102 protein-coding genes and 2 tRNA genes (1 of these 104 only partly in view) are annotated in these 114,981 nt (G+C 64.2%); 47 read left to right on the top strand and 57 right to left on the bottom strand.

Going from position 1 to position 114,981, the window contains the following annotated elements:
* From M2339_RS05815 to M2339_RS05800, 4 genes are all read left to right on the top strand, one after another.
* Positions 1-1,401 carry the 3' portion of a TonB-dependent receptor gene (locus tag M2339_RS05815; RefSeq protein WP_264578913.1) on the top strand. Its footprint begins 960 nt before the window's first position, so the window shows 1,401 of its 2,361 coding nt (coding positions 961-2,361); its start codon lies off the left edge, out of view; it ends in the stop codon at positions 1,399-1,401.
* Positions 1,402-1,585: 184 nt separating this feature from the next.
* Positions 1,586-3,871, top strand: coding sequence for an arylsulfatase (locus M2339_RS05810; protein ID WP_264587241.1), 2,286 nt, complete (start codon positions 1,586-1,588; stop codon positions 3,869-3,871).
* A gap of 16 nt (positions 3,872-3,887) precedes the next feature.
* Positions 3,888-6,188, top strand: a complete 2,301-nt coding sequence (locus tag M2339_RS05805) for an arylsulfatase (RefSeq protein ID WP_264587242.1) — start codon at positions 3,888-3,890, stop codon at positions 6,186-6,188.
* Positions 6,189-6,258: 70 nt separating this feature from the next.
* The gene (locus M2339_RS05800; RefSeq protein WP_264606259.1) at positions 6,259-7,839 is read left to right on the top strand and encodes a sulfatase; all 1,581 of its coding nucleotides are present in this window, start codon (positions 6,259-6,261) and stop codon (positions 7,837-7,839) included.
* A 219-nt stretch (positions 7,840-8,058) separates the two neighbouring features.
* Here the strand turns inward: M2339_RS05800 and M2339_RS05795 are convergent, their stop codons facing one another.
* From M2339_RS05795 to M2339_RS05785, 3 genes are read right to left on the bottom strand one after another with little or no spacing between them, the layout of a single operon-like run.
* Entirely contained in the window at positions 8,059-8,934 is an 876-nt protein-coding gene (locus M2339_RS05795) for a hypothetical protein (RefSeq protein WP_264570333.1), read from the bottom strand.
* A 27-nt stretch (positions 8,935-8,961) separates the two neighbouring features.
* Positions 8,962-9,816: a WecB/TagA/CpsF family glycosyltransferase gene (locus tag M2339_RS05790; RefSeq protein WP_264587244.1), complete on the bottom strand. Its 855-nt coding sequence runs from the start codon at positions 9,814-9,816 to the stop codon at positions 8,962-8,964.
* Entirely contained in the window at positions 9,813-10,907 is a 1,095-nt protein-coding gene (locus tag M2339_RS05785; protein WP_264587245.1) for a Gfo/Idh/MocA family protein, read from the bottom strand. The genes M2339_RS05790 and M2339_RS05785 overlap by 4 nt, the downstream gene beginning before the upstream one ends.
* A gap of 317 nt (positions 10,908-11,224) precedes the next feature.
* Between M2339_RS05785 and M2339_RS05780 the strand changes: the two genes are divergently transcribed.
* Positions 11,225-11,301 (top strand) — tRNA-Arg (locus tag M2339_RS05780).
* A 14-nt stretch (positions 11,302-11,315) separates the two neighbouring features.
* Here the strand turns inward: M2339_RS05780 and M2339_RS05775 are convergent.
* From M2339_RS05775 to M2339_RS05760, 4 genes are all read right to left on the bottom strand, one after another.
* Positions 11,316-11,801 (bottom strand): DUF1178 family protein, encoded by a 486-nt coding sequence (locus M2339_RS05775; protein ID WP_264587246.1) that lies wholly within the window; start codon positions 11,799-11,801, stop codon positions 11,316-11,318.
* Positions 11,798-12,622 carry a carbon-nitrogen hydrolase family protein gene (locus tag M2339_RS05770; protein WP_264587247.1) on the bottom strand — a complete coding sequence of 275 codons (825 nt, stop codon included), beginning with the start codon at positions 12,620-12,622 and terminating at the stop codon, positions 11,798-11,800. Before M2339_RS05770 ends, M2339_RS05775 begins: the two co-directional genes overlap by 4 nt.
* A 14-nt stretch (positions 12,623-12,636) precedes the next feature.
* Positions 12,637-12,894, bottom strand: coding sequence for a glutaredoxin 3 (gene grxC, locus M2339_RS05765; protein ID WP_264575745.1), 258 nt, complete (start codon positions 12,892-12,894; stop codon positions 12,637-12,639).
* A gap of 61 nt (positions 12,895-12,955) precedes the next feature.
* Positions 12,956-13,714 (bottom strand): ComF family protein, encoded by a 759-nt coding sequence (locus M2339_RS05760; protein ID WP_264587248.1) that lies wholly within the window; start codon positions 13,712-13,714, stop codon positions 12,956-12,958.
* Between the two features lie 43 nt (positions 13,715-13,757).
* On the opposite strand from M2339_RS05760, the gene M2339_RS05755 reads away from it, so the two are divergent.
* On the top strand, positions 13,758-14,618 hold the full coding sequence (locus tag M2339_RS05755) for a class I SAM-dependent methyltransferase (RefSeq protein ID WP_264587249.1): 861 nt from the start codon (positions 13,758-13,760) through the stop codon (positions 14,616-14,618).
* A 3-nt stretch (positions 14,619-14,621) separates the two neighbouring features.
* Here M2339_RS05755 and M2339_RS05750 read toward each other — a convergent pair whose 3' ends face one another.
* Positions 14,622-15,032, bottom strand: coding sequence for a (deoxy)nucleoside triphosphate pyrophosphohydrolase (locus M2339_RS05750; protein WP_264587250.1), 411 nt, complete (start codon positions 15,030-15,032; stop codon positions 14,622-14,624).
* A 91-nt stretch (positions 15,033-15,123) separates the two neighbouring features.
* Here M2339_RS05750 and M2339_RS05745 point away from each other — a divergent pair, with 91 nt between their 5' ends.
* Complete coding sequence (locus tag M2339_RS05745; RefSeq protein WP_264587251.1) at positions 15,124-15,294, top strand: Flp family type IVb pilin; 171 nt, start codon at positions 15,124-15,126, stop codon at positions 15,292-15,294.
* A 128-nt stretch (positions 15,295-15,422) separates the two neighbouring features.
* Positions 15,423-15,599: a Flp family type IVb pilin gene (locus tag M2339_RS05740; RefSeq protein WP_181559709.1), complete on the top strand. Its 177-nt coding sequence runs from the start codon at positions 15,423-15,425 to the stop codon at positions 15,597-15,599.
* Positions 15,600-15,697: 98 nt separating this feature from the next.
* Here M2339_RS05740 and M2339_RS05735 read toward each other — a convergent pair whose 3' ends face one another.
* The 5 genes from M2339_RS05735 to M2339_RS05715 all read right to left on the bottom strand — a co-directional run bounded on the left by M2339_RS05735 (position 15,698) and on the right by M2339_RS05715 (position 21,193).
* Complete coding sequence (locus M2339_RS05735; RefSeq protein ID WP_264587252.1) at positions 15,698-17,179, bottom strand: M48 family metalloprotease; 1,482 nt, start codon at positions 17,177-17,179, stop codon at positions 15,698-15,700.
* Between the two features lie 91 nt (positions 17,180-17,270).
* Positions 17,271-18,215: an acetyl-CoA carboxylase carboxyltransferase subunit alpha gene (locus M2339_RS05730; RefSeq protein WP_264587253.1), complete on the bottom strand. Its 945-nt coding sequence runs from the start codon at positions 18,213-18,215 to the stop codon at positions 17,271-17,273.
* Positions 18,216-18,224: 9 nt separating this feature from the next.
* Positions 18,225-19,154, bottom strand: a complete 930-nt coding sequence (locus M2339_RS05725; protein ID WP_264587254.1) for a tyrosine recombinase — start codon at positions 19,152-19,154, stop codon at positions 18,225-18,227.
* Positions 19,154-20,959, bottom strand: a complete 1,806-nt coding sequence (locus M2339_RS05720) for a hypothetical protein (protein WP_264588352.1) — start codon at positions 20,957-20,959, stop codon at positions 19,154-19,156. The genes M2339_RS05725 and M2339_RS05720 overlap by 1 nt, the downstream gene beginning before the upstream one ends.
* A 42-nt stretch (positions 20,960-21,001) precedes the next feature.
* A complete protein-coding gene (locus M2339_RS05715; RefSeq protein WP_181559713.1) occupies positions 21,002-21,193 on the bottom strand; it encodes a hypothetical protein in 192 nt (63 codons plus the stop codon).
* Between the two features lie 96 nt (positions 21,194-21,289).
* On the opposite strand from M2339_RS05715, the gene M2339_RS05710 reads away from it, so the two are divergent.
* Entirely contained in the window at positions 21,290-21,844 is a 555-nt protein-coding gene (locus M2339_RS05710; RefSeq protein WP_264587255.1) for a shikimate kinase, read from the top strand.
* Positions 21,841-22,938, top strand: coding sequence for a 3-dehydroquinate synthase (gene aroB, locus M2339_RS05705; protein ID WP_264587256.1), 1,098 nt, complete (start codon positions 21,841-21,843; stop codon positions 22,936-22,938). Before M2339_RS05710 ends, aroB begins: the two co-directional genes overlap by 4 nt.
* A 15-nt stretch (positions 22,939-22,953) precedes the next feature.
* Here aroB and M2339_RS05700 read toward each other — a convergent pair whose 3' ends face one another.
* Genes M2339_RS05700 through M2339_RS05680 form a run of 5 tightly spaced genes read right to left on the bottom strand, consistent with a single transcriptional unit; the run spans position 22,954 to position 26,189 of the window.
* Positions 22,954-23,289, bottom strand: coding sequence for a DUF423 domain-containing protein (locus tag M2339_RS05700; RefSeq protein ID WP_264587257.1), 336 nt, complete (start codon positions 23,287-23,289; stop codon positions 22,954-22,956).
* Positions 23,286-23,735 carry an iron-sulfur cluster assembly scaffold protein gene (locus M2339_RS05695; protein ID WP_264587258.1) on the bottom strand — a complete coding sequence of 150 codons (450 nt, stop codon included), beginning with the start codon at positions 23,733-23,735 and terminating at the stop codon, positions 23,286-23,288. Before M2339_RS05695 ends, M2339_RS05700 begins: the two co-directional genes overlap by 4 nt.
* A 12-nt stretch (positions 23,736-23,747) precedes the next feature.
* Complete coding sequence (locus M2339_RS05690) at positions 23,748-24,323, bottom strand: CvpA family protein (protein ID WP_181559718.1); 576 nt, start codon at positions 24,321-24,323, stop codon at positions 23,748-23,750.
* Between the two features lie 9 nt (positions 24,324-24,332).
* A complete protein-coding gene (gene radA, locus M2339_RS05685) occupies positions 24,333-25,700 on the bottom strand; it encodes a DNA repair protein RadA (RefSeq protein ID WP_264578933.1) in 1,368 nt (455 codons plus the stop codon).
* A 42-nt stretch (positions 25,701-25,742) separates the two neighbouring features.
* On the bottom strand, positions 25,743-26,189 hold the full coding sequence (locus M2339_RS05680; protein WP_264570351.1) for a host attachment family protein: 447 nt from the start codon (positions 26,187-26,189) through the stop codon (positions 25,743-25,745).
* Positions 26,190-26,299: 110 nt separating this feature from the next.
* Between M2339_RS05680 and M2339_RS05675 the strand changes: the two genes are divergently transcribed.
* Both M2339_RS05675 and M2339_RS05670 read left to right on the top strand, forming a co-directional pair.
* Positions 26,300-27,004 carry an endonuclease/exonuclease/phosphatase family protein gene (locus M2339_RS05675; RefSeq protein WP_181559721.1) on the top strand — a complete coding sequence of 235 codons (705 nt, stop codon included), beginning with the start codon at positions 26,300-26,302 and terminating at the stop codon, positions 27,002-27,004.
* 59 nt (positions 27,005-27,063) lie between these two features.
* A complete protein-coding gene (locus M2339_RS05670) occupies positions 27,064-29,433 on the top strand; it encodes a patatin-like protein (RefSeq protein WP_264588353.1) in 2,370 nt (789 codons plus the stop codon).
* On the opposite strand, the gene M2339_RS05665 is transcribed toward M2339_RS05670, so the two are convergent.
* The 5 genes from M2339_RS05665 to M2339_RS05645 all read right to left on the bottom strand — a co-directional run bounded on the left by M2339_RS05665 (position 29,430) and on the right by M2339_RS05645 (position 35,345).
* Positions 29,430-30,698 (bottom strand): class I SAM-dependent methyltransferase, encoded by a 1,269-nt coding sequence (locus M2339_RS05665; protein ID WP_413714724.1) that lies wholly within the window; start codon positions 30,696-30,698, stop codon positions 29,430-29,432. The two genes, M2339_RS05670 and M2339_RS05665, sit on opposite strands and share 4 nt — an antisense overlap.
* Positions 30,699-30,744: 46 nt before the next feature.
* On the bottom strand, positions 30,745-32,121 hold the full coding sequence (locus M2339_RS05660) for a cryptochrome/photolyase family protein (RefSeq protein ID WP_264587259.1): 1,377 nt from the start codon (positions 32,119-32,121) through the stop codon (positions 30,745-30,747).
* 4 nt (positions 32,122-32,125) lie between these two features.
* Positions 32,126-33,079: a metal-dependent hydrolase gene (locus M2339_RS05655; RefSeq protein WP_264587260.1), complete on the bottom strand. Its 954-nt coding sequence runs from the start codon at positions 33,077-33,079 to the stop codon at positions 32,126-32,128.
* Positions 33,080-33,217: 138 nt separating this feature from the next.
* Positions 33,218-34,618 carry an adenosylhomocysteinase gene (ahcY, locus tag M2339_RS05650; RefSeq protein ID WP_264587261.1) on the bottom strand — a complete coding sequence of 467 codons (1,401 nt, stop codon included), beginning with the start codon at positions 34,616-34,618 and terminating at the stop codon, positions 33,218-33,220.
* 154 nt (positions 34,619-34,772) lie between these two features.
* Positions 34,773-35,345 carry a YqgE/AlgH family protein gene (locus M2339_RS05645; RefSeq protein WP_181559726.1) on the bottom strand — a complete coding sequence of 191 codons (573 nt, stop codon included), beginning with the start codon at positions 35,343-35,345 and terminating at the stop codon, positions 34,773-34,775.
* Between the two features lie 209 nt (positions 35,346-35,554).
* Here M2339_RS05645 and M2339_RS05640 point away from each other — a divergent pair, with 209 nt between their 5' ends.
* Positions 35,555-36,037, top strand: a complete 483-nt coding sequence (locus M2339_RS05640; RefSeq protein WP_181559727.1) for a peroxiredoxin — start codon at positions 35,555-35,557, stop codon at positions 36,035-36,037.
* A 90-nt stretch (positions 36,038-36,127) separates the two neighbouring features.
* Positions 36,128-37,576: an AMP nucleosidase gene (locus tag M2339_RS05635; RefSeq protein WP_181559728.1), complete on the top strand. Its 1,449-nt coding sequence runs from the start codon at positions 36,128-36,130 to the stop codon at positions 37,574-37,576.
* A 15-nt stretch (positions 37,577-37,591) separates the two neighbouring features.
* Here the strand turns inward: M2339_RS05635 and M2339_RS05630 are convergent, their stop codons facing one another.
* The 3 genes from M2339_RS05630 to M2339_RS05620 form a co-directional block, all read right to left on the bottom strand.
* A complete protein-coding gene (locus M2339_RS05630) occupies positions 37,592-38,425 on the bottom strand; it encodes a GGDEF domain-containing protein (protein WP_264587263.1) in 834 nt (277 codons plus the stop codon).
* A 184-nt stretch (positions 38,426-38,609) separates the two neighbouring features.
* A complete protein-coding gene (locus tag M2339_RS05625; protein ID WP_264587264.1) occupies positions 38,610-40,499 on the bottom strand; it encodes a M2 family metallopeptidase in 1,890 nt (629 codons plus the stop codon).
* 71 nt (positions 40,500-40,570) lie between these two features.
* On the bottom strand, positions 40,571-41,335 hold the full coding sequence (locus M2339_RS05620; RefSeq protein WP_264587265.1) for an alpha/beta fold hydrolase: 765 nt from the start codon (positions 41,333-41,335) through the stop codon (positions 40,571-40,573).
* 131 nt (positions 41,336-41,466) lie between these two features.
* Here M2339_RS05620 and M2339_RS05615 point away from each other — a divergent pair, with 131 nt between their 5' ends.
* The 3 genes from M2339_RS05615 to M2339_RS05605 are packed head-to-tail and all read left to right on the top strand — an operon-like array spanning position 41,467 to position 44,613.
* Entirely contained in the window at positions 41,467-41,937 is a 471-nt protein-coding gene (locus tag M2339_RS05615; protein WP_264587266.1) for a MarR family winged helix-turn-helix transcriptional regulator, read from the top strand.
* Positions 41,930-43,057, top strand: coding sequence for an HlyD family secretion protein (locus tag M2339_RS05610; RefSeq protein ID WP_264587267.1), 1,128 nt, complete (start codon positions 41,930-41,932; stop codon positions 43,055-43,057). The genes M2339_RS05615 and M2339_RS05610 overlap by 8 nt, the downstream gene beginning before the upstream one ends.
* A 14-nt stretch (positions 43,058-43,071) precedes the next feature.
* Positions 43,072-44,613 carry a DHA2 family efflux MFS transporter permease subunit gene (locus M2339_RS05605; protein ID WP_264587268.1) on the top strand — a complete coding sequence of 514 codons (1,542 nt, stop codon included), beginning with the start codon at positions 43,072-43,074 and terminating at the stop codon, positions 44,611-44,613.
* 52 nt (positions 44,614-44,665) lie between these two features.
* Here the strand turns inward: M2339_RS05605 and M2339_RS05600 are convergent, their stop codons facing one another.
* Both M2339_RS05600 and M2339_RS05595 read right to left on the bottom strand, forming a co-directional pair.
* Positions 44,666-45,691: an aspartate-semialdehyde dehydrogenase gene (locus M2339_RS05600; RefSeq protein WP_264570363.1), complete on the bottom strand. Its 1,026-nt coding sequence runs from the start codon at positions 45,689-45,691 to the stop codon at positions 44,666-44,668.
* A 112-nt stretch (positions 45,692-45,803) separates the two neighbouring features.
* The gene (locus tag M2339_RS05595) at positions 45,804-46,385 is read right to left on the bottom strand and encodes a hypothetical protein (protein ID WP_264606258.1); all 582 of its coding nucleotides are present in this window, start codon (positions 46,383-46,385) and stop codon (positions 45,804-45,806) included.
* 125 nt (positions 46,386-46,510) lie between these two features.
* Here M2339_RS05595 and dapF point away from each other — a divergent pair, with 125 nt between their 5' ends.
* The 5 genes from dapF (at position 46,511) to M2339_RS05570 (ending at position 50,989) form a co-directional block, all read left to right on the top strand.
* On the top strand, positions 46,511-47,341 hold the full coding sequence (gene dapF / locus M2339_RS05590) for a diaminopimelate epimerase (RefSeq protein ID WP_264587269.1): 831 nt from the start codon (positions 46,511-46,513) through the stop codon (positions 47,339-47,341).
* The gene (mtaB, locus tag M2339_RS05585; protein WP_264587270.1) at positions 47,338-48,678 is read left to right on the top strand and encodes a tRNA (N(6)-L-threonylcarbamoyladenosine(37)-C(2))-methylthiotransferase MtaB; all 1,341 of its coding nucleotides are present in this window, start codon (positions 47,338-47,340) and stop codon (positions 48,676-48,678) included. The genes dapF and mtaB overlap by 4 nt, the downstream gene beginning before the upstream one ends.
* On the top strand, positions 48,671-49,603 hold the full coding sequence (gene ftsY, locus M2339_RS05580; protein ID WP_264587271.1) for a signal recognition particle-docking protein FtsY: 933 nt from the start codon (positions 48,671-48,673) through the stop codon (positions 49,601-49,603). Before mtaB ends, ftsY begins: the two co-directional genes overlap by 8 nt.
* Complete coding sequence (locus M2339_RS05575) at positions 49,593-50,237, top strand: inner membrane-spanning protein YciB (RefSeq protein WP_413714723.1); 645 nt, start codon at positions 49,593-49,595, stop codon at positions 50,235-50,237. Before ftsY ends, M2339_RS05575 begins: the two co-directional genes overlap by 11 nt.
* 203 nt (positions 50,238-50,440) lie before the next feature.
* Entirely contained in the window at positions 50,441-50,989 is a 549-nt protein-coding gene (locus M2339_RS05570; RefSeq protein WP_264587272.1) for a class I SAM-dependent methyltransferase, read from the top strand.
* On the opposite strand, the gene M2339_RS05565 is transcribed toward M2339_RS05570, so the two are convergent.
* Complete coding sequence (locus tag M2339_RS05565) at positions 50,958-52,139, bottom strand: phospholipase D-like domain-containing protein (protein ID WP_264587273.1); 1,182 nt, start codon at positions 52,137-52,139, stop codon at positions 50,958-50,960. The genes M2339_RS05570 and M2339_RS05565 overlap by 32 nt on opposite strands.
* A 202-nt stretch (positions 52,140-52,341) precedes the next feature.
* Between M2339_RS05565 and rpoZ the strand changes: the two genes are divergently transcribed.
* Positions 52,342-52,686 carry a DNA-directed RNA polymerase subunit omega gene (gene rpoZ, locus M2339_RS05560; protein ID WP_181559744.1) on the top strand — a complete coding sequence of 115 codons (345 nt, stop codon included), beginning with the start codon at positions 52,342-52,344 and terminating at the stop codon, positions 52,684-52,686.
* An 82-nt stretch (positions 52,687-52,768) separates the two neighbouring features.
* Here the strand turns inward: rpoZ and M2339_RS05555 are convergent, their stop codons facing one another.
* From M2339_RS05555 to M2339_RS05520, 8 genes are all read right to left on the bottom strand, one after another.
* A complete protein-coding gene (locus M2339_RS05555) occupies positions 52,769-53,404 on the bottom strand; it encodes a DUF3800 domain-containing protein (RefSeq protein WP_264587274.1) in 636 nt (211 codons plus the stop codon).
* Between the two features lie 110 nt (positions 53,405-53,514).
* Complete coding sequence (gene ftsH, locus M2339_RS05550; RefSeq protein WP_181559746.1) at positions 53,515-55,464, bottom strand: ATP-dependent zinc metalloprotease FtsH; 1,950 nt, start codon at positions 55,462-55,464, stop codon at positions 53,515-53,517.
* A 70-nt stretch (positions 55,465-55,534) separates the two neighbouring features.
* A complete protein-coding gene (gene tilS, locus M2339_RS05545; RefSeq protein ID WP_264587275.1) occupies positions 55,535-56,482 on the bottom strand; it encodes a tRNA lysidine(34) synthetase TilS in 948 nt (315 codons plus the stop codon).
* Positions 56,475-57,440 (bottom strand): hypothetical protein, encoded by a 966-nt coding sequence (locus M2339_RS05540; protein ID WP_413714722.1) that lies wholly within the window; start codon positions 57,438-57,440, stop codon positions 56,475-56,477. The genes tilS and M2339_RS05540 overlap by 8 nt, the downstream gene beginning before the upstream one ends.
* A gap of 93 nt (positions 57,441-57,533) precedes the next feature.
* Positions 57,534-58,391: a helix-turn-helix domain-containing protein gene (locus tag M2339_RS05535; RefSeq protein ID WP_264587276.1), complete on the bottom strand. Its 858-nt coding sequence runs from the start codon at positions 58,389-58,391 to the stop codon at positions 57,534-57,536.
* A gap of 107 nt (positions 58,392-58,498) precedes the next feature.
* Positions 58,499-60,799, bottom strand: coding sequence for a phosphoenolpyruvate--protein phosphotransferase (gene ptsP, locus M2339_RS05530; RefSeq protein ID WP_264587277.1), 2,301 nt, complete (start codon positions 60,797-60,799; stop codon positions 58,499-58,501).
* 344 nt (positions 60,800-61,143) lie between these two features.
* Positions 61,144-62,154 carry an NAD(P)H-dependent flavin oxidoreductase gene (locus M2339_RS05525; RefSeq protein WP_264587278.1) on the bottom strand — a complete coding sequence of 337 codons (1,011 nt, stop codon included), beginning with the start codon at positions 62,152-62,154 and terminating at the stop codon, positions 61,144-61,146.
* A 119-nt stretch (positions 62,155-62,273) separates the two neighbouring features.
* Positions 62,274-63,533 (bottom strand): aspartate kinase, encoded by a 1,260-nt coding sequence (locus tag M2339_RS05520; RefSeq protein ID WP_181559751.1) that lies wholly within the window; start codon positions 63,531-63,533, stop codon positions 62,274-62,276.
* Positions 63,534-63,639: 106 nt separating this feature from the next.
* On the opposite strand from M2339_RS05520, the gene ubiG reads away from it, so the two are divergent.
* The gene (ubiG, locus tag M2339_RS05515) at positions 63,640-64,410 is read left to right on the top strand and encodes a bifunctional 2-polyprenyl-6-hydroxyphenol methylase/3-demethylubiquinol 3-O-methyltransferase UbiG (protein WP_264587279.1); all 771 of its coding nucleotides are present in this window, start codon (positions 63,640-63,642) and stop codon (positions 64,408-64,410) included.
* On the top strand, positions 64,410-65,594 hold the full coding sequence (locus M2339_RS05510; protein WP_264587280.1) for a mechanosensitive ion channel family protein: 1,185 nt from the start codon (positions 64,410-64,412) through the stop codon (positions 65,592-65,594). The genes ubiG and M2339_RS05510 overlap by 1 nt, the downstream gene beginning before the upstream one ends.
* Here the strand turns inward: M2339_RS05510 and M2339_RS05505 are convergent.
* From M2339_RS05505 to M2339_RS05495, 3 genes are all read right to left on the bottom strand, one after another.
* Positions 65,576-65,950, bottom strand: a complete 375-nt coding sequence (locus M2339_RS05505; protein ID WP_264587281.1) for a hypothetical protein — start codon at positions 65,948-65,950, stop codon at positions 65,576-65,578. The genes M2339_RS05510 and M2339_RS05505 overlap by 19 nt on opposite strands.
* 76 nt (positions 65,951-66,026) lie before the next feature.
* Positions 66,027-67,043, bottom strand: coding sequence for an N-acetyl-D-Glu racemase DgcA (gene dgcA / locus M2339_RS05500; protein WP_413714721.1), 1,017 nt, complete (start codon positions 67,041-67,043; stop codon positions 66,027-66,029).
* Between the two features lie 29 nt (positions 67,044-67,072).
* The gene (locus tag M2339_RS05495; RefSeq protein ID WP_264587282.1) at positions 67,073-68,308 is read right to left on the bottom strand and encodes a polyhydroxyalkanoate depolymerase; all 1,236 of its coding nucleotides are present in this window, start codon (positions 68,306-68,308) and stop codon (positions 67,073-67,075) included.
* Between the two features lie 178 nt (positions 68,309-68,486).
* On the opposite strand from M2339_RS05495, the gene M2339_RS05490 reads away from it, so the two are divergent.
* On the top strand, positions 68,487-70,277 hold the full coding sequence (locus M2339_RS05490) for an ABC transporter transmembrane domain-containing protein (protein ID WP_264587283.1): 1,791 nt from the start codon (positions 68,487-68,489) through the stop codon (positions 70,275-70,277).
* Between the two features lie 477 nt (positions 70,278-70,754).
* Here the strand turns inward: M2339_RS05490 and M2339_RS05485 are convergent, their stop codons facing one another.
* The 5 genes from M2339_RS05485 to M2339_RS05465 all read right to left on the bottom strand — a co-directional run bounded on the left by M2339_RS05485 (position 70,755) and on the right by M2339_RS05465 (position 74,067).
* Positions 70,755-71,075: a PilZ domain-containing protein gene (locus tag M2339_RS05485; protein ID WP_264575705.1), complete on the bottom strand. Its 321-nt coding sequence runs from the start codon at positions 71,073-71,075 to the stop codon at positions 70,755-70,757.
* Between the two features lie 477 nt (positions 71,076-71,552).
* Entirely contained in the window at positions 71,553-71,978 is a 426-nt protein-coding gene (locus M2339_RS05480; RefSeq protein WP_181559759.1) for an ExbD/TolR family protein, read from the bottom strand.
* A 25-nt stretch (positions 71,979-72,003) separates the two neighbouring features.
* Positions 72,004-72,489 carry an ExbD/TolR family protein gene (locus tag M2339_RS05475; protein WP_181559760.1) on the bottom strand — a complete coding sequence of 162 codons (486 nt, stop codon included), beginning with the start codon at positions 72,487-72,489 and terminating at the stop codon, positions 72,004-72,006.
* A 102-nt stretch (positions 72,490-72,591) separates the two neighbouring features.
* Positions 72,592-73,341, bottom strand: a complete 750-nt coding sequence (locus M2339_RS05470) for a MotA/TolQ/ExbB proton channel family protein (RefSeq protein ID WP_181559761.1) — start codon at positions 73,339-73,341, stop codon at positions 72,592-72,594.
* A gap of 72 nt (positions 73,342-73,413) precedes the next feature.
* The gene (locus tag M2339_RS05465; RefSeq protein WP_181559762.1) at positions 73,414-74,067 is read right to left on the bottom strand and encodes an energy transducer TonB; all 654 of its coding nucleotides are present in this window, start codon (positions 74,065-74,067) and stop codon (positions 73,414-73,416) included.
* Positions 74,068-74,296: 229 nt separating this feature from the next.
* Between M2339_RS05465 and M2339_RS05460 the strand changes: the two genes are divergently transcribed.
* From M2339_RS05460 to glpX, 3 genes are all read left to right on the top strand, one after another.
* Positions 74,297-75,178 carry a hypothetical protein gene (locus tag M2339_RS05460; protein ID WP_264587284.1) on the top strand — a complete coding sequence of 294 codons (882 nt, stop codon included), beginning with the start codon at positions 74,297-74,299 and terminating at the stop codon, positions 75,176-75,178.
* A gap of 92 nt (positions 75,179-75,270) precedes the next feature.
* The gene (locus tag M2339_RS05455; RefSeq protein WP_181559764.1) at positions 75,271-76,587 is read left to right on the top strand and encodes a homoserine dehydrogenase; all 1,317 of its coding nucleotides are present in this window, start codon (positions 75,271-75,273) and stop codon (positions 76,585-76,587) included.
* Positions 76,588-76,721: 134 nt separating this feature from the next.
* A complete protein-coding gene (glpX, locus tag M2339_RS05450; protein ID WP_181559765.1) occupies positions 76,722-77,711 on the top strand; it encodes a class II fructose-bisphosphatase in 990 nt (329 codons plus the stop codon).
* A 79-nt stretch (positions 77,712-77,790) separates the two neighbouring features.
* On the opposite strand, the gene M2339_RS05445 is transcribed toward glpX, so the two are convergent.
* A complete protein-coding gene (locus M2339_RS05445; protein ID WP_264572906.1) occupies positions 77,791-78,561 on the bottom strand; it encodes an ABC transporter permease in 771 nt (256 codons plus the stop codon).
* The gene (locus tag M2339_RS05440; protein ID WP_264587285.1) at positions 78,558-79,505 is read right to left on the bottom strand and encodes an ABC transporter ATP-binding protein; all 948 of its coding nucleotides are present in this window, start codon (positions 79,503-79,505) and stop codon (positions 78,558-78,560) included. Before M2339_RS05440 ends, M2339_RS05445 begins: the two co-directional genes overlap by 4 nt.
* Before the next feature lie 298 nt (positions 79,506-79,803).
* Here M2339_RS05440 and recJ point away from each other — a divergent pair, with 298 nt between their 5' ends.
* From recJ to M2339_RS05405, 7 genes are all read left to right on the top strand, one after another.
* Positions 79,804-81,552, top strand: coding sequence for a single-stranded-DNA-specific exonuclease RecJ (gene recJ / locus M2339_RS05435; RefSeq protein ID WP_264606257.1), 1,749 nt, complete (start codon positions 79,804-79,806; stop codon positions 81,550-81,552).
* A gap of 77 nt (positions 81,553-81,629) precedes the next feature.
* Positions 81,630-81,704: transfer RNA gene (locus M2339_RS05430), tRNA-Glu, on the top strand.
* 623 nt (positions 81,705-82,327) lie between these two features.
* Complete coding sequence (locus M2339_RS05425; protein ID WP_264606256.1) at positions 82,328-82,480, top strand: hypothetical protein; 153 nt, start codon at positions 82,328-82,330, stop codon at positions 82,478-82,480.
* Between the two features lie 227 nt (positions 82,481-82,707).
* Positions 82,708-85,071, top strand: a complete 2,364-nt coding sequence (locus M2339_RS05420) for a DEAD/DEAH box helicase (protein ID WP_264606255.1) — start codon at positions 82,708-82,710, stop codon at positions 85,069-85,071.
* Positions 85,068-85,946: a hypothetical protein gene (locus M2339_RS05415; RefSeq protein ID WP_264606254.1), complete on the top strand. Its 879-nt coding sequence runs from the start codon at positions 85,068-85,070 to the stop codon at positions 85,944-85,946. The genes M2339_RS05420 and M2339_RS05415 overlap by 4 nt, the downstream gene beginning before the upstream one ends.
* Positions 85,943-89,215 (top strand): hypothetical protein, encoded by a 3,273-nt coding sequence (locus M2339_RS05410; RefSeq protein ID WP_264606253.1) that lies wholly within the window; start codon positions 85,943-85,945, stop codon positions 89,213-89,215. Before M2339_RS05415 ends, M2339_RS05410 begins: the two co-directional genes overlap by 4 nt.
* Positions 89,212-89,910, top strand: coding sequence for a hypothetical protein (locus M2339_RS05405; RefSeq protein WP_264606252.1), 699 nt, complete (start codon positions 89,212-89,214; stop codon positions 89,908-89,910). The genes M2339_RS05410 and M2339_RS05405 overlap by 4 nt, the downstream gene beginning before the upstream one ends.
* Here the strand turns inward: M2339_RS05405 and M2339_RS05400 are convergent.
* The 10 genes from M2339_RS05400 to M2339_RS05355 all read right to left on the bottom strand — a co-directional run bounded on the left by M2339_RS05400 (position 89,897) and on the right by M2339_RS05355 (position 105,506).
* Complete coding sequence (locus M2339_RS05400) at positions 89,897-96,229, bottom strand: AAA domain-containing protein (RefSeq protein WP_264606480.1); 6,333 nt, start codon at positions 96,227-96,229, stop codon at positions 89,897-89,899. The genes M2339_RS05405 and M2339_RS05400 overlap by 14 nt on opposite strands.
* The gene (locus M2339_RS05395; RefSeq protein ID WP_264606251.1) at positions 96,226-98,523 is read right to left on the bottom strand and encodes a hypothetical protein; all 2,298 of its coding nucleotides are present in this window, start codon (positions 98,521-98,523) and stop codon (positions 96,226-96,228) included. Before M2339_RS05395 ends, M2339_RS05400 begins: the two co-directional genes overlap by 4 nt.
* Positions 98,524-98,557: 34 nt before the next feature.
* On the bottom strand, positions 98,558-99,268 hold the full coding sequence (gene queC / locus M2339_RS05390) for a 7-cyano-7-deazaguanine synthase QueC (RefSeq protein WP_264606250.1): 711 nt from the start codon (positions 99,266-99,268) through the stop codon (positions 98,558-98,560).
* Positions 99,265-99,639 carry a 6-pyruvoyl trahydropterin synthase family protein gene (locus M2339_RS05385; RefSeq protein WP_264606249.1) on the bottom strand — a complete coding sequence of 125 codons (375 nt, stop codon included), beginning with the start codon at positions 99,637-99,639 and terminating at the stop codon, positions 99,265-99,267. The genes queC and M2339_RS05385 overlap by 4 nt, the downstream gene beginning before the upstream one ends.
* Positions 99,639-100,271: a 7-carboxy-7-deazaguanine synthase gene (gene queE, locus M2339_RS05380; RefSeq protein ID WP_264606248.1), complete on the bottom strand. Its 633-nt coding sequence runs from the start codon at positions 100,269-100,271 to the stop codon at positions 99,639-99,641. Before queE ends, M2339_RS05385 begins: the two co-directional genes overlap by 1 nt.
* A complete protein-coding gene (gene dbpB / locus M2339_RS05375) occupies positions 100,268-101,356 on the bottom strand; it encodes a DGQHR domain-containing protein DpdB (protein ID WP_264606247.1) in 1,089 nt (362 codons plus the stop codon). Before dbpB (M2339_RS05375) ends, queE begins: the two co-directional genes overlap by 4 nt.
* Positions 101,319-102,647 (bottom strand): tRNA-guanine transglycosylase DpdA, encoded by a 1,329-nt coding sequence (gene dpdA, locus M2339_RS05370; protein ID WP_264606246.1) that lies wholly within the window; start codon positions 102,645-102,647, stop codon positions 101,319-101,321. The genes dbpB (M2339_RS05375) and dpdA overlap by 38 nt, the downstream gene beginning before the upstream one ends.
* Positions 102,644-103,765, bottom strand: coding sequence for a DGQHR domain-containing protein DpdB (gene dbpB / locus M2339_RS05365; RefSeq protein WP_264606245.1), 1,122 nt, complete (start codon positions 103,763-103,765; stop codon positions 102,644-102,646). Before dbpB (M2339_RS05365) ends, dpdA begins: the two co-directional genes overlap by 4 nt.
* A complete protein-coding gene (locus tag M2339_RS05360; protein ID WP_264606244.1) occupies positions 103,762-104,685 on the bottom strand; it encodes a hypothetical protein in 924 nt (307 codons plus the stop codon). Before M2339_RS05360 ends, dbpB (M2339_RS05365) begins: the two co-directional genes overlap by 4 nt.
* A gap of 296 nt (positions 104,686-104,981) precedes the next feature.
* Positions 104,982-105,506 carry an SOS response-associated peptidase family protein gene (locus M2339_RS05355; protein ID WP_264606243.1) on the bottom strand — a complete coding sequence of 175 codons (525 nt, stop codon included), beginning with the start codon at positions 105,504-105,506 and terminating at the stop codon, positions 104,982-104,984.
* A 59-nt stretch (positions 105,507-105,565) separates the two neighbouring features.
* Here M2339_RS05355 and M2339_RS05350 point away from each other — a divergent pair, with 59 nt between their 5' ends.
* The 11 genes from M2339_RS05350 (at position 105,566) to M2339_RS05300 (ending at position 114,725) form a co-directional block, all read left to right on the top strand.
* Positions 105,566-106,228, top strand: a complete 663-nt coding sequence (locus tag M2339_RS05350; protein ID WP_264606242.1) for an SOS response-associated peptidase family protein — start codon at positions 105,566-105,568, stop codon at positions 106,226-106,228.
* Between the two features lie 123 nt (positions 106,229-106,351).
* Positions 106,352-107,086 carry an ImuA family protein gene (locus M2339_RS05345; RefSeq protein WP_264606241.1) on the top strand — a complete coding sequence of 245 codons (735 nt, stop codon included), beginning with the start codon at positions 106,352-106,354 and terminating at the stop codon, positions 107,084-107,086.
* Complete coding sequence (locus M2339_RS05340) at positions 107,004-108,815, top strand: DUF6504 family protein (protein WP_319801108.1); 1,812 nt, start codon at positions 107,004-107,006, stop codon at positions 108,813-108,815. Before M2339_RS05345 ends, M2339_RS05340 begins: the two co-directional genes overlap by 83 nt.
* Positions 108,815-112,075 (top strand): error-prone DNA polymerase, encoded by a 3,261-nt coding sequence (locus tag M2339_RS05335; RefSeq protein ID WP_264606240.1) that lies wholly within the window; start codon positions 108,815-108,817, stop codon positions 112,073-112,075. Before M2339_RS05340 ends, M2339_RS05335 begins: the two co-directional genes overlap by 1 nt.
* Positions 112,062-112,340, top strand: a complete 279-nt coding sequence (locus M2339_RS05330; RefSeq protein WP_264606239.1) for a hypothetical protein — start codon at positions 112,062-112,064, stop codon at positions 112,338-112,340. Before M2339_RS05335 ends, M2339_RS05330 begins: the two co-directional genes overlap by 14 nt.
* A gap of 57 nt (positions 112,341-112,397) precedes the next feature.
* Positions 112,398-112,661 carry a DksA/TraR family C4-type zinc finger protein gene (locus tag M2339_RS05325; RefSeq protein ID WP_264606238.1) on the top strand — a complete coding sequence of 88 codons (264 nt, stop codon included), beginning with the start codon at positions 112,398-112,400 and terminating at the stop codon, positions 112,659-112,661.
* Between the two features lie 37 nt (positions 112,662-112,698).
* Positions 112,699-113,082, top strand: a complete 384-nt coding sequence (locus M2339_RS05320) for a thermonuclease family protein (RefSeq protein WP_264606237.1) — start codon at positions 112,699-112,701, stop codon at positions 113,080-113,082.
* On the top strand, positions 113,079-113,660 hold the full coding sequence (locus M2339_RS05315; RefSeq protein WP_264606236.1) for an alpha-ketoglutarate-dependent dioxygenase AlkB: 582 nt from the start codon (positions 113,079-113,081) through the stop codon (positions 113,658-113,660). Before M2339_RS05320 ends, M2339_RS05315 begins: the two co-directional genes overlap by 4 nt.
* A gap of 72 nt (positions 113,661-113,732) precedes the next feature.
* Positions 113,733-113,915, top strand: coding sequence for a DUF3008 family protein (locus tag M2339_RS05310; protein WP_264606235.1), 183 nt, complete (start codon positions 113,733-113,735; stop codon positions 113,913-113,915).
* A gap of 4 nt (positions 113,916-113,919) precedes the next feature.
* Positions 113,920-114,375, top strand: coding sequence for a thioredoxin TrxC (gene trxC, locus M2339_RS05305; protein WP_264606234.1), 456 nt, complete (start codon positions 113,920-113,922; stop codon positions 114,373-114,375).
* 74 nt (positions 114,376-114,449) lie between these two features.
* Positions 114,450-114,725 (top strand): hypothetical protein, encoded by a 276-nt coding sequence (locus M2339_RS05300; RefSeq protein ID WP_413714892.1) that lies wholly within the window; start codon positions 114,450-114,452, stop codon positions 114,723-114,725.
* Positions 114,726-114,981: the final 256 nt, after the last annotated feature.

Here is a 114,981-nt window from a genome sequence, read left to right as displayed (position 1 = left end):
TACGCCAATTACACGACTCCCGCATTCACCGATGCAGGCGGTAGCCACAATACGGTCGTGTGGCAGCCCAATACGCGTCTTCGCACCTGGGAAGTCTCTGGCTCGATCGACTGGAAGCTCGGCCCTGATCTGGCTCTGAAGTCGATCACCTCGTATCAAAGCATTTCCGGCCGTTATGGCACGGATTTTGACACGACGCCCTATGGCATCAACACCAACAACATCACCAACACCCACCACCAGTTCACCCAGGAACTGCGCCTCAATGGCACGAGCATTTCGGGGCTGCTGGATTGGACGCTGGGCGGCTATTATTACAAGGCCACCAGCTATATTGAAGGCGGCAGCATCATTGCGCCGGGGGCTGCGACCTCTTCCGTTTTCTATTCGGATGACACCATTCCGGCACGCAGCGTTTCCGGATTTGCCCATGTCACGGCGCATCTCACGGATCGTCTCAACCTGACCGGCGGCATTCGCTACACCGACGACAAGAAGGACTATAACTTCCGCCGCTTCAACCCGTTCAACACGAGCCAGGTGAGCTATACCGCACAGCGTCTCATCGACGGTGCGGTGGGCAGTTACAGCGGCAAGCGCTGGGATTATCGCGCCAATATCGACTACCGCCTGACCGACGATCTGATGGTGTTCGCGCAATATTCCACGGGCTTCCGCGGTGGTGGCGTCAATCCGCGGCCGTTCGTCATTCAGCAGGTGGTGCCGTTCAATCCCGAATCGCTGGAAGCCTATGAAATCGGCTTCAAGAGCGATCTGCTGAATCGCGCTGTTCGGTTGAATGCGTCTGCCTTCATCAACAATTACAAGGACATCATCTTCTCGAACACGGCGCCAACCGTTGTGAACGGGGTTGTCCTGACACCGCAAAACGCGACCCCCACCAATGCCGGCGACGCCCGGTTCAAGGGGTTCGAGGCGGAACTGACCGTCAATCCGCTCCGTGGCCTGTCGTTCGACGGCAGTGTCAGCTACCTCGATTTCCAGCTCACGAAGCTGGGCGCGGCGGGCGCCACGATTGCCGGAATCACGCTCAATTCGATCGCGCCTTTCGTGACCGAGTGGAAGGTCAGCGCTGGTGCGCAATATGAGATCCTCGTCGGGAACGCGGGCACGCTGACCCCGCGCCTCGATCTCGCCTATCAGTCGTCCTTCTACACCAATTCGGACAATAACCCGGCGTCCCTGGTGCCGGCCTATACGATGCTGAATGGTCGACTGACCTGGCAGTCCGCCGACGAGGATTGGAAGGTCTCGCTCGCCGTGACCAATCTCACCGACAAGTTCTACTACCAGAACAAGACACGCCTGCCGATCGGCCTCGTCATCGGGACGCCCGGCGCGCCGCGTGAATGGTCGCTCACCGTCAGGCGGGCGTTCTGATCCGTTCCTGCCGCCCGGACACGCGCCGGGCGGCAGGGCATGTGAGGTTTTCTCTGATGCAACTGATCGCAGGCGGAACATTCACAATGGGGTCTGACGATCACGATCCGGAAGAAGCGCCGGCCCGGAAAGTGAGAGTTCGCTGCGCGCGGGATGCGTGAGCCAGAATAAGAGGACTGCCCCAATGTCACCCCGCTCTGCCAAGCTCCGCCTCTCTCTCCTTGTCGCCTCATTGCCGGTCCTGACCATGCAACCGGTGCCGGCCGTCGCGGCCGATGAGCCGGTGCAGACTTGGCAGGCCTATCCCAAGGAGCCGGTCGCTCCCAAGGACGCACCCAATGTGCTGCTAATCATGACCGACGATGTCGGCTTCGGCGCAGCCTCGACCTTTGGCGGACCTGTCCCCACGCCGGCCTTCGATGCCCTGGCGCAGAGCGGACTGCGCTACAATGCCTTCCACACGACCGCGATGTGCTCCCCGACCCGCGCCGCACTCCTGACCGGGCGCAATCATCATGCGGTGGGGAGCGGATCGATTGCCGACGTATCGCTCGATGCGCCCGGCTACACGTCCGTCATTCCCAAGAGCGCGGCGACGATCGCCCAAGTGCTCAAGTTGAACGGGTATGACACCAGCTTCGTCGGCAAAAATCACAATACGCCGGTGTGGGAGAACACGCCGGTCGGGCCGTTCGACAACTGGCCCAACGGCATGGGCTTCGATTATTTCTACGGGTTCAACGCCCCCTATGCCGATCAGTTTAATCCCGCCCTGATCGAGAACCGCAACACGGTGCGGGCGCCAGAGGACCCCGATTATATTCTCGACCGGGATCTTGCCGACAAGCTGATCCACTGGATTGACGTGCAGCACAACCTGCGGCCGGAGCATCCCTTCTTCGCCTATTTCGCCTCTGGCTCGACGCATGCGCCGCACCAGGCACCGCCCGAGTGGATCGCGCGCTTCCGGGGCCAGTTCGATCAGGGATGGGATGTGCTGCGCCAGCAGACGTTCGGGCGGCAGAAACGGCAGGGCATCATTCCGGCCAACGCCCAGCTCTCTCCGCGCCCGGAGCAGATTCCGGCGTGGCATCAGGTCAGCCCCGAGGTTCAGCGCGCCTACGCGAAGCAGATGGAAGTAGCGGCCGCGCAGCTCGCTTTCTTCGATTTCCAGATCGGGCGCGTGCTCGATACGCTGCGACGGAACGGCCAACTCGACAACACCATGGTCGTCTACATCCAGGGCGACAACGGCGCGAGCGAGGAAGACCTGCGCGGCAGTGCGGACCTGCTCCGGGTCATCGCCGGCAATCCGACGACTGACCAAGACCTGATTGCCGCGATGGGCGACTATGGTGGCCCAAAATCCTTCGGCACTTATCCGGCCGGCTGGGCCTGGGCGACCAACGCGCCGTTCCAGTGGGGCAAGCGCGTCGCATCGCACCTGGGCGGCCTGCGGGATGGGATGGTGGTGAGTTGGCCGGCGGGGATCAAGAAGGGCGGTGCGATCCGCCAGCAATTCACCCACGTCATCGACGTCGCGCCGACCATTTTCGAGGCCGCGGGCGTCTCCGCGCCCGACGTCGTGAACGGCGTCCAGCAGCAGCCGATCGATGGGACCAGCTTTCTCTACACGTTCAAGGATGCGGCGGCGCCAGAGCGGCATCGCGAGCAATATTTCGAGATGCTGGGCAACCGGGCCTATTACAAGGATGGCTGGATGGCATCGACCCTGCCGGGCCGGGCCCCGTGGGATGGGGCAGCCAACACGCAGCCGGCCGATTTCAAATGGGCGCTCTACAACCTTCGGAGCGACTGGTCCCAGACGGAGGATGTCTCCTCCCAACATCCGGCGAAACTGGAAGAGCTCAAAGCGGATTTCGACGCCGCCGCGCGTCGATACGCGGTCTACCCCCTGAATGCCGACCTTCATACGCGGATGGCTCCGCAGTTCCGGCCGTCTTTGCTCGGGCAGAGGACCAGCTTTACTTACTATCCCGGCGATACGCGCTACACCAACTACGCCTTCCCGACGATCGCGGCCGGCTGGACCGTGACTGCCGACGTATCGACTGCGGGCCCAAGCTCCAGTGGGCCGATCTACGTGCAGGGGGACCATTTTGGCGGCATGGCGCTGGTGCTGAACGCAGGGCGCCCCACCTTCATCGTGAATCCCGGGAGTGCCGGGACGCCGGTGGAGATTTCTCCCCAAGATGCGCTGCCAGCGGGGCGTTACAAGATTGCGGTAGATTTCGAACCCGTCCCTGCAGGCGGTACTACCGTACGCCTCAGGGTCGACGGCGCCGAGGTCGCGTCCACGGCGGTAAGCCAGGCTCTCCGCGGCCGTGGCGATGCCTATATCGGGCGCGCCGGTACGGCGCCGCTCTCCTACACCCCGTCCGTGGCGCCAGGCGCAAGCCGCTGCACCTGCGACATCGCATCCGTCACGATCAGCAAGAACGCCCGGTAACCAGGAAAGACTGATCATGCCCATGAAATCCCGTATCGCCCGCATCGCAGGATCGACGGCGCTCTCGCTCCTGGTTCTGGCCCACGCCGGCACAGCGATGGCGAAAGAGCCGGCAGATCGCACGCAAGCGCCGGAATGGCGCTATTATCCGAAGGCACCGAGCGCCCCCATGGGCGCGCCGAATGTGCTGCTGATCATGACCGACGATGTAGGCTTCGGGTCCGCGAGCACCTTCGGCGGCCTGATCCCGACGCCCACATTCGACGCCCTTGCCAAGCGGGGCCTGCGGTACAATGAGTTCCACACGACCGCGATGTGCTCGCCCACCCGCGCGGCTCTCCTCACCGGCCGCAATGCCCATGCCGTCGCCTCGGGCTCGATCACCAACGTCGCCATCGATGAGCCGGGCTATACCTCTGTCATGCCCAAAAGCGCGGCGACCATCGCACGGGTGCTGCGTGACAATGGCTATGACACGGCGTTCTTCGGCAAGAACCACAATACGCCGGTCTGGGAAACCGGGCCGATGGGGCCCTTCGATCGCTGGCCCAATGGGATGGGCTTCGACTATTTCTACGGGTTCAATGCCGCCGCCAGCGACCAGTTCCGCCCCGAGCTGATCGAGAATCGCAACGCCATCGAGCCTCCCAAGGATGGCGATTACATTTTCGATAAGGACATGACCAACCATCTGGTGGACTGGTTGCGGGTGAAGTGGAGCCAGAAGCCCGACAATCCCTTCTTTGTCTATCTCTCCCCCGGGACCATGCACTCCCCGCATCAGGCGCCGGCAGAATGGATCGCGCGTTTCAAGGGGCGTTTCGACATGGGCTGGGATGTCATGCGCCAGCAGATCTTCGACCGGCAGAAGCAGTCAGGCACGATTCCGGCCAATGCGGTTCTGACGCCCCGGCCCGATGCGGTGCCGGCCTGGGATAGCCTCAGTCCGGAGGCCAAGCGGACCTATGCCCATCAGATGGAGGTGGCGGCCGCGCAGCTTGCCTATTTCGATGATCAGCTGGGCCGGGTGGTCCGAGAGATTGAGGCCAATGGCCAGCTCGACAACACCATGATCATCTATCTGCAGGGGGACAATGGCGCCAGCATGGATAGCCGGCGCGGCGCGGTGCAGGAGTTGCAGAGCCTCATCGGGATCGAGCCGACCGAAGCGGAACTGATCGAAACATCGGACCAGAACGGAACCCCGCATAGCTACTCGAACTACAATGCCGGCTGGGCATGGGCGCAGAACGCACCCTTTCCCTGGGGCAAGCAGATCGCCTCGCATCTCGGCGGGCTACGCGATGGGCTGGTCATCAGCTGGCCTCAGCGCATCAAGGCGACCGGGCAGGTCCGTAGCCAGTTCCACCATGTGATCGATATCGCGCCGACGATCTATGAGGCAGCCGGCGTCGTGCCGCCGGCGGAGGTCGATGGCGTGACGCAGCAGCCGATCGACGGCGTCAGCATGGTCTATAGCTTTGGCAACGCGACCGCGCCCTCCACGCGCCGCGCGCAATATTTCGAGATGCTGGGCAACCGCTCCTATTACAAGGATGGCTGGCTGGCCTCGACCACGCCGCCTCGCGCGCCTTTCGACCGCTCGACCACCCCGCTGGACCCGTCGACGTTCAAATGGGAGCTCTACAACCTCACGCAGGACTATTCGCAGTCGCGCGATCTGGCCGCTCAGCATCCCCAGAAGCTGGCCGAATTGCAGAAGGATTTCGAAGAGGCGGCACGGCGCTATCAGGTCAATCCGATCCAGGCCGACCTAATCGGGCGTGTGGGGGCAGGGAAGCGGCCCTCGCTGGTCGATGGCCGCAACCAGTTCACTTATTATCCGGGGCCAACCCGTTATCCGCAGGGGACGTTCCCGGCCCTCGGCATGGACTGGACCATGCGCGCCGCGATCACCACCGCGAGCACGAATGCGAAAGGGCCAATCGTGATCATCGGCGATGAGGCCGGGGGCGGGGGGCTGATCATGCAGGATGGTCGCCCCACCTATCTCTACAACCCGAGCGGGCGGGAAGCCGAACGCGTGCGGCTGGAGGGCGAGCCAGTCTCCGTTGGGCGGCATGATGTCAGCATCTCGGTCACGGCCGCGCCCAAGGTCGGCCCCCGCGCCGCGACGATCGCCATGATCGTAGATGGCAAGGTGGTGCAGTCGCAGGACGTCGCAGTTTATTATCCGCTGCGGGGCAGCGGTGTGATCGGCCGGTACAATGTCCGCACCCTGCTGGAGAACCTGGCCGAGCCGGTCATGTCCGAACTCGCGATCGACCGAGTCACCTTCGAGAAATCAGCCAACTGAACTGAGAGGGAGGGGCGCCGCAGCCAACTGCTGCGTCCTTCGTCCGGGCCGAACTTAAGGTAACAAGCGCATGAAAAAATTCGTCAAAGTCTCGGCAGCCGCTTTCAGGGCCACTACAAGCGCGCTGGGCCTCTCGCTGATGCTGTGGGCACAACCCGGCGTCGCGCGAACCGAAGATGCGCCCAAGTCCCGACCGAACATCGTCCTCGTCATCCTGGACGATGTGGGCGTTGACGCGGTGTCCGACATGTATCCTGGCATGATCGATCGCCTCGTGGAGCAGTACGGACCCTCGGAGCTCAATCATCCGAATTACCGCGCGATCAAGGGGCGTCCGGCCTCCACCCCCGTGCTGGATCGTCTGGCGGGGGAGGGGCGCACTTTCACCAACGCCTGGGCGCAGCCTTTCTGCTCACCGACCCGCGCATCCATGCTCACGGGCCTCTATGCCCACAACACGGGCCTGCGCGATTATGAGGATTGGCTGTCGCAAAAGCAGCATTCCTTCGTGGAGGATCTGCAGGCCGCCGGCTACACATCCGCGGTGTTCGGCAAATGGCACATGGCTGGCCTTAACCAATATCCCGGCATGAAGCCCAAGGAAGCCGGTTTCGCGCTGTTCGAAGGCAATCTGAACGGGGCGATCACCGATTACTGGCATCATGATTATCAAGTGCAGGATTCTGCCAGCCCTGACTCGGAATGGCGAACCGAGCCGGCGCCGGTCCGCTCGCTGCCGGGCATCGCTCCGACCAGTTTCGAGCCGGTCGTGCGGGCCGCCGATACGCTCAACTGGATCAGGCGCAACCAGGCTGAAGCGCCCGACAAGCCGTGGTTCGCCTGGCTCGCGTTCAACATGGTCCATATCACGGCAGGACCGCAACCGTCCTTCGTGCCGAACGCAGATACGCTCGATGCGAAGTCTCGCGCCGAGATTCAGGCGTGCGGCGGAAAGTTCGGCACCACCGACCTCGGCAACTGCTCCCCGCCGGCCCTGAACCGGTCCTGGGTCAATTCGACCGATACGGTCCTCGGGATATTTCTCAAGGAGCTCAAGAAGCTCAGCCCGGACACCTATGTGATCATTCTGGGCGACAATGGCACGCCCATGTATGGCCGCCCGGCGGTCGATTTCATCGACAATATGTACCTGACGGCGAAGGGCAGGGCCAAGGGCACCGGTTATGAAAGTGGGATGCGGGTTCCGCTGGTCATGCTGGGGCCGGACATCAAGCCGGGCTATAGCGATGCGCTCACGCACGTTGTCGATATCTACTCGACCGTCCTCGATCTGGCGCATGTGGCCACGCCTCAGCAGGTTCCCAATCGCGCCGGAAACATGATCCCGCTGGATTCAGTATCTCTCGCGCCTGTCCTCTTCGATGGAAAAGACAGTGTCCGGGATGAAGAGAAAGACTTCATCATATCCGAGACCGTGATCCCTCTCAAAAACAGGGAAAGGCAGGTCGCCATCCGCAACAAGCGCTATAAGCTACTGTATATCAAGTCAGAAACGGGCAATCCCTCCTGCGCGTATTACGACCTCGCGAAAGACCCGCTGGAAGAGTTTCCGATATCCAAGGCCGAGGTCGGCAGCCTGTTCGACGGAAGCATGAAGGGGCTGAACATATCCTGTGAGGGCGGATCTTGATAACTTTGGCAGGCGTGCAGGATGACAGAATTTCGTCCTGCACGTATACCGGACTTGTCCGAAACCGCGTTGAGCGAGCGGACGCCCGACACGCGGGCATGACGGAAGGGTCGGTTCAAATCATCGCGGCGCGTGTGGGGGCAGAGCGTACCAGCTCGTGAAGCGAACCCTACCGCCCTGACACAAGTTCGATAATATATATTATGTTAAATGAGGCCCTCAGGCAGGGACGCGTGCGCTATCGAATTCCTTGATAAGCCCAACAGTCTGCTCGATGTTGGCGCGACTGGATGCCCCGAACAAAATCGATTCCACATGCGGCTCGGCACAAATCCACTCTATGGCCTCTCGCGGACGAATGGCGCCTGATCCCAACACGGACATCGCAATCATTCGGGCCGGATGCTTCTCCAGCACCTCACGATAGCCATCAATTCCGCCGGACATGCGGAATCCGATCTTGTTATAGTTCGCGCAGACAATCGGATTCTCAATGCCCACGCTTTTCAGCATCGGCAAAAGCTTCGGCACATTCATGGTGATGAAGCCGGCCTCTGCATTGTAGCGGCTTTTGATGTGATCCGAAAAAACACGGAACGCGTCGGCGAAACCCAAGCCCTGGACGAGATCCGTGACGACGTTCTGGAGGAAAACGACCGGCGTGTGCAGACCACGGAACATCTTCATTTCGGCATCGACAAGCAATGTCATCATGCTCTCGATGTCCTTATTTAGCACGGCCTTGGAACCGCGCATGATCGTGTCGACCAGGCCTTCCTTGGGCAGAAATTTGCGGACGGCATCGAAATAGCCAAGCTCGGTGACCGCATTGGCATATTTGTGAGCATAAGGCATGCCTGGGTAGAAAGTGAACCCGCTCCATTTCTCCGGATTGGCCCGGACGTCATCGGCGATCTTCTCGATCTTGTCATGGGTGGTGCACATGAAGCCCCCCGCCCCGGCATGCAGCGCAATCTGCAAAACATCTACGATGGCGTCGATACTCTGAAACCGCATGGCCTGCTGACGCGCTTTCTCCTCCGACATATGATTGATGCCGAAGAACTGATTATCGCCGAAAAGGATACGTTCCATAGTTTTGTAAAACCTCGATAATCTTTGTCAGGCCCGCTCAGGGGCAGAGTCTGTTTGGGCACCGAAGCGCGGGGTCGCCGTCATTGGCGAGGGGAATCCAGGAGGGCGATACAGGCCCAGCCAATCGGCCAGAACCAGCCAGAAGAACTCCATCGTTCGTGCATAACGCCGCCAGTAGCGCCTGGGTTCGGTGACCATGCGATAGACCCATTCCAGTCCATTGCGGTTCATCCAAGCTGGCGCCCGCTTTACTGCGTCCGCTTCATAATCGATGACCGCGCCGACCCCCATATAGACCTTCACGCCGGGCATGAGGTGACGGTGCCGATGCATCCATACCTCTTGCTTGGGAGCGCCGAGCCCCACAATCAGACAGGTCGCGCCGGAAGCGTTGATCATATCGATCACCGCAGCGCTCTCCGCCTCGTCATTGACGAAATTGAACGAGGGGCCGTGAGCGCCGACAACAATATCTCGTCCCACGATTCCATTGACCCGTGTAAGTGCTTGCTGTGCAACCCCCGGCCGCGCGCCGAGAAAGAAGATGCGAACATCAGGATTATTGGCGTGGTGCTTGTAGTAAGCCGGAACGATATCGGAGCCTGAGGTCTTACATTTGATTTTCCGGCCAATAAGACCAAGCGCCCAGTAGACATATTTGCTGTCAGACGAGACCATCACAGCATCAGAATATGCCGCGGCAAATGCCGGATTGCGCTGAAGGTGATAGAGATGATCGGGATTGAGGGTGAAAAGCATGCCCTCATCCAGTCGATCGATGATCTCGGGGATCGTCAGGGAATCCACCCAGGCGTTGAGAAGGCGTGATTGTTGCCACGTCCCAAAGCCAGGGCGCGAGGCCAGCCGAATCTTATCGCTCATCGGCCGAGTAACCTGCCGAACACCCCGCTGGAGCGTTGCGGACGTGCCGACATCGATACGCCACTGCTGATCCCGCCGAGCGCGGCGGTGCGGATCATCTCGATCGTGGCATCCGTTTCAGCGGCGGCAGCGAGATCGTTCTGGACGTCGACGCCGCCAGCCTTGATCGCCTTGCCGAACGCTTCAAGCTGCGCGCTATACTCCTCGCCGCGCAGGTAGAAGCTGACCGGCGCCTGCAAATCGGTGATATATTTGACGGTCCATCCTTCCTGATAGCCGTCCGGAATGGGCGCGCCACCCGTGAGGAACACCTGGAGTTCCTGTCGGTCGGCATAGATCTTCCCACCCTCGCCCCAGATCGAGATGCGCGTCGTCATCTTGCGCACCGAGGGATCGGACCAATTGACGGAGAGCTGGGCGGTAGGGCCGTCGCCAAAGGTCAGGCCTGCATAGACTTCATCATCGACTTCCGCCGAAAAGCCACTCTTCAGCATGGCCCCCGTGCAGCCGGTTGGACGCCCAAAGTACCAGTTGACCAAATTGAGCGGATGCGCAGCATAATCATAGAGGCAGCCGCCGCCCTGCCCGGCCTTGCCACGCCAAGTCGGCTTTGACGGCTTGAGCACTACCGGGCCATAGGCCTCCGCTTGGACATGGCTCACGCGGCCCAAGGCCCCGGCTTCAAGCAGTGATTTGATCTGATTGAAAGTGCCGATGAAGCGATTGTGATAGCCGACCTGCGCGACGAGCCCGCGAGATTGAGCAAGCTGGGCGAGAGCTTCGCTCTCTGCCGCAGAAAGCGTCAAAGGCTTCTCGCAAAAGACATGCAGCCCCTTCTCCAAGGCGGCCCGGACCATGGGGGCATGCGTGGTCGTGGGAGTGGCAATGATCACCGCGTCCAAGCCGGGTTGCGAAATCACGTCGTCATAACTGGCCACATAGGACAGCTTGCCGTACTTCTCGATAACCTGCCCAACCAGAGCGGTGGAATCGCAGATTGCGGCGACCTCGAAATCCTCCAACGCATTGACGATGCCAAGATGCGATATGCCCATCTTGCCCAAACCAACGACCGCAACACGAATTGCCAAGACCTACCTCCGAACTGTGCGCCGGGCCTATGGCATCCGGGCATAACGCTAGTCAATTCAACAGCCCGGCAGGAGAAAACTGCAGCCGAAGGCTATAAACGCCCCGTTTTGCGCCGCTTTGGCGACACAAATGGAGCGCTGCTTGTCCTCTCAGATTAGTCGATGCGTGCTTACATCCAGTTAAAGCCGCTGCATTTCGCTCGTGAACGCGCGATAAAGATAACGGTGCCCACCACGACAAGAAGTTTTATGCTGGGCGTGCGCGTCTGCCTGCCGTGATTGACCCATATGCTTCCGCGCAATAAAGCCATGCCTGCGCGCCCGTAGCTCAGCAGGATAGAGCATCAGATTCCTAATCTGGGGGCCACAGGTTCGAATCCTGTCGGGCGCACCACCCCTCAGCGGCGATCAGTTGACCTGATCGGGCGGCGCGATCGGGATCAGCAAGGGGGCGACGGGTAGCCCCTCTTCCAGCATCTCGCGGGTTTCCCTGGCGTTGGCCGTCCCATGGATCAACCGGCTCTCCGTTTCGCCATAATGCATCGCGCGGGCCTTGTCCGCAAAACGTTCGCCAACCCATTCAGATTGCCCGATCATTTCTGATTGAGCTTGAGCCAGCTCTGTCATCAACGCACCGATCCGCTCGGCATCCGCCTTGGACATGACTGGAATGGCAACCGCGCCCTCCGGCATGGCGAGATCGGTGCCAGGCGATGCTTTCTGGTTGCCTTTGGCCGCGACGGCGGGGGCCATCACGGCTTTCTCGATCCTGTCATCCCCGCAGGTGGGGCACAGGAGAAGCCCCCCTCCCCGCTGGGTTTCATAGTCTGCGGATGACCGGAACCACACTTCGAAGACATGATCGTGGCCGCATTTGAGATCGAAGGAAATCACGACAAAACAACGTCCTGAATAGACTTTCTATGAGCCAGTACCGGGATTTTCGAGCGGACCTCGGCAATGCGATCAAGGTCAAGATCCGCGAAATACAGTCCCGGCGCCTCCCCCGCATCGAGCAGTACTGTGCCCCAAGGGTCGATGACCAGACTGTGCCCGTAGGTCCGCCGACCATCCTCATGCAGCCCGCATTGGGCGCTCGCAATGACGAAGGCGGCGGATTCTATGGCGCGGGCACGCAGCAGCACATGCCAGTGCGCCTCGCCCGTCGGCACGGTGAAGGCGGCGGGCACGGAGATGATGTCCGCCCCGGCATTGCTCAGCGCACGGAAAAGGTCAGGAAAGCGCAGGTCGTAACAGATCGTGAGGCCGATCCCGCCCCACGGCGTTTGCACCAGAACCGCCTCGTGGCCGCTCTGGTACACGCTGGACTCGCGCCAGCGCTCGCCGCTCGGCAGATCAACGTCGAACAGGTGGATCTTGTCATAGCGCGCGCGGATATCGCCGGCGGCGTCGATGACAAAGCCGCGGTTGAAACGTTTGCCGGTTTCCGGATCGCGCAGAGCCAGCGATCCGAGATGCACCCACAAGCCCGAAGCCTGCGCGGCCTCACGGACGGCGCGGAGCGTCTCATCCTCATCCTCGGTCGCCAGCGCGGCTTCTGATCGGGCGCGATCCTGATCAAGCAGGCCACTCATTTCAGGTGTGAAAAGCATCGCAGCGCCATCAGCCGCAGCGTCCTGCACCGCCGTGACCAGCGTCTCCCGATTGCGGACCGGATCGATGCCGGCATTCATCTGCAAAATGGCAACGCGCACGGCGATAGCCTGGGTCAGGCGTTCAGCAATGAGTCGAGCTTACCGCTCCGTTCGAGCGCCATCAGATCGTCGCTGCCGCCAATATGCTGGCCGTCGATAAAGATTTGCGGGAAGGTGGCGCGGCCATTGGCGCGCTCGATCATCTCGGCACGCTTCTCGCCGCCCATGGTCAGATCATATTCCTCGAAGTCGACGCCTTTCTCTCGCAGCAGCGCCGTGGCTCGTGCGCAATATCCGCAAAAGGCCCGCGTGTAGATCTCGACATGCGCCATGCGTGGCTGTTTCCCTTGTGATAAGTCTCAAGACCGGATGTCGTGCGCATGGAAACGAATGTCAATGTTCGTCCATGCCCACCCGCGTCCAGCACAGCACCTCGATCCGGCGCGCGCCCGCGGACCGCAACACGCGCGCGCAAGCGCTCGCAGTGGCCCCGGTCGTCCAGATATCGTCGATCAGGATCACATGGCGGCCAGCCAAACGCGCAGCCGCTCCGGGGGCGAGCGCGAAGGCGCCTTTTACGATCTTTTGCCGCTCCCGCCGGCTCAGCATATGGAGCGGCGGCGTCGCCTTCACGCGGCGCAAAAGCTCCGGCTCCAGCACGCCGCCACTCCGGCGGGCAATATGGCGGCCCATCAGCGCGGACTGATTGAACCCACGGGACCAGAGTCGCCAGCGATGCAGCGGGACTGGCAGGAAGAGGGGCGGATCGGCTGATCCTGCGGTTTCGTCTTGCGCGACCAGTCGCGTCATATGCTCTGCCATGACCCGCGCGAGGCTGAGCCGCCGCCCGTATTTCAGGCGATGGGCCACGGTTCGTGCAATCTCGCCATAGGTCATGACGGCGCGCACGCGATCATAGGGCGGTGGCTCGGATAGGCAGGCCCCGCACGTGATGTCCCCGCCGAGCGGCCCCGGCAGGTCGACCCCGCATGTCGCGCAGATCGGCTCGCCGATAAAATCGATGGACAGCCAACAGTCCGCGCAGAACGTCCCCACCGCGCCGACCACGACGCCGCAGCCGGGGCATCGCGGCGGCAGCGCATAATCGAGCAGGGGCGCAAGTGCGGCCTGCAAAATCGTCCGAACGGCCATAAGCGGCTTGTTCCACGCAGCGGGAGTCGGCACAAGCCCGGCCATGACTGTCCCGGTGATCTTCAACGAGGCTTTGCGGGCCCAGCGCCGCGACCGCGCCGCCGGCAATTTTTCGGCGCACGACTTTCTTTACGCCACGATGGCCGATGCCATGCTGGAGCGACTGGACGACGTGACGCGTGCCTTCGAGTCCGCACTCACCATCGGCTGCCCGGACCGCCGCCTGGTCGATGCCCTCGCTGCGCGGGGTTGCTCGGTAACAGCAGCCGATCCCGGCGCGCGGTTCGCGCAAGCCTGCGGAGGCGACATTCTTCGGGAGGATGCTCTCCCCTACCCGCCGGAAAGCTTCGACCTCATCCTGTGCTGCGGCACGCTCGATACGATCAACGACCTGCCGGGCGCGCTGATTGCGCTGCGCCGCGCGTTGCGGCCCGATGGTTTGCTCCTCCTGACGATGATCGGCGCGGGATCGCTGGCGCGGCTCAAGGCAGCGCTGCTGGCGGCCGACGGGGAGAGGCCCGCCCAGCGCATTCATCCGCAGATCGACGTCCGCGCGCTCGGTGATCTGCTCGCCCGTGCCGGCTTCACCATGCCGGTGGCGGATAGCGACAATCTGGACGTGCGCTACGGCTCGATCTTCAGCCTTATGGCAGATCTGCGCGGCATGGGCGCAGCGCAGTGCCTCGCCTCGCCGCCGCCGCCGCTGACGCGCGCAGGGCTGTCGCTGGCAGCGGCGCACTTCGCGCAGGCCGCTGACCCGGATGGGCGGACGCGGGAACGCTTCGTGATCCTGCATGGCAGCGGATGGGCGCCCGATCCGGATCAGCCCCGTCCCGCGCGGCGTGGCAGCGCGACGGTGTCGCTGGCGGAGGCTTTGGGCCCCTCCCCCGCCACCGAGACCTAGTCGCTAGAGCAGCGCGTCCAGCATCGCCACGAGCGGTGCGTCGGCGGGGGGCATGTCGAGCGCGAACAACTGGTGGGTGTGGAGCCAGCGGCTGTCCGGCGCTTCTGTCGGCTGAACGATGCCCTGCCATTTGCGGCAGACGTACAGCAGAAGCAGCAGCGGTCGCTCCCCGATCATGCCAGTCGCAAAGCTCGCCGGCGCGAGGCAGGCGGTTTCGGTCTCGATCGTGAGTTCTTCGCGCAACTCGCGGATCAGCGCTGCTTCGGGGGTTTCATCGGCCTCGACCTTGCCGCCGGGAAACTCCCACAAGCCGCCCATCGCCTTGTCATGAGGGCGCTGCTGCACGAACACCCGGCCTTGCGCATCTACCAGCGCCGCGGCGACGACGACCAGTGGCGGTTTGCTTTGGTTCATTCCGGTCATGCTCGGGCGATCATCCTACAAATTGTTAACGGCTTGCGCTTTACACCGCGTTGGACCGACATCTGCTTTCAGGAAAACCCTCGTGCGGGCCTTCATCCACAGCCTTCTCATATCCCAAAAAGGCGCCACTGCCGTTGAATATGGGTTGATCCTCTCCCTGATCGTGCTGGCGCTCGTCACAGGCGTATCGCACCTTGGTTCATCGACGACCCGTACCTGGAATGAAGTATCGAACGAAGTGACCAGCCATTAACCACCATTTTTTTACAACTGGGCCCCAGATTAGGGATTTGGAAATCAATCCGCCGTATCGATAGCCTGCTTGCTGACCCCATTCAGTGGCCGGGTGTGATTGATACCAAGGAATTGAGGAGACATCCTATGAAGACCCTTCGCAAGTTGTTCAAGAACGACAAGGGCGCGACCGCCATCGAATATGGCCTGATCGCAGCCCTGATCGCCGTCGCCGCCATCGCCGGCATGAGCGCCATTGGCGGAAGCCTCGGCAACACGTTTAACAACGTGTCGGACGAGCTCGAGACGCCAGCCGCATCCTGACGAATTATCAGTTTACTGAGGCTGTTTCGACGACTCCCTCATAAGAACGGGTGGCGACCATTTGGTTGCCACCCGTTTTTGTTTATTCAATCCAGCGCTCAGTAGGTCACGATCTTGACCCGACTGCCTGTGGACAAGGCAGTGTTGGACGATAACCCATTGAGCACCAGGAACCGCTCGACCTTGTAATCGTCGAACGCCATGCGGCTGGAGAGTGCCTGGACGGTATCGCCCTGACGCACCGTCACCAGTTGCAAGCGACGCGGCTTGATCGCCGCCGCCTCCTTGTCCGTCATGCGCGTCACGGAGTTGATCAGCGTGGAGAGCGATCCCAGTCCCCGCCCCGCCGGCGTGACCGTAATGAAGTGATAGGCTGTCGACGGGCCGAACTGATAGGCAACCACCGTCACGTCGAGCCGTGTCCCCTGGCTGTTGGCCATGCTGGCCGAGCCCGACGCGACCGGCAGGTCGTTGATGGTGGTGCGCTGGACGCGAATGTCCGGCGCCTGCCCTTGCCCAGCCAGCTGATTGAAGACCGACTGGACATAGCCGTCGAGATTGCCATTAAACTGCGCCATCGAGAATTGCGCCTGGCCGGATTGGCCGACAACCGCCACGGCGCTGGCGCCGTTCTGGATCGAGAAACCCTGGGGCGCCGTGAACTTGAGCTTCATCACCGGATGCAGGAACTGATTGCCCTGCACGATCCCGTCCTTGGGATCGTCACCATAAATCATGCCGCCCAGCTGATTGAAGAATATGTCGCGGTTGCGCAGCGTGTTGGTGGAGCGGGTCGCCTGCGCATTGGTGAGCGCGCGGCGCACGCGGGAGGCGGGATCGGGGTGTGTGCTGGCCCATTCGGGCACCGCCGTACCCTGACCGCGCACCTGCCCGTCCAGCGTGTTCTGTGCCGCCAGCGAGGCGAGCATGGATGACAGCGCCTTGGGGTCGTAGCCCGCGCTCGCGAGATAGCGGATGCCAAGATCGTCCGCCTCATATTCCTGCGACCGGGAAAATTTGAGTGTCAGCAATTGCGTGCCCGTGCCGATGCCGCGTTGCAGGAGCTGGCCCAGCCCTGAATCGCCCGCGACAGCGCCAACCAGCACCTGCCCCAGCACGCCGAGGATCGAGTTGCGCGTGGCTGCGCTCTGGCGGCGCTGGCCGTGCTGGGCTGCGACGTGGCCGACTTCGTGGCCAAGGACGCCCGCCAGCTCGGCTTCGTCATTCATGAGCGCCAGCAACTGGCGGGTCACATAGACATAGCCGCCGGGGATCGCGAACGCGTTATTCACCGATGAATTGAGCAGGCTGATCGTAAAATCATTCTGCTGGTTCGACAGGCTCGACTGAACCGCGATGCGCTTGCCGACGCTGGTCACATAGGTGGCCTGCGGACCATTATAGACCCCGCCAAATTCCGCCAGAAGCTCCGGGTGTGCCTTGGCGCCCTGCTGGCGCTCGGACTGGCTCATCGAGGTCGCCGTGCGGATACCGCCCTGCTGTGCCTCGCTCGATTGCGTGGTTGCGCAGCCTGCCACGAGGGCGCCGCTCAACCACAGCATCAGATATTTGCGGCCCATAGCCTCCCCTTCTCATTCAGGTCTATTTTGCGACGAACCGAAAATAGACAGACGTTGAGGGAATGCAAATCGCCTTGGGCTGTTCCCGTTGTCAGGCGCCCATGGCCAGAAACTTCTGTGCTCGCTGCGTGCGCAGCGCATTCGAATCTTCGCTGGCGAGGGCACCAAGCTCTTCCAGAATTGCGCCCTTGAGGCTTGCGATAGCCGAGTCGGGCGCCCGATGAGCACCGCCCACCGGCTCCGGAACGATCCGGTCGATCACCCCCAGGCTGGCGAGCTGCTGCGCGGTGACCTGCATCGCCTGCGCCGCGTCTGCCGCCTTGTCCGCGGTCCGCCAGAGGATGGAGGCACAACCCTCAGGCGAGATCACAGAATAGATCGCATGTTCAAACATCAGCACGCGATTGGCAGACGCCAGCGCCACGGCGCCGCCCGATCCGCCCTCGCCGACCACGGCCGCCACCAGCGGCACGCCGAGCGTGAGGCAGGCCTCGGTCGCACGCGCGATTGCCTCGGCCTGACCGCGTTCTTCGGCCTGCACACCCGGAAAGGCGCCTGAGGTGTCGACCAGCGTTACCACGGGCAGGCCAAAACGATCGGCCAGTTGCATCAGCCGGATCGCCTTGCGATAGCCATCCGGCATCCCCATGCCGAAATTATGCTTCACCCGGCTGGCGGTATCATTGCCCTTCTCATGGCCGATCAGCATCACCTTGCGGCCCTCGATGGTCGCAAAGCCGCCCTGAATGGCCTGATCGTCGGCAAAGGCGCGGTCGCCAGCCAGCGGCATGAAGTCGCTGCACATGCCCTCGACGAAATCGCGGAAGTGCGGCCGCTGGGCATGGCGCGCGACCTGCGTCTTCTGCCAGGGCGTCAACCGCGCGTAGAGATCCCCGAGCATCGCCGTCGAGCGCTGCTGCAGCTTTTCGACCTCCGCATCGATATCGATGGAATCATTGTCGGCCGTCTCGCGCAATTCGTCGATCCGGGCCTGGAGTGCCGCTACCGGCTTCTCAAAGTCGAGATAACTGATCATGCTCGCGCGCTATACGCCGCGTCGCTTGAGGTCAACGAGCGGATGGCGTGCGTTAACGAGCGCGACCAGTCGCGCGGCGTCGACATGGGTGTAAATCTGCGTCGTGGTGATGTCGGCATGGCCCAGCATGGCCTGCAATGCGCGCAGGTCTGCACCCCCTTCCAGCAAATGGGTCGCGAAGGCATGACGCAGGACATGCGGGCTGACCCGCGCCGGATCGATACCAGCCTCGGCGGCCAAAGCGCGCACCAGCTGGAAGAGGCGCACGCGGCTCAAATAGGATTTGCCTGATGGGAAGAGCCAGGCACTGTCCTCCGGCACATGCGCCCGCCAAGCGGCCACGGCCGCGCGCGCCCGGTCGGAGATCGGCACGAGCCGCTCGCGCCCGCCCTTACCCCGCAGGATGAGAAAGGGGCGATCGGTCGCCATGGCCTTGGCGGGCAACGAAACCAGTTCGGTCGCACGCAGCCCGGAACCGTAGAGCAACTCGATCAGCGCCGCGAGCCGTAGGTCGAGCGGATTGACCGGCACGCGCGCAATCCGTTCGGCGATGACCGCAAAAATCGCATCGACATCCTGATGAGACAGTATTTTGGGGAGCGGACGCTGCAGGCTGGGCCTTGCCAGACTCGCGGCGGGATTGTCAGCCCGGACCGCCTCTGCCTCTAGAAAAGCGAAGAAACCTCGTAGCGCCGAAAGTTTGCGCGCGACCGTCGATGTCGCGAGATCCCGCCATGATGCAGCCAGCGAGGTGAGCCGGGTAGCGTCCGCATCTGCCAACCCCTGGCAGCGCGCCGCAGCGTCTTCGAGATCGGTTCGATAGGCGAGCAATGTGTTGCGTGAGGCGCCGCGCTCGGCCGCCATCATGGTGAGATAGCGGCTGATCAGCGTGGCATCGCGCGAACCGACGGCCGACTCGCGCTCGTCCGCACCGGCCATCAGAGCCGGGCCATCGCCTCGGCGCCGATCATCCGCGCATAAGCCTCAAGACCGACAGCGTTTAGGCTCGATATGATGTAATAGAGCTGCTCGGGCGTCATGTTGCGCCAATTGAGGCTCTGCATCCCGACGCCCGCCAGCAACGCTACCGTGCCCTGTTCCCGGCGTGCCGCCGCCGCAACGATTGCCCGGACCCATGGACGCCGCGAGGACAGGTTGACCCCGGCATCCTGCAAAAGCTGCGCCCGCTCGCCCGCAGGCAGGCGATTGAGCCCACCCAGCACGGCGACGAGACTATGACCACGCAACTTGTCTTCTGCCTCATCGGCGTCGACAAAGGCGGCGATACGGTTTGCGGACAGGTCCACCGCCGCATCGGGCAGGCCAGTCGCCAACAGGGCCCAGCTGCGCTGCTGTGCGTCACCGTCCAGTCCCTCGAGCACGCTGCGCCAGCGCGCGGCGCTCCGATCATAGCCGCCCGCAAGCATGGCAGCGATCAGCCAGGGCGTATCCTCGCCTGCTTCAGCGTAGACCGGCAGCGCCGCAGCCGCGCGCGCGACAGCGGGCAAGGCGCCATAGTAAACGCCGCCCGGCCCGGCACTCCAGCCACCTGACGGCTGGGCCTGCCAGAAATCGCGCATCGCGGAAATTCGCGTGCCGGTATCGCCTGAGCCATAGGCCGTCCGCAGCCAGTCGACGCGATCATTCGCGGCAGCCTCGGCGGACTCGTCCTCGGCCAAGGCAGCGAAGAAGCCCAATGTTGCCGCGCCCGAGAAGACGCCCAGCTGCGAGGCGACTCCGACACCCGCCAGACGATCCATCGGCGACAGATTGGCCGCGCGAGCCTGCCAGGCGAGCACCTGCGGCCCGGCCGTCTGGAACAAAGCTGGTGGAATGGCGACATTGGTTGCCGTGGCCAGGCCATAGCGCCATGTCGTGAGCTGACTCACGCCATCCCACTCGATCTTCACCGAGCGGCGGCTGTTCGGCCCGGCGCCGACAACCTTTTCGGCAAGCCTGTAGTCGATGCCGCGGGCGATGCCGCGCCGCTGTGCTTGGCTGAGCAATGCGCTCGCCGTGCCTTGATCTGCCGAGAAAGAGGCGCAGATGGCCTGCGCCATGAACCAGCCCGGCTCGTCGCTCATATCCCGCGCGCGTGGCAGCAGCGGGCAGAAGCCGGCGGGATCAGCGGTAGCAAGTTGCACCTGCATCGCCACGGAATAGAGCCGGCGGCTATACTGATCGGCATCGACCTGCTGGATCAGCAGGCGCGCATTATCCGCCTCGCCCATGCGCAGCAGCAGCCATGCGCGCTCGGCGGCCCAGTCCGCGCCGTTGATATCCGACGGCGTGGTGAGCTGGGAGAGCAGCGCGCGACGCATCAAAATGCTTGCCCAGCGAGACATGACCGGCGCGCGCATCGTGCGCATTACGCCGGCAAGGGCCTGCCCATTGCGTTGCCCGAAGGCGCTTTCGCCCAAGCCGCCCTGCGCCACCTTGAGCGGGCCGATCCGGTCGAGAGACCGGCGTGCGGACGGCGGCAGATCGTATTTCTCGGCGATTTCGTCGGCTGCCGTCTCGTTCACCGCCTCGTCGGCCGCCATGGCATTGGCGGCGCGGTCGACGACGGCGCCGGGCGGCAGCAGCGGCGTGGGCGCCGGTGCGGCCGGCCGCGTGGGCTGCGGTGTCGCCGGCTGCGGCCCGCTGGGCGACGGCGTCGGCGCGGCATCGCCAAATCCGGGCGGCAGCAGCGATTCAGGGCCGCTCTGCGCCAGTACGGGAATGCTGAGCGCCAGCGCGCTCATCCCCGCCAGCAAGCCAATCTGTCTGCCTCGCACTGCCCTGCCCTAACCGGCAAGTTGCTCGGCGGAAACCGGCAGCTCGATCTCGGTGACGGGTCGTTCGGCGCCGTTCCACCAGGAGAGCACGAGGAGCAGCACGATGACGACCAACAGAATGACGCCGATCAGCGACAGCGGATTACGCGGACGGCGTGAGCGATAGGACTGTTGATAAGGGTCGCGGCGGCTGAGTTTCATGATGGGGGATCGGGCCTTACCGTTGCAGTGACATATGCCTGATGGCGTTCGAACGCCGTTGCCTCAGACGTTGGCGGCTGTATAGCCGCGCAGATCATGGGGCGAAACGATAAATATCGCGAAGAGGCCATCGCAGGGGCATCCGCAGGACCATCCATCGTCCTGGTGGGCCTGATGGGCGTGGGAAAGTCCACCATCGGCCGCCGCCTCGCAGCCCGGCTCAACCTGCCCTTTGTCGATGCCGACGACGAGATCGAGCGGGCGGCCGGGATGACCATTCAGGAAATCTTCGACACCTATGGCGAGCCGGCCTTTCGCGATGGCGAGCGGCGCGTGATCGCTCGGCTGATCGACGGCGTGCCCAAGGTTGTCGCCACCGGTGGCGGCGCTTTCGTCAATGACGAGACACGGGCGCTGATCCTCGCGCACGCCACGGCCGTCTGGCTGGATGCGGATATCGACATTCTCGTCGACCGCGTTTCCCGGCGCGATGGCCGCCCCCTGCTGAAGGACCGTGAGCCGCGCGAAGTGCTCAAGAGCCTCGCTGCGGCGCGCACGCCCTTTTACCAGCAAGCCCCCATCCACATCAAAAGCTCGGACTCGCCGCATGAGGCGACCATCGACAAGATCGTGAAAGCGCTCAACCCATGACCACCGTCCCCGTTTCCCTTGGCGAGCGCAGCTATGATGTCCGCATCGAAGCCGGGCTGATGGAGCGCGCGGGCGAGGCGCTGACGCCCTTTGCCAGCAGCCGACCCTTTCTGGTCGTGACGGACGCGCATGTCGCTTCGGCTCAATGGCCCCGCCTTGCCGCCGCGCTGGAGCGGGCTGGACTGGCGGCCGAGTTGGTGACGCTTCCGGCGGGCGAATCCACCAAGAGCTGGCAGCATCTCGAAGCCCTGACCGACCGGATGATCGCCCATGGCATAGAACGGCGGGACCATGTGATTGCACTGGGCGGCGGAGTGATCGGCGATCTGGTCGGTTTCGCGGCATCCATCGTCAAGCGGGGCTGCAACTTCGTGCAGATCCCGACCACATTGCTCTCGCAGGTGGATAGCTCAGTCGGCGGCAAGACGGCGATCAACAGCCGGGCAGGCAAGAACCTGCTCGGCGCATTCCATCAGCCATCACTCGTGCTGATCGACCCCGACACCCTCGATACGCTGGGCCCGCGCGAAGTGCGCGCCGGCTATGCCGAGGTGGTGAAGTACGGCCTGATCGACGATGCCGAGTTTTTCGCGTGGTGCGAGGCGAACGGCACGGCGCTGATGGCTGGCGATCCGGATGCCCGCGCCCACGCCATTGCCCGCAGCGTCGCCGCCAAGGCCGCAATCGTCGCCGAGGATGAGCGCGAGACCAGCGGTCGCCGGGCGCTCCTCAACCTTGGCCACACCTTTGGCCATGCGCTTGAGGCGGAAACCGGCTTTTCGGATCGGCTGCTCCATGGCGAGGGTGTCGCGGCGGGTATGGCACTGGCCTTTGGATACTCCGTGCGGCGCGGCGAATGCCCGCCCGAGGATGCAGAGCGGGTCGTCGCGCATCTGCGCGCGGTCGGCCTGCCCGCCTCGCTGGCGGATGCGGGTGTCTCCGCTTCTGGTGCGCGGCTCGTCGAGCATATGCTGCATGACAAGAAGATGAGCAGCGGCACCCTGCCCTTCCTGCTCGCCCGTGGTATCGGCAAGACCTATCTCGCCAAGGATGTCGATCTGGCGGACGTTGCCGCCTATCTCGACGGCGCCTGAAACAGGCAGATCGCCTCAGTCAGCGCGCGCGAGTTGCCAGGCCAACCAGAGCCATCCCAGGATCATCACCACGCCGCCAATCGGCGTGATTGCGCCGAGCCAGCGCGGGGCACCCAGCGCCATGGCGTAGAGCGTCGTGGCGAACAGCGCGCTCCCGCCCAGCAGCGCCCAGGATGGACCGCTGCTGACCGGCAGGCGCAGCAACGCAAGCACCGCCACGGCATGGACAAGCTGATAGACGCCGCCGGTCCGTAACCACTCCGCCGCCTGCGGGCTGCTGGCCGCATGAGCGCCGAATGCCGACGCGCCGATGGACAAGGCGGCGCTCAGCGCGGCCAGTATGCCGATCATGACGACGTCTCCTTTTGCGCGTCCCCATTTGCGCGAGCAAGGGCGGCGACCGTGGCCTCGAATGCCAGTCGCATTGAGGGGTGCCGGGCGGGATAATCTCGACCGGCTGCGAGCAAGGCGAGATCCGGCCAGTCCGGCAGGGCATCCTGCTCCCCGGCCAGATAGCCCCGCCATGCCTCGCTCACCGACTCGATGGTTGCCCGATCAGCGCCGACAGCTTGCGCGGCGAGAATGGCCGAGGCGGCCTGCCCCAGCGCGCAAGCCTTGGCATCCACCCCGAAGGCGGTGATGCGGCCGGCCTCATCCACCCGCAAGCTGACCGAGACACGACTGCCGCAGGTCGGCGAGCGCCGCTCCTCGACGAAATCAGCCTGCTCGAGCGGCGGATAGGCGGAAATGCCGGCAGCGCGACGCAGCACATCCATGCTGTAGAGCGCGCTGCTCATGCCCCGGTGCCTTCACTGCGCGGCATTGCTGTCCTCGCCACTCGCGTTGCTACTCTCAGCGCCATCATCCTCAAGAATACCGAGCAGGCCGCCGCGCCGGCTGTTCTCCGCCATCCAACCACTCATCGCCGCGCCGCTCGCGCTCAGGAGCGGATAAGACCGGGACAACCGCATCCAGTCCGGCCGATTGGTCTGCACGCCGTAGATGGCATCATAACCGATCGTGAAGAGCACGAAGGCGATGGTCGCCACCAACAGGCCCTTGATGGCGCCGAAGCCAAGGCCCAGCGTCCGGTCGAACAGGCCGAGTAGCGAGGTCTTGGTCTTGTCGCCGATCCAGCGGGCTAGCAGCGTGCCTAGCATGAAGACGACGCCGAACACCGCGACGAATGCCAGCAGCGCCGCCACATATTCCGCCCCCACGATGGTATCGAGCAGAGCGGTGAAGGGCGCGTGGAACAGCCGCACCGCGACGATGGCGCCAATCAGCGCCGCAAGCGATAGCGATTCGGTCACGAAACCGCGCAGGAAGCCCCGCACGGCCAGGCCACCGATGAGCAGAAGAACGGCAAAATCCAGCACGGTCATGCCGGCTGGCTAGTCCCGCCCAAGCAGATGGTCAACAAGATCGCCGAGCCGGCGGAATCCGGTCGTCGAAATGCCGCTGGCTTGCGCCGCGCTGGATGCCGGCAACAAGGCACGCCCGAAGCCGAGCTTGGCGGCTTCTCGCAGGCGCAGCGCACTATGGGCGACCGGACGTAACTCGCCGGACAGCGCGATTTCCCCGAGCATCACCGCATCATGCGGCACGGGTTTTTCGGAAAGCGCCGAGATCAGGGCAGCAGCGACGGCAAGGTCGGCGGCAGGGTCCTGCAAGCGGTAACCGCCAGCGACATTGAGATAGACCTCGCAAGTCGCGAAGCTCAAGCCGCAGCGGGCTTCGAGCACGGCCAGCACCATGGCCAGCCGGCCGCTGTCCCAGCCGACCACGGCCCGGCGCGGGGTCGCGCCGCTGGCCAGTCGCACCGTCAGCGCCTGCACTTCCACCAGAACCGGCCGCGTACCTTCAAGCGCGGGGAAGACTGCCGTGCCCGCCACGCGCTCCTCACGGTCGGTCAGAAACAGCGCCGAGGGATTGCCGACTTCCTGCAGTCCCTCCTCGACCATTGCGAACACGCCGATCTCGTCCGTGCCGCCAAAGCGGTTCTTGATCGCGCGAAGGATACGATATTGGTGGCTGCGCTCCCCCTCGAAGCTGAGCACGGTGTCCACCATATGCTCCAGCACGCGCGGCCCGGCGATGGTGCCATCCTTGGTGACATGGCCAACCAGAATGAGCGCCGTCCCGCCGCGCTTGGCGAAGCGAATCAACTCCTGAGCGCTCGCCCGCACCTGACTGACCGTGCCCGGCGCGCCTTCGATCAGGTCGCTGTGCATGGTCTGGATCGAATCGATGATGAGCAGATCGGGCTCTTCCCGCTGCCCCAATGTCGTCAGAATATCCCGCACGGAGGTGGCGCTGGCGAGATGCACCGGCGCATCGCCCAGCCCCAGCCGCCGGGCGCGCAGCCTGACCTGATCGGCAGCTTCCTCGCCACTCACATAAACGACATGCCGCCCGGCCTTGGCCATCCGCGCCGCAGCTTGAAGCAGCAGGGTAGATTTGCCGATGCCCGGATCGCCGCCGATCAGACTTGCGGACCCCGCCACCAGCCCGCCGCCGACTGCGCGGTCGAATTCCGGCAGGCCAGTGTTCATCCGCTCGGGCAGAGCGATATCCGCATCGAGCCCAATCAGATTAATCGCCTGCCCGCCGGCCTGCAGATCGTGCTTGGCCGAGAACGCCGTGGGCGGCGCTTCCTCGATCAGACTGTTCCATTCTCCGCAGTCATCGCACTGCCCTTGCCAGCGGGACGCCACCGCCCCGCAGGCCTGGCACACATATCGACGTTTCACTTTCGCCATGCGCCCTCTTAGCAGAACGAAGAGGGAACGCCAGAGGCGAGATCAGCTCTTCATGAGGATCTGTTCGATCTCGTCGACCGGATGGCTGGTGAGCGTCTTGCCGATTTCGCCGGCGAGCCGATCCTTGAGCGTCTTGTGATAATGGCGGCGCATCTCACCCAGGGTGATCGGCGCTGCGACAATGACGAGCTGATCAAACGATCCCTCCATGGCGCGCTTGTTGAGCAGCGCGACCGCATCCGCTGCGAAGCGGTCTTCCGCCTGCTGCTTGAAGTCGGTTTCTTCCATCGCACTGCGATCCTGGCTGTTGGGTGCCGAAGCGAAGCTGCGCCCCGGCCGATCGGTCGAAAGATCCTGATCCTGCTCGGATTTCTGCTCCACCGCCTCTTCGACCTGAAGGTTGAGAAACTCCTCGTCGCCAGCATTACGGAACAGCAGCATCTTGCTGCCATCGACCACCATCACGAGCGCGTCATGAGCAACTTTCATCATCATCCTCCAAGATTGCGATATAAGTTGAATGGCTGAGCTGGCGCGGAGTTGCCTTTTTCTTGGCCATGGGGTTGCCTTGCGGCCGATAAGGCCAAATCTACGGCGCAATGATCAAGGTCGCTTCCTACAACATCCGCAAAGCCGTCGGTACCGATCGGCGCCGCATGCCAGAGCGCATCATCGATGTGCTGAACGAACTGGATGCCGATGTGATTGCTCTGCAGGAAGCCGACCGCCGCTTCGGCATCCGTCATGCGGTGCTGCCGGATCGCCTGCTGGAGATGCATTCGGATTATCGCGCCATCGAGTTGCCGACGCGAGTCGAGAGCATGGGCTGGCACGGCAATGCGCTCCTGGTTCGGCGCGACCAGAGCCATGCCGATGCCAGCGTGATCCATCTCCCCTGCCTGGAGCCGCGCGGCGCTGTGATGGCCTGTATCGAGATCAAGGGCATTCGCCTGCGGACGGTGGGGATGCACCTCGACCTCTCCGGCCTCTGGCGGCGGCGGCAGGCTGCGGCGGTTCAGCATCATGTCGATATGGTAGATGTCCAGCATCCCGCCGATGCGACCATCCTGATGGGCGACACGAACGAGTGGACCGCCAATCGCGGGTGCCTGCAGGATTTCTCGCGCCACTATGACATCGCGCCATGCGGCCGCAGTTTCCACGCCCGCCGCCAGATTGCGGAACTCGACCGGATCATGTGGCGGGGCGGCCTGACGCTGACCGACAGCGGCGTCCATTCCTCCGTGCTGGCCCGGCGCGCGTCCGATCATCTGCCGGTCTGGGCCACGTTCGACCTTCGCTGATTTGCGGATAATCCGTGCAACGGCTCGACAAGCCGGCCGTAGCGCGCCAATCTGCGCTCATGCGGGAGAAGGAACTGAGGCTGGCGCTGGTCTGCTATGGTGGAGTCAGCCTCGCCGTCTACATGCACGGGGTCACCAAGGAGATCTGGCATCTGGCGCAGGCCAGCCGGGATTTCCGCAGCGGTCGGCCGGGCAATCTTGTTTATCAGCGCATTCTGGAGACCTGCCTTGCAGAGACCGGCCTGCGAGTGCGGATTCTGCCGGACATCATTGCCGGGGCCAGTGCGGGCGGGATCAACGGCGTGTATCTGGCGCAGGCCATAGAAAGCGGTCAGTCGCTCGACCCGCTGACCGAACTGTGGCTGCGCTGCGCCGATGTCGACATCTTGCTCGATCCGGACGCGCGCCCGCTCTCGCGCTTCACCAAATTCTGGGCCGCGCCGCTGCTCTGGCTGCTGCTGCGCCGCCGCAATGATACGGTGTCCCGCACCGTGGCGCCGGAAACGCGCTCGGAGGTGCGGCGCAAACTCTCCAACTTCATCCGGGCGCGCTGGTTCGCGCCTCCCTTCGGCGGCAAGGGGTTTACCGAGCTGCTGCTCAATGCCTTCGATGCGATGGAAAAAGCGCGCGAGACAGCGCCGGAGAAGAGCGGAGGATCGCTGCTGCCCCGCGGCCATCCGCTGGACCTGTTCGTCACTGCCACGGATTTCACCGGCCATGAGGAACGGCTGCGGCTCAACAGCCCACCGGAAATCAGCGAGACCGAGCACCGGCTTACGATTGGCTTCCATGCCCGGGGTGGGCAACCGCGCACCCTCGCCGACCCTGCCGAACTCGCCTTCGCGGCGCGCGCGACGGCTAGCTTTCCGGGCGCCTTTCCGCCGTTCACGGCTCGGGAAATGGACAAGGTGCTCGCCGACCGCGACCGCGCCTGGCCCGGTCGCGATGCGTTTTTGCGCCGTGTGCTCCCCGGCCACAGCGCCACCGGCGATGCGGAGGATGCCGTGCTGATCGACGGATCGGTGCTGGCCAATGCGCCCTTTGCGCAGGCAATCGATGCGCTCAAGAATCGCCCAGCGCGGCGGACGGTCGACCGGCGCTTTGTGTTCATCGAGCCCACGCCCAGCGCGCCCGGCTTTCGCCTCACCTCCCCTCCCCACCATGCCCAGAATGGTGAGCGCCCTGTCCCGGGCTTCTTCCGCACGATCTTCGGCGCGGTCAGCGATATTCCGCGCGAACAGCCGATCCGGGACAATCTGGAAGCCATAGGCGCGCGCTCCAGCCGCATTCACCGGATGCTGGAAATCACCGAGCGCTTGCGGCCGGACATCGAACGAACCGTGGACCAGACCGTCGGCCTCAGCCTACTGCTCAGCCGGCCCTCGCCGCGCCGTCTGGCGCATCTGCGCGCGAGGCTGCAGCAAAAGGCCTCGCGGGCGGCGGGCTTTGCCTATCCCGCTTATGGCTATCTCAAATATGCCGGCATCATCGATGAACTGGCCGATCTGCTCAGTCAACTCCGCGATGCCCCTGGCATGGCCGCGCGCGACAGTCTGCGGGAGCCGCTGCGTGCGCAGCTCCATGCGGCGGGCGTGGACCAGATGGACCCCGGATCGGGCGATGGCGCGAGCGCGGCGCTCATTCTGTTCTATCGCAATCACGACATTGCGTTCCGCATCCGCCGGCTGCGCTTCCTCGCCCGGCGCCTCGTCCAGCTCCGTGAGCAGGCTGTGGAAGGCGAGAGCGAGGACGATGAGGGCAATGGCGCCGCCCTCTCCGTCATGCAGGATATGCTCTACGAAGCCATCGGCCTTTATGCCGAACGTCAGACGCCGGCATGGTTTGGCGCGGGCACACGCGAAGCCCTGCGGCCGCACGGCGATAACCTGATGGCGTCCCTTGCGATCATCGCGGAAGCGCGGGGCTTGCGGGATCTGGACCAGCAGATCGACGCGCGCTTTGCGGCCGCTTGTGTGGCGCTGCCGGCCGAAGATCGGCGCACCTTGCTCAAGGCCTATCTTGGCTTCCCATATTACGACATCGCGACCTTCCCGCTTCTGCAAGGCGAGGGCCTGGATGAGTACGACCCGATCAAGGTGGATCGGATATCTCCCGAAGATGCCGTGGCGATCCGCAAGGGCGGCGCACCGGCGACGCTGCGCGGCATCGAGTTCAACTGCTTCGGTGCGTTCTTCAGCCGTGCCTATCGGGAGAACGACTATTTGTGGGGTCGGCTCCATGGGGCTGATCGGCTGATCGACATTCTGCTTTCCACTATGCCGCCGGAGATCGCCGCCGATGATGCGCGCAAGGCGGCCTGGAAGCGCGCGGCGTTCGAGGCGATTCTGGATGAGGAAGAGCCCCGGCTGACCCTCATCCCGGGCCAGATCGCGACGATCCGCGCCCAGATCGCTCAGATCGGCGCCTAGCGCTTGATCAGCGTCACCTGCGAGACATCGATGCTGCGTCCGGCAAAACCGCCTTCGCAATACATGAGATAGTAGCGCCACATGTCCACGAACCGCGCATCGAACCGGGCGGGCAAACGACCTGCATCCACCACTGCGTCAAAGCGCGCGCGCCACTGTCGCAGTGTCCACGCATAATCGAGGCCGAAGCGCGTCTGGTCTGCCCATTCCAGCCCTTCGCGCTGGGCAAGATCGCGAAAGCGCCGCTCGGCAATCAGGCAACCGCCGGGGAAGATGTAGCGCTGGATGAAGTCGGCCCGCGCGGCATAGGCCGGGAAAATCTCGTCATCGATGCTGATATACTGGATGGCCGCGCGCCCGCCGGGCTTGAGCAGCCGGGCAATGCAGGCGAGATAAGTCGGCCAATAGCGCTCCCCGACAGCCTCCACCATTTCCACGCTGGCAATCGCATCGAACGGGCCGGCACAGTCGCGATAATCCTGCAGCAGGACCTGAGCCCGGTCCTGCGCGCCCAATCCATCGATCCGGCCCCGGACGATCTGCTGCTGCTCAGTGGAGAGCGTAAGACCGGTGTAGCCGATATCGGCCCGCGCCAACGCACGCTCGGCCAGTCCGCCCCAGCCACACCCAATTTCAAGCAGTTGCTGACCATTTTTAAGATCGAGCCTCGTCAGAAGCTCGTCGATCTTGCGAATCTGCGCGGCTTCCAGCGTCTCACGCGGATGCGCCGGGCGCGCGCTGGAGTAGGTCAGCGTCTCGTCCAGCCACAGCCGGTAGAAATCATTGCCGAGATCATAATGCTCGGCAATGTTGCGCCGCGCGCCGCGCCGGCTGTTATGCCGCCGCGCCAGCTTCCAGCGGCCCATCAGGCGCGGCAGGCCAGTCGAGCGCGCGGACTTCCCCAGCGAACGGGCATTGGCGCCGAACAGGGCGAACAGCGCAATCGGATCGGGGCTCGACCAGTCCCCATCCGCCCAGGCGCGATACCAGCCGGTCGAGCCGGAGGCCGCCAGCCGGATCAAGGCCCGCCAATTGGCAAGGTGGACGATCGCGGCAAAGCCCTGCTTGCGCCCGCCGAGTAAGCGCACCGATCCATCCGGCAGATGCAGTTCGAGTGATCCACGCATCAGACCCCGGTCGACCCTCACGAGCATCGGCTGGAACAGCCGGGTCGGCAAAGCCCGCCAGAAACGCCCACCCACCTGCGCGCCGGCCCGGCGCATCATGGCGCGCTGGCGGCTGGCTTTGGGATTGTGAATGGTCATGCGCCCATATGAGCGCATTCCTCCCGCAAAGACAACCGGGCCGCGCTCAGCCTTTGACGCGGGCATAAGCGGCGAGCGCCCGCTCTCGTGCGGCGCGATGCTCAATCAGTTTAGCCGGATATTGTACGGGCCTTGCGCCTGCGGCATCCGGATCGTGGACCGCCCCGTCCTTCACATGCGCCAGCTCCGGCACCCAGCGCCGGATATAGGCAGCCGCGTCGAACTTCTCGGACTGGGTGAGCGGCGCCATGATCCGCACGAACATGTTGGAATCGATCCCGGTCCCCGCGACCCACTGCCAGTTGACAGCATTGTTGCCGTAATCGGCGTCGACCAGCGTATCCCAGAACCAGCGCTCCCCTTCGCGCCAGTCGAGGAGCAGATGCTTAATGAGGAAGCTCGCCGCGATCATCCGCACCCGGTTATGCATCCAGCCGGTCTGCCAGAGCTGGCGCATCCCGGCGTCGACGATCGGGTAGCCGGTGCGCCCCTCCTGCCAGGCCTTGAGGTCGTCCACCGCCTCATGGCCCGAGCGCCACGGAAAGGCATCGAGCTGCGCGCGACCGTTGCGGCTGCCATAATCGCTTATCTGCGCGATGACATTCTGGGCATAATCACGCCAGCCCAGTTCACGCAGATAGACCTCGCTGGCGCCATCCTCTCGATCGAGTGCGTGCCACAGCGTTGCCGGCGAAATCTCGCCGAAATGCAGATGCGGCGACAAGCGCGAGGAGCCCTCTATTGAGGGCAGATTGCGGCCTTCGTCATAGTCACCGACATGGTCAATAAAGGCATCGAGCCGATCGTGGGCGCCTGCTTCGCCAGGTGACCAGTCATGCGCGAACCCGCCCGCCCAATTAGGCGAAGTCGGCAGCAAGGCCCAGTTTTCGAGTTGATCGCTCACCGGCCATTTTTGGGGAGCAGGAACGGTATCAGGCGCCGGCACGGGCTGAGCCGGCGGCATGACCTCTCGCAGCGCACGCCAGAAGGGCGTGAAGATCTTGTAGGGGCCGCCGCTGCCCGTGGTCACGGCGCCCGGCGGCATGAGGTAATTGCCATCGTGCAATATCAGTTCGTGAGAGCGCGCAACCGCCTTCTCTGCCTGGCGCCACCAGGGCTCATAATGGTGCAAAGCATGGATGCGGGTGGCGCCGGTCTCCGCGGCCAGCGCAGCAAGAACCGCCTCGGTCTTGCCCCGGCGCAGGATCAGCCGCGATCCGCGTGCGCGCAGGGCGGCGTCGAGACTCTCGATACTATGATGCAACCACCAGCGCGAGGCGCCGCCCATGGCCCGGTGCCGCGCCGTCTCATCATCGAGAATATAGACCGGGATCGCCGGCCCGTCCGCACACGCCTGCGTGAGCGCGGCCTGATCGGTCAGTCGCAGATCCCGCCGGAACCATAAAATGCTCGGTGCCGACATCGCTCTACCGCACTGCTTGCGCAGGCACCTGCACGGAAAAGCTCGCGCTGGCGCCGCGCCCCTCAAAGCGCTGGTCGGAGATCAGCAGGTCGCCATTCTCCGTCCGCCGCGCGACCGGCATCCGCGACCAGAACAGGAAAGCCCGCGCATCCTCATCGCGCTGCCGCGCCCGCTCGACGCCGGGATCGTCCATGCCGGTCGGCATCCCTTCCGCTGCGCCTGCATCGGCTTCAAGCCCGGTGGCGAGGCTGTAGGGAAAGCCGCCGAAGCGCCCGTCCCCGCGCCAAAGCATTTCGCGCGACCAGGGTGCGAACGGACGCGGATTGGCGACCACCAGGTCCGGCTCGCGGCCTTGGGCGCGCAGCCATGCGGCGGCTTTCGCCTCCGCTGATCCGGTGATCAGTCCGTTGACGAAGATATAGGCGCAGGCGGCCGTCGCGATGATCCGCGCGCGATGCATCATCGGGGCAGGCCCGGTGCGCTCGCCGCGCCGTGCCCAGAGATAGCCGCCGATCAGCAGCGCCCAGAGCCAGATATCGATGATGAACAGCGTATCGCCATGGAACCACTGGTCGCTGAACGGCGAGAGCAATCTGATGCCATAGCTGTTGAGCCAGTCGAACGCGGGGTGGCTGAGCGTCCCGATCTGCGCGACGACCCACAGCCAGACTATGTTCACCGGCGGCCGCGTCTCTGGCCGTGTCCCACGCTTCGCCTGCCAGCGGTCGAACGCGACCATGATTGCGATAAGGATCAATGGTAGCACGATCATCGCGATCGGGCCGTGCGTCAGCCCGCGCCGCAGCGCCAGCGCCTGTGTCCCCAGCAACGTGCAGGTCGCATCGATATCCGGGATGTTCGCCGCGATGATAATCGTCGGCATGGCAAGGCCGGAGGTGCGCTTGAGCCCGATCTGGCCCAGCACGGCGCCCACCATGCTGTGTGTGAGATTGTCCATGCCCCCTGTCTTCACGACCCCACCGCTGCAGGTCAAGTTGCCCGAGAGGGCGGGAACGGATCAGGGGCGCGGCCGAAATCACGAAAAAAGGCGCGGACTTAGCCCGCGCCTTCTCACGTCTTCTCAGCCTTACGCGGCTTAGTAGCGATAGTGATCCGGCTTGAACGGCCCCTCGGGCGTCACGCCGATATAAGCGGCCTGCTTCTCGGTCAGCTTGGAGAGCTTCACGCCCAGCTTCTCGAGGTGGAGCGCTGCGACCTTCTCATCGAGATGCTTGGGCAGAACATAGACGTCGTTCTTGTAGGCATCGCTCTTGGTCCACAGCTCGATCTGCGCCAGCACCTGGTTGGTGAAGCTGGAGGACATAACGAAGCTCGGGTGACCGGTCGCGCAGCCCAGGTTCACCAGACGGCCCTTGGCGAGCATGATGATCTTCTTGCCATCGGGGAACTCGACCTCGTCGACCTGCGGCTTGATCTCGGTCCACTTCATGTTGCTGAGCGCCGCGATCTGGATCTCGCTGTCGAAGTGGCCGATGTTGCAGACGATGGCCATGTTCTTCATCGCGCGCATGTGGTCGAGTGTGATGATGTCCTCATTGCCGGTCGCCGTCACGAAGATGTCGGCACGGGTGGCCGCTTCTTCCATGGTCACGACTTCATAGCCTTCCATCGCGGCCTGCAGGGCGCAGATCGGGTCGATCTCGGTCACCAGCACGCGAGCGCCGCCATTGCGGAGCGAGGCCGCCGAGCCCTTGCCGACATCGCCGAAGCCGGCGACGCAGGCGACCTTGCCGGCCAGCATCACGTCCGTGGCGCGGCGGATGGCATCGACCAGCGACTCCTTGCAGCCATAGAGATTGTCGAACTTGGACTTGGTGACGCTATCGTTCACGTTGATCGCCGGGAAAGGCAGCTTGCCCTTCTTGGCCAGCTCATAGAGCCGGTGGACGCCGGTGGTCGTCTCTTCGGACACGCCCTTGATCGCCGCGACGGTCTTGGTGAGATAGCCGGGACGCTCGGCGAGGAAGCGCTTGAGGGTCGCGACGAAGATCGTCTCTTCCTCGTTGGACGGCGCGAACAGCTCTTCACCGGCCTCGACACGGGCGCCCCACAGCGCGAACATTGTCGCGTCGCCGCCATCGTCCAGGATCATGTTGCAGGTCGTGTCCTGACCCCAATCGAAGATCTTGATGACATAGTCCCAATATTCCTCGAGCGTCTCGCCCTTGATGGCGAACACGGGGATGCCCCGCTCGGCGATCGCGGCGGCGGCATGGTCCTGGGTCGAGAAGATGTTGCAGGTGGCCCAGCGCAGCTCTGCGCCCAGCTCAGCCAGCGTCTCGATGAGCACAGCGGTCTGGATCGTCATGTGCAGCGAGCCGGTGATCCGCGCGCCCTTGAGCGGCTTGGATGCACCGAATTCCTCGCGCAGCGCCATCAGGCCCGGCATTTCGGTCTCGGCGATCTCGATCTCCTTGCGGCCGAAGCCAGCGAGGGAGATGTCCTTTACGATATAGTCCTGGGCCACGGTCGCCACTGATCATTCTCCTGATTGCCTGAGCCGGGGCCGCTACGCACGCCACCGGTAACACCGCGGCGCCTTACCAAGGCTATCGCTCCCTCGCAAATATAAAGATATCTTTATGTGATTGGGGTCGGGCGGAAGGGATGAAGGAAGCCAGCCTGCCGTGTCAGGCGTGTCCCATATTGCCGGTCAGCATCGCGGGATCGATGCCTTCGAGCGAAAACGCCCCGGCCCAGCGGTTCTCCGGCGCCATCGAGAACAGCCGATAAGGCTGCGCCTTGCTGAGATACCAGCCCGGCGCGGCCAGCTCCGTTTCCAGCTGTCCCGCGCTCCACCCGGCATAGCCCAAGGCGACCAACCAGCGGGCCGGCCCGCCGCCCGAAGCAACGGCGTGCAGCACCTCCATCGACCCGGTGAGCGCAATCTCGTCATCGATGGGGTGGCTGTCCGCCGTCATCCAGTCCCGACTGTGCAGCACAAAGCCGCGGCGCGGTTCGACAGGCCCGCCTTGCAGCACCGGCTCATCGCCCACCGACTGCGCGTCGATGCTTAACGAGCCAAGCAGAGCATGCAGTCCCATGCCCTCCATCGGCTCGTGCAGCGCGATGCCCAGGGCGCCGCCCTCGTCATGCACGCACAGGAGAATGACTGCGCGCTCGAACCGCGCGTCCGGCATATCCGGCATGGCCAGCAACAATTTGCCGGCGAGGGAGAGTCTCGGTTGCGCGGGCGCGCTCATGCGATGGGCCTCCTGAGCGCGACCATGCCTTGTTGGGGAGCATGCGTCCACCCCGCAGGCGCTTGACCCGTCCGGCTGAGCGGCCATCGTACCGCAGAGCCGCCCGGCCCCGCACAGCATCGACCTTGACAGGCGCAGGCCGAACACCGACTTGCTCGCTGCGCGCTGGTTCACCAGCCGAGCCCTTTCCCCCAGAACAGGAGACACCGATGACGATCAAAGTTGGCGACACGCTGCCCGAAACGACCTTCGTCAAGATGACCGAAAACGGCCCCGAACCGGTTGACAGCAAGAATTATTTTGCTGGCCGCAAGGTCGCGCTCTTCTCCGTTCCGGGCGCCTTCACGCCTACCTGCTCGGCCAAGCACCTGCCGGGCTATATCGAGAAGGAAAGCGACCTCAAGGCCAAGGGCGTCGACGAGATCGCCTGCACCGCCGTCAACGATCCGTTCGTCATGGGCGCGTGGGGCAAGGCCTCGTCGGCTGACGGCAAGGTGACAATGCTCGCAGATGGCAATGGCAGCTTCGCCGAAGCCGTCGGCCTCACCATGGACGGCAGCAAATTCGGTCTCGGCACGCGCGGCCAGCGCTTCTCGATGCTGGTCAATGATGGCGTGGTCGAGCAGCTCCATGTCGAAGCGCCGGGCGAATTCCGCGTTTCCAGCGCCGATTTCATGCTCGAGCAGCTCTAAGACCATAGCAAACGGGGCGGTGGCGCAAGTCGCTGCTGCCCCGCACCCCGCCCCTCTTCCGCCTGTCATACAGGCCAGCTATGAAGGGGCATGAACCAAGCTTCCAGCACCCACATCGTCGAAGCGCTGATCGCGGGCTATGAAACCGCCACCGCCAATCTGCGCGAGGCCATTTTCGCTTATGCCAAGGATGGCACCGTGCCTTCCGCCCGCTCGGTGGCGGACCGGGATTTCTGCTATCCCTCGCTGATCATCGATTATCATCAGACCAATGACGGCGTGCCGAGCCGCCGCTCCTTCGCGCGCCTCTCTCGCCCCGGCCATTATGTGACGACGATCACCCGGCCGCAGATGTTCGCGCGCTATCTGACCGAACAGCTCGATCTGCTGATGGCCGATTATGAGGTGGAAGTCAGCGTCGGCCGGAGCGATCAGGCAATCCCGTTCCCCTATGTGCTGGATTCGCTGCCCGCCGGCACACTTGCTGCGATCCCGCCCAGCGAATTGGCGCGCCATTTCCCGTCGACGGAGCTCGCGCAGATCGGCGATGAGGTGGCGGACGGGCTGCTGCTGCCCGGCCCATCAGGCGAGCGTCCGCTGGCGCTGTTCGACGCCCTGCGCACGGATTTCAGTCTGGCGCGTCTGCGGCATTATACCGGCACGCCGCCCGAGCACGTCCAGCGCTACATTCTGTTCACCAACTATCACCGCTATGTCGATGAGTTCGTGCGCTGGGGCTGCACCGAACTCAAGCGACCCGGCACGCGTTTCACGGCGCTTTCCGGTGCCGGGGGCGTCGAGGTCACCGCCGACACCGCCAATCCGGAAAGCGCGATCGCTGACAGCGCCTGGCGGCGTCACCAAATGCCGGCCTACCACTTGATCGCCCCGGACGGCACGGGGATCACGCTCGTCAACATCGGCGTCGGCCCCGCCAACGCGAAGACCATCTGCGATCATCTCGCCGTGTTGCGGCCCGAGGCATGGCTGATGATCGGCCACTGCGGCGGCCTGCGTCCCAGCCAGCGGATCGGCGACTATGTGCTGGCCCATGCCTATCTGCGCGACGACCATGTGCTCGATGAAATGCTGCCGCCGGAAATCCCGGTGCCGGCGATTGCCGAGGTGCAGGTGGCGATGGCCGAGGCGTGCGAGCATATTCTGGGCGCCAGCGGCGACATGAAGCGCCGCCTGCGCACCGGCACCATCGTGACGACGGACGACCGCAACTGGGAGCTGCGCTACTCCCGCTCGGCCCTGCGCTTCTCCCTCTCGCGCGCGGTGGGCGTGGATATGGAGAGCGCGACCATCGCCGCCCAAGGATATCGCTTCCGGGTGCCCTATGGCACGTTGCTATGCGTCTCCGACAAGCCGATCCATGGCGAGCTCAAGCTGCCGGGCCAGGCCAATCGTTTCTACGAGGAAGCCATAGCGGGCCACCTCGCCATCGGCATCGAGACCTGCGAACGCCTGCGCCAGCAGGGCGACCGCCTGCACAGCCGCAAGCTGCGCGCCTTCAACGAGCCGCCCTTTCGCTGACGGCGCGAAGGGACGTCAGGCCGGGCTCTCCTCCGCCAGCCGGCCGGCGACGCAAAGCCGATCGCGGCCCCCGCGCTTGGCCTCATACAGCGCATCGTCCGCCCGGCGCAGGAATGTCGTGCGCCCCTCCGCCTCCGCAAGCGTGGCCGCGCCGATGCTGGCGGTGACCGCCAGCGTGTCGCCATTGGGCAAATCGATGCTGTGGTCGCGCAACTGCCGCAGCAGCCGGTGCCCCAGCCGCGCCGCATCTTCCAGGCTGCTGTCCGGCGTGATGACGACAAACTCTTCGCCGCCATAGCGCACCACGATGTCGTTCAGGCGCACCTGGCTCTGGATCAGCGAACTCACGTGACGCAACACCTGATCTCCGACCAGATGCCCATAGAAATCATTGACGCCTTTGAAATGGTCCAGATCGATCATCAGCGTGGAAAGGGGCAGTCCCGAGCGGCGGGACCGACTGATCTCTTCGTCCAGCCTTGTGTCGAGATAGCGCCGGTTGAACGTGCCGGTGAGCGGATCGCGCACCACATCGCGCTCCAGTATGGCGATGCGCACGAGATCCTGCGTGGTCAATGCGGAGAGCCGGGCGACGGCGAGCACGAAGAACCCGCCCGCCAGCAGAATCAGACTGCCAAGCAAATCCGTTGGCTCCGACACCGTGGCAAAGCGGCTGCTGCCGTACACGACATAGGCCATGATGAAGCCGACGACCAACCAGCGAAGGCGATTCCAGCGGCGGTACAAATCGCCACCTTTGAGGGCCTTGAGGATCGAATGGATCGAGGGAAGGGACGATGCGAGCAAGCCAATGCCGGCCGAGACGATTAACAGGAGAAGCCAGACCATATGCCCACCAGACCATCTAACATGCTGTCAAATAGCATGTTTATCTAAGCATTGCGCGCATTCCCTGCTGCGTTAACCATCATTCGCACGTCCACTCGCCTCGCCCGCGCCTAGCGCATCAGCGGACTATCAAGGCTTCGGTGTAAGGACGGGGCAGAGCGGCTCGCCCTGCCCCGCTGGCGGCTCACCAGCCGCAGCTCTTTCCCTTGTTCTGCCGGTCCAGCCAGGTCTTCAGCGGCGAGAAATAGGCGGCCAGCGCCTTGCCGCTCATCTCGCGCGAGCCGGTGAAGGCCTGCAGCGCGTCCGGCCACGGACGGGAGGCGCCCATTTCCAGCATGGCGTTCAGCTTTTCACCGACGGCCTTGTTGCCGTAGAAGGAACAGCGGTGGAGCGGCCCCTTCCAGCCCGACTGCTTGCAGGCAGCCTCATAGAATTGGAACTGCAGCAGCCGCGCCAGGAAGTAGCGGGTATAGGGCACACTCGCCGGAATGTGATATTTCGCGCCGGCGTCGAACGCGTCATCCGGACGTTCCGTCGGCGGAACGATGCCCTGATATTGCAGCCGCATGGCATTCCACGCCTTGTTGTAATCCGCCGGCTGGATCGAGCCGTCGAACACGCCCCAGCGCCAGCGATCGATCAATAGGCCGAAGGGCAGGAAGGCGATCTTGTCCATCGCCTGCCGCAGCAGCAGGCCGATGTCCTTGTCCGTGCCTGGCACCTTGGACGGATCGAGCAGGCCGATGTCGACCAGATATTGTGGCGTGATCGACAGCGCGATGGTGTCGCCAATGGCCTCATGGAAGCCGTCATTGGCGCCGTTCAGATAGAGGAAGCTCTTGTCCTTATAGGCGCGCTGGTAATAATTATGCCCCAGCTCGTGGTGGATGGTGACGAAGTCGCCGCTGTCCACCTTTGTGCACATCTTGATGCGGATATCGTCCTTATTGTCGATATCCCAAGCCGAGGCGTGGCAGACCACTTCCCGATCGAGCGGCTTGATGAACTGGGTGCGCGTCCAGAAGGTTTCCGGCAGCGGGTCGAAGCCAAGCGAGGAGAAGAAGCCCTCGCCGAACTTGAACATCTGCGTTTCCCACTTTCCACGCTTGGCGGGATCGGCCTCGGTCGGGCTGGCTTCCACATAGCCCTTGGCTTTGAGCAGCGCGCCGATGTCATAGCCCAGATCGCCGGCCCCGGCCGGCGCGACCAGCGGGTAGATATTACCCCATTCCTGCGCCCACATGTTGCCGAGCAGATCGGCGCGGATCGGCCCGGTCTTGGGCTGGACTGCATCGCCATATTTGGCATTCAGCTTGTCCCGCACATAGCAGTGCAGCGAATCGTAGAGCGGCTTCACATCCTGCCAGAGCTTTTCGGTCAGCTTGGCGAAGTCGTCCGGCGGCATATCGTAATTGGAGCGCCACATCGCGCCTGCATCCGCAAAGCCCAGCTCCTTGGCGCCTTCATTGGCGATGGTTACCAGCCGCTCGAACTCGCCGCGCATCGGCTTGCCGACATTGTCGTGCCAGCTCGTCCACATCTCCCGATATTCGTTCGGCGTGTGGTCGAGATTGCCCATCTCCGCTTCGATATCGCTGCCGTTGATCGGCTTGCCGTCCAACGTGCCGCGACCCTTGCCATAATCGGACTGCAGCTTGGTCGCGATGGCGTTCAGCTCGGCAGCGGCGCCGGGCGTGGTCGGCGCCGGCAGCACGATGCCTGCCCGCAAGATGTCGAGCTTGCGCTTGGTGTCGTAGGAGAGGCCCGGCACCTTCTCGAATTTGGCGGCCTCCAGCGCATAGCGGACCGACATCTCGGTGCCCTTGGCGCCGACGCGGGCGGCAAGCGCATCTGTATCCTCGGTCAGATAGGTTGCGTTGACCCAATAGACCTGATTGGCCTCCAGCGAATAATCGAAGAATTCCTTCTCGGCTTGCGCCACGAGCGCATCGGCCTGAGCCGACGTGGGCGTGGCCTGCGCCGGAGCCGAATCGGCCTGGGCCAAAGCCGGCGCGCCGCAAACGGCAAATGAGAGCGCTGCCGCTACGGCAAGGCGCGAAACGGGATTGAGCATGATTGGTGTCCCTGAACCTGTGGCCTGAGCCTGTGGATTGCAGCCAAGCTGGCCTGTCAGGGCTAGGTTCGTCAACCCGCGAGATAGTCGGCGATGGCCTGTCCGAATTCCGGTTTGGTGATCGCTGTCATATGCGTGCCGGGGCATGTGCCGCGTTGCGCATCGGGCAGAGCCCCGACCAGCGCATCGGCCGAGCCGTTATCGTCATCATCCTCGCCGCACAGCACCAGGGTCGGCATCGTCACCTTGGCCAGCACCGCGTGATCCATATCGCTCATGCTCATCAGCAGCAGGCGCAAGGCGACCGGATCGATCTTCATGGTCTTCATGAAATGGATCGCCATATAGTCGCGGTCGCCCGGCCGTACCGTCTCGAAATGATCGAGTGCATTGAGGAAGAACTGCCGACGGCGCGCCCACTCCAGCAGGCCTTCCAGCCCCATGCCACCCAGCACCAGTTGCCGTGGTGTCATGCCACGGTCGATCAGTCCCAGGCACAGCCGCGCGCCCATTGAATAGCCGACTAGATCGAACTGCGTGACGCCCAGCGCCCCGATCACCGCTTCCATGTCGAGCAGCATCACGTCCTGCGGATAGGCATCGGCATCCGTCGGCGCATCGCTGCAGCCATGCACGCGCTGATCGATCATGATCGCCTCGAAACCGGCATCAGCGATTTTCTGGGCCGTGCCATATCGCTGCCAGTTGATTTGCGCGCTGGAACTGAGGCCATGCAGCATGATGACCGCCGGCCCATCGCCGAGCCGATGGACGGCGATGCGCGTGCCGTCATGGCCCTGAAGATGCTCGAGGCGGATCGTCGATGTCTCTGTCATCGCCCGATTGTGGCGGAGATCGGGTCCGAAAGGCAAGGCCAATGCGCGGGAGATGAGCGCCCTGTCCCGCCATTGGGTGACAGAGTCTGGACTTGCTTTTAATAAGCCCGCTTACTAAATGCGCCGGCATCATGGACGGCAATCATCTCGCCTTTGCGATCGGCGACCTCGGGCGCATATATCGTCGCCGGTTCGACGAGCGCACCCGTAGCCTTGGCATTACCGGGCCGCAGATGCGCGCGCTCGCGCAGATCATGCGATTTCCCGGCATCAACCAGGGCGCGCTTGCCGAGCGGCTGGATGTCGAGCCGATCACGACCTGTCGCATGGTGGACCGCCTCGAGCAGGCCGACATGGTCGAGCGCCGTCGCGATCCGCAGGACCGCCGCGCCTGGCAGCTGTTCCTGACCGAGGCGGCCAAGCCGCTCGCCGCCGAATTGCAGCAGATCGGCCAGCGGGTTCTCAATGAATCGCTCGCCGGCATTTCAGCAGAAGATCAGGAAACCGTGCTTTCCGTGCTCTGCCGCATCCGCGACAATCTTTCCGGTGATAGCCAGCCTGCCACTGACGAGGCCGCAAAGGAGGCGGCAGTCCATGTCTGAAGCCGATCCTGCCCTGCGTCCGACCGCTCAGGCGCCTGCGCCTGCCGAGACCGTGGCCGCACCCGATGAAACAGTCGCAGCGGAGCCGCGCGGCAAGCGCTTGCGCAACCGCTTGCTCATGATTTCGGTGCCGCTGATCATTCTGGCGGTGGGCGCGTGGTTCTGGGCGACGAGCGGGCGCACCGTGTCGACCGACAATGCCTATGTAAAGCAGGACATCGTGGCAGTCGGCAGCGATGTCGCTGGGCGGATCATCGAGGTGAAGGTTCGCGAGAACCAGATGGTGAAGGCCGGCGACGTGCTGTTCGTCGTCGACCAGCAGCCCTACAAGGTCGCGCTCCAGCAGGCCAACGCCCAGATCGCCAATGCGCAGGTCGCGGTCGGGCGTCTCCGCACGGATTTTCAGGCAACGAATGTCGACATCACCGGTGCGCGTGAGGACGTTTATTACGCCCAGCAGGATCTCGACCGGCAGCAGGCGCTGATGAAGGACGGGTTCACCACCCGCGCCCGTCTCCAGCAATCCCAGCAGGCGCTCGACAATGCCCGCACGCGGCTGCGCACGGCGGAAGCCGATGCCGCCAAGGCCAAGGCCGCGCTCGCCAACGGCGCGCAGGTGCCGGGCGTCAATCCTGAAATCGCCGCGGCGCAAGCCCAGCGCGATCAGGCCGCTCTCAACCTCGATCGCACTGTGGTCCATGCCCCCGTCTCCGGCCGGATCAGCCAGGCCAGTCGCCTGCAAGTCGGTCAGATGGCGGTGCAAGGTCTGCCACTGGTCAGCATCGTCGCCAGCGACCGGATCTGGGTGACCGCGAATTTCAAGGAAACCGATCTCGACAGGATGCGCCCGGGCCAGAGCGCCGATATCAAGATCGATGCCTATCCCGGATCGCATATCCGTGGCCATGTCGATAGCATTGGCGCGGGCACCGGCTCTGAATTCTCGGTGCTCCCGGCCCAGAATGCCAATGGCAACTGGGTGAAGGTGACGCAGCGCGTGCCGGTGCGCATTGCCATAGACGGCCATCCGGAGCGGCCGATGATCGCTGGCCTGAGCGCGAAGGTGACGGTGGACATTCACGCGACCAAAGCCGGCGCCGCAGTCGCCTCCGCCCGCTGACGCAAACCGGCATCATGGCTCCCGCGTCGGATCTTCCGCAACTGCAGGTGCGCCACAAGGCGCTGCTGACCATGGCGATCATGTCGGCCATGATCATGCAGGTGCTCGATACGACGATCACCAACGTGGCGCTGCCGCACATGCGCGCCTCGCTCGGTGCCAGTGACGAGACAATAAGCTGGGTACTCACCAGCTATATCCTCGCCGCCGCCATCGCCATTCCCATCACCGGCTGGCTGGCCGACCGGATCGGGACGCGGCGCCTGCTGCTCATTTCCGTCTTCGTCTTCGTGGTGGCCTCCGTGCTCTGCGGCATTGCGCAGAGCCTGACGGAGATGGTGCTGTTCCGCGCCCTGCAGGGTGTCGGCGGCGCCTTTGTCGGCCCGCTGGCGCAAAGCCTGATGCTCGACATCAATCGCCCGTCCCAGCACGCCAAGGCGATGTCCGTCTATGGCATGGGCGTCATGATCGGCCCGATCATGGGGCCGGTGGTCGGCGGGTGGCTGACCGAGTGGATCGACTGGCGCTGGTGCTTCTTCGTCAACGTCCCCTTCGGCATCGTCTGTCTGGTCGGGCTTTACGCCCTTCTCCCCGAGAAGCCGCTGCAGCGGCGGAATTTCGACCTGTTCGGCTTCGCGCTGATCGCCTTGGGTCTGGCGAGCCTCCAGCTCATGCTTGACCGCGGGCAACATGCCGACTGGTTCTCCTCGACGGAAATCTGGGTCGAGGCCGCTCTGGCCGTTAGCGGCCTGTGGATGTTCGCGGTCCACACGCTCACCGCCCGCAAGCCGCTCTTCGCCCCTGCCCTCTTCGCAGATCGCAATTTCCTGAGCGCCGCTGCGTTCATGTTCATCATCGGTCTGGTGATGTTCGCCGCCATGGCTCTGCTCCCGCCGCTGCTCCAGGGCCTCTATGGCTATTCAGTGGTCGACACCGGCTGGATCCTGGCGACGCGCGGTGCTGGTCTGCTGGTCGCCATGGCCCTTTCCAGCCGCCTGACCAGCCTCATCGATCCGCGCGTGCTGATTGCCGGCGGCTTCTCGGTGACCGCCAGTTCCTTGTGGATGATGACCGGCTGGTCACTGGAGCAGAATTGGGTGCCGTTCGTGGTCACCGGCGTGGTTCAGGGGGCCGGCATCGGCATCGTATTCGTGCCCCTGCAGATGCTCGCCTTCGGCACCCTGCCACCCGGCGCCCGCACCGAGGGCGCCGCCGTGCTCAACCTTACCCGGAACATCGGCTCGTCGATCGGCATCGCGGTGGTTATGGCGCTGCTAGCGCGCAACAGTCAGGTCAGCCATGCCGATCTCACGCAGCATATCTCGTCGGCCAATCTGCCGGTGGACCCGAGCGAGTTGCAGCGCTTCGGCAGCTTCGGCACGACCGTACTCGCGACGATCGACGGGATCGTGAACCAGCAGGCGACGATGATCGCCTTCCTCGACGATTTCTACGCCATGGCCATCGTCAGCACGCTGATCATTCCGGCCGCCTTCTTCCTGCGCAAGCCCAAGCGAGGGCCAGGATCGCCCCCGCCACCCCCGATCAGCGAGTGAGGGGGCGCCAGGCCCGGCGACGGTCGCCGCCGGGCGTTGACAGGTATAAGGCTCAGCCCTTCTGCAGGTGCTTGCGGCCGAGCAGTTCGGCGATCTGCACCGCATTCAGCGCTGCGCCCTTGCGCAGATTATCCGAGACGCACCAGAGCGACAGGCCGTTCTCGACGGTCGAATCCTCGCGTACGCGGCTGACGAAGGTCGCATAATCGCCCACGCACTCGACCGGGGTGACGTATCCGCCGTCCTCATGCTTGTCGACGAGCATCACGCCCGGCGCCTCCCGCAGGATCTTCTGCGCTTCCTTCGCGCTGATCTCGTCTTCGAACTCGATGTTCACGGCCTCGCTGTGGCCGACGAATACCGGCACGCGCACGCAGGTCGCCGTGACCTTGATCTTGGGATCGAGGATCTTCTTGGTCTCGACGACCATCTTCCACTCTTCCTTGGTGGAGCCATCGTCGAGAAACACGTCGATGTGGGGAATGACGTTAAAGGCGATCTGCTTGGTGAACTTCTTGGGCTCGGCGGAATCGCCGACGAAGATGTTACGGCTCTGCTCGAACAGCTCGTCCATCCCCTCCTTACCGGCGCCGGAGACGGACTGATAAGTCGCCACCACCACACGCTTGATCTTGGCGGCATCGTGCAGTGGCTTGAGCGCCACGACGAGCTGGGCTGTCGAGCAATTGGGGTTGGCGATGATGTTCTTGCGCTTGTAGCCCTCGATGGCCTCGGGATTCACCTCCGGCACGATGAGCGGCACATCGGGGTCCATGCGGTAGAGCGAGCTGTTGTCGATCACCACGCAGCCAGCAGCAGCGGCCTTGGGGGCATATTCCTTAGTCGGTCCGGAGCCGGCGGCGAACAGGGCCATATCCCAGCCCGTGAAATCGAAATGCTCGATGTTCTTGACCTTGAGCATCTTGCCGGTCTCGCCGAATTCGATCTCGTCGCCCGTCGACCGCGCGCTGGCAACTGCCGCGATCTCGTCGATGGGGAACTCCCGCTCGGCAAGGATGTTGAGCATTTCGCGACCGACGTTGCCGGTGGCGCCTACGACGACGACACGATATCCCACAGGGGCTTCTCCAGCGGTTGAATGAGGGGAACTGCGGGCCGGATACCGCAAAAGGGCCGCAGAGGCAAAAGCGCAATCTTGTGGCGGGTACTTGTGACCCGCCGGTGAAGCGTCAGGGCTTTTCTGGTGGCGGCGCGCCGGTCAGCGCGCGCATATCCTCTTCTTTCCACGGTGCAGGCAGGCTGCTCTGTGGGCAGTAGCGCGCCTTGTTGGCCCAGCCGCTGTCCGATTGGGCCGCATAATTTTCCGCATCGGTCACGTCATAGGTCCGGGTGCTGGTGCGCACCTCCTGCCGGTTCGCGATGGCATCGCCTTCCCGGCATGTCTCGGTCACGCGATAGGTGGTGGCGCCGGTCTTCTCGATGGTGCCGAAGGTGCAACTGTAGCGCGCCCCGCTATAGCCATTCCGGCCGATCAGCGTGACCGTGGCTTTGGAAGCTGACTCGCAGGCCGTTTCATTGGAGACATAATAACCCAGCCGCAAGGGCAGGCCACCGACGAGCACTTTACCGGGTTCTGTGCTATTCGCCGCGCTATTGCCGGCGCTGTTCATCGCATTGGCTGCCTTGGCTTGCGATCCGACGTCGCCTTCCAGCACGTTGAGGCTGTTCGAGACGTCCTCCGACAGATTTGACCCGGATTGGCCGCAGGCAGAAAGAAGCGCCAGTGCTGCCACCAGGGTCAATCGTCTCATCATGCCTCCTCCATCTCATCAGCTTCGATAGAGAATGGGCGTTGGGGGCCGCAGTGACAACCCCGAGCAGCTGCATTTTTCCGCAAAACATGGACTTCCCTGCCTCGCGCGCCTAAATGCGCCGCATGTCTGCCAACCCCGCCCTTCTCTCCTTCGCCAAGATGCATGGCCTCGGAAATGACTTCGTGGTCATCGATGCCCGCGAGCGTCCGGTCGTCATGACCGAGCAGCTGGCGCGGGCCATTGCCGACCGTCGCACAGGGGTGGGATGCGATCAGCTGATCGTCGTCGGCGCCTCCGAGCGCGCCGATGTCTCCATGCGCATCTTCAACCAGGATGGCAGCGAGGTCGATGCGTGCGGCAATGCCACCCGCTGCGTGCCGCTGTTCGTGGGACGAGACGTGACCATCGAGACCAATGCCGGACTGCTGGAGGCCCATCGCCAGGGCGATCTGGTCAGCGTCGACATGGGCGAGGCGCGGACGGATTGGGAGCAGGTGCCGCTGGCTTATGCCATGGACACGCTCACCATGCCGGTGAGCTGGGACGATCTGCCGGCGCCGTCCGCGGTGAGCATTGGCAACCCGCATGTGGTGTTCTTCGCCGATGCGCTGGATGATGTGGACATGGCGCGCCTGGGGCCGTTGATTGAGCATGATCCGCTGTTCCCCGCCCGCGTGAACGTGAATTTCGCGCAGATGCTCGCGCCCGACCATATTCGGTTGGTGGTCTGGGAACGCGGAGCTGGCTTCACCCAGGCCTGCGGGACCGGCGCGTGCGCGACAGCAGTCAGCGCGCTTCGCCGGCGGATCGCTCAAGGTCCGGTGCGCGTCAGTCTGCCGGGCGGTGATCTTCTCATCGATTGGGCGCCGGGTGGCCATATCAGCATGACCGGCCCGGCTGCCCATGTGTTCGATGGCACGCTCGATCCGGCTGAGTTCGCACCCGCCGCATGACCGGCCCCGAGGTCATTACGCTCGGCTGCCGGCTCAACATCGCCGAGAGTGAGGCCATTCGCCAGCAATTGGGCGGGCGGGACGATCTTGTCGTGGTGAATAGCTGCGCGGTCACCGGCGAGGCCGTTCGCCAGACCCGCCAGGCCATTCGCCGCGCCCACCGCGCCCGGCCGGAAGCTCGCATCGTGGTCACGGGCTGCGCGGCGCAGACCGACCCCGGAATGTTCGCTGCTATGCCGGAAGTGACTGCCGTCATCGGCAATGGCGAGAAAGCAGCCTTTGCAGAGCATCTCCGGACCTCTCCGTTCGTATCGAGCGAAGTCGAGATACGGCCAGGCTCGTCCTCTGGTGTCTCGACTTCGCTCGACACGAACGGAGGAGAGATTCCATCGCCCGAGCGGGTCCGCGTCGCCGATATCATGACCCTCGAACATCAGGCGCCGCACCTGCTGGCCGCCTTTGCCGAGCGGGTCCGCGCCTTCGTGGTGGTGCAGAATGGCTGCGATCATCGCTGCACCTTCTGCATCATCCCCTTCGGCCGTGGACCGAGCCGGTCGGTGCCCGCCGGCGCCGTCGTGGATCAGGTCCGCGCGCTGGTGGATGAGGGCGTACAGGAAATCGTGCTCACCGGCGTCGACGTGACGAGCTATGGCCCGGACCTGCCCGGCACGCCCAGTCTCGGGCTGCTGGTCGAGCGCATCCTGCGCCATGTGCCCGATCTGCCCCGCCTGCGCCTCTCCTCGCTCGACGGCATCGAGATCGACGACCGGCTGTTCGACCTCATCTCCGGCGAACCGCGGCTCATGCCGCATGTCCATCTCTCGCTGCAGGCAGGCGACGACATGATCCTCAAGCGGATGAAGCGTCGGCATAGCCGTGCCCAAGCCGTCGATCTGGTCGAGCGCTTGCACGCGCGGCGCCCGGAGATCGCCATCGGCGCGGACATCATCGCCGGCTTCCCGACCGAGGATGACGCGATGTTCGAGAACAGCTTGGCGCTGGTTCGTAATTGCCGCATCGTTCACGGCCATATTTTCCCTTACTCGCCGCGTGACACCACCCCGGCTGCGCGGATGCCCCAGCTCGACCGGGGCGTAATCCGCGAGCGCGCCGCGCGGCTTCGGGCCGCCTGTGAAGCGGGACGGATGGCATGGCTTCGCGCCCTCGTCGGCTCCACCCAGAGCGTGCTGATCGAGACCAGCGGCCTCATCGGCCATGGCGAGAGCTTCGCGCCGGTCCGCTTTGCTACCCCACAAAAGCCCGGCGAGATTGTCCGCGCCCGCATCACAGGGCTTGAGGGAAACACGCTCATCGCGCATGGAGCCGAGCATGGCTGAACTTTCCTGGCGCGATCGCCTTTTCGGCGGCTTCAAACGCACTTCCGACCGGCTCGGCGAGAGCATTTCCGGCGTCTTTGCCAAGGCGGCGCTGGATGAGCAGACGCTCGATGAGCTGGAGGAAGCGCTCTACACCACCGATCTCGGCCCCGCGATGGCTGCGCGCATCCGCGACCGGCTGGCCGAGGGGCGCTTCAACAAGGAACTGACCGAGGAATATCTGCGCGAGATCCTCGCCGAGGAAATCGAGAAGGTGCTCATCCCGGTGGCCAAGCCCATCGAGATCGAGGCTTTCCCGCGCCCGCAGGTCATCCTCGTCATCGGCGTCAACGGCTCGGGCAAAACGACGACCATCGCCAAGCTCGCGCATCTGTTCCAGGAGCAGGACTACAGTGTGATGCTGGCAGCCGGCGACACCTTCCGCGCCGCGGCCATCGGCCAGTTGCGCATCTGGGCCGAGCGGTTGGGCGTGCCCATCGTCACCGGGCCGGAAGGCGGCGATGCGGCAGGCGTGGTGTTCGACGCCGTCAAGCAGGCGACCGCGCAGGGCACGGACATCCTGATCGTCGACACCGCCGGGCGGTTGCAGAACCGCACCGAGCTGATGGACGAGCTAGCCAAGATCCGTCGCGTGCTCGGGCGCCTCAATCCCGCCGCGCCGCATGATGTCGTGCTCGTGCTCGACGCAACGACCGGCCAGAATGCGCTGTCGCAGATCGAGATTTTCCAGAATGTCGCCAATGTCACCGGGCTGGTGATGACCAAGCTGGATGGCACGGCGCGCGGCGGGGTTCTGGTCGCGGCGGCCGAGAAATTCGGCCTGCCCATCCATGCCATCGGCGTAGGCGAGAAGATCGACGATCTGCGCCCCTTCGACCCCGGCGAACTTGCCCACGCCATTGCAGGAGCGGCTTATGCACGCTGACGACAAAGCCCCGCCCCGCGTCGATGCGACCATCGATTCCGCGCCGATAGCCCCCGGCCCCAAGGGCGAAAGCTGGCTGCCGATGGCGCTCGATTTCGGGCCGTTGCTCGTCTTCTTCCTCGCCACCAAGGTCATCGGGATGTTTGCCGGCACCGCCGCCTTCATGGCCGCGATTGCGGTGGCCGTCGTGGTCAGCAAATGGCGGCTGGGCAAAGTGTCGCCGATGCTCTGGCTCTCGGCGATCCTCGTCCTCTTCTTCGGCGCCCTGACGCTGTATTTCCATGATCCGGCCTTCATCCAGCTCAAGCCGACGATCATTTACGGCTTCTTCGCGCTGATGCTGATCGGCGGCTGGATGGGCGGCCGCCCGTTGCTGCGCTACCTGCTGCAGTCGGCCTATAGCGGGCTGGATGAAACGGGCTGGCTCAAGCTCTCGCGCAACTGGGGCTTCTTCTTCGCGGCGCTGGGCGTGGCGAATGAACTGATGCGGATGTCGCTCGATTTCGATACCTGGCTGCTGGTCAAGGTTTGGGGCGTCACCGCTGCCTCGATGCTGTTCGCCATGGCCAATGTCCCCATGCTCATGAAGCACGGTCTGGAGCTGGGCGACAAGCAGAGCGGCCCAACAGCCTAAGACAAGCGCGCGATAAGAATTGGTGTCGGTCGAAGAATTTTAGCAATATTCTTCGAGGCTTAAGAAACGACCTTGCGCGTCGCGCGTTAATTTGTCACGTCAAAGAGAGGGAAGTCCGGAAAGTGACCGCAACGACGTTGGCAATGTCTCCCAAATTTTTGTTCCTTCAACAGTTCATCCGCCATCCGCGGATGGTAGGATCGGTGATCCCCACGTCCGACATCGCTATCCACGCCCTGCTCGATCCGGTCGACTGGCAGGATGTGCGTTGCGTCGTCGAATATGGGCCGGGCACCGGCGTGTTCACCCGGCGCATTCTAGAAAGACTGGGGCCGGACGCTCGGCTGATCGCCATCGATACCAATCCCATGTTCGTGAGCCATCTGCGCCAGCATATTGCGGACCCAAGGCTCATCTGCGTGGAGGGATCGGCCGCCAACGTGGAAGCCATTCTCGTGCGCGAGGGCTTCGAGGCGGCGGATTACATCATCTCCGGCCTGCCCTTTTCCACCCTGCCCCCAGCCGTCGCCGACGACATCGCGGCCGCAACGGCGCGTGCCACCCGTCCGGGCGGCCAGTTTCTCGTCTATCAATATTCGCGCTTCGTGCTCTCGCGCCTCCAGGCCAATTTCGCGAATGTCGCGCAGGGCATGGTATGGCGTTGCATCCCCCCCGCCCGCCTTTTCTGGGCCCGCAAGGGAAACGAAGCGAGTGCCGCGCTCAGCGACGCCGAAAGTTTAGCCGTCGCGTAACGGTATAGTCGGCCACGCCGACCAGAAGATAATCGATCCACCAGCGAAACCGACTGAATGGACTGGCGAGCGCCGCATACGTGCGGCCGTCGATGACCGTGCTGTCCTTCGCCATCGTGTCGACCAGCGCGCGCGCGGCGCGGGCAAATTCGGCATCCTCGATGCGCAGCATCAGCTCCAGATTGAGGAACAGGCTGCGCATATCGAAATTTGCGGACCCGACATAGACGACATCATCGATGACGATCAGCTTCATGTGCAGCTTCTGCGGCTGATACTCCAGGATTCGCACTCCGGCCCGCAGCAGCCGCCGATACAAGTGCCGAGCAGCACCGACCGTGGTCGTGTTGTCGGATCGCTCCGGGGTGATGAGCTGGGCGCTCCCGCGCTGAGCGATGCCCGCTATGCGGCGCATGATGCCGGGGCTCGGGGAGAAATAGGCCGCCACCAGATCGAGCGTGCGGCCATGGTGCAAATCCGTCTTCACACACTTGGCCCAGCTGTTGAGAAAGCGCGTCGGTCCCCCGATCAGCCAACGCGCCTTTCCTTCGCCGGGCTGCCAGGTGCGGACCAGCCGGCGCAGATGGCTGAACCGCTGCCGGCTCTCCAGGCTCCACTTCGCCAATCCCTCATACCATCGGGCGAGATCTTCGACGAGCGGTCCTTCCAGCGCGAGGCCGAGGTCGCACCAGCCGTCCGCGTCCTCGGGGCCGGCGAAGTAGCTGTTCTCGCAATTGAACCCACCGATCATCGCCCGGCGGCTGTCGCAGATCACGATCTTCTGATGATTGCGGATCAGGTAGCGCATCGATCTGCGTGCACCAAACCGCGCAAAACGCCCGCCAGCACCGATGAAGGCATCGAAGAACCCATCGGGCGTCCGCGCGGATCCGAACGCGTCGATCATCAGTGTGACAGCGGCGCCGCGCTTGCAGGCCTCGACCAGAGCGTCACGGATCAGCGTGCTGCAGTCGTCGGACGCGAAAATATAAAAATAGAGGTCGAGTGTCTCGCGCGCGTTGCCAATCAGGTCGAGCAGCGTATCGAGCCGATCCTGCCCGCCGGGCAGCAACCTGAGCTTGTTTCCGGCCGCCTCGTGCAGGCGATCATCGTGCACGCGCGGTGCCAGCGTAGAGACGTTGCCTGTCATGCGCCCCTCATGCGTCAACCACCCTGCCTTGCCAATCATCACGCGCGCATTCCACCCTTTCAATGCCGGATGGACACTATTGTTTCCATGATCGCAGCGCCGCGAGCCTCCCATCGCCCCAGCGATTTTCTTGACTTTCGCTCCCTCGACTGTTAGCCGACAGCCTTTCCCGCATTCTCCTTAATCTGTTCAGGAGCCAAGCATGGCGCGCGTTACTGTCGAAGATTGCATCGACAAGGTTCCCAACCGGTTCGACCTCGTTCTCCTGGCGGCGCAGCGCGCCCGGACCATCTCCGGCGGCGCCGAGCTGACCGTTGATCGGGATCGCGACAAGAACCCGGTCGTGGCTCTGCGCGAGATCGCTGAAGAGACGATCATGCCGGACGACCTCAAGCATGATCTCGTCGGCTCGATGCAGAAGATGCAGATCGACGACGACGACACGCCGGACGAAATCGGCTCGATCGCACGCTCTGCAGAGGCGCTGCGCCTCACCGCTGCGACGCCACCGCGCTCGCACAGCCTGGGTGCCGATTACGACGGCTAAGCCCCCAGAACATCAGATTGAAAGGCGGTTTCGGCACAGTCGAAGCCGCCTTTTTTTATGCGGCTAGGGACTGAATTCGAAGTTAATCGTGCCTTGCCGTCACCGGATGCGGCGCGCGGGGTGCCGGCCTGTGGCGCAAATCGCTGGTTTGCAGCACGCCGCCTGCAAGAAAGGGCTCGACGATGGTCTCGATCCGCGCGGAGCGGCCCGACCGGATCGCGATATTGTAGAAACTGTTGGCGACCACATCAGCAATCTGCACCCCGGCCGAGCGCCTGCTGTCTATCATCTGCGCGCTGCCGCATCGCGCGAGCCTTTTGGCGATGTCTTGCCGCACGGATTCCAGCACTAGCGTGTCATAGCGACCCGCATCGATGAAGACCTGCAGACAATCCTCCTCCGCATCCGGTCGCCACTCATCTACCAGTTGGGTGAGTAGAGCGACATAGACGTCGAGGTCTTCGGGACGGCGTCCGGCGTCTTGCGGGTCGGCGCGGATGATGCAAATCTTGGCCCGGGCATCGAACCGGTCGAGCAGTTCGAAGAAGAAGGCGCGTTCGACAAGGCCGATCCGGCTGCCCTTGAGCTCACCGCGCAAACCCACAACCGCACGAAACCGCGCCAGCAGCCGGTCGGCGGCATCCGCCTCGATCTCGACGCCAGCCATGATCATGGCGCCCGCGGGAAGACTGCCGCTTTCGTCGATATAGATAGGCATCCGTCCTCCCGTGCCGCTTCTTATGATGGCCGCGTTCCAAAATGATTGTCGCCGCAAAGCCGGTCGGGCTCGCGGCGACAGTCAGTCTTAGGTGTCCGTCCCCATGAGGGTCAGACGTTTTGCGGCGTCGGATCGCTGATCGGGCCTTTGCGCTTGCCCGTCTTGGGGATCGACGTGCCCGTCACCGGGACCGGAGAGGGCCGGATCTTCTCGCCACTCGGACGCACGAGTTCGCCCTTGTCGATCAAAGTCTTGATCTCGTCGCCCGAGAGCGTCTCGAACTCCAGCAGCGCATTGGCCAAGAGGTGAAGCTGATCGAGATGATCGCTCAGCACCGTCTTGGCCCGATCATAACCGGATTCGACGACCTTGCGGATTTCCGCATCGATCTTCTGCGCCGTTTCATTGGACATGTGGACGCGCTGGCTTTGCGAGTAGCCGAGGAAGGTCTCGCCCTGCGGCTCCTCATATTGCAGCGGCCCCAGCTCGTCGGACATGCCCCACTGGGTGACCATGTCGCGCGCGAGCCGCGTGGCGTACTGGATATCGCCGGAGGCACCGGACGACACCTTCTCGTGACCGAAGATCACTTCCTCAGCCACACGCCCGCCCATGGCGACCGCCAGATTGGCGTGCATCTTGTCACGGTGATAGCTGTAGCTATCCCGCTCCGGCAGACGCATCACCATGCCCAACGCGCGGCCGCGCGGGATGATGGTCGCCTTGTGGATCGGATCGGACGCCGGCTCGTGAATCGCGACGATGGCGTGACCGGCCTCGTGATAGGCCGTCATCTTCTTCTCGTCCTCGGTCATGACCATGGAGCGCCGCTCGGAGCCCATCATCACCTTGTCCTTGGCCGCCTCGAACTCGGCGCTGGCCACGAGACGCTTGCCACGCCGCGCGGCCATCAGCGCAGCCTCGTTGACGAGATTGGCAAGGTCGGCACCGGAGAAGCCGGGCGTACCGCGCGCGATCGTGCGCGCATCGACGTCGGGCGCCAGCGGCACCTTGGCCATATGCACTTCGAGGATCTTGATGCGCCCCTCGATATCCGGGCGCGGCACGACGACCTGACGGTCGAAACGACCCGGGCGCAGCAACGCCGGATCAAGCACGTCGGGCCGGTTGGTCGCGGCGATGATGATGATGCCTTCGTTCGATTCAAAGCCATCCATCTCGACAAGGAGCTGGTTCAGTGTCTGCTCGCGCTCGTCATTGCCATTGCCGAGGCCCGCGCCACGATGGCGACCGACCGCGTCGATCTCGTCGATGAAGACGATGCAGGGTGCGTTCTTCTTGGCCTGCTCGAACATGTCGCGCACGCGGCTTGCGCCGACGCCCACAAACATTTCGACGAAGTCAGAGCCGGAAATGGTGAAGAACGGCACGCCCGCCTCGCCCGCGATCGCGCGCGCCAGCAGCGTTTTGCCGGTGCCCGGCGAGCCGACCAGCAGCGCGCCCTTGGGGATCTTGCCGCCCAGTCGCGCAAACTTGCTCGGGTCCTTGAGGAACTCGACGATCTCCTGAAGCTCCTCACGGGCTTCATCGATGCCGGCGACGTCGTCGAACGTCACCCGGCCCTGCTTCTCGGTGAGCAGCTTGGCCTTGGACTTGCCAAAGCCCATCGCGCCGCCGGCGCCGCCACCCTTCTGCATCTGGCGCAGAACGAAAAAGGCGATGCCGAGGATCAGGATGAACGGCAGCGACTGGTACAGTAGAATCATCCAGAAGTTTGGTTGTTCTTCGGGCTGGCCGCTATATTTGACCTTATGCTCGTCCAGCAGCGCCGTGAGCTGCGGGTCCGGCACGGCGTAGGTGACGAAACGCTGATCGTTCTTGAGCACGCCACTGATCCGGTCCGGACCGATCGCCACTTCCTTCACCGCATCGGCCGAAACCCGGTCGCGGAAATCGGAATAGGCAATCGCGGTGCCGTTGTTGCTCATGCCCTTGCTGTCGAACACCGTCACGAACATTAGCAGCGCAAGAAACACGCCCGCCAATATGAGGGCGCTCTTGATCCATGGATTGCCTTGCGGCTCTTTGTTATCGTTCATCAACCACTCGCTTTCGCGGTCCAAAATAGGACTTCCTGCCCGGAACACAATGCCCGGAACGGCTTTGGGCTCAGCACGACCTGCGCGGTGGTGCCCGCCGCATCGTCCATCGCGCCCCTCCGGTGACAAGGCAGTCTGCCAAGGTGACGGTCTTACCATCGAAAAGTTGAACAAGCGCTTGATCCAGCGATGGCCCGCGCGGTTTTTCTGCCTGCGGATTGAGATGGGCAACCATGCGCAAGATCAGGCGGCGAAGGAGCTCCGGCGGCAGGTCCGTTCGGGTGAGGTCGGCGCGATCCTCGGCCAGCACAAGGTGCTCGGCGGCGAGCCGGTCCAGCATCCACGCGATGGCGTCCTCCGCTTCGCCCAGCGCTTCCAGCGCGCGGTTCATGCCACCGGGGTCAATCAGATCGCAGCCAGTCAGTGCCTGCCGAACCCTTACGCGGTCGAACCGCTGGTTCTCGTTGCTCGGATCGTCGATGAACGGGACGTTTTCGCTCTGGCACCACGCGCGCAGATCAGCGCGGCGCTCATTGAGCAGCGGCCGCAGCAATGTCCCGCGCCGGGCCCGGATGGCTGACAGCCCCGCCACCCCTGCCCCGCGATTGAACCGCAGGACCAGCGTTTCGAGCTGATCATCCGCCTGATGCGCCGTCATCAGCCAGTCGAGGCCCCGCGCCTGCTGCCAATCCTCCAGCAACGCATAGCGCGCCGCGCGTGCCGCCGCCTGAAGATTGCCCTCAAGGGGCTGCGCGACCGTCAAAATGGCGTGGGAGACGCCCTCGCATTGGCACCAGCGGGCCACCATGGCTGCTTCCGCGGCGGAATCGGCTCGCAATCCGTGATCGACCGTCGCCGCCTCGACCTGCCCGGGCCAGCAACGCGCCGCCAGCGCGAGCAGCGCCATGCTGTCCGCCCCGCCCGAGACCGCGATGCCGATGCGCTCGGACGCTTGCAAGTCGCGCCCCAGCAGATGGTAAACCGCCTGAGGCAGACGCTGCGCGAGCGTGTCAGCCACTACATTTGGCGCGGGTCCGGCCCTTGGTCATCATGTCGCGGACACTGGCCGGCATGTTGGCGCCGAACACCTCGTTCAGCTCGTCATAGGCGAGGCACGCGTCCTTCAGCCGGTTGAGCTGAATGAGCGACTCACCGACCCAGGCAAGGCTCTCCGCCGCGCGGTCGCCAGCCGGGCGCTGCCGGTAATTTTCGTAGAAGATCTTGGCCGCAGCCGCCGGCTTCTTGTCATCGAGCAACGCACGGCCGAGCAGATTATGGGCGCGGCTGGCGACCGGGTCCTTGCCATATTTGTCGACGGTCTGCTGCAGCTGCACCTGCGCCTCGGGGTAGAATTTCGCGGTCCAAAGGCGGAAGCCATAGGTGTAGCTATCCAGCGCGGCATTGCCGGTGCTGGGCCGCTCGACCGCCGCCACCGCCTCGGTGCGGGCCACGAGGGACGGCTGTGCGGCCGGACGCGGGGTCGCCGCCGGCGCAGCCTGGGCCGCGCGGTCGGGCAGCGGCGCGCTGGGCGGACCAAAGGGACTGGCCGGATCGACCGCCGGAGCAGCCTGCGCGGCGCTCATCGTCTTGAAATTCTCTTCCAGCTGACGAAGCCGGTGCTCATTCTCCTCGACCTGACCCGTGAGGCGAGCGAGTTGCGCTTCGACGGCGTTGATCCGCGCCGTCAGATCGGCAATCGGCGTCGTCGCGGGCGCGCCGGCTGCGACACCGGGCGTCGGCGCAGGCGGCGTGACTTCCGGCGCCATGATCTGGCCCGCCCCGCCGGGGAACACCTTGCGCTGCACGGCCCGCATTTCCTGCTCGAGCCGATCGACGCGGCCTTCCACCGTGCGCTGGGCGCTTGCCGGGGCACTGAAGAGCAGCGGCAAGCCGGCGCCGGCAAGGAGCAGGGCGCGGACAATCCCGCCGCCGGTCCGTCTACTGGTCATCTCGTGGGGGGAAAGCTCTGCTGCCATGGTGAAATTCCTGATATGTTCAAATCATGTTGGCCGGTGGCGGAGGCGCAATGAGCGCTCCCCCATCCGTTGGCGAGGCCGTGCCTGCTAGCATCAACCCGCCGGCGGTGCATCACCATTGCTGGTCTGCGATGCCGCCGGATCGGTGTCTGTGGGCTGAACGCGGCGTTCAAGCAAAGCCGCAGCCGTCAGCGGAACATCCGATATCGTCCGCTCGGCAGTCCCGAGTGGCGGGATGGCCTGCCCGCCAACGGTCACCGCCAGCGCGTCCGGACGTCCGGTGAGGATCATCGGGTCCTGCGCCTCGGCCGGGACGGTGAAGCTCTTGTCCTTCTCCAGCGTCCCTTCGAAGAGACGCTTTCCGTCCGGCTGATAGATGCGCAGCCAAACCTCGTTCACCGCAGTCAGGACCACCGGACCATTGGGACGCGCCTGCGCCGAGTTCTGCCCGGGCGCCGCCGATTTGTTGCGCGGATCGGCGATACGCGGCTCGGTCCGCTGTTCGATCGCAAGCTGGTCGTCGGTCGGCGGCGTGATGTACTGCGTCCGCCAGATCGCGTAACCGCCCGCAAACAGCAGCGCGATCACTGCGGCGGCGATCACCAGATAGCGCGGCGGAACGCTGCTGGGATCGACCGGCTCATCAATCTCATAAGGGTCCTGCTCGACGCCCATTTCGGCGATTTCTTCACGCACCTTGCTGACGAGGGCATGTTCGTCGATGCCGACCGCGCGGGCAAAAGCGCGCGAGAAACCTGCGCAATAGGTCGTTCCGGGAAGGGCCTGATAGTCACCGGCTTCCAGCGCGGTGAGATGGCGCAAAGTAATCCGCGTGCGGTTCGCCACATCATCGAGCGACATGCCCGCAGCCTCACGCGCCTGCCGCATCTGCGCCGATGCACTCAGTCCGCTGCGCGCGACCGTCTCATTTTCGTTCGCATCTTCGCGCATTGAGGCCTTTTTCCGTCTATTTTCGGTCTTTTCGCCAGTTCCTTTGTTTCATCAGTCGCTATGCGGTGTCAACGCGCGAATTCGCTGGCGCAGCACCGCACAGGCTCTCAACCGAGATCGACGCCGTTGTCGTCGGCCCATTGTGAGAGTGGCTCGCGAAGGTTGGCAACCCCGCCTTTCAGCAAATCGACCGTGACCTGCGACAAGGCCGTGAGATCCACCGAGCGTACCATCGCCTTGACCGGGCCGATCGAGGCTGGCGTGATGGAGAGGCGGCGGATGCCAAGGCCGAGCAGGGCCATGGCTTCCAGCGTGCGTCCGCCCATTTCGCCGCAAACTCCCACCGGCACCCGATGCTCGGAGCAGGTCCGCGTCACGCGTGCGAGGAAGCGGAGGATCGCGACGCTCAGCCAATCGTAACGCTCGGCCAGCTTGGGGTTGGCGCGGTCGGCAGCGAAGAGGAACTGGGTGAGATCGTTGGTGCCGATGGAGAGAAAGTCCAGGTCCGGCAGCACGAAGTCGAGCGCCTCGGCGAGCGCCGGCACTTCCAGCATCGCGCCATATTTGACGCTCTTGGGAAGCTTGCGGCCTCGCTTGGCGAGCCAGTCCTTCTGCTCGCGAAACAGCGTCATCGCTTGCGTCAGTTCCCATGGCTCGGAGATCATCGGGAACATGACATGCAGTGTCCGCCCGGCCGCGGCCTCCAGCAATGCCCGCGCCTGCGCCTTCATCAGGCCATCGCGCTCCAGCGCGAGGCGCACCGCGCGCCAGCCCATGGCGGGGTTTTCCTCATCGTCGGAATCGCTCTTGCGCAGATAAGGCAGCGCCTTGTCCCCACCGATATCGACCGTGCGGAATATGACCGGGCGGCTGCCCGCCGCATCGAGCACTTCCTTGTAGAGGCGCTGCTGGCGCTCGCGCTGCGGCAGGGTCGCTGAGACGAGGAACTGGAACTCGGTGCGGAACAGGCCGATCCCGTCGGCGCCCGTCACGTCCAGCGCGGCGACATCGTCGCGCAGGCCGGCATTCACCATCAGCTCGATGCGCTGGCCGTCCTTCGTCTCCGCCGGTAGATCGCGCTGCCCGGCATAGGCCGCGCGCCGCTTCTGCGTGAGCGCCAGGCCGCTCTCGAACGCCTCGTCCATCGGCTCGGAGGGGCGGATGTAGAGGCGGTTCTGGTTGACATCGAGCAGCAGCAGATCGCCCTCGTTGATCAGCGCCCGGGTATTTTTGACCCGGCCCAGCACCGGCACGCCCATGGCCCGCGCCACGATCGTGACGTGCGCGGTGAGCGAGCCTTCCTCGAGCACGACACCCTTGAGGCGCCGCCGGTCATATTCCAGCAGTTCCGCGGGCCCGAGATTGCGCGCGATCAGGATCGTGTCCTGCCGCAGTCCAAGCTGTGCCGCCGTGCCGAGCTGCCCGGCCACGATCCGCAGCAGGCGATTGGAGAGATCCTCCAGATCGTGCATCCGGTCCTGCAGCAGCGGGTCATCGATCTGCCGCATCCGCATCCGGGTGCGTTGCTGCACCCGCTCGATTGCCGCCTCGGCCGTGAGGCCAGAGTCGATCGCTTCGTTGATCCGCCGCGACCAGCCTTCATCATAGGCGAACATCTTGTAGGTCTCGAGCACCTCCTTGTGCTCGCCGTCCATGCCGAACTCGGCCTGCCCGGCCATGCGCTCGATCTGCTCGCGCATCTTGGCGAAGGCCGAATAGACGCGCTGCCGCTCGACCTCGATATCCTCGGCAACGGTATGCTCGATGGTGACGCGAGGCTGGTGGAAGACGGCGTGACCGCGCGCCATGCCCATCACGAGCTGCAGGCCCGAGAGGATGCTCGCGCCCGTTTCGAGCGGGCGATCTTCGCCGGGATTTTCATCGACCAGATTGGCGTTGTTGATCAGCTCGGCGAGCACCATCGCCACCGTCTGCAGCGCCTCGATCTCGACTTCCTCATAGCCGCGCGGGTCGAGATGCTGGACGCACAGCGCGCCAATCGCGTTCTCACGACGCACGATCGGCACACCGGCGAAGCTGTGGAAGCGCTCCTCGCCCGTTTCCGGCCGATAGGCGAAGTCGGGATGGCCGGAGGCTTCCTCGAGATTGAGCGTTTCGACATTCTGGGCGATCGTGCCAACAAGGCCCTCGCCGGGCGCCAGGCGCGTGACGTGAACGGCCTCCTGTTTGAGGCCGCGCGTCGCGAACAGCTCCAGCATGCCATCGCGCAGCAAGTAAATCGAGCAGACCTCGCTCGAAAGCTCCTGTCCGACAATCTCGACGACCTTGTTGAGTTTCACCTGCGTCTGCGTACGCGCCGCCATCACCTCATGGAGGCGAGAGAGAATTCTGCGCGCGGCCGTGGCCGCACTGCTCGATGGGGATTCCGGGCGCCGCGTTTGATCCATGCGTTCCTGCTATCAGAAACTGCCGCCGGGAACCAACCTCGTCTCGATCTTTCCGGGCGAGGAACCCGGCAAAGACGATGACGGAATGGCGAGCAGCAGAGGAAGAAAGCCAGTCGGAAAAGAAGGAGACGCGGCAGACACGCAAGCAGGCGTTGAAACGCGCAACAACGCGTCCCTCATGCACCTGTCGTTGGACCGGCCCTTCAGCACGGCATCTCTCCCGATGTCTTGTTCTTTTCGACGGTCGCACCAGTCGGCGCGTTCGCACCGCTGTAAACGGAACGCCCTGATATCGCTACCGTTAACCAATGACCGACAGGCTGCCTGCGAGAGCAGCGCCGCGATCAGCCGACCCGGCGGGTCAACGCCGCCCGCGCCTCGTCCATCAGGGTCGTGATGATCTCGGCGACGGGTTCTTCCTTCGTCACCATGCCCACGGACTGGCCAGCCATCAGCGAGCCATTTTCGATGTCGCCATCGATCACCGCCCGGCGCAGGGCACCGGCCCAATAATGCTCGATCTGCAGCTGCGCCTCACCCATGTCGACCTTGCGGTCGTCGAGCAGTTGCGCGACTTCACGCTGCTTGGCGGTGAAGGCGTCAGTTCCGGCGTTGCGCAGGGCGCGCACGGGGATCACCGGTAGCCGCGAATCGATCTGCACGCTGGCAATGGCATCGCGCGCCGAAGCCCGGAAGAACGCCTTCTTGAAGTTAGCATGGGCGATGCTCTCGCTGGCGCAGGCAAAGCGGGTGCCGAGCTGCACGCCGGCCGCGCCCATGTCGAGATAAGCAGCGATCGCCTCGCCATGGCCGATGCCGCCAGCAACGAAGACCGGCAGCTCGCTTGCCATGACCGGCAGGATTTCCTGCGCGAGCACGCTGGTCGCGACTGGGCCGATGTGGCCGCCCGCTTCCATACCCTCGATCACCAGCGCATCGACGCCCGACCGGTGCAGCTTCTTGGCCAGCGACAAGGCTGGGGCGAAGCAGATCACCTTAGCGCCGCTCGCCTTGATCGCCTCGATGCTGCCCTTGGGCGGCAGGCCGCCGGCCAGCACGATATGCGTCACCGAATGGCGTGCGCAGACTGCGATCAAATCGAACAGCTGCGGGTGCATGGTGATGAGGTTCACGCCAAAGGGCTTGTCCGTCATCGCCTTGGTCGCGGCGATCTCGGTATCGAGCATGTCCGGGGTCATCGCGCCGCACGCGATCAGGCCGAAGCCGCCGGCATTGCTGACAGCGGACACCAGATGCCGCTCGGACACCCAGCTCATTGCGCCACAGATGATCGCGGTCTCGCTGCCGAGAAATGCGGTGCCGCGGGCCATGAGGGAAGAAAGACGGTCGGTCATCACGATACCCAATCTGACCCTTCCCAACGGGAAGCGACGGCAAAGAGGAGATCAGCGACCGACCGGATGCCGGCACGCTGCCTCGGAGCCTCTCCCGAACGGAAGCGGCTCCAAATAGATCAAGCGGGCGCCTGCTCCGCATCGAGACCATAGGCGGTGTGGAGCACGCGAACGGCCAGTTCGGTCTCGTCCTCGTCGATCAGCACCGAGACCTTGATCTCACTGGTGGAGATCGCCTCGATATTGATGCCGCGCTCGGCCAGCGTCTTGAACATGGTCGCCGCGACGCCGGCATGGCTGCGCATGCCAACACCCACGACGCTGATCTTGGCGACCTGATCGTCGGTGATGATGCGACGAAAGCCGATCTCGTTCTGCAGCTTCTCCAGAATGTCGACGCTGCGCGCGAGATCGGTGCGGGGGACAGTGAAGGTCACGTCCGTCTCGGCATTGTCCTTGCTGTCATTCTGGATGATCATGTCGACATTGATGCTCGCATCGGCCAGCGGGCCGAAGATGCTGGCAACCGCACCGGGCTTGTCCGGCACGCGCGTGACGATGATCTTGGCTTCGTTCTTGTCATGAGCGATGCCGGTGATGAGCTGCCGTTCCATGTCGCTTTCCTCAATTTCTGCTTCGCTGACGATCATCGTGCCGGGTTCGGGATCGTCCCCTGGCGCGTCGAAGGAGGAGAGCACCTGCACGCGCACCTTCTCCTTCATCGCCAGCGCGACGGACCGCGTCTGCAGCACTTTCGAGCCGACACTGGCCAGTTCCAGCATTTCCTCATAGGTAACCTTGTCGAGCTTGCGGGCCCGGCTGACGATGCGCGGATCGGTCGTGTAGACGCCATCGACATCTGTATAGATATCGCACCGATCGGCCTGCACAGCGGCCGCGACCGCCACGGCGGAGGTATCAGACCCGCCACGACCCAGGGTCGAGACCCGGCCGCTCTCCATCTGCCCCTGAAAGCCCGGAATGACCGCGACCTGCCCGGCGGTCATCGCCGCCAGCAGGCCTTCGGTCTCGACCGTGTCGATCCGCGCCTTGCTATGTGCCTCGCTCGTGCGGATCGGCAACTGCCAGCCCAGCCAGCTGCGCGCATCGACGCCCAGCGCCTTGAGCGTCATCGCCAGCAACCCGGACGTCACCTGCTCGCCTGCCGCGACAACCACGTCATATTCGGCGGGGTCGTAAAGCGGGCTGGCTTCCTTGCAAAAGTTGACCAGACGATCGGTCTCGCCGGCCATCGCGGAAACGACGACGGCGACCTCGTTGCCCAGGCCAACCTCATGCTTCACCCGAAGCGCAACGTTGCGGATTCGCTCCATGCCGGCCATCGACGTGCCGCCAAATTTCATCACAATACGCGCCATGGACTTGCCGCGGACCTTTCTTGGACTATCAAGGGGGCATGAAATGCCGACGGATCGGTATTCACCGGCCTTCGAGCCGGCGCCCTATTAGTCAGCAGGATCGGCAATGGCAAGCGAACCGCACAGCAGCACCATCGACCCCAAAGAAGCCGCGCATTTCGGCGCGCACGCGGCCGATTGGTGGGACCCCAATGGCTCCAGCGCCATGCTCCACAAGCTGGGACCGGTGCGCCTTGGCTTCATCCGCGCCGCTATCGATGCGCACTGGGGTGGATCGCCTCAAGATCTGCGCCCGCTGGCCGGCAAGCGCGTTCTCGATGTCGGCTGCGGGGCCGGGCTGGTCGCCGAGCCGCTCGCCCGCATGGGCGGCGCCGTGACGGCCGTGGATGCGGCGCCGGAGAATATCGCCGTCGCCCGCGATCATGCCGCCGCAATGGGCCTGTCCATCGATTATCGCAATTGCGGGGTGGAGACGCTGGCCGATCCGCAATTCGACCTGATCACGGCGCTGGAAGTCATCGAGCATGTCACCGATCCTGCGATGTTTCTCTCCGCCGTCGCGCGGCTGCTCAAGCCGAATGGGCTGCTGATTATCTCGACGCCAAACCGGACGCCGCTCTCCAAGCTGATGGTGGTGACGCTGGCAGAGGGCTTCGGCCGCATCGCCAAGGGCACGCATGACGCAGCCCGCTTCATCACCCCGGAGGAAATGGAAGCGCTGCTGTCCGACCGTGGCCTGCACCTCACGGCGACCAAGGGACTGATGGCCGATCCGCGATATGGCTTCGTGCTCAGTGACAATCTGTCCGTGAACTACATCCTCTCTGCGGCGTTCTCATCGCACGACATCCCCCAATTTGCGAGCACGCCAGCCTGATGACTGCTGCCCCGACGACAACTTCGTCCCACGCCAATCCCCTCCGCAGCCTCGAACATGCCATGACATGGCTGGGCGAGAACTGGATCGAGGTGGCGATCGCCGTGGCTATCGGCATCGCCATCTATTTTGCGCTGGGGCTGCTCAAGCGGATCGTGCAGCGCCTGCTGCTCAGGGCGGCGCACAGTGCGCCGATCATGGGCGTCGCGGCCAGTACCGTCGGGAAAACCGGGCATCTGTTCATGATGCTCATCGCGGCGCGCCTCGTCGTCAACTATTTCCCGGTGCCGCCGGCATTGTTCAATGCGATCAACTTCCTGTTCATCGTGGTGACGGCCTGGCAGATCGCGGTCTGGGTGCGCCACATGGCGCTCGGCTTCATCCAGATGCGCTCGGACCCGGAGCTGGGCGGCAGCGAGGCTTTGGCCAATGCCAGCGGCCTCATCAAAGTCCTCCTCTCCATCGCGATCTTTGCCGTGGCCGCCATCGTCGTGCTGGACAATCTCGGCGTCAATGTCACTGGTCTTGTCGCCGGTCTCGGTATCGGCGGCATTGCCATTGGTCTTGCCGCTCAGGGCATTTTCTCGGACCTGTTCGCGTCTCTCTCGATCATTTTCGACAAGCCCTTCAAGGTCGGCGATGCGATCAATTTCGGTACGCAGACGGGCGTTGTGGAACGCATCGGCCTCAAGTCCACGCGCCTGCGCGTGGTGACGGGCGAACGCATGATCGTCTCCAATGCGCAATTGCTGAACAAGGAGATCACGAGCTACACCGGTCTCGACCGGCGCCGGATCAAGTTCGCCATCGGCGTCATCTACCAGACCCCGCCGGCCGAAGCGGCGAAAATACCGGATCTGCTACGAGAGATCGTCAACGCGCATGGCGGCGACTTCGTGCGCTCGGGCTTCATTGGGTTCGGGGCGAGTTCACTGGACTTCGAGCTGGAGTTCGATGTGCACTCGCATGATTGGGATGAGGTTTACATGATCCGCCACGCGATCGGCCTCGATATTCTCGGCCGCTTCAACGATCTCGGGCTGGAATTTGCCTATCCCACGCAGACCACGTTTACCGCCGATCCGGCCGGCAAGATGATCATGCCCTACCCTGTTCTTCACGAACTGCCGGGCGCTCTGGCCCCGCGCAGCGTCGGCAGCGCCGATCAGGCCACGTCGGAATAATAGCCGGCCCACACATGGTTCTGCTTGCGCTCGATCCGCATGAGCGCAAGCACGGCGACCATCATCGCGAGCAGCGCCAGCGCGGTGAACACCGGCCAGACCGATTCCGGCGACACCATCAGGCTCAGCACGGCGCTCGCCATCAGCAGCGGCACGAACAGAACCGTCGCGAGCGCGGCGCGCTTGCGAGCTTTCTTGCGCTTGGGTGCCGTGCGCCAGAACCAGAGGCACAGGCCGACGCCAACCGCCGCAGGGACGATCTGCAGCCAGGCGAAGGGCATGCGATAGAGGAAATAGGCCGACACGCCGACAGTCGCGAGTACCACCAATAATGCGAGAATTCGTGCTAGGCGCACGTACAGCCTCCTCCAATCGCGACCCGGCAACTGCCGGTCCTCGGCCTTTACGACCGCTTCAAAACCCTATTGTCGTTCAACTTCGTTGAGCATCCGTTATAATCGCCTCGCCCCATAAAGTTCCGGGCGAAAGATATCCGTTGGCGACTTTCATGGCGCCCTCGCGATCATGAGCTAGCAGCAAGGCGCCATCGAGGTCCACCCAATCGGCGAACTGTGCAAGCAGAAAGGCAGGCGCAATGCCGAGCGAGCTTGCGAGCATGCAGCCGACCATGATGCGCTTCCCCGCGGCCCTTGCCGCATGCGCCATGGCGAGCGCCTCGGTGAGTCCACCGGCCTTGTCGAGCTTGATGTTGATTGCCTGATAGGTCCCAAGCCGCGCCAGATCAGCCAGCGACTGGCAGCTCTCGTCCGCGCAGATCGGCACCGGCAGAGCCAGCCCGGCCAGCGCCGCATCAGCCTGTGCCGGCAAGGGCTGCTCGATCAATGCGACGCCCAGATCGGCCAATGCACGGGCTTGCGCCTGCACGTCCAGATCGGCCCAGCTCTCATTGGCATCCACGATCAGGTCGACATCCGGCGCACCTTGGCGCACCGCTTCGATGCGGGCCTGATCGCCGTCGCCGGTGAGCTTGCACTTGAGCAGCGTGAACCCCCGCGCCCGCGCGTCTGCGGCCGCCTGCGCCATCTTCTCCGGCGTATCGAGGCTGATCGTATAGGCCGTCCGGACCGGCTGGGGCGCCTTCAGTCCGGCCAGCGCCCAAACCGGCTTGCCGGTCCGCGCTGCCTCCAGATCCCACAGTGCGCAATCCAGCGCATTGCGTGCGGCGCCCGGTGGCATCAGGGTGCGCAACGTCTCGCGGTCCGGCACGCCGCCCTGCGCCTGCACGAGCGCCTCGATCGCCGCCGCACACCCTTCCGCCGTCTCGCCATGATAATAGATCGGCGTGCCCTCGCCCCGCCCGGTGAACGTGCCATCCGTGACCACGCACATGACCACATCCACAAACGTCTTGGCGCCACGGCTGATGGTGAAGGCGTCGCGCACGGCGAAGCGCTCGACCGCGACTTGCTGCAGGCCAATGTCGATCACTGCGAATCCGACCTCATGAGAACGGGCGATCAGCCGCGCGGTAGATCATCGTGGCGGGCGATCCATGCCTCGACCACTGGCGCAATGCGATTGCGCCATTTCGAGCCATTGAAGATGCCGTAATGGCCGACCGTTTCGGCGAGATAATATTGCTTCATCTCGTCCGGCAGGTTCGGGGAAATCTTGAGTGCCGCCCTGGTCTGGCCGATCCCCGAAATATCGTCATTCTCGCCTTCGACGGCGAGCAGCGCGACATCCGTGATCGCCGCCGTGTCGATGCGGACGCCACGATGCATGAACTCGCCCTTGGGCAGGCTGTGCTTCTTGAAGACTTCATTGACGGTCTGCAGGTAGAATTCGGCGGTCATGTCGCAGACCGAGCGATATTCCTCGTAGAATTTCTTGGTCGCGTCCGCGCTCTCGTCATCTCCTTGAACGAGGTGGCGGAACATCTGCCAGTGGCTCATCAGGTGGTTGCCAAGGTTCATGGTCATGAAACCGGCCAATTGCATGAAGCCGGGATAGACCTTCCGCCCGGCACCGGGATAATTGAACGGAACCGAGGTTACCACATTCTGGCTGAACCAGCTCAGCGGCCGCTCCTGGGCCAGTTGATTGACGGCCGTCGGCCCCTCGCGGGTGTCGATCGGGCCGCCCATCATGGTCAATGTGCGCGGACGGCACGGATGCTTGGAGGCGGACATGAGGCTCGCGGCCGCCAGACAGGGCACCGACGGCTGGCAGACCGCCAGCATATGTGCGCCCGGTCCGATATGCTCGAGCCACCCGACGAGATAATCGACATAATCATCCAGATCGAACGACCCATCGGAAAGCGGCACATCACGGGCATCGCGCCAGTCGGTAATGTAGACGTCATGCCCCGGCAGCATCCGGGCGACGGTGCCGCGCAGGAGCGTCGCGAAATGGCCGGACATCGGCGCGACGATCAGCAGCTTGGGGTGCCGCCCCTCCTGCCCTTCCCGCACGAAATGACGCAGCTGGCCGAAGACCTGGCGCGCCTCGATGACTTCGTGCACCGCTACGGTCTGCCCGTCCACCTCGGTGGTCGGCAGATCGAAGGCCGGCTTGCCGCGCGGCGCCGCGGCATGCGCGAATACGTCCAGCGCGGAGGCGAGCATCGGACCGCCACCGAAATAAGCGAAGGGATTTGCGGGATTTTGGAGCAGTTCTACGCTCGCGGTCGCCATGGCACTGGCGCTTGCCAGAAAGCTGCGCTGAATCTCATAGGCACTATAGAGCATGTGTTTCCTTACTCGGGGCCATCTGTCTAAACCAGCACATCCAACGCCCTGATGCCAGCGCCGATGCCGGGCTTAGAAGCATTAAATAGTGCCGACGCGTCTCCTTTGCCACACCAGAAGGCACAGCGCAGGTGCAAAAGCCCTCCCCTTGGTTGCAAAGTTGGTCTAGGGCGCGGCCATGGCTACCTCGGCGTCCACCCCAGACAATGACGATCGGCGCAAAGCGGGCGATCTTGGCAATCTTCGACTGATCTGGCGCGCCGCGCTCCGCTACCCCGGCCGCATAGCCGGCGCCGGCTTCGCCCTGGTTCTCGCCTCTGCAGCAACGCTTGCCATCCCCAGTGGTTTCAAGCTGGTCATCGATCGCGGTTTTGCTTCGGGGCTCGATGGGGACATCAGCCGCTGGTTCCAGTATCTGCTGCTGATCGTGGTCATCCTGGCCTTTGCGACCGCCATGCGCTTCTACTTCGTCGCCTGGCTGGGCGAGCGCGTGGTGGCCGACCTGCGGATCGCCGCGCAGGCCAATCTGCTGCGGCAAGAGCCTGCCTTTTTCGAGCATAACCGGCCCTCCGAGATCGCCTCTCGCATGACGGCGGATACGGCGATCATCGAGCAGGTCGTCGGCTCGACGGTCTCGGTGGCGATGCGCAATCTGCTCACCGGTTTTGGCGGCATCGTCTATCTGTTCATGCTCGCGCCGCGCCTTACGGCGATGCTGCTGTTCGGCATTCCCATCGTGCTCGGGCCGATCATCCTGGTCGGCCGGCGCCTGCGCGCGCTCTCGCGCAACAGTCAGGATCGGCTGGCTGCGGTCGGCAGCATCACCAACGAAGTGCTGAGCGCCATGAAGATCGTCCAGGCCTTCGGTCAGGAAGAGCGCGAGGCCGGACGATTCCGGCGCGCGGTCGAGGACAGCTTCCGCACGGCCCGCCAGCGCATCACCCTGCGAGCGGCCATGACCGCGACGATCATTCTGGTGATCTTCGGCTCCATCACGCTCATCATGTGGCAGGGCGCGCTTGACGTCGCGGCGGGCCGGATGTCCGGCGGCAGCATCGCAGCCTTCGTCATGACGGGCGGCCTTGTCGCGGGTGCCTTCGGGGCCCTCACCGAGGTCTATGGCGATCTGCTGCGCGGGGCCGGCGCCGCCACGCGACTGAGCGAACTGACCAGCGCCGTCTCCGAAATCCGCCAACCGGCGCGGCCGGTCGCCATCCCGCAGCCCGGTCAGGCGCGGCTGACATTCGAGAATGTGGCCTTTCGCTATCCGACGCGGCCCGATTTGCCCGCCCTTATGGATTTCTCGCTGGACGTCGCGCCGGGCGAGACCGTGGCGATCGTCGGCCCATCCGGCGCGGGCAAATCCACGCTCCTTCAGCTTGCAGAGCGGTTCTACGATCCGTCCCACGGGAGGGTCCTCCTCAACGGCGTCGACCTGCGCGAGGCAGACCTGCTGAGCCTGCGCGGCATGATCGCGCTGGTGCCGCAGGAAACCGTGATCTTTGCGGCCAGTGCGCGCGACAATCTGCGTTACGGACGCTGGGATGCCACCGACGAGCAGTTGATGGAGGCCGCGCGCGCAGCCAATGCCGACGGCTTTCTCAAGGCGCTGCCGCAGGGCTTGGACACCGAACTCGGCGAGAGCGGCGCCCGCCTCTCCGGCGGCCAGCGCCAACGCGTCGCGATCGCCCGCGCGCTGCTCAAGGATGCGCCGCTGCTGCTTCTCGATGAAGCGACCTCCGCGCTGGACGCAGAATCCGAGAGCCTGGTGCAGGATGCCCTCGCCCGGCTGATGAAGGATCGCACGACTATCGTCATCGCCCATCGCCTGGCGACCGTCCGCGCCGCCGACCGCATCGTCGTCCTCGATCAGGGCCGGATCGCGGACATCGGCACCCACGCGGACCTGATCGCCCGCGGTGGCCTCTACGCCCGGCTCGCATCGCTGCAGTTCGACGAACCGGCCTGATCGGAGATTACCGGACGTTGGCACGGCGATCAGCTGTTGCTGATGCGGCGCTGGCTCTTAGCTGCTTAGCTCGCTCAGGGGCCGCATGTTTGGCCCGGTAGCCGCGTTGGCCAAGTGGGCGACGCTCAAACATAAGTCGGCTGCGTAGGGTTCAGGGTCTCACGTGGAAGCACCGAGACCGGCGACACGCCCATGCGCAGCCTGAGCACTTCCAGGTCCTAAAAAACGCGTGCAGAATGTATCGAAGCATCGACCAAGTCTTTAGCAGGTACGCGAGCCACGCCCCGTTGACCTCGGAAGCGAGGTCCCTTTCGGTGCTGCCTGTCCTGTGCAGTAAACCGGCAATGGGTCTGCAGCGCGGCACGGAATTGACCGAGCGTATCCACGATGCCGGCGAGCAAGCCTCAGTGCGCCCTCTTGCCCTTTTCCGGCGAAGCGGATCATGTCGAGCCCGCGCGCTTGATTGGCCCGAGGTCGTCAGTCCGTGCTCGCCCCACGCACGATATGGTCGAAAATCGCCGGATGCATCGGTGTCTCGAACTCGCACCCCGCTTCATGGTCGCATACCCAGGTGACGAACGCCTTGCGCCCTTCAAAGCCGGCAAACATCACCCACACTTCCATACCAACCTGAAGCTTCACGTAGCTCATCAGGCGGAAGCCGGTGAGCGACATGTCCGAAATCCGGCTCTTGAACCAGCTCTCGCCCTTGCGGCGCACGCGGACGCCAATCAAGACCGACTGCCGCGCTGACGAACGAGCGGACGGCTCATTCATTCTGTCTGGAACTGCGCCCATATCGACCTGCCTGCCTGGAACATCGCACGATACGACAGGGAAGCTTACCATCGTCCTAATCATAGGAAGTCCTTCCGGCCCAGCAGATGAGGACTCTAAGACCTAGGAGAACCTCGACCGGCGGCCACTTCCTCATCCTGACCGCTTGCAATCTGCAGCGCTGCCTCAGCGCCCGAGCCGAGGGCTAATGGCATCACCGGCGCCGTTGAAAGGTCCAGAACCGCCAACTGGCTTGCGTGTTGGTCCGCCACTCGCGTGCTGGCCTCTCAGCGCAATACAACTATGCTCGCACGCGCAGCGCAGGATCGAGGTCTTGAAGGCTGCTGACCCGCGCTCACGCCTAGGGCCGAAGCCTGCCCCCCAGACGCCTTCCATCTTAATCCCAGACGCCTCGCTCTGAAACCCAACAAAAAAGGGGGCCGAAGCCCCCTTTTCCAAACACATCCAGATCCGCGACGAAGCGCGTTCCCGCTATGATCAGAACACGCCGCCGTAGCGGTCGTTGCCGACGAAGCCGAGCTTGGTCACGCCAGCGCGCTTGATGATGGCGAGCACCTCATCAACCACCACATAACGAGCCGACTGGTCAGGCTCGAACTGCAGTTCAGGCTCCGGGGCCATACGGCTGGTCTGATCGAGATACTGGCGCAGCGTCACCCGGTCGACCGGGGCACCATTCCAGTAGATCGTGCCTGCCGGATCGATGGTCAGGCGATTCTTGACCGGGTCGATCGTGTTCTGCGGCGCGTCCGCATTCTGCGGAAGGTCGATCTTCACCGCATGGGTCTGGATCGGGATCGTGATAATGAACATGATGAGGAGCACGAGCATGACGTCGATCAACGGCGTCGTGTTCATTTCCATCATCGGCTCGCCGTCGTCGCGGCCACCACTCATTGCCATGGGACTGGTCTCCTAAACTTGGGCGTCAGAGGCGACGGACGGAAATCGAAGCCGGGTCGGGCTCGGAAATGAAGCCAACCTTCGGATAACCAGCGCGCTGCATCGTGAAGATCGTGCCGCCGATGCACCGGTACGGCGTATCGATGTCTGCACGGATGTGCGCCTCGGGCAGATCGTCGGGGTTCATGTTCTCCACGCCACCGGCCTTCTCGATATCCGCTTCCAGCTTCTTGACAGCGCGGTTGAGAAGGTCACCGGCCGTGACCTTGGTCACGTTCCAGTACACTTCGCACTGCCCATCCACTGCGCGAACCGTAAGGCTCACATTTTCCGGCTTCGTGGTCGTTGGCTCGAAGGCGATCTTCGGCAGCTTCACGTCCACTGTCTGGATCACCACCGGAATTGCGATGAGGAAGATGATGAGAAGCACCAGCATGACGTCCACGAGAGGCGTCGTGTTGATGTCCGACATCGGGGTGTCATCACCACCACCCCCAGAGCTAATTGCCATCGATCAAAATCCTAACTCTTGGCTTTGGAAGCACGCACGTCCTTGCGGAGGCTTGATGTGGCGACCCGCTCGAGGATCGCCACACCTGCTTCATTTGATAGCTCAGGCCTTGGCGGCAGCCGGCTTGGCAGCGGGCGCGGCCGGGGCAGCAACCACGGTGGGACGGACCGCACCGTTGGACACCATGTAGCCGAGCAGGTCGTTGTTGAAGCCGCTCAGGTCTTCAGCAATCGACTTGTTACGACGCTGCAGCCAGTTGTAGGCAAGCACAGCCGGAACGGCCACGGCCAGACCCAGCGCGGTCATGATCAGAGCTTCGCCGACCGGGCCGGCAACGGCGTCGATCGAGGCCTGACCGGACGCACCGATCTTGATGAGCGCGCGGTAAATACCGATAACCGTACCGAACAGACCGATGAACGGCGCGGTCGCACCGACGGTCGCGAGGAACGCGAGGCCACCGCCGAGCTTGGAGTTGATCGCGGCTTCCGAACGCGCGAGCGAAGCGTGCATCCAGTCATGCGCCTCGACCGGATCGGTCAGCTTGGCATGCTGTTCCTGCGCCATGATGCCGTCGTCGACCAGCTGCTTGTAGGCGCTGTTCTTCTCGAGCTTGGCCGAACCCTCCTTGAGGGTCGCCGAACGCCAGAACGTCGTACGGACCTTCTTGGCCTGGCCGATCACCTTCTGCTGCTCGATGAGCTTCGAGAACAGAATGAAGAACGAGAACACGGACATGCCGCAAAGAATGATGAAAACGGTCCAGGCGATCACGCCGCCCTGCTCGAGGGCTTCCATGAGACCGTAAGGGTTATCGGCCGGCGCAGCGGCTGCGGACAAATAAATCAACATTCGTGTATTCCTCTCAAACCAGTCGGTGAATGGGCCGTCCCTCGCCCCGGTTCGGGACGGCCGAAATCAGGATTAACGTTCAAGCTTCCAGACCACGCGGCGCGAGCTGCTCGACTTGATCGGATTGCCGGCTTGATCGAGCGCGGGAGAATAACGTCCCCGGCGCGTGATCAGGCTGCAAGCGGTTTCGTCGAGGTCCTTGCGGCCGCTCGATGCGGTCACCCGGCAATTTTCGACGCGCCCCTGGGCATTGATATCCCAAGCGATCGTCACCGAACCCTCGGCCTCGTCACGACGAGCACCCGCAGGATAGTCGTCAGACGTAATCCAGCTCGCAGGGTTACCCCTGGCACCAGCGGCCTTGCTGACAACCGGCGCAGGCGGCGGCGGCGGTGCAGGCGGAGCCGGCGGAGGCGGCGTGGGAGGCGGCGGCGGCGCCAGAACCGGAGCCGTGCTCGGCAGCGAAATCATCGGCGGCGGCGCTGTGGGCGGCGGCGGCGGTGGCGGCGGCATGTCTGGCGGAGGCGGAGGCGGTGGCGGCGGCTCCTCCTCTGGCGGCGGCGGCTCCTCTGCCACGTCGATGACGTTCAGCTGTTCTGCAGCCTGCTTGACATACTTGATGCCAAGCCCCGTCACAAACGCATAACCGAGGATCGCGTGAATGATTGCCACGATGATAAGAGAAACCGTCCTACCGGACGATTGTGACTGGTCAGCATAGGCCATTCAGCAATGACACTCCCTAGCTCGATACAGCGCTGACAATCAGACCACGAATCGACGAAATGCCGTAAAGCACAACGTCTTCCGTGCGATACTGATCGCTCGGGCTCCTAAATTCCGAGGCATGTCCTATCGTGGCAAAACGTGTGAAGCAAACGCTTTGTTGACGGTGGTCACCTCTGCGTAACCCCCTATGTTAGAGGCTGAGGAAGGCCTATCAGGAGAATTGCGTATGACCGACACAATCCGACGCCCAAAGGCCCGGTTCAAACTGGCGGCAATCGGTTGCAGCGCCCTGTTGACAGCCGCTTTCCCCTTTATTTCCACTTCCGCTACGGCACAGGTGGCAGAATCGCCAGAGCCGGCAAGCTTGAGTTACGCGCGGATGGCCGAACTGGTATCGTCCTCCCCCACGGTGGCGCGCATTACCGTGCGTTCTATCGTCGCCCTCAAGCGCGAGCGCGCGCCCGATCTGCCGGAAACGCGGAGCCGTTTTTACGTCCAGGCCGAAACGCTCGGCTTGATTCGCAGCGATGGCGTGATGTCCAAGCGAATCTCTTTCCTCGTGGACGGGTCAGCGGAAAATGCTCGACGCCCCAACCTCAAGAACAAGATTTTTCTCGCTTTCGGCAAAGTCGGCCAGCAGGTGAGCGAGTTCCAGTTGAGCGCGAGCACGGCGCTCGTGCCCTGGACCCCCGCCAACGAGGCGCTGGCGCGAAAGGTCATCGAAGATCTTTACGCGCCGGGGGCACCTGGTCCGATCACCGCCATTACCTCCGCCTTCCATGTGCCAGGCGCGATTGTGGGCGAAGGGGAGACCCAGATCTTTCTTGGCACGGCGGACGGCTCGCCGATTTCACTGTCGGTGATCCGCAGACCGCAGGAGCAACCGCATTTCAGCGTGTCGCTGGGCGAGGTTGTGGATGATTCGGCGAAGCTCCCCGAGCGGGACACCTTGCTGTGGTATCGCCTCGCGTGCAGCTTGCCCGACCAGCTCCCGCCCTTGTCCCTCACCGAACTGGCGCGCAACGATGCGGAAGCCGCCAGTCGCGATTACAGCGCATTCCGGGCCGCGCTCGGACCATGTGACCGCACCCAAACGCCAGTCATTTAGGCAGAGGGCTCTTTCCTGAACGGGATTACCCGCTATGAGCGGCGGCGGACCTCCGTGCGACCGCCGCTCACACATTTTTGCAGGACATGACCATGACCGACGCCTCTTCCCGCCCCCTTCGCCTCGCCATCGTCGGCTTGGGAACCGTGGGCGCCGGTGTCATTCGCCTGCTGGAGACCAACCGGGATCTGATCGCCCGGCGTGCAGGCCGCCCGATCGAGGTGGTCGCCATTTCCGCGCGGGACCGCAGCAAGGATCGCGGCCTCGATCTCTCCGCCTATGAATGGGTCGACGACATGGCGACCCTCGCGCAGCGCGAGGACATCGATACGGTCGTTGAACTGATCGGCGGCGCGGATGGCCCGGCCCTGACGCTGGCCCGCCAATGCCTGAGCCAGGGCAAGCCTTTCGTTACCGCCAACAAGGCGATGATCGCTCATCATGGTCTCGATTTGGCACATGAAGCCGAGCGGAGCGGCGTTGCGCTGAAATATGAAGCGGCCGTCGCGGGCGGTGTGCCGGTCATCAAGGGCCTGCGGGAGGGCGCCGCTGCCAATCGCATCATGCGGGTCTATGGCATCCTCAACGGCACCTGCAATTACATCCTCTCCACCATGGAACAGCACGGCAGCCCGTTCGACCAGGTGCTGGAGGAAGCGCAGGCCAAGGGCTATGCCGAGGCCGACCCCACCTTCGACATCGACGGTATCGACGCCGCCCACAAGCTGTCGATTCTCGCCAGCCTCGCCTTCGGCACCGAGATCGATTTCGGCTCGGTGGATATCACCGGCATTCGCAATGTCATGGCAGCCGATATCCGCGAGGCCGCCTCGCTCGGGTTCAAGATCAGGCTGGTCGGCATGGCGGAATGCGAGGCGGACGGCAGCGAGAATGTCGGCCTCTTCCAGCGCGTCCACCCCATGCTCGTGCCGCTCGATCATCCCCTTTCCCATGTCGATGGCGCGCTCAACGCGGTCGTGGCGGAGGGCAATTTCGTCGGCCGCCTGTTCTTCCAGGGCGCCGGCGCCGGTGAAGGCCCCACCGCTTCCGCCGTGGTCGCAGACGTTATCGACGTGGCGCGCGATGAATATGGCCCTGCCTTCGCCATGCCGGCGGAGTGGCTGCAGCGCCAGGTCAAGGCCGATGCCGGCCAGCGCACGGGCCGCGCCTATCTGCGCTTCCAGGTTCAGGATCGCCCCGGCGTTCTGGCGGAAATCACGGCGGCGATGCGGGATTCGGGCGTGTCGATCGAAAGCGTGATCCAGCGTGCCGCCACCGCGGACGAGGGCGTTCTGGTCGCCATCGTCACTCACCCGGGCGCCCTCTCCGCCATCGACGATCTGCTGCGCAGGCTCGGCGGATCGGACAGTCTGTTGGGCGCGCCGATGCTGATGCACATCCTCGACTGAGAGGCGGCGACCCCGCGCTTACAGGCCGGGATGCGATATGCGCCCGGCCGCACCGGTAAGACGCTGGCTCATTATCGACATTGCAACAATCCTCGCCTATCGCGTCCCATCAATTCAGCAAAGGATGCCGCAGGATGGGGAAGTCGAATACCGTCGAAGCCAGTTCCGTACTCGATCGGGTACTTGTTCTTGAGATGGTGCGCGTCACCGAGGCCGCCGCGATCGCCGCGTCCAAGCTCGTGGGGCGCGGCGACGAGAAGGCCGCGGACGCTGCTGCCGTTGAGGCGATGCGCAAAGCCTTCGATGGCCTGTACATGGATGGCACGGTGGTGATCGGCGAAGGTGAGCGCGACGAAGCCCCCATGCTGTACATCGGCGAGAAGGTCGGCGGCGCGCCGGGCCGTGGCCCCAAGATCGACATCGCGCTCGATCCGCTGGAAGGCACGACCATCACCGCCAAGGCCGGCCCCAATGCGCTTGCGGTTCTCGCTGCGGCCGAGGAAGGCAATCTGCTCAACGCGCCGGACGTGTACATGGAGAAGCTGGCGGTTGGCCCCGGCTATCCGCCGGACATCATCGACATGCGCAAGAGCGCCACGGAGAATGTCGAGGCGGTGGCCAAGGCCAAGGGCGTGAAGCCCTCCGAGATCATCGTGTGCGTGCTGGATCGCCCCCGCCATGAGAAGCTGATTGCCGAACTGCGCGGCATCGGTTGTGGCGTGGTGCTGATCGGTGACGGCGACGTGGCCGGCGTGATCGCGACGACGGACCCGGACACCACCATCGACATGTACATGGGCTCTGGCGGTGCGCCCGAGGGCGTGCTGGCCTGTGCGGCCCTGCGCTGCGTCGGTGGCCAGTTCAACGGCAAGCTCCTGTTCCGGAACGAGGACGAGAAGGCCCGCGCCCGCAAGTGGGGCATCACCGACCTCGACCGCATCTACAAGCTGGAAGACCTCGCCAAGGGCGACTGCATCTTCGCTGCAACCGGCGTCACCGATGGTTCGCTGCTCGAGGGTGTCAAGCTCCTGCGCGGCGGCAAAATGACCACGAACAGCGTCGTGATGCGGGCCTCGTCGGGCACGGTGCGCTGGGTCAAGGGTGAGCATCGCGCCCGCGACTGACGCACCGAGTATTCAGAGACTGAACCGCCCGCCTGCGTTCGCGCATGGCGGGCGTTTTGGTATTTGACGCCCGTTCGCTCTACTTCTTGAGGCGATATCCGGTCTTGAACATCCAGGCGATCACCGCGAGGCAGATGACCAGCATCGCGCTGACGAATGCCACGGAGACGCCCATCGCGACATCGCCCTTCCCGAAGAAGGTCCAGCGGAAGCCGCTGATCAGATAGACGACCGGATTGAACATGGTGATCGTCCGCCAGGGCTCGGGCAGCATATGGATCGAGTAGAACGCGCCGCCCAGAAAGGTCATCGGCATGACGACGATCAGCGGGATGACCTGCAACTGCTCGAAACTCTGCGCCCAGATGCCCAGGATGAACCCGAACAGGCAAAAGCTGATCGCGATCACCATCATGAACAGGAGCATCGCCGCAGGGTGCGCGATGGGCAGATCGACGAACAGATGCGCCGTCGCGAGAATCACCAGCCCGATGATCATCGACTTGGTCGCCGCCGCGCCCACATAGGCGATGATCGTCTCCAGCGCGGAAATGGGCGCGGAGAGCAGCTCGTAGATCGTGCCGCTATATTTGGGCATGTAGATGCCGAAGCTGGCGTTGAAGATGCTCTCGGTGAACATCGACAGCATGATGAGGCCCGGCACGATGAATGCGCCATAGGGAATCCCGTCGACCTCCGTCATCCGCGACCCGATGGCGCTGCCGAACACCACGAAATAGAGCGTGGTGGTCAACGCCGGAACGACCAGCCCCGTCATCAGCGTGCGCTGGAAGCGGTGCAGTTCGAACAGATAGATCGCGCGGATCGCGTGGATGTTAATGCCGCTCATGCCGCCTGCTCCGACCGGGCCGCAGGCTTGTGGACAAGATCCACGAAAATGTCCTCCAGCGAGCTTTCCTTGGTGTTGAGGTCCTTGTAGCCGATGCCAAGGGCGCTCAGCTGGCCGAGCAGCGCCGAGATCCCGGTGCGCTCGGCCTGGCTGTCGAACACATATTCAAGCTCGGCGCCGTCGCTCTCCAGAGTCACGCGCCAGTCAGACAGGGCAGCAGGCACAGCCGACATCGGCTCATTGAGCGTGATCCGCAGCGTCTTCTTGCCCAGCTTCTTCATCAGCCGGGCCTTGTCTTCCACCAGAATCAGCTCGCCGCCGGTGATGACGCCCACGCGATCGGCCATGTCCTCGGCTTCCTCGATATAATGGGTCGTGAGGATGATCGTCGCGCCATTGTCCCGCAGCTGGCGGACCAGCGCCCACATGTCGCGGCGCAGTTCCACGTCGACGCCGGCAGTCGGCTCATCCAGAAACAGCAGGCGCGGCTCATGGGCGAGTGCCTTGGCGATCATGACCCGCCGCTTCATGCCGCCGGAAAGCTCCTGCAGCTTGGCGTGGCGCTTGTCCCAAAGCGTCAGGTCGCGCAGCACCTTCTCGATATAGGCATCGTCGCGCGGCTTGCCGAACAGGCCACGGCTGAAGCGCACCGTATCGATCACGCGTTCGAACTGATCGGTCGAGAGTTCCTGCGGCACCAGGCCGATGGTAGCGCGCGTCTGGCGATAATCCCGCACGATATCGTGCCCGCCGACATGCACAGTCCCGCCACTGGCGCGTACGATGCCGCAGATGATGGATATGAGCGTGGTCTTGCCAGCGCCATTCGGCCCGAGAAGCGCGAAGATCTCGCCCTCCTCCACATCGAGATCGACGCTGCCGAGCGCCTTGTGACCGCTGGCATATTGCTTGGTGACGCCGCGGAGCGAGAGGATTGCCGTCATGATAGCGCAGCTACTCCATCGGCCGGGACTTGCAAAGAGCGGCGTGCGGATAAACGCCGTTCCGCCCGAAACATCCCGTGCGCAAAATGACGACATCTCGGACGATATCTCCGTTCGTCCTGAGTAGCTGCTACGCCTGTCGAAGCGGCGTATCGAAGGATTGACGATGCTTCGATACGGCTCTTCGGTACGCCTGAGGCGCACCTCAGACCCTACCCAGCACGAGCGGCGAAGGCTAACCCCACCCCTATCACGACGCTCCTATCCTTTCCCCCACAAGCTCGGCTAAGGTGCCGCCATGCGCTTTGCTCTGGATATCGATCGATCGCTCACCGGCCGTGCCTGGCGTTGGCGCGGACCTGAGCCCTGCGGCAGCGGCGGCAATCTCGTGGACGATCTGCTGCGCGCGCGGGGGTGCACGCATGACAGCCTGGAGCGCGAACGGGCGCCGACCATCCGCAGCTTCCTCCCCGATCCGTCCATCTTCCAGGATATGGATCGCGCCGCCGAGCGGCTCGCCGCGGCCGTCATCGACCGAGAATCGGTCACCATCTTCGGCGACTATGACGTGGACGGCGCGACGAGCGCAGCACTGCTCGTGCGGCTGCTGCGCGAGCTCGGGCTCGCTGCAGGCGTTTACATCCCCGACCGACTGATGGAGGGCTATGGCCCATCCGGTGAGGCGCTGGTAGCGCTTGCACGCAGCGGTGCCAGCCTGGTCGTCACGGTCGATTGCGGCGCCCAGGCCTTTGCCGCGCTGGAGGCCGCACGCTCCGTGGGGCTGGATGTCATCGTCGTCGATCACCACAAATGCGCCGCCTCGCTCCCCCCTGCCCTTGCGCTGGTTAACCCCAATCGGCTCGATGAGGCCGATGAGGCCGCCGGTCATGGCCATCTCGCCGCGGTCGGCGTCGCCTTCCTGCTCGGTGCCGCGCTGGTCCGCACCTTGCGCGCGCGGGGCTGGTTCGCCGCCCGCCCGGAACCGCGCTTGCTGGATCTGCTCGATCTGGTCGCGCTGGGCACCGTCGCAGATGTGGCGCCCATCCGGGGCCTCAACCGCGCCTTTGTCGCCCAAGGGCTCAAGACGATGGCGCGGCGCGGCAATATCGGCCTCAACGCCCTGCTTTCTGCGAGCCGGCTGGAGCGTGCTCCACAATGCTCGGACCTCGGCTTTGCCCTGGGACCCCGCATCAATGCCGGCGGGCGTGTGGGCCGCTCGGATCTGGGCGTCCGCCTGCTCACCACTGCCGACCCCGACGAGGCTGCTATGCTCGCCGCAGAGCTCGATCAGCTCAATCAGGAGCGGCGTGCGATCGAGGCGACCGTGCAGGAGGAAGCCGAAGCCCTTCTCGCAGAGCTGGGCGAGCGCTCCGTCGCCGTGATCGCCGGCGATCTGTGGCATCCGGGCGTAATCGGCATCGTGGCCGGGCGCCTCAAGGAAAAGATCACCCGCCCGGCCATCGTCATCGCCATTGACGAGGACGGCATCGGCAAGGGCTCGGGACGCTCGATTACCGGTGTCGATCTAGGTGCCGCCATTCTGGCCGCCAAGGACCACGGCCTGCTGGTGGCAGGCGGCGGGCATGCCATGGCGGCCGGGCTTACCGTTCGCCGCGAGCATGTGACCGCGCTGGCGGAGTTTCTGGAAGAGCGGCTGCGCGAGGATGTCGCCCGCGCCACCACCGCCCGCGCCCTCCTCATCGACCTGCTGGTAGCGCCGGCCGGACTGACGCCGGAGCTGATCCAGTCGATGGAGCAGGCCGGCCCCTTCGGCAATGGCTGGCCCGCACCCCGTGTCGCGCTGGGGCCGGTGCGCGTCGTGCGCGCCGATATCGTCGGGACGAGCCATGTCCGCGCCATCGTGGCGGGCGAGGACGGCCGCTCGCTCAAGGCCATGGCTTTTCGTCAGGCAGAGACAGAACTTGGGCAGATGCTGCTCTCCTCCCGCGCCGGCACGCGCTTCTGGCTCGCCGGTCGCGCAAAGATCGACGACTGGGGGCCCCGCCCCGCCGCGGAGCTGCATATCGAGGATCTTGCCATCGCCTGAGCAAATGGCCTTGACCGCGCCAGACCATCCCCGTAAAGGCGCCCTCTCACGGCAGCGATGCACATCGCTCGCTCAGTGGCCCCTTCGTCTAGCGGTCAGGACGCGGCCCTCTCACGGCTGAAACACGGGTTCGATTCCCGTAGGGGTCACCAGCCTTCCCGGCTGGGCAGGCTTGGAAAAGCCCTTCATCTCCCGACACAGCTTTTCGGTGTGCGATCATCTCTTCGATGATCGGATGCGCGCATGTATGGGCTCGCGACCGAGAAATTTCGCGCGACGCCAGAGGGCAGGCTACAAGAGGAAAAGACACAGCCGCCAAACCCCTTCCCCAGCGTGGGAAGAGCGAAATCATCGCTACTTGGGGGTGTCAGAAAAATGGTGCCCAGAAGAGCTTTCTGCGGGGCAACCTAAGCGATTGATTTCGCAGTCAAATCATGGACTTGCGAAGTCGCCATGGGCATTAATAGCAAGATCTGGAATCGTGGTAAAGGCTGGACGTGAATGGACAGGGCGGTTCGAGTCCTTCCGCGCATCGGGCTGGCTGGTCTTTGTCCGAAAAATGACTACAAATTTCGGACAAGTGAGGGGATCATCGCATTCATGGGCAAGATAGCCTAAAAAATAGTGCAGCAGAAAAACCTAATGGCTTCGCACGACAAGGTGAACGTGGCGACCACTCCAATGAATAACGCCTTCAACCGAGATCGCGGCGAAGGGCAGAACATCAAGCGCGCATATCACCCGGTCACGCGCGGTACCTTTGGCGGGGGGGCAGGTGAAGATCAAGAAGCAGGCGGTCGCGCTCCACCACATCGCCAGCTATGCCAGCGCCTATGAGGTTCCTGATGGGCTAATCGGCAAGTTCGGAGCTCTGATCGTGCGCTCGTTCACAAACGACCTGCTCAACGTCCGCATGGAAACGATCTGACCGCACGCATACTGGCAGCCACACTGAAAAACCCGGTCAGCCACAGCGTTTCTCTTAGCGACAAAGCAGCATTTACAGTCTCATAGATACGGGGGAGGCGAATCGCGTTGGCATCAGTCGCTGACATTGGCGCTACGGAAAGCGCGAATGGGGACGCAACTTGGGTCGCGCGCTCCATCGCACGGTGCCTGACGGGGCTTGTTGTCGCGCGCACCCCTGCAGATCGCATGGCGCTGATACGGTCGCTGATCCGTCTCAAGGGCGGGCGCATCGACCTTGACGCGTTGCCGCTGGACCTGACTCTGGACGAGTATGCCTTGCTCGGGCGTTTCGGGCTCGCCCGCACCAACTCCGATACCGCGCTGCGCATCGTCGATGAAGACGACCAGCCCGGCCTCGATGGGCTGACCGCCGCCCTGCGGTTCGATTCGATCCCGCGTCATGCCTATGAGCCGGCGTCACCGGACGGTGTATTGCTGCGGTTGAGCCAGCATGAGCGATATCGAACGATCGCGCAAAAAGCCGCAACCCGCGCGCTGCTCACCCAACCGCCTGGGTCGGGTCTCATGGTCAGCATGCCGACGGGGTCGGGCAAGAGCCTGTTGTTCCAGATCGCCGCCAATTTCGAGCGCGAAACGCAGCCAGGCGCGTGCGCGATCGTGATCACCCCGACCGTCGCCCTTGCGCTCGATCATGAGCGCACTTTGTCGGGCATGCGCGGGTTGGAAGCGAGCAAGGCGCTCACCGGCGACACGCCGTTCGCGGAATCGGAAGCGATCATCAACGGCTTTCGCCGGGGCGAAATCCCGCTTGTCCTGCTGTCGCCAGAAAAGGCACTGAACCCGGCGTTGCTCGACCACCTCATGGAAGCGGCGCTACCGCATTCGGCCGAGTTTGGCCTCGAGGCCCGTCTGACGCATGTCTTTGTGGACGAAGCTCATATCATCGAGAGCTGGGGCCGGGGCTTCCGGCCTGATTTCCAGCGCTTGCCGGCGCTGCTTGGTCGGCTTCGCCGGGCCAATCCGGCGATCCGCGCCGTGCTGTTATCGGCGACCTTGCCCGAGAGCGCCCGAACCGTCCTGCGCAGCGCGTGGCGTCTGGACGGCGAATGGCTTGAGATCGACGCGCGTCTCCCGCGCTACGAGCATGATATCGTCGTCTCTCACTATGTCTGGGAAAGCCAGCGGCACGCGGCGCTCGATTATCTCCTTGACCGGGCTCCCCGGCCGGTCATCGTCTATACGACGCAGATTGCCGACGCCGCCGCATTGCACGCGCGCCTCGCCGATGCTGACCATGGCTTCGATCGGCTCGAATTGTTTACCGGCGACACGGGGCCGCGCGACCGGCGTCGGATCGTCGATGCCTGGGCCGCCGATCAAATCGATATCGTCGTTGCAACCTCGGCATTTGGCATGGGTATCGACAAGCCTGACGTGCGCTCGGTCATTCATGCCTGCCTGCCCGAGGGCCCGGCACGCTGGTATCAGGAGATCGGGCGCGCCTCGCGGGACAATGGCCAGGGACTGGCGGCATGCCTGTTCGTCGATGGACCCAGCGACAGCGATGTGAAACAGGCCTATGGTCTGGCAACCTCGGGCTGGTTGACGCGCGATCTTGCCGAGCAGCGGTGGGCGGGCCTGCTTAGCGCGGCGACTGGCAAACGCTATGTCGGCGAGCATCTGCAGATGACGATCGATCTCGATGCGTTTCGCGAAGGCCTAAGGCCGCGCGCCGGCGACTGGAACCGCGGCTGGAATATGACCTTGCTAACGCTCATGCAGCGCGCCGGAATTCTGCGCGTCCTGTCGATGCCAGTGGAGGGCGACCAACCCGAGTTCGCTTGGACGGTGGAAATCCTCGATGCTCGTGCGCTGGTGGGTGTCGACGACGCGCTGTGGCAAGCGGTCGCTGCCGTGCGAGACGGCGAACTGGCCGACGTCAAGGCGGATCTCGACGCCTTCGTGAAACTCATGCGCCATCCGGCGAAGGCCTGCGTCACGCGGACGGCGTTCGAAATCATCGAGCCACGGACCTACGCTCCGGCGTGCGGCCGCTGCCCCTATTGCCGAAAAGCGGGCATGTCCCCGCCCAGCCACCTGATCGCGGCCGGTCTGGAACAGCGCTGGCGAACGCGGCCTGCCTGTCGCACGGCGCTCCCCGCGGAAACCCTGCTCGTGGCGCCGAGTGATCCGCATTTCGAGGGCGGTTTTCCCGATCTAATCAAGTGCCTTACCGCAGCCGGTGTGGATCAAATTGTCCTGCCGCACGGATTGGCGAGACAGGCTGCCCAGCTTATGCTGAATTCAGCGACACGACTGGGACTCGTGATCGACGAGCGGGAGTGGACGGGGGAAAATCAATTGGCGGATGTGCCAACTGCTATTGTATTGCCAGACGACGCTTTCCTTGCAGAGGCGCTGATCGATCGTGCCCGTGACTTTAGGGCGCGCTCCAGCTCTCCGCTCCTTATCATTTCTCGACCAGATCGTGTGGTTCGCGGACGGCGGCTCGACCAGACCATCTCGCGCTATGCACCCTATGCGGAAAACCAACTTGCCGCTCTCGCCGAGATCGAGGACGGCGCGTGACTCTGCTCTCCAGCCCTCAAGGCACACCGGAACGCGTCTGGTCGCTTGTCGCCGGCCTGTTTGCCTTGGGCGGATCCTCGCCGCGGGCTACCTATGAAGCGCTGCTCAATCCCGGGTTCGAGCGCGACGGCGCGGAGGTGAAGGCCAAGGCGACGCTCGCGTCGGACGCGCATAACGCCGCGCTCAGCCTGGCGCTGGTCGACTCCGCACGCGACCAGGTCAGTCTTGCCGTTTCGCTGCCGGAGACTTTTCCGCAATTCGCCGATCTGGTCCACGACCGCCTGATCGCGCTCGACACGGGCGACGGCGATGCCGCGCTGCTCGAGGGTTTTGCGTGGATGGTCGCCGAGAGCGATCGCAAGAACGGTCTCGAATGGATCTACCAGGCTGGCCGTGAGGAGTTTGCCGACAAGGCCAATGCCGGGCTGACCGGCAAGGAAATGAATTCGACGAAGGCCGTGGCATGGCGCCGCTGGCTCGCCTTTCTCGGCCTGGGCCTCCCGATGCCGTCAGACCGGTCCGCACCCGATTACCCCTCGCCCGCCTCGCGCATTCTACGTGAGATCGAACGTTCCGGGATCGAGCGTGGCTCAATATTGCCGGCCAGCGACTTCGTCGCCTTGGTCGCCCGCCGCATGCCCTATCTCGATCGCGGCCGGTTGTTCGTCCAGGCATGTCAGCGGATCGGCCATGCGCCCCCTGTCGGACGCCTGTCCCCGCTGCTGAGCGCGGCATTGCGCGATCTGCACGACGACCAGAGCCTGCGTCTCGTGCCGAGTGGCGATGCTGCGGACCGTGTTCGCCTCAGCGCGGACAGTTCGCACGCGATCGACGCCTTCACCACGGTCGTCCTATTCCCAGGCGCGATCCAATGAATGGGCCGTACCCAGCTTGCTGGCGTGCCGAGGACGCGCGATCGATCTTTGTCACCGAGGCGCTCGAGGGCGACGACGCGATCTTCCTCGCCACGCACACGCCAATCGAGGGGTTCGACGTTGCCGGCCGCGATGCTGCCGAGTTTACCGGCCGCGACGAACAGGCGGTTCTCGACACGCTCGCCGATCCGAGCCGGGAACATGCCTTTTGCGTGGTCCAGGGCGAGCCAGGGTCGGGCAAGTCACATCTCATCCGCTGGCTGTCGGTTAACTGGCCGCATCAAACCGACATCAAGCTGTTGCTACGCCGCGCCGATGGCTCGCTTGAGGGTGCCCTCCGCCAGCTTCGTGATCGCCTGCCCATCGAATTCGCGCATCTGTTCGACAATCTTGGGCAACGGCAGAACACATCCTCGCGCGGCCGCTCGAACATCTTCCTCAGCACACTTTCCAATACACTCGAGCCGGGGCATTTCGATCGGGCGATGCCGGACGAGGCCTGGTGCAAGACGTTCGCGCCAGCTGAATTGCTTTCGCATCCGGCGGTCAAGGCCGGCTGGAAAGCGCCATCACGCATCCTCGACCTTCTTGAAGGTGCGGGCGGCGGGCGAAATTCAGCGACGGCGTCGTTCGACCTGTTTGATGTCCAGGAACTCGGCGACCTCTGCCCGCCGCTTCGCGGGCAGGCGGCGATCGCGCATAGTCATGATCTGGCGCGACGGCTCGAACGCGAAGCCGACACGATCCGGGTGTTCCGCGAGGAGCAATGGCTCGCCGACGAACTAGCCGAAGAGCATGCGGACCAGTTCCCGACGAGCCTGGCACTGATGAAGGCACTCAACCTGCGGCGCAATGATGCGATTCAGAATGTGCTGGGTATTTCCGCGCAAGGGCTGAAGACCTTGTTTCGCCAAGTGCGCGAAGCCCTGGCCGACCGCAAGCAGCGGCTCGTGCTGCTGCTCGAAGACATCACCAGTTGGGAGGGACTGGATGACAGCCTGATCGACGTCCTGGTGTTCAATGCAGCCGCGCGCGGAGAAGCGGATGAGCAAGCGGTTTGCCCGCTCATCTCGGTCGTCGGCGTAACGCCGGCATATTATGACAAGCTGCAAGGCAATTACCGCCAACGCATCACCCATGAGGTGCGGCTCGGGAAAGCAACCGATGGTCTGCAGGATGTCGCGACGTTGCGGGAGGGCGAGACCCGGCGACAGTTCGCAGTGCGCTATCTTGCAGCGGTACGCGCCGGGCCCGCTGCGCTCAACAACTGGCTGGCGGAAAGCCGGCAGGGCCGTGAGGCGCCGCCGCCCAATCGCTGTATCGAATGCCCTCGGCAAGAAGTGTGCTTCGACATCTTCGGCGCCGAGGACGGGATCGGCCTGTTTCCCTTCACGCCGCATGCGTTCGACCGCTTCTATGAGGCGCTCAAGGAGAATGACAATGGTCAGACCTGGAAGACGCCGCGCGGTATCCTGCAAGCAATCCTGAACCCCAATTTGCTGCAGCCCGACAGCCTTGCCGCCAAAACCTATCCGGGCAGCTTCATCGAGCCAGACGCCTTTCGCGCCGATCGTCGATCCGATCTGGCGCTTGCGCCTCGGCTCAAGCAGATCGTCGATAACCGGATCGAGGCACCCGAAGAGCGCGCCCGCATGCGGCGAATGCTCGCTTATTGGGCCAATCCGGATCGGGCTGACACGACGTCGCTTGGCGAAGGCCTTGCCTTTGCGGGTACCAGCCGAGCGGTGTTTGATGCCTTCGGTCTGCCGTGGATCGGAGCAGACGATGCATCGGCTGCGGCGCCGATCGCGGCTGCACCGATCATCATCGTACAGCCGATCGTCGATACGCCGACGGACGACGAAGACGAACCGCCGCAACGCCCCGGTGGTCTTGCCCCAATTCGCCCGGCACGGCCAATTGTCTCGGCACCCAAACCGAAAAGGTTGATGCCGACCAAGAGCGAACTCGAGGTCCTGCGCGAGCAGATCCGAAGCTGGACGCCCAGCGACGCGATCCAGAATGGCAGCCGATGGAACGAGATCCTCTTCCTCCTGGTCGAGGAAATCGACAGTCGCGCGATCGGCGTGCCGCCGCCGTTGTTCCAGAAGTTGATCACGCGCGACATGGTCAAATTGCAGGGCACCGCCACGCGCCAGCTCGACTATTTCACACTTTCGGCAGAGCCCTGGGTTCGCAACGGTCTCGAAGCGTTCATTTCACTGCGGCTCGACACGGGCATGTCGTTGGAGGACGCTGAATATCATCGGCGTAGCCTCGCGACGATGATGCGTCGGCTGGCGACCACCATGGTCGCGTATCTCGATCGCAAAATCCCCCGGCTCGCTGATGGCGCGCGCTGGTCCCAGGTGGCGACATTCGCGCAGGTTCTGCTCGCCCGCGCCTACCTGCGCGGCGCGACCAGCGTCGATGCGCCCGTTGCCGACCAAATGCGCGCGATCTTGAGCGATGAGGGTCTGTCGGAGACGGATTTCAGCGCCCGCAGTGCGCCATGGCAGGAATGGCTCACCGCCACCAAGGGCTTCCATGAGCGTCTGCGCACCGAACTTCGTGCGATGATCAGTCTCAATCTCACCGATAATGCGACCGGAACCAGCGGCGGTAGCGCGCTGATCGATTCCAGCGAACTGATGGGCGCGATCGTCCGGTTGGGCGAGACCGGGCGGTGCGACCCGGTGCCGGAAGAAAACGGCGCCCTCCCCGATCTGTACAAGCGCGCCCGTGAACTGGCCGGCACTTGGAATGAAAAGCGCAACCATATCGAGCGCACCGAATTCGGGCAGATCAAGGGTCGGGCAGACACGCTGTCCGGCTTGCTGCGTGGAAAGGATGTCGCAACCCACCTCGGTCGCCTCGACCGCTGCATCACGGGCATCGCCGAATTGCTGACCGGCGCCGCCGCCGACAAGGTGCTGGCATGGCGGCAAGCCAATGACCGGTTAAGGGTAAGACTGAGCGAAGGCGCGGGGACGCGGGCCGAAACCCTGATCTTTGCGCTGGAGGAAGAGGAGATCCCGGCGAAGTTGCTTCAGCGCCTGGCTTGGCTTGCGCAGCAGCCAGCGCGCGATCTCGAGGACATCTTGGTCACCGCGCAGACAGGCGAACGCGCGGTCGACGATTTGCGAAATCACGCGCAGGACTGCGTCCGCGAAGCCGGCAGCGGCGGCTCGCTATCCGAGGTAAAGGCGGTTGGAAAGGCCCTTCAGGCCGCGGTCGCCAAGCCGGCCACGCAAGGGACCGAGGCATGAGCGACGCCCTACTCGAGGCCGAAACGCTGCTGGAGCAATTGCCCGAAGCGGTTTCGCGCCGCACGCTTGGCGAGCGGTTGGGCAAGGCGATCACCGAATTGCGCACGGCCGGTCACCAGATCCAGCGGATGACTGCTCTGGTCGAGACCGCAGACATGACCGGATTCGGAACGCCTGCGCACCAGCGCGAAGTGCTGACGGAAATGATTGAGTGCGCGCAAGCGGTCGGCGAGGCTCTTGAAGATGCCGAGGATGCTGAGGCGTTACGCGCAGCGGTCTATGAATATTCGACCGACCTCAGCCGGGCGATCGCGGCGCTCGAGCGTTCGATTCGGGACCATTGGCGAGCAGTCGCCAGCGAGCGATATCAGCCGCTCATCGGATTGGGGGAGTTGCTAACGTCGATGAATGTCGCCAACAATCTCGGCCCGCGGCTGGTCGCGTGCGGCCGAAACGGCGTTAACTCGGCCAACGTGGCATCCGCCGCCGACCTTCACGGCGCCGTTTCGACGCTGTCGAAGGAATATGATGCGCTGCAGGCCGAGCGCGCTGCCGAGATCGACGAAGACGAGGTGGGTGAATTCATCAACGCACTTGCGGACAAGCGCGCGACCCTCGCTATGGTAACGCCGAAGGTCCAGGCTTGGCTCGCCGAACATGCGGCGCTCGACCGGCTCGGGATTACGACCCGCTAGCTAGAAAGCGCTGGAGCAACGACCGGCTGACGCTGGCCTCGGCAAGACTGTCGCTCATCAGATCACTGGCCTGGTGAACGCAGCTTCGGCATCCATCGGCACAGAGCGGCGCTGACAGACGGAATACTTGCTCGGCGAGCCGCGCTTCCGGTCCGAGCGAACCAGCGGCGTTGCGATCGAGCGCGGCGTAGGCATCATACAGACGTTTGAGTATTGGAGCGGTGCCCTGAGATGCGGCATCGACCGCTGCCGACGCCAACTCCCATCCCAGCACCGGTCGGTCGAGCGAACCAAAGGCGGCGCTCCGCACCTGCTCGATGTCGGCGGCGACATCGTACAGGGCGAAAGGCTCCGCCTCGACCGCCTCCTGTGCGAACAGGGTACGGACCAGCACTTGCGGTAGCACAGGGCCCGCGTCGGAAGGCGCCGCCGCACCAAGTTCCTGTGCGATACCGCCAAGTGCGGCAGGGTCACGCGGATCGAATGTTCGCCAGACATCATGCCGATCTGGCATTGCCCAAAATCGCCTGACCATCGCATCCTCATCGGCGTTGGGGCACGCCCCGAGATAGCCATCGGCGACAAGGTCCAGCAAAGCGGGCCAATTGTCGATCACGCCGCGGACCGTGCCATCACCGTGCGCTCCCGCCTCGCAAATCGTGATGCGATTGCCGGCGTCGGCACCGAACTGCAACGGAAGCTTCGTATGGGCGAGCAATTGTCGTTCATCGCCCTGCCCGACCTGCGTCACGAGCAGCTTCAGCCGCACGGTCAATGAATGAACAATCGCGGAGCGCAGATACCCGTGCATAGCGACGGGATCGCGGACGTCCTTGAGCGCCTCGCTCAGCACGGTGTGAAAGGCGTCGTCACTGAGAGTTAACGCGGCGCGGGCGACGCGGGTGATGGTCATCAGGGGATGCTGGCTTAGCAACTGCTGGCGCACGTCCTCGAACAAGGTGGCAAGCGCTGAAGGTGACCAAAAGCGCGCAAGACGGCGCAATTGTGGTGCAAAGGTCGGATGGGAGGCAGCGGCAGCGATAATGTCGGCACCCAAGCGAGCATCATAGCCCGCGATACCGATCGCGCGGCTGCGACTATCGACGAGGTAGCGCAGGAACTGGGCTTCGTGCCAGCGCTGCTGTCCTTCCGCTTCGCCAAATGCAGCCTTAATGCTCTCCACGCAGGCTGTGATCGCCTGCTCGTCGATAACGAACTGGAGGCCTTCGGTCGGCACTTGATAGCCGTGCAGAAGCGTGCGTTCGGTGACAGGATCGGTAAAGATTTGGGACATGCTCAAGAGATCGACACCGCGGCTGTCGAACTTGAGTTCGGCGTCTGCCCCCCAGAATACGCGCGCAACCTCAAGACCGGATGGGTGGCCTGCAACCTCGTCGCCGATATGTGCCGCCACATGCGAGAAACACGCATGTGGCGTGGTGCCGACGTCTCGCGCACGCGCTGGATCGGCCTGGACCAGCAAGAACCCGCACAGGCTTGCGTTGCTATCGTGACGCAGCGGCATCGCGTGAGGGTCGAGCGGCACGATCGCTGGGTCGCGATCGCTGTCGAAGCCGATCTCGGGAGTCCAGTGAGCGCCGGCAATCCAACCGAGTTGCTGCAAGGTGGCGACCGTCGGTCGGCACAGATCGGTGTGAATGTCGCCCAGCGCATCGCGAACGTCGCTTGGAAGTTCCGCGAGCAGCGCGGTACTGTCTGACCGCAATTGTGTGCGTTCGGCGTGTTGATAATCGTCGGCCGCGAGCCAGGGCGCACGGCCATGTACGGGCGGCCGCCAATGGACGATCGATGCGTTGTAGCGCCGTGTCGCATTGCCAGGCGCGATTGTCACAAGAGCGAGGCCGATATCCTCGCCGCCACCGCCGTTGACGCCCGGACCGCCCACGGTAAGCGACGGGAGGTTGATGGTGTCGAACAGCAGGTCGGGCGCCCAGCGAAAATTGCGGCGCATTTCACTTAGAAAGTGGCCCCCTGCGCCAATTTGTGACGCTATGGCGGCGGCCCAGAAGCCGGCAGCGTCGGCGACGCCGAACTCGCTCCAGATACCCGCACCGAAGACAGTTTCAACGAGTTGCCCGGCTTCCATCAGGATCGCGCGCGAGGGCGTATCACCCGGATCCAGAACAGCGCCGCGACCGAGGCTGCGCGAAATACCGTCAAGCAGCGTGGTCAGTGCCTGGCCGCGTCGGACGAAGAAATTGTCGGGATTGAGCGGAATGCGAAACCCCGATGGCGCGATCATCTCGGCCGGGCGCCTGAACCACCAACTGTCGCGCGGGGAATAGATGGAAAGGGTGACCGCAGTAGTCGGACGATCGTCGATGCCCCGGCCGCCGCGTCCCTTGCGCTGGATGAAGCTCGCCAGATTCTGCGGCGCGTAATGCTGATAGACCAGGGTGATTTCCGGATCGTCATAGCCAACCTCAAGAGAGGATGTGGCAAAGACGATGTCGGACCCTTTGACGAGCGCTTCGGCGTCGCTGCTGGTTCCGGAATAGATCGGCGTGCGCGCCACACGCAGCGGGCTGCCGGCGACCCGGCGGCCGTTGGCGCCGCATTGCCGGGCGTCGTTGGCGGCGAACCACCAGCATTCGCCGTCGGCGAAACGGTCGCAACCGATCGGCTCCTTGCAGCACCGGGTCTGGGGCTGGCCGGTCGGATCGTCGCCATAATCAGATATCCGCAGCGCGGCGAGTTCCTTGCCTTCCTCGGCGTCGGAATAAGCGCCGTGTAGTCGACGCATCTTGTCGATCGAATCGAAGAAGACGAGCCCGCGGTACCCGCCTTCCTCGCCGGTGCGGCGGCGTATGCCATGCCCGAGGCACATCAGGCTCTGGATGGTTGTCGAGGCCCCCGCGATGTCGGCGCCTCGCGACTCCACTTCGGGCTGAATGAAGTAGAAGACCTCGCGACCGCGCGGATTTGCTTCCAGTTCCGCGGCTTCCGGACGGATGATCCGCACGTCGGTACGACCGATTAGCCGTCCCCAGGCCTCAGCCGGATCAGAAACGGTCGCACTCATTCCGATCGCGACGAGCGGCCGCGTGTCGGCGCCACTGGTTTCGGCGCGCGCGGCCAGGCGTCGCAGCGCCATGCCAACCTGCGCACCGTGGATGTGGGTATAGAGGTGGATCTCGTCCGCGAGCAGCGCGCGCGGCGGCGCAAAGCGCGGGTCGTCGCCGAACAATGCACCGTAGCGCGGGTCATGCAGCCATTGATGCAAGCTGTCGGTGGTCGGCAGGAACAGGGAGGGCGGACGCTCGCGCAACTGCGCCTTCGATCCGATCCAACCGTCATAGCGCCAGTCTCCCGTCGTACAAATGAGCGCATCGGCGCCGTCGCGCCCGGCGCCGGCGCGCAGATGCAATCCCTGGCCGCAGGATGGACACGCAAAGAAGGGGAACTCGAACGCCGTTGGCCCGGCGGGCCGCCAGACGTCGCGATAGCGCTCGTGCATCCTGTCAAAACTGTCAGGCACGTCGCCGACCTGGAGGCCAAGCGTGAGCATTGGCAGGTTGGGAATGCTGGCGGAGGCAGCGAGATAGCCTGCGAGACGCTGCGCCTGGTTGGCGGCGAGACGAATGCGCGGATAAGCGAGGATTGCCCGCACACCGCGCACGCCCTCGAGCGCGTCACCGAGAGCGCCGGCAATCAGCGGCAGGACCGCAGCTTCGGTCTTGCCCGAGCCGGTGTCCGCGGCAATCGCGATTGCCGAAGGACTTTCCCCGCGCCACGCCTCAAGGCCGTAGATCAGGCCCTTGCGCTGGAACTCCGCGAGCGCGGCTGTTTCGCCCCACTGGCTCGCCAGTGCGCGAAACAGCCCCTCCAGTCCTTGCGCCTGGGCGGGCGAGGCCGCCGCGATCGCCTCGTCGAACACCGCCCGGATCGCACGGTTGCGGACCGGCTTGTTGCGGTCACGAAGTTCGACCTTCAGGTTGCGGACCAGAAAGGGGCGATCATTGGCATCGTCGGTTTTGAAGCGCTGTTTGACGTGGCGGACTTCGCGCGCCAGTTCGGCGACGCGACTGCGGACCCGCGCATCTTCGGCGAGCATGACATGCCCATGGGCCTCGAGCCGCGCCAATGCCGCGACCATATCTTCGTCCCGCCACCGCAGGTCGCGGTTAAGGGTGGTGATCGACGTCCAGCTGTCGAAAATGCCGAAATTGATGCGGGCGACCTCGAGACCTTCGAGGCGGTTCAACACCCGATAGTCGTTGTCCGAGATCGAGGGCAACGGCGCATCGGGCTCAATGTCCTCGTTCTCCGTCGCGGGCGCGGTCATAGCAAGGGTCATCGCGCCACCAGTTGCGCCGATGGTCAGCAGCCCTTCGCCCTGCAATGCCTGAATGACCGGCAGGAAGATGTCGTCCTGCTGTTCCGACATCCACGCGAACCGGTCTCGGGCACGATCGTAGAAGCAGTATTTGCCGGCTCGGCCTTCGCGAATGACAGTGGCGATGCGTGCGCGCACCGTGTCGATATCGATCGGATAGACACGCCGCGCAGCCTCGAACGGCTTGGCGCGCCAATAGCGTCCGAACTTCCCTTCAAGTTGCTCTAGCGAAATCCAGCCAAGCAGGTGCAAGGTACGGGCGTCGGCGAACGGCTCGGCGGAGAGCGCCATCGCTTTACGCACCTGGCTGAGCGTGGCTGAACCATAGTCATTGCTGGCGGAGACGCGCTGTATCGCGGCAAGCAATCCTTCGAGCGCCGGGGTCATCTCCGGCACGTCGGCCTCGACCACGGCGTCAGGCGTCAGGTCGACATCGAGCGGATCGCCATCGAAGCCGCGGGCGCGGATTTGCGTTCGGATCTTCCGGCCACCGGGGCCGTCGAGCACGGTTTCCGCGACGAACCCGCAGGAATAGACGAACTCGCGGAGCAGTTCGGCCTTATCCATCGTTTCCTGCTCAGCCGGTACCGCTTCGAGCAGACGCCGACTGATGATGAGCACCAATTTCGTGCGGGCGCGGGTCGAGGCAACGTTCAGGCGCTCGGGCGAGAAGATGAACTCGGCTTCGGCAAGCGCGAATTCGGGGTCGGCAACGCAATAGGACAGGATGATCGCGTCGCGTTCCTTGCCCTGGATGCGATCGACGGTCTCGACGAATGCATCCGATTTGAGCGCAGCGGGGATCAAGGCGCGGATCGCTGCATTTTGCGCGCGATGTGGGCTGACGACCGCTGCGATCTCGGTCCAGAATTCGGCCGGGGTCACAGGTCCGCCCTGCCCCTCGACCCGATCGGCGAGTTCGAGGGTCAACTTCGCGGCAAGATTGGCCTCGAACGGATTTGAGGTTGCCGCCGCCGGCCCGTCATGGACGAGCACAACGATGGGGAGCGCCGGGTCGAGCGCGACGCGCGAGACCATGTCTAAGTCGTCTCGCCATCCTGCTTTGAGCGCGAGCCGCGCATCTGGGGCAGCCGAGACATAACGCCCGGGATAGAACTTCCGCTCGGGGAAGTTGGCGAGGGGCGCGTTGAGCCGAAACGTCTCTTCCAGCGGAAATTCCGCGGCATTGGCCGATTTGAGAAAGGCGTAGAGCGAGCCGCCCATCTCGCGATCCTCGATCTTGGTCGAGCGCATCGATCGCACCGGCGGCAATTGTTGGTCGTCGCCGGACACAACGATACGGCAATTTGGCGCCATTCCCGCAAGCGCCATCAGGCCTTGGCCAAGCACCATCTGCGAGGCCTCATCGATGCAGATCAGATCGAAGAGCGGCGCCGTCGGGCCATCGACCGTCGGGAGGACGCCCGAGGCGATCAGCCGGTACAGGGACCAGATCGTCGCGCCGACAACAGCACGGCCACTGGCAAGCTGCTGCTCAACCTCGGCTTCATCGCCGCGCTCGATCAATTGCACGCCGGCCGAAAGGCCGCCGCCGGGAGGCGCCCCGTAGAAGATTGGGGCGGGCGCAGTTGGGTCGTGCAATGCCTGTCGCTTGGCAACGGCATCCAGAACGTTGCCCACCGCATTCTTGGTGAAGGCAGTCACCAGGGTTCGCGCAGGGCGCTGATGCAAGGCACGCGTTGCCCCATCGCCGGTGATCAGCCACGACAGCAGATGCGTTTTGCCGGTGCCAGGCGGCCCGAGGACAAGGCCGACGCGTTGGTCCGCCAGTCCGCGCCACGCGCTATCCTGAGCTGGACGGAGTGGGCGGTCGGCGTTGGCGGCGATCGATGGGATCGCGAAGCTCTCGAGGCATTCGGTCCATAAATCACGGTCGGCCGCCGTGGCGGCAAAGCCTCGCGGGTCACGAAGAAAGGAGAGAATGTCGTCGCGCGTGCTCATGGCTGCACCTGGGCGCCGAGGAACTGAAGAAACGCGTCGGCCTTGGGTGAATTGAAATCGACGAAGCTCTGGTCGAGCCACCAGCCATCCTGGCCGGCGCGGCGCTTGACCTCCTGAAAGATCGGATCGGTGAAGTTCGGTCGAAACATGCGCAGGCGCAGCAGATTGGGCGCATCGCCGCTCCATGGCGACATGATATCGCAGCCGATCGTTCGCCACAGGCGCGGCTCGAGCACATAGTCGGGATCGCCATCGCTCAGGATCAAGCCCATGGTGCCGGCTGCAATGTCGGCATCTTCGGACTCGCGGGGGATCGCAAAGAGCAAGTAGCTGTACCGTCCTTTGTCGCTCACATTGAGAAGGCGCATCGGACCGATCGCCCGGCCGGCGTCACGGCGCACGCGGGTCGGTTGCGCCAGCCGGATCATCGTATCGAGCAGGCCTGCCCGGTTCTCCAGCAATTCGAAGGCACGTAGGACGTCGAGATCGCCGGCGTCGAGTGGATTGAAGCTGGCTTGCAGCCGAAACGGCTGCTTGTTCAATCGAAGCATCGGTGGGCCGCCCGCATCGACACGGCGCCAATGCTCGGCGCGCAGCCAGTCGGCGATGGCTTGCGTGGCTCCCAAGCGGGCGGATACGTCGGCGCGGATCGCGTCGATATCGGGGCCCTTACCCTGCCCCTCGCGCAAGTGGCGGCTGACATCGAGGGCAAGCAGCGAGGAAAACGGTCGTTCGAAGGCTGGCCCTGGTTGATAGGCGATGCCGATCGCTCCCTCGCGTTGCAGCGCTCCGGACACTTGGCGAAGATCATAGGAAACCGTCACCGGAAGCGAGAGCACCTGTTCGACCACGCTGCGGAGCGCGGTTGCGGGCAAATGCTGCATGCCGCGAAACTCTGGCTCTGGCACGACCTCGTCGGGGGGGAACAGGCGCACCATGTGCAACAGCCCCGTGCGGACGCGGGGGTCGTCGAGATGCCGCTTCACGGCATTCTGCAGCGCCAGCGCCTCGGTTGCTTCGTACAGGAAGATGTGGGCGAAGCGGCTGGCAGGATCGCTTGGGTCGCCGACCGTTTCATTGTGCGCGTCGATCGCTTCGAGATCGACGACCAAGCGCCCGAATATCGACACCAGCGCATCGGCCTCGCTGCGGCGATCGCTCGTCGCCAGGACCTCGATATGCTCGCGGACGCCCGTCCCATCGACATAGCGGTACCCGAGCGTGACGAGCGTGTCGTCGACCGGATCATTGTCCGCCACCAGATAGATCGCCGCATCTGCCCTTGGCGGCATGAGAAAACTGTGGGGGTCCGGACCAGGCTGCACAGCGTCGTCACGTAGCGCACGGGCGCGGCTGACGAGTTGATCGGCCCGGCGCGACAGCGACCAGCCCGCGCCGTCGATGCGACCGACACCGGCGCCGAGGTCTGCCAAACTGGCAACGGTGCCGACCCCGATCGACAGCAACGTCCGCTTCGCTTCGTGGCTGAGCCCCGCGACCGCTGACACGTCGCGCGCATAAGCGGGCCGGCCCGGACCAACCGCATCGATACAGTGCGGCAAATAGGAACATTGCTCGCACTTGAAGTAGACGTGGAAAAAGGTCTCGTCGCGCCCGGGTGCGACCACCTTTTCGGCAATCGCCGGCAGCGTTGACCGGCAAAAGTCTTCGACAAGCCGCAGATAGGGACCGAGCGCGAACGGTTCGGCGGTCCAGCGATTGCCTTCAGCGTCCCCATCATCAGGAATCCGCCAGATCTCGCCGACCGCCTCGACGGTTGCCGTTACGCCGAGTTCGTCGAGCATTGCACGCAACAGCAAGACGTAAAAGGCGACCTGCGTCTTGTGAAAGGCCCGCGCCGCCCGCGTCGCCTTGATGTCGATGACGGTAAAGTGAAGTTGGCCGGATCGCACCTCGCGCCGGATCAGATCAGCGAAGGAGCGGCGCAGCTTGATGTCCGCGCCGCCGACGAAGGTCGGAAGTCCGCGCGGTCGCAGATTGACTTGCGCGGCGTAGGTCGCCGGTCCCTGGCCGCGCAGGAAGGCGACGGCATGTCGCTCAAGCAGGCTTTCCTCGCCCACTCCAGGACGCAGAACATCCGCGTCGCGCGCCAGTCGGGCGACAACTCGGTTTTCATAATCGACGCCGAGCGTTGCCCAAGGCTGTTCACGCTGATCCTTCGCCACGGGTATCGCGGCAAGTTCGGACGGGTCCATGATCTCGTAGCGCGTCTTGCGTTCGCAACGATATTGAAACCAGGACTTGATCGTCGAGCCGCTCAGGCCTGAAGCCATTCTTTCCCCCGCACGCCGGTTGTCCCGGCCGATGTCATGCTGCGCTCTGTGCTACGAAGCTCTCCCAGCCCTTTTGTCGCAGATCGCATGCAGGGCAGCTAGCGCAGCCGTAGCCCCATTCGTGCAGCGTTTCATGGTCGCCCATATAGCAGCTGTGCGTGTGGTCGCGGATCAGATCGACGAGCGGCGCGCCACCCAGTCTCTCAGCCAGCGCCCAGGTCTGCGCCTTGTCGATCCACATCAGGGGCGTGTCGACGACGGTGTTGCTGCCCATGCCAAGATTGAGCGTGACCTGGAGCGACTTCAGCGTGTCGTCGCGGCAGTCGGGATAGCCCGAATAATCGGTCTCGCACATTCCGCCGACCAGGTGCCGCAGGCGGCGCCGATAAGCGAGCGCGGCAGCCAGCGTGAAGAACAGGAGGTTGCGTCCGGGGACGAAAGTGTTGGGCAGACCATCATCGCGAAGCGCGATCTCGGCGTCGCGCGTCAGTGCTGTTTCGCTGACCTGGCCGAGGATCGACAGGTCGAGCATATGGTCAGGCCCGAGCCGCGCGGCCCAAGCCGGATTGATACCGACGACCGATGCGCGGAATGCCTCGCGGCAGTCGAGTTCGACGCGGTGACGCTGACCATAATCGAAACCGACGGTCTCGACGGTATCGAACCGATCCAGTGCCCAGGCGAGGCATGTGGCGCTGTCCTGGCCGCCGGAGAAGAGGACGAGCGCGCCGGAGTCGCTGGTCATGCCGCGACTTCCTCGCCCCAATAGGAGCAGGCTTCGCCGCTGCTGTCGCGGTAGACGCTGACCTTGAACAGATTGCCCACTTCCGGCAAGAGCCGGTTCCAGATCCAGCGGCTGAGATTTTCCATTGTGGCCGGTCCGAGATCGTTGATCTCGTCGAGGAAGCGATGGTCGAGCGCATCGCGGGCATCCGCCATGGTCCGCTCGAGAAGCCCGAGATCGACGATCATACCGGTCGCCGGATCGGGGCGGCCGCGCACGGTCACTTCGGCGCGGTAGCTATGGCCATGGATGCGCCGGCTCGATTCGGTGTCGATCGACCGGTCGAGGGTGTGGGCGGCATCGAAACGAAACTGCTTGCTGAGTTCGAACATCAGCGGATTCCGATCATCTTGTGCGACTGGAGCGACAGGCGCCAGCGCGGGTTGTCGGTGCAATAGCTAATCGCCGCCTCAAGATTGGCGGCGGCGGTCGGTGAGTCCATCGGCTGCAGGAAGAAATGGTCGAACGCCAGATGCGCAAACCGCTCGGGCAAGGCGGTCTCCTGCGGATAGACGAGCTTCAACTCATGCCCCGATTGCAGCACAAGGTCGGCATTGGCCTTCGGGCTGACGCAGATCCAGTCGAGCCCGGCGGGCGGGGCTTGCGTGCCGTTGGTCTCGACCCCGATCTCGAAGTCGCGGGCATGGAGTGCTGCGACCAGCGCGTCATCGACCTGAAGCAGTGGCTCGCCGCCGGTCAGCACGACATAGCGGTTGGCGGCGGAACCCTTCCATTCGGCGGCGATCGCATCGGCCAGCGCGTCGGCGTCGGCGAAGCGACCGCCCCCGGTGCCATCCATGCCGACGAAGTCGGTATCGCAAAAGGTGCAAACCGAGGTGGCGCGATCGGCATCGCGGCCCGACCAGAGGTTGCAGCCGGCGAAGCGGCAGAATACCGCGGCACGGCCCATCCGCGCGCCTTCACCCTGGAGGGTCTTGAAGATTTCCTTGACCGCGTAGCTCACGCCGTCCCCGCCTCGGGTTCGAGGAGCGGCACCGGCGCCGCCTTGCGGCGCTTGCGCTGGTCGGCCTTCACGATGCCGATCAGATAATGTTTGAGCAGTGCGATGTCGCGATTGACGTTCTGCAAGGAATTCCAGCGGCGGACCTCACCCGACAATTCCCATTCGCCGCTGGTCCAGGCGGTTTTGTCTTTGAGACATTCCAGGCCTTCGCGGAATTCCTCGACGCTGCGCGCCTCGGACCGCTGGGCAAGCACTTCCATGACATCGCCCATCGCCTGGATACCCGCGCCGTGGAGCAGGCGTGAGGTCGCGGGCTTCTGGCCGTGCCAGGCTTCCGGCCAGACTTTCTTCACCGCCTCGAAGAAGTTGGAGACGAGCCGGACACAGCGTTCCACGCCCTTGGGCGATCGGATCATCTCGCGCATAACCCCATTGGTCAGCGACTCCATGATGATCCGTTGCATGACCGTGTCCGCGATGATGCCTTCGGGGCAGGTATGCTGCTTGATATAGCCCTTGAGCGCGGTGTTCTCGAAGTTGAGGCGCGCGGTCAGATCGGATGCGACCGACCGCCGGCTGAGCCGCGGCGGCAGATTGTCCACGGTCGGCAGCAGTTCATAGATCAGCGACTTGGGCAGCGGCTTGGTGTTGTTGATCAGCACGAACTGGCGGCGCAGTTCGGCCTCGTCGCGGCAGATCAGGGCGGACACGAAAATCTGGAAATCGCGATCGACCTCGGCCAGCGCGGACAGGCGCTGCTGGCCGTCGACAACAAGACCCGGGACGCCGGTGCTCATATCGATCGACAAGCGCATGGTGCCGTTGCCGAGGTCCTCGACCTCGACGCGGTCGGTGAAGGCAACGACGATCGGGTTGGGAAGAACCGAATTGGGCTGTTCGAGATAATCGCGGATCTCGCGGATGTGCGCGGCGACCTGCGGACGCTGGAAGCCGCTGAGTTCGCCCTGCGCGTCGCGCCCGATCCGCTCGATCGAGGCGAAGCGGAGGACGTCGGCAGCCGTGGCCGCGAAGCTGAGCACCTGGTGCTCACTGCTCTGCTGCGCACAGACGGCGAGGTAAGTCATTTGGGTTGACGGCACGCTTCAAATCCAGTCGTTCAATATGGTCGTGATAGACCGCGAGATTATGGATCCCGCGGCGCTTGTTGCGGTTGCTGCCGCGAAAAATGATCACGTCGATCGCGGCGTCCTGGCAGATTTTGCAGGGACATTGTTTCCAGGGGCGCTCGCTCAAGGTAATCCGGTAGCGCTGCGCTAGCCGCGCCAGCGCAATGCTGTCTTTGCAGTCTTCGTAGGGCTTCTCCTCGACCAGCGGTGCGCTGTAGACGAGGACATTGTGAAGCGTTTCCTCGAGGTCGGCGGCGCCGCGGTCAAAGGCGCGCAATGAGTTCAGCGCCAGTGCTTCGAGCCGCACCAGTTCCTCGGCGCGGAACATGCCCTTCTTGACGCCCCGCTGCAGCTTGGGGTTCTCGATCGCTTGCGGTACCCGGATCGACGTGAAGTAGCGCAGCCCCAGCCCTTCGCCGGGCAGGTAGTAATTCTGTTTGGCGTCCTTGAACGCGCGGATCAACGGCGAGGTCGTATCGAAACTGGCGATGTCGTAGCCGTGGAAGCTGTCGATATCGTCGGCCTTGGCAAAGCCCAGGATATGGAGCCTCGTCGACGCGGGCACGGCATCGCGGATCGCCTCCAGGACCAGCTTGATCTCGGGCGATTTCAACGGGACCATGCCGCCGATCGCGAGATAGTCATAGCCCATCGTGACAAGCCGCCGCGCCGCCTCGGCCATGCTGCCGGGCGACCAACCCTGCACGACCCCCAAGGGCGTGAAGCTCGCGTCGATCGCCAGTGCTTCATGGCGAAAGGCATCGGCGTTTTCGAGCGTGATCTCGAAGCGCGCCTTGGCGTCGTCAGTGCCGCCGGACATTCCCTGACCAGCGGGGTCGAAATCAAAGATGATATGATCGACCGAACAGCCATGGGTGAAGCCGCATTCGTCGTAGAACTCGGCCATCTCGGAGGCGGTGTAGGGCGGGCGCTCCTCCTGGACGTAGGTGAAGGCACCGCAGTCGCCAAAGATGTCGAGATGCGCGAACTGAGGCGTGTCGAGTCGCAGGAATTTGCGCACGCCGACCAGATGGAAGCGGCGTGCCTGGCTGGCGGTATATTTGCCTTTGACCCGGTGGTCGCCGACGATCCCGCGCGACACCAGCACACCGTCATAGGGGGCGTATCCCAGGATCTCGTGCGGATAGGCATCGTCCCAATAGGGCTGACGCTCGGCCGGACTGCGGTCGCCGATGAAGTCGAAGGCGGGATCGACATAGTCAAGACTGTCGGCGAAAATGAACTTCATGGCGCTGCACGCGCCAGGTCGCGCTCGACATGCATCAGATGATCGCTGAGCTTGGTGATGTGCTGCGAAGTCGACTGGATCTCGTTCCACATCAGCCCGAGGCCTTCCCAAGTGCCGCTAGTCCAGCAGCAATGCGGTGCTAGGCGCTGCAGGGTCGCGCGGATCGCCGCCGCCTTGTCGGCGGCGGCATCGGCGCGAAGCATGACGGTGTCCATCAACGCGCCCATCGCGCGAATGCCGGCCGAATGCATGAGGCGGCTTTCAGTCGCGGGCTTTCCCCAGGCATCGGGGAACGTGTCGCGGACCGCTGTCCAGTATAGCAGCATCGCGCCGTACATCGCCTTGGTGTCGTTGCCGTCGCCATTATGCTTGTACTGACCGAGCGCGCCCGCCGGCGTCCTTAGGCTCGCCTTCATCGTCTCGATCAATGCGCTGTCGGTGACGATGCCGGCGCGGTCCTTGGCGTCGGACTCGCGTTTGATGAGCTTGAAGAAGGGCGACTTGGGATCCGTGTTGAGCGCTTCGCACAAAGTGCTCGGCAATTGCTTGGCAGCGAGGTTGCGCGGCAACAACACGCTGACTTCGGGTAGCAGTTCATTGATCAGCCCCGTCGGGAGCTTGCGGGCCTTGTTGACCAGGATGAACTGCTCGCGCTGAATCGTGAGTTCGTCGGAGATGAACCCGATCACCGGCACCGCGATCGAGCGATCCTTGGCGGCGCCGAGCGCCAGCGAGCGTTGCTGGCCATCGACGATCCAGGCGGCGCGATGGCCTTCGGGATACAGCGGGATTTTGAGCGTGCCGGTCTCGCCAACCTCGCAGGCCGCGTCGGGTGAGCGCCCGCGCGAGCGCGCGAACTCCACCTCGGGCGACATGGCGAGGATGATCGCGTTCGGAAACAGCACCGGGCCGCTGTCGAGGAACGCAGTGATTTCCTTGACGTGATCGCGAATCTCACGTCGCTGAAAGCCCTTCAACTCCTGCTCGTCGCGGCGGATGCGGCTGATATCGGCGATTCGATTGATGTCGGAGCCGTAGAGAAAGAAGGCGAACACGCCAGTCCCTTCTCCCTGCTCCGAGCGGACCGCGCGGACCTTGAGATGCTCGCGCGCGGTCATGCCCTTTCCGCCCGCACTTGGCGGGCTAGATCGGCGAACCGCCCTTGCTCGCAGGCCACGCCGAGATCGTCGCGCAGGCGCCGCAACAGCCGCGCGGTGCTGCCGCGCTCGGCATCCCAATGGTCGCGAATGAGCGCCAACACTTCAGAATTCTCAAGCCGCCGCCGATCGAACCGTGCCGCCATTCGCCAGCCACCGAGCGCAGCCGACACTGCCGCGCCATGCTCGGCCGCCGACCGATTATCACCCTCGCGGATGATATATTCGGCGAAGTGATGCAGCGCGCGTCCGGCAAAGTCGCCGCGCGTCCCGCGCACCGGGCTGTCGGGCCCGTCGAGCCGGTCATCATAAGGCATGATGTAGCGTCGCAGGTTCGGCGCTACGCGATCCATGGGCGCGCGCGTGAACAGCCGCAGTCGTTCAAGGGCCTCCACTGGCAACGCGCAAAGGTCGCTCACGATCATCTCGATATAAGCGTCCGACAAGGCCGCGCAGATGAGCCCTTCAGTCTCGGCAACCACCCCTGCCAGCGATTGGGAGAAGGGCGATGCCCCGCTGAGGGCCTGCCACCAACCAGCCACCGAATAGTCCCCCGTCACCCGCGATGCGATGCTGTCGGCGGCATCGACCAACACGGTGCAGGCATAGGGCGGCACGCGGATGTCTGCCCACACAAGCCCAAGGCCGGCCGAAACAATCAGGACCCGCGCATCGAGCAAATGGGCGGCGAGTTGGGCTTCCTGAAACGAGCGGCCGCCGTAGATATCGCGTGCGGGAAACACATCGGCCGCCGCTGACAAGCGTGCGACCCAGTCGGACGCGACATCAGCGATTGGCGCTTGCGGCAGCGCGGACACATGGAGACTGTCGGGGATCGGCTTGCGCTTGCGATTTGTACAGGTGGTGATCACGAGCGTCACTAAATACGGCCCCCCTATCCGCAATTGCGGATGCATTAATCCATAACGATGGATCGCCGATTTGGCCACATTTAATGCAGGCAGAATGTGTTATTGCTTGACCCGGTAAATGCGAGATCCGGCATGCGCTGTCGCAAATCTGGTGGCCCCTATCCACGGTGCACACCAAATCCGCCTCGGCAATCTCGAATCGGTGCGCACACCAGTCGGGGGTTACGGCACAGCATTTGGTCCTGCGTCGGCGATCACACCTTCGCGTCAAATGTCACGATCAAGATGTCGCAGAAGGCCGTGAGCTAATGAGCCAGATCGATCTGCACGGGCTTTCCAGCGCCGATCTTTTCGACCACAAACAGATGTGCCGGTGGCGTTGCAAGTAGTTTTGGTTCGGCCATCGTACCGTCGAGCCAATCCATAACCTGGCGCCGTAGGATGATTGCCCCGTGTCGCTCCTGGTAGCGAGCAACCTCTGGGTTCGCGGCGACGGTGATGATCCTAAACGCAAGCGGCCAGCCGGCCATCGGCGGCTCCCACACGCCGGCTAGATAGAAGAAATTGCCGTCATCAAGCGTGACGCGATAATCCTTCTTGTCCACCTTCATCCGGAATTCCGAGGCCGGGATCAGGCACCGGTGTGAGGGAAAAGTCTTCCCCTCAGACCGTACAAAACGATATTCGATGCCGTCACAGAACCGTGGGTTGGTGCCCCAGTGCGCGTTGACGACTTCCTTCTTGCCCGAGCCGTCGGGCTTGTATCGAATGATCGGACGAAGGGTGCCCTCCGCCGCATCCGAATCGAACGGGGTTGCGGTAGCGCTCATGATAAGAACATAACTGGAACGAAATTGAGTCGCAAGGATTTGGAGTTAGCTGTCAGAGGATGTGCAACGACTATCGCCTCGAAGTCGAGATCGCCTCGATCATGGAGGATTTCGACGACCTCGAAATCAACATTGAGACGCCAGAAGGCGTGCCGGAGGATAACCCGCGCGCCGACATCAGGATGACCGACGTCGCGCCGATCGTCCGCGCCGTTGAGCGACCACCGGGCAACTATCGTGCGGTCGGCGAGCTGATCAACCGGCGATGGAGCTGGCCCGGCAAGAGCGGCCCCGTCTATAATTTCCGTTCCGAGGGCTTCGGCGGCAAGGCGCCCGACCTCAGCATCAACCGCTGCCTAATCCTCTGCGACGGCTTCTACGAATTCACCAATCCGGTCGTGCCCCGGCCCAAGGACAAGCGGCTCGACAAGTGGCTGTTCACCATGAAGGGCCATCGCTGGTTTTGCATGGCAGGCATCTGGCAGGCCGATCCGAAGGTCGGCGAAGCGTTTACCCTGCTCACCATGGATGCGGGTGACGACATCAAGCCATACCACCACCGCCAGATCATTCCGCTTGCCCGTGACCGGTGGGCGGACTGGCTGAACCCTAAGGTGCCGGCGGAGGATGTCCTCGAGTACCTGCCAACAGGCATGCTCACGGTAACCCAGATTTATCCGCTGCCACCCGGCGAGGCCGAACAGCCTAAACTGGCGCTGTAACGACCAGCCGATCATCGACCCGCTTGACGAAAAGCCAGACTCATCGGAACATAAAGGGAACAAGTGAGTCGATGCTGACCGATGTCCGTACAACCTTCCGCCTTGCCTTGGCCCCCGGCCGAGATGCTCGCCGCGCTTCGCGCCGAGCTTGCGGTCGTGCGCACGACACGCGGGCCGGCGCTCGGATTCGGGCTCCCGGAGATCGACGCCCGGCTTGCCGAGCATGGCCTGGACGCCAGCGGCCTTCATGAGATTGCCGCCGCCACGGCGAGCCTGAACGACGACGCGGCCGCGACGCTGTTCCTGGCGGGAATCGCTGCGCGTTTCTGCGATCAGCCAGGCTTCAACGTCTTCTGGGCGGTTACTGCCTTCGATCTCTACGCGCCTGGTCTTGAACAGGTGGGCCTTGGTCCAGAGAAACTGCTCTATGCACAGGGCCGCAAGGATGCCGAAGTCCTTGCGATGGCCGAGGATGCGCTTCGCGACGGATCGCTCGCCTGCGTGATTGCGGAGGTGAAGGCCGCCGACATGACCGCGACCCGCCGCTTGCAGCTCGCCGCCTGCGACGGCCAAACGCCGATGCTGCTCTTTCGCCGCCACCGCTCGCGTGACCGGTGCCCGCTTACCACGCCCTCGTCGGCGATGACGCGCTGGCGGGTTGGCTGCATCGCTTCCGAACGGCTGCCCTGGCCCGGTGTCGGGCGGCCGCGCTGGCGGGTCGAACTGGCCCGGCAACGGAACGGCGATCCCTTCACACTCGAACTGGAGGCGTGCGATGCCAAGGGTCGCCTCGCTCTTCCTGCCGCAATTGCCGATCGAACGGCTGCGCAGGCAAGAGCGACCAGCTCCGCCGCCTGACGGGCCGCGAGCGGCTGGGCCGCGCCTACCCGAGCCCATCGACGACGATCCCGGCGCCTGCTCGGTACCGCGCGGCGGTGGCTGGCGACCCGGTGCGCGCTGGGCGCGTGACGGAGCGCTCGCACGTCGGCCCTCACCGTCGGACATCGACGCCCTGCCGGCGCACCAGCGGCCGACGATGCGCGAGATGGGCCGGCGAAGCGAGCATGCCGACCATCCGTTTCGCGCCATGCGTCCCGATGACGGGCGGCCCGGCGCAGTCGCCGCGCCGCTGACCTGGGCAACCCTTTGGGGAAATCCCACGGTGCTGGTCACCCGCACGGGGCAGCGCGACGTAATCACCGCGGCGTGCCCTGTCGCGCTCGAACAAGGCCTGCGGCCCGGCATGGCGGCTGCGCATGCTAGAGCCCTTGTTGCCGACCTCGACGTGCGCGACGCCGAGCCGGAAGCCGACCGCGCGCTTCTCGACCGGCTCGCCCTTCATGCCGCCCGGCAATGGACGCCCACTGCCAGTGTCTCCGGTAGCGACGGATTGTGGTTCGACCTCACCGGAACAACGCATCTGTTCGGCGGCGAGGATCGCTTCTGCCGTCGGTTGCTCATGTTCCTGAAGCGCCTCGGCTTCACTGCCCGGATAGCCATCGCCGGCACGCCGGGCGCGGCGCATGCCTTGGCCCGCTTCGGCTCGAACCCAGTCACACTGCTCGGTGTCGGAGAAGAAGCGCAGGCAATCGCGGACCTGCCGCTGGCAGCGCTCCGCCTCGAATCGGACGCGCTGGCCGCAGCGGCACGGTTCGGCCTGGAGCGGATTGTGGACCTCTATCCCATACCGCGCAGTCCGCTCGCGCGCCGGCTTGGCCTCAAAGCCGTCGATCGCCTGGACCAGGCGCGCGGGGGCCTGGCCGAGCCGATCATCCCGGTGGTGCCGACCGAGACGCCGTTGGTCGCGCGTCGACTGCTCGAGCCGATCGCCACGCCCGAGAGCATCGCGCAGGTGATCGGCGACCTTGTCGATGACCTTGTGGCTCTGCTTCGGGCGCGCGGACTCGGTGCCAGGACCGTGCTTCTCACTGCCGATCGCGTCGATGGCGAGGCTCAGCGGCTGGCTGTTGGCGCATCGCGGGCGACACGTGACGATAAGCATCTCCGGCGCATGTTCGCACTCAGGATGGGCGAACTTGAGCCGGGCCTTGGCATCGAGGCGATGCACCTTGCAGTTCCGCATCATGAGCCGCTCGGCGCCCAAGTCGCGGGCGCGCTGCTGGAGACCTCGAGCAAGGCGCGCGATCTTGCGCCGCTCATCGATCAGCTCGGCGCGCGTGCCGGCGCGTCTGCGCTGTTTCGCATCTCCTCGGAGGAAAGCGATGTGCCCGAACGCGCGATGCGCCGCGTGTCGCCGCTGGACGCTCCGGACGGCTGGCCGGCCTGGAAGCGGCCGGTCCGGCTGCTCAAGCGGCCCGAACCGCTCTCCAACGTCGTGGCGCTGTTGCCGGATCATCCCCCGCGCCGCTTCACCTGGCGCCGGCAGAATTACCGCGTCGTCGCCGGTGACGGCCCCGAGCGGGTCCATGGCGAATGGTGGCGCAACACCAGGGAGATGTGGGCGGTCAGGGACTATTTCCGGGTTGAGGCCGAGGGCGGTGCGCGTTTCTGGCTGTTCCGTCGAGGTGACGGCGTCGATGCGCCGACCGGCGATCTTAGCTGGTACATGCACGGGATGTTCGGCTGATGGCCACCTATGTCGAACTGCAGGTCACCAGCCATTTCTCCTTCCTGCGCGGCGCGTCTTCACCCGAAGAACTGTTCGCGGCGGCGGCGCTGCTGGGCCACGCGGCGATGGGCCTGTCCGACTGGAGCACGGTCGCGGGCGTGGTGCGGGGATGGGATGGCCAGAAGGCGACCGGCGTCCGCATGATCCCCGGCGCGCGCGTCGACCTGGCCGATGGCCGTGCGCTGTTGCTCTATCCCCGGACACGGCCGGCTTGGTCGCGGCTCACGCGGTTGCTGTCGATCGGCAAGGCGCGTGGCGGGAAAGGCAGGTGCATCCTCAACTGGGCCGACGTCGCGGCGCACGCCGACAACATGGTCGGCATCCTCGTGCCGGACATGCCCGGCGAAGCAGTGGAGGTCCATCTTCACGACCTGCGCGAGGTGTTCGGCACACGAGGCTATTGCGCGCTGTCGCTCCGTCGGCGGCCGGACGATGCCGAGCGGCTGCATCGGCTCAACGCGCAAGCACGCGCGGCAGGTGTCCGCAGCGTCGCGACCGGAGACGTGCTCTATCATAGCGCCGAGCGACGACCGCTGCAGGATGTGGTGAGCGCGATCCGCGAGAAGTGCACCATCGACACGCTGGGCTTCAAGCGCGAGCGGTTCATGGACCGCAACCTGAAATCGCCGGATGAGATGGAGCGCCGCTTCGCCGCTTTTCCCGATGCGATCAAGGCCAGCGCCGACATTGCGCGGCAATGCAGCTTCGACCTCGGCGAGATCCAGTACCAATATCCATACGAGCAGGTTATCGAGGGCCGGACCGCGCAGGAGGCGCTGGCTGCGCTCACCGAGGAAGCTGCCGCCACCAAATTCCCCGACGGGGTGCCGCAGCGCTACCGCGACCAGATCGACCATGAGCTCGGCCTGATCGGGCAGCTCGGCTATGCGCCATACTTCCTGACCGTCAATTCGATCGTCGCCGAGAGCCGGCGACGCGGTATCCTCTGCCAGGGCCGGGGGTCGGCAGCCAACAGCTGCGTCTGCTATCTGCTCGGGGTCACCTCGATCGATCCGATCCAGCACGAGCTACTGTTTGAGCGGTTCGTCTCGGGTGAGCGCCGCGAGCCCCCCGACATCGATGTCGACTTCGAGCATGAGCGGCGCGAGGAGATCATCCAGTGGATCTACGAAACCTATGGCCGTGACCGCTCGGCACTGACCGCGGTCGTGACCCGCTATCGCACGCGCGGCGCGGTTGCCGAGGTCGGCAAGGCGCTTGGGCTGCCGCGCGACCTGACCAAGATGCTCACCGGGCTCGTCTGGGGCTGGAGCATGGACGGCATCCCGCAGGAGCAGATCGAGAGCCTGAACCTCAATGCCGACGATCACCGGCTCAAGCTGACCCTGGAATTGGCGCGTCAGTTGATCGGCACGCCGCGGCATCTCTCCCAGCACCCGGGCGGCTTCGTGCTGACCCAAGACCGGCTGGACGACCTCGTCCCGATCGAGCCGGCACGGATGGAGGACCGGCAGATCATCGAATGGGACAAGGACGATATCGACGCGCTCAAGTTCATGAAGGTTGACGTGCTCGGCCTCGGCATGCTCGGCTGCATGAACCGGGCCTTCAACCTGCTGGAGCAGGAAAAGGGCATTAAGATCGGCATGGCCGATCTGCAGGACGACGATCCTGACGTCTACGCGATGATCCAGAAGGCCGACACGCTGGGTGTCTTCCAGATCGAGAGCAGGGCGCAGATGTCGATGCTGCCGCGGATGAAGCCCAAGGAATTCTACGACCTCGTCATCGAAGTTGCGATCGTGCGGCCAGGCCCGATCCAGGGCGACATGGTCCATCCCTATCTTCGCCGGCGCGAGGGCAAGGAGAGGCCGGAATATCCCAAGCCTGAGCTGCGCGCTGTGCTCGAGAAGACGCTTGGCGTGCCGCTGTTCCAGGAACAGGCGATGAAGGTCGCCATTGTCGGCGCGGGGTTCACGCCAGTCGAGGCCGATCAGCTTCGCCGCGCCATGGCAACGTTCAAGCTGACCGGCGGCGTAAGCCATTTTTACGACAAGTTGGTCGGGGGGATGATCGCGCGCGGCTATCCCAAGGACTTTGCCGAGCGCACCTTCAAGCAGATCGAGGGATTCGGCTCCTACGGCTTTCCGGAAAGCCATGCCGCCTCGTTCGCCAAGATCGCCTATGCCTCGTGCTGGGTGAAGCATCATCATCCGGACGTGTTCTGCGCGGCGTTGCTCAATGCGCAGCCGATGGGATTCTATGCGCCGGCACAGATCGTGACGGATGCCCGCAAGCACGGCGTCGAGGTACGGCCGGTTTCAATCAACCACAGCCACTGGGATTGTACGCTCGAACCGACCGGTGGCCGCTATCTCGCCGTCCGGCTCGGCATGTGCATGGTGCGAGGGCTCGCCAATATCCATGGCGCGGCGATCGTCGGTGCGCGCGGTCCTGCGCCCTATGACAGCGTCGAGGAGGTATGGCGCCGCGCCGGGACACCGCGCGCCGCGATCGAGCGCCTGGCCGAGGCCGATGCATTTCACTGCATCGACGAGAACCGGCGCCAGGGCCTGTGGAAGGTCAAGGGGCTGGGCGAAGCACCGCTACCGCTGTTCGCAGCCGCCGATGCGCGCGAGGGCGGCTTCTCGCCTGAAGGCATGGAGCCGGATGTAGCGCTCAGGCCGATGGCCGCGGGCCGCGAGGTGGTCGAGGACTATCGCTCGCTGCAACTTTCGCTGCGTGGCCATCCGCTCCAGTTCCTGCGCAGCCAGCTCGAAAAGATGCGCATCGTGAGATGTGCCGACCTTCCGAACGTGCGCGACGGTCGCAATGTCGAGGTCGCCGGCGTCATCCTCGTGCGCCAGCGGCCCGGCTCGGCGAAGGGCGTGTTGTTCGTGACGATCGAGGATGAGACCGGCGTGGCGCAGGGCATTCTCTGGCCCGACCGCTTCGAGATCTATCGCCGGCAGGTCATGTCCGCGTCGATGATCGCTATGCGCGGCCGCCTCCAGAAGGAGGGCGAGGTTATCCATGTCATCTGCGACCGCATTACCGACCATGACGCGATGCTACGCTCGATCGGGCGCATGGACTTCACCGTGGCCCCCGGGCGCGGCGATGGCGCCTCGCACGGTGGTGGTCCCGATCCGCGAGGCCCGAGCTTCCCGCGCGGTCGCACACTCGCCTCGCCGCCGTTCGGCAGCGCGCAGGAGCAGGAGGAAATCCTCCGCATCCGCAGCCATGACTTTCACTAAGGACGCGACGGCGGCGCGTGCGGCCGGAACGATCGAACGCGCGCTCAATGTCCTGCGCGAGGCGACGGCCGCGAAGAGCAGGGTGCAAACGCGCGGGGTGTCGCTGGCATTATGGGACCTGCGGCCCTGGTGTCCCGACGAGTGGCTCGTCGCCTTCTGGGAAGCAGCCGGTTCCGATCACGATATCGGGCGAAGCCAGGGCCTCCATGCCGCCTACAACGGGATCGTCCGGCAAGTGCGAAGCAGCGGTGGAACCGTGAAATGACGAGATCGATTTCCTATATTGGAGCCAGGACAATCTTACCCGCAGGACAAGCCGAACATGGCCAATGGCTGGGCGCCCGACGGCGCCGTACAGGAACAGATCGAGGACAGTGTGAAGGACGCGCTGGCGATGGCCCGGGCGCGCATGCCCTCCGGCGAAGGGCTCGACGATTGCGAGGAATGCGGCGAACCCATCCCGCCGGAGCGCCGCGAGGCGCTCCCCGGCGCGCGCACCTGCGTCGCCTGCCAGTCGGCACGCGACAAGCGACCGATCTTCGCCGGGATCAACCGTCGCGGCAGCAAGGACAGCCAGCTTCGCTGAAAGGCCACGAGTGAAGTCCCGGCTTCCGCTTGCCTTCGTGGTGACCGTGGTCGCCCTCTGGGCGTGGCCTGCGCTCGCCGATCCGTGCGAGGGCGCCCTTCCACGCAACGGCGCCACGTTCTCGGGCACCGTCCGCTATGTCGGTGACGGGGACGGGCTTTGCGTTGGGCCTGCCGGACGACCCGACCACTGGATCGAGATCCGCCTCGCCGACTTCTACGCACCCGAACTGCATGAGGCCGGCGGCGCCGAGGCCAAGCGCCGGCTCGAACGGGCGGCGATGGGCAAGACGCTCGTCTGTCGCGCCGGGCGGCGCAGCTACGATCGCGTGGTCGCGGCCTGCATGCTGGGCGGCCGGCCGCTCGGTCAGTTGCTTCGTCGTGCCGGTGGCGTGGAAGGCGGCCGGGGCCGGCAGCGATGACCGCCATGCTCGACCTGTTCGACGTGCCGGTGGTGCCGGGGCTTTCGTACTCCGCGGATTTCCTGTCACATGCAGAGGAAGCGGACCTGATTGCACGCATCGACGGCGAGCGGCTCACGCCGTTCAAGTTCCAGCAGTGGACCGGCAAGCGCCTCACGCACAGCTTCGGCTGGAGCTACGACTTCGAGCGCCACAGCTTCGCCCCCACCGATCCGATTCCCGACTGGCTCCAGCCCGTGAAGGCACGGGCGGCGAGGTTCGCGGGGTTGGCGCCCGACGATCTCGTCCAGGCCTTGCTGATCCGCTACGATCCAGGCGCCGGGATCGGCTGGCACAAGGACCGGCCGGTGTTCGAGCACGTCGTCGGGATTTCGCTCGGCAATGCCGCGGTACTGCGCCTGCGTTGCCGCTCGCCCGCCGGGTTCGAGCGCGCCAAAGCCGAGCTTGTCCCACGCTCAATCTATCACCTGTCGGGCGAGGTGCGGCACCACTGGGAGCACAGCATCGCCGCGATGGAGGTGCCGCGCTGGTCCATCACTTTTCGCAGCCTGTCCGACCGAGGGCCACATCGTTCTTGACTGGCCAGCGCACGAAAACCTTTCCGGGCCTGGCGAGTTTGATCGGCACAAGGTTACCAAAGGAGAGAACCAATGCCCGCAACGTCCAAGGCCCAGCAGAAAGCCGCCGGCGCGGCGCTTGCCGCCAAGCGTGGCGACCAGCCAAAGTCCAAGCTCAAGGGCGCGTCGAAGCAGATGGAGGAGTCGATGAGCGAGAAGCAGCTCGAGGAGTTCGCGAGCACTGACCGCAAGGGCCTTCCGGAAAAGAAGGGTTGACCCCGTGGCCAGCGCCGCAACCGAGGCACTGATCATCGCGTGCCCGAACTGCGCGGCGTCGAACCGCGTGCCGCGCGACAAGCTCGGTGCTGGCGGCAAGTGTGGCAAATGTCATCGCGCCCTGTTCGACGGAAGGCCGCTGACGCTGACGGCAGCCAATTTCGACGCCCATGCGAGCCGCGCCGACATTCCGCTCCTCGTCGACTTCTGGGCAGGCTGGTGCGGCCCGTGCCGCCAGATGGCGCCGGCGTTCGAGGCGGCCGCGCGCGAGCTCGAACCCGGCTTCCGGCTCGGCAAGCTGGACACCGAGAGCGAGCAGGCGATCGCGGGCCGTTTCGGCATCCGCTCGATCCCGACGATGATCCTGTTCCGCAAGGGGCGCGAGGTTGCCCGCCAGTCCGGCGCGATGCCGCTGCAGGCGATCGTCAGCTGGGCACGGCAGTCGGCCGCGAACCAGTGAGCAAGCCAGGCCGCGTCCGCCTTGCGCGCGATGCCAAGGCCTATCCGACAACCCCGGATGGCCGTTACTTCGTGGTGCGCGGGCGTCTGTGGCGGACCAGCAACCCGGCGCTCGTGCCCGAGCTGCGCGAGAGACTGGTGAAGGAACTGATGACCGCGCGGCGCGCGGTGGCTAGGGCGCGCCGGGCCGGCGACCCAGACGCCGAGGCGGCCGCCCACGCTGCCGTCGATCGTGCAAAGATCGCGCTCGGCGAGCGGGGACCCGTCTGGTGGGACGACGGCGCGCCCGACCTCAACCGCCACATGGCCCGCAACACGCCCTATGCTGACTGGTCCGCTGGTGTAAGCTGATACCGTGGGGCCGCACCTGTCTGCGACCAGCTCAACCGTGCTGGGAAGCGCTGCCGACAGCCGTCGTCTGTTCGACCGCATGGCCGAGCGGGTGTTCATGAGCGTCGGGAGGTTCGGCACAGCACGGGCAATTCCGCGGTGCGCGCTCGCGGTTCCTTGACTTGAGCGCACGTCGCTCCGCCCGGTTCATCGGCGGCGTGGTAGGTTCTCCCGGCGTGGTCACTTCGATCGTTTCCCAGTAAGGCTGTCATCTATT

The organism is Sphingobium sp. B2D3C, assembly GCF_025961835.1.
Classification (GTDB): domain Bacteria; phylum Pseudomonadota; class Alphaproteobacteria; order Sphingomonadales; family Sphingomonadaceae; genus Sphingobium.
The sequence above is the reverse complement of the archived record's forward strand: the minus strand, read 5'-3'. Positions and strand labels throughout refer to the sequence as shown.

Excerpts from the sequence above, each read along its gene's own strand:
- M2339_RS05735 (WP_264587252.1), bottom strand. The coding sequence starts at position 17,179 with ATGGGCCGCAAATATCTGATGCTGTGGTTGAGCGGCGCCCTCGTGGCA.
- M2339_RS05540 (WP_413714722.1), bottom strand. The coding sequence starts at position 57,440 with ATGGCAGCAGAGCTTTCCCCCCACGAGATGACCAGTAGACGGACCGGC.
- M2339_RS05385 (WP_264606249.1), bottom strand. The coding sequence starts at position 99,639 with ATGTTCGAACTCAGCAAGCAGTTTCGTTTCGATGCCGCCCACACCCTC.
- M2339_RS05525 (WP_264587278.1), bottom strand. The coding sequence starts at position 62,154 with ATGACCGACCGTCTTTCTTCCCTCATGGCCCGCGGCACCGCATTTCTC.
- M2339_RS05350 (WP_264606242.1), top strand. The coding sequence starts at position 105,566 with ATGTGCAACGACTATCGCCTCGAAGTCGAGATCGCCTCGATCATGGAG.
- M2339_RS05555 (WP_264587274.1), bottom strand. The coding sequence starts at position 53,404 with ATGCCTATCTATATCGACGAAAGCGGCAGTCTTCCCGCGGGCGCCATG.
- mtaB (WP_264587270.1), top strand. The coding sequence starts at position 47,338 with ATGACCGGCCCCGAGGTCATTACGCTCGGCTGCCGGCTCAACATCGCC.
- M2339_RS05805 (WP_264587242.1), top strand. The coding sequence starts at position 3,888 with ATGCCCATGAAATCCCGTATCGCCCGCATCGCAGGATCGACGGCGCTC.
- M2339_RS05700 (WP_264587257.1), bottom strand. The coding sequence starts at position 23,289 with ATGATCGGCATACTGGCCGCGCTGAGCGCCGCCTTGTCCATCGGCGCG.
- M2339_RS05790 (WP_264587244.1), bottom strand. The coding sequence starts at position 9,816 with ATGAGCGATAAGATTCGGCTGGCCTCGCGCCCTGGCTTTGGGACGTGG.
- M2339_RS05475 (WP_181559760.1), bottom strand. The coding sequence starts at position 72,489 with ATGGCAATTAGCTCTGGGGGTGGTGGTGATGACACCCCGATGTCGGAC.
- M2339_RS05740 (WP_181559709.1), top strand. The coding sequence starts at position 15,423 with ATGAAGACCCTTCGCAAGTTGTTCAAGAACGACAAGGGCGCGACCGCC.
- M2339_RS05715 (WP_181559713.1), bottom strand. The coding sequence starts at position 21,193 with ATGAAACTCAGCCGCCGCGACCCTTATCAACAGTCCTATCGCTCACGC.
- M2339_RS05400 (WP_264606480.1), bottom strand. The coding sequence starts at position 96,229 with ATGAGCACGCGCGACGACATTCTCTCCTTTCTTCGTGACCCGCGAGGC.
- M2339_RS05665 (WP_413714724.1), bottom strand. The coding sequence starts at position 30,698 with ATGACCATTCACAATCCCAAAGCCAGCCGCCAGCGCGCCATGATGCGC.
- M2339_RS05490 (WP_264587283.1), top strand. The coding sequence starts at position 68,487 with ATGGCTACCTCGGCGTCCACCCCAGACAATGACGATCGGCGCAAAGCG.
- M2339_RS05410 (WP_264606253.1), top strand. The coding sequence starts at position 85,943 with ATGAATGGGCCGTACCCAGCTTGCTGGCGTGCCGAGGACGCGCGATCG.
- M2339_RS05420 (WP_264606255.1), top strand. The coding sequence starts at position 82,708 with ATGGCGCTGATACGGTCGCTGATCCGTCTCAAGGGCGGGCGCATCGAC.
- M2339_RS05495 (WP_264587282.1), bottom strand. The coding sequence starts at position 68,308 with ATGCTCTATAGTGCCTATGAGATTCAGCGCAGCTTTCTGGCAAGCGCC.
- M2339_RS05325 (WP_264606238.1), top strand. The coding sequence starts at position 112,398 with ATGGCCAATGGCTGGGCGCCCGACGGCGCCGTACAGGAACAGATCGAG.
- M2339_RS05455 (WP_181559764.1), top strand. The coding sequence starts at position 75,271 with ATGACCGACGCCTCTTCCCGCCCCCTTCGCCTCGCCATCGTCGGCTTG.
- M2339_RS05465 (WP_181559762.1), bottom strand. The coding sequence starts at position 74,067 with ATGGCCTATGCTGACCAGTCACAATCGTCCGGTAGGACGGTTTCTCTT.
- M2339_RS05730 (WP_264587253.1), bottom strand. The coding sequence starts at position 18,215 with ATGATCAGTTATCTCGACTTTGAGAAGCCGGTAGCGGCACTCCAGGCC.
- M2339_RS05615 (WP_264587266.1), top strand. The coding sequence starts at position 41,467 with ATGGACGGCAATCATCTCGCCTTTGCGATCGGCGACCTCGGGCGCATA.
- ptsP (WP_264587277.1), bottom strand. The coding sequence starts at position 60,799 with ATGGATCAAACGCGGCGCCCGGAATCCCCATCGAGCAGTGCGGCCACG.
- aroB (WP_264587256.1), top strand. The coding sequence starts at position 21,841 with ATGACCACCGTCCCCGTTTCCCTTGGCGAGCGCAGCTATGATGTCCGC.
- dbpB (WP_264606245.1), bottom strand. The coding sequence starts at position 103,765 with ATGACCGCGCGCGAGCATCTCAAGGTCCGCGCGGTCCGCTCGGAGCAG.
- M2339_RS05725 (WP_264587254.1), bottom strand. The coding sequence starts at position 19,154 with ATGGCCGGTGCGGACGAGCGCGAGTCGGCCGTCGGTTCGCGCGATGCC.
- M2339_RS05635 (WP_181559728.1), top strand. The coding sequence starts at position 36,128 with ATGAACCAAGCTTCCAGCACCCACATCGTCGAAGCGCTGATCGCGGGC.
- M2339_RS05710 (WP_264587255.1), top strand. The coding sequence starts at position 21,290 with ATGGGGCGAAACGATAAATATCGCGAAGAGGCCATCGCAGGGGCATCC.
- M2339_RS05315 (WP_264606236.1), top strand. The coding sequence starts at position 113,079 with ATGACCGCCATGCTCGACCTGTTCGACGTGCCGGTGGTGCCGGGGCTT.
- M2339_RS05535 (WP_264587276.1), bottom strand. The coding sequence starts at position 58,391 with ATGCGCGAAGATGCGAACGAAAATGAGACGGTCGCGCGCAGCGGACTG.
- M2339_RS05675 (WP_181559721.1), top strand. The coding sequence starts at position 26,300 with ATGATCAAGGTCGCTTCCTACAACATCCGCAAAGCCGTCGGTACCGAT.
- glpX (WP_181559765.1), top strand. The coding sequence starts at position 76,722 with ATGGGGAAGTCGAATACCGTCGAAGCCAGTTCCGTACTCGATCGGGTA.
- M2339_RS05330 (WP_264606239.1), top strand. The coding sequence starts at position 112,062 with ATGACTTTCACTAAGGACGCGACGGCGGCGCGTGCGGCCGGAACGATC.
- M2339_RS05810 (WP_264587241.1), top strand. The coding sequence starts at position 1,586 with ATGTCACCCCGCTCTGCCAAGCTCCGCCTCTCTCTCCTTGTCGCCTCA.
- M2339_RS05640 (WP_181559727.1), top strand. The coding sequence starts at position 35,555 with ATGACGATCAAAGTTGGCGACACGCTGCCCGAAACGACCTTCGTCAAG.
- M2339_RS05470 (WP_181559761.1), bottom strand. The coding sequence starts at position 73,341 with ATGTTGATTTATTTGTCCGCAGCCGCTGCGCCGGCCGATAACCCTTAC.
- M2339_RS05480 (WP_181559759.1), bottom strand. The coding sequence starts at position 71,978 with ATGGCAATGAGTGGTGGCCGCGACGACGGCGAGCCGATGATGGAAATG.
- dpdA (WP_264606246.1), bottom strand. The coding sequence starts at position 102,647 with ATGAAGTTCATTTTCGCCGACAGTCTTGACTATGTCGATCCCGCCTTC.
- M2339_RS05460 (WP_264587284.1), top strand. The coding sequence starts at position 74,297 with ATGACCGACACAATCCGACGCCCAAAGGCCCGGTTCAAACTGGCGGCA.
- grxC (WP_264575745.1), bottom strand. The coding sequence starts at position 12,894 with ATGGCGCATGTCGAGATCTACACGCGGGCCTTTTGCGGATATTGCGCA.
- M2339_RS05695 (WP_264587258.1), bottom strand. The coding sequence starts at position 23,735 with ATGAGCAGCGCGCTCTACAGCATGGATGTGCTGCGTCGCGCTGCCGGC.
- dbpB (WP_264606247.1), bottom strand. The coding sequence starts at position 101,356 with ATGACTTACCTCGCCGTCTGTGCGCAGCAGAGCAGTGAGCACCAGGTG.
- M2339_RS05445 (WP_264572906.1), bottom strand. The coding sequence starts at position 78,561 with ATGAGCGGCATTAACATCCACGCGATCCGCGCGATCTATCTGTTCGAA.
- ftsY (WP_264587271.1), top strand. The coding sequence starts at position 48,671 with ATGGCTGAACTTTCCTGGCGCGATCGCCTTTTCGGCGGCTTCAAACGC.
- ftsH (WP_181559746.1), bottom strand. The coding sequence starts at position 55,464 with ATGAACGATAACAAAGAGCCGCAAGGCAATCCATGGATCAAGAGCGCC.
- ubiG (WP_264587279.1), top strand. The coding sequence starts at position 63,640 with ATGGCAAGCGAACCGCACAGCAGCACCATCGACCCCAAAGAAGCCGCG.
- M2339_RS05750 (WP_264587250.1), bottom strand. The coding sequence starts at position 15,032 with ATGAACCAAAGCAAACCGCCACTGGTCGTCGTCGCCGCGGCGCTGGTA.
- M2339_RS05310 (WP_264606235.1), top strand. The coding sequence starts at position 113,733 with ATGCCCGCAACGTCCAAGGCCCAGCAGAAAGCCGCCGGCGCGGCGCTT.
- queC (WP_264606250.1), bottom strand. The coding sequence starts at position 99,268 with ATGACCAGCGACTCCGGCGCGCTCGTCCTCTTCTCCGGCGGCCAGGAC.
- M2339_RS05440 (WP_264587285.1), bottom strand. The coding sequence starts at position 79,505 with ATGACGGCAATCCTCTCGCTCCGCGGCGTCACCAAGCAATATGCCAGC.
- M2339_RS05345 (WP_264606241.1), top strand. The coding sequence starts at position 106,352 with ATGCTCGCCGCGCTTCGCGCCGAGCTTGCGGTCGTGCGCACGACACGC.
- dapF (WP_264587269.1), top strand. The coding sequence starts at position 46,511 with ATGTCTGCCAACCCCGCCCTTCTCTCCTTCGCCAAGATGCATGGCCTC.
- M2339_RS05595 (WP_264606258.1), bottom strand. The coding sequence starts at position 46,385 with ATGAGACGATTGACCCTGGTGGCAGCACTGGCGCTTCTTTCTGCCTGC.
- M2339_RS05690 (WP_181559718.1), bottom strand. The coding sequence starts at position 24,323 with ATGACCGTGCTGGATTTTGCCGTTCTTCTGCTCATCGGTGGCCTGGCC.
- M2339_RS05660 (WP_264587259.1), bottom strand. The coding sequence starts at position 32,121 with ATGTCGGCACCGAGCATTTTATGGTTCCGGCGGGATCTGCGACTGACC.
- M2339_RS05645 (WP_181559726.1), bottom strand. The coding sequence starts at position 35,345 with ATGAGCGCGCCCGCGCAACCGAGACTCTCCCTCGCCGGCAAATTGTTG.
- M2339_RS05720 (WP_264588352.1), bottom strand. The coding sequence starts at position 20,959 with ATGAGCGCGCTGGCGCTCAGCATTCCCGTACTGGCGCAGAGCGGCCCT.
- M2339_RS05795 (WP_264570333.1), bottom strand. The coding sequence starts at position 8,934 with ATGGAACGTATCCTTTTCGGCGATAATCAGTTCTTCGGCATCAATCAT.
- M2339_RS05335 (WP_264606240.1), top strand. The coding sequence starts at position 108,815 with ATGGCCACCTATGTCGAACTGCAGGTCACCAGCCATTTCTCCTTCCTG.
- M2339_RS05610 (WP_264587267.1), top strand. The coding sequence starts at position 41,930 with ATGTCTGAAGCCGATCCTGCCCTGCGTCCGACCGCTCAGGCGCCTGCG.
- M2339_RS05670 (WP_264588353.1), top strand. The coding sequence starts at position 27,064 with ATGCGGGAGAAGGAACTGAGGCTGGCGCTGGTCTGCTATGGTGGAGTC.
- M2339_RS05575 (WP_413714723.1), top strand. The coding sequence starts at position 49,593 with ATGCACGCTGACGACAAAGCCCCGCCCCGCGTCGATGCGACCATCGAT.
- recJ (WP_264606257.1), top strand. The coding sequence starts at position 79,804 with ATGCGCTTTGCTCTGGATATCGATCGATCGCTCACCGGCCGTGCCTGG.
- rpoZ (WP_181559744.1), top strand. The coding sequence starts at position 52,342 with ATGGCGCGCGTTACTGTCGAAGATTGCATCGACAAGGTTCCCAACCGG.
- M2339_RS05680 (WP_264570351.1), bottom strand. The coding sequence starts at position 26,189 with ATGAAAGTTGCTCATGACGCGCTCGTGATGGTGGTCGATGGCAGCAAG.
- M2339_RS05510 (WP_264587280.1), top strand. The coding sequence starts at position 64,410 with ATGACTGCTGCCCCGACGACAACTTCGTCCCACGCCAATCCCCTCCGC.
- M2339_RS05625 (WP_264587264.1), bottom strand. The coding sequence starts at position 40,499 with ATGCTCAATCCCGTTTCGCGCCTTGCCGTAGCGGCAGCGCTCTCATTT.
- M2339_RS05630 (WP_264587263.1), bottom strand. The coding sequence starts at position 38,425 with ATGGTCTGGCTTCTCCTGTTAATCGTCTCGGCCGGCATTGGCTTGCTC.
- M2339_RS05395 (WP_264606251.1), bottom strand. The coding sequence starts at position 98,523 with ATGGCTTCAGGCCTGAGCGGCTCGACGATCAAGTCCTGGTTTCAATAT.
- M2339_RS05340 (WP_319801108.1), top strand. The coding sequence starts at position 107,004 with ATGCCAAGGGTCGCCTCGCTCTTCCTGCCGCAATTGCCGATCGAACGG.
- M2339_RS05800 (WP_264606259.1), top strand. The coding sequence starts at position 6,259 with ATGAAAAAATTCGTCAAAGTCTCGGCAGCCGCTTTCAGGGCCACTACA.
- M2339_RS05520 (WP_181559751.1), bottom strand. The coding sequence starts at position 63,533 with ATGGCGCGTATTGTGATGAAATTTGGCGGCACGTCGATGGCCGGCATG.
- M2339_RS05655 (WP_264587260.1), bottom strand. The coding sequence starts at position 33,079 with ATGGACAATCTCACACACAGCATGGTGGGCGCCGTGCTGGGCCAGATC.
- M2339_RS05355 (WP_264606243.1), bottom strand. The coding sequence starts at position 105,506 with ATGAGCGCTACCGCAACCCCGTTCGATTCGGATGCGGCGGAGGGCACC.
- M2339_RS05605 (WP_264587268.1), top strand. The coding sequence starts at position 43,072 with ATGGCTCCCGCGTCGGATCTTCCGCAACTGCAGGTGCGCCACAAGGCG.
- radA (WP_264578933.1), bottom strand. The coding sequence starts at position 25,700 with ATGGCGAAAGTGAAACGTCGATATGTGTGCCAGGCCTGCGGGGCGGTG.
- M2339_RS05620 (WP_264587265.1), bottom strand. The coding sequence starts at position 41,335 with ATGACAGAGACATCGACGATCCGCCTCGAGCATCTTCAGGGCCATGAC.
- M2339_RS05760 (WP_264587248.1), bottom strand. The coding sequence starts at position 13,714 with ATGGCCGTTCGGACGATTTTGCAGGCCGCACTTGCGCCCCTGCTCGAT.
- M2339_RS05755 (WP_264587249.1), top strand. The coding sequence starts at position 13,758 with ATGACTGTCCCGGTGATCTTCAACGAGGCTTTGCGGGCCCAGCGCCGC.
- M2339_RS05485 (WP_264575705.1), bottom strand. The coding sequence starts at position 71,075 with ATGGGCGCAGTTCCAGACAGAATGAATGAGCCGTCCGCTCGTTCGTCA.
- M2339_RS05565 (WP_264587273.1), bottom strand. The coding sequence starts at position 52,139 with ATGACAGGCAACGTCTCTACGCTGGCACCGCGCGTGCACGATGATCGC.
- M2339_RS05405 (WP_264606252.1), top strand. The coding sequence starts at position 89,212 with ATGAGCGACGCCCTACTCGAGGCCGAAACGCTGCTGGAGCAATTGCCC.